The following is a 108610-nucleotide window of genomic DNA, read 5'->3' on the forward strand; positions in this document are numbered from 1 at the left end:
CGCGTTGTCGACGACTTCGCCGAAGATATCCTCACTGCCGCCCAACGGAAGGAAGAGCTACTCGCCAGAAGCAAGCAAACCCCTAACACTCCAGAAGGCCAGGCCGCGCTAGAGGACTACCTGGGGCGCTTCATCGCCGCCGGCACACCGCTGCCGAGCATGGCAGCCGGAAACAAGAGCGGACTCGCCGCAACGTACATCTCCTTCGTGACGGGGGCGTCGATCCGCCAGGTCCACCATCAGGTAATCGCAGGGCGTTGGCGGGAACGGCTCTTGTCCGCTGATGGTCCCGCTCCCGTTCTCACCGAGCTTTCCGGCAGGGTTGATGGCCGCCCCTGGAAGAAACTCATCGACTACTCCGAAGTGGGCACCCTCAAGACCCACCTGACGACCGCGGCCTACATCGTGGTGTCGTACCTGACGGGAATGAGGCCCCGAGAAATCCAGGGACTCGAAAGGGGCTGCTGCCCGGAGCCGGAATCAGCGCGTCACCTGATCTACGGCCGCGTTTACAAGACGGCCGTCAACGACGACGGGAACCACGTCCCGCAGGGAACCATTCGCGACGTCCCGTGGGTTGCCATCGAACCGGTGGTCCGGGCCATCCGCACAGTAGAGAGGATCAACCCCGACGGGTATCTGTTCGGCGGCCTGCCCCCCGACACCATGAATCTGCGCGTTGAGAAGTTCATCGCATGGGCTTCGAACCTAGCCAAGAGCCTGGACCGGCCTCACGAGATGATCCCTAAGGACAGGTACGGCTCGATCGGGGTCTCGCGGTTCCGCCGGACGCTGGCATGGCACATCGCCAGGCGCCCCGGCGGGCTCGTCGCCCTCGCCGTTCAATACGGCCACATGCGCACCGCCATGAGCGCCGGCTACGCGTCCCGGAGCCGGAACGGAATGCACGACCTGCTCGACCTGGAAACGGCTCTCGCCGCTGCTGATACCCTGGCCTCGCTCAACGAAGACCTGGTGAACGGCGCCGGCATCTCAGGCCCGGCGGCACGCAGAGCCCTCAACGCCGCCCGGCACGCCCCCGATTTCGCGGGCACCATCGTCAACGCGAGGCAGGCCCGTGCGCTTCTTGAGAACCCGTCGCTGACCGTCTACGAGAACCCGTCCGCGATGCTCATGTGCGTCTACAAACCGGATCGCGCCCTCTGCAACCGCGTCACCGACCGCGAAGCGCCGCGCCTGGACCGCTGTGTCCCATCCTGCGCGAACATCGCACGAACCGATGATCACGCAAAATTGATGAGACAAGAGGCGGAGTCTCTGGAGGAGCAAGCCCCGAAGTCTCCAGTGCCTCTCAGGCACAGGCTGGAAGCCCGGGCCCGGCGGCTGCGTCAGGAAGCCGACCAGCACGACCATTCCCGCATCACTCCGGAGGGGACCAGATGAACGCCGCGCACGACGAACGCGCCCGCATCCAAGCAGCCATGGAACGAATCCTCGGTGGAAACCCGGAAAACTCCAACGGGGCCCTGACCATCGTGGCCCTCGCCGCAGAAGCAGGAGTGCCCCGAAACGCGCTCACCCAGCGGCACACAGACCTGAAGAACCTCTTCTACGAGAAGGTACGGGCGCGCGGCGCTACACCGGACAGCGAACAACGCCTCCGTCGGGAAACAACCAGACTAAAACGGTTGCGGGCGGAAGACAGAAAGGAGAACCAGCAGCTGAAAGCAGACAACGAAGCACTCATCGGAGCCCTCCACCTGGCACGGCTCCACAATGAAGAGCTCCGACAGCGACTGGCAGAGCCCGGGGGCGTGCTCCACACCATACGGCCGGACCCCGCAACCTGACCCAGCCCTTGGGGGCGTTGCCCGCGAACAACTCGACCGCGGTGTTCAGCCCGCCCGTTCCGTCGGCGATCGACAACGTCCAGGGAGCCCCACTCGGCGCTGATGAGCCGGTTGCCGAATCCTAAATGCCGTTCGGCGATCCAAGGATCATGGCGTCCCGGAGACGTTCGTATGCACCAAGAAGGTGGTCGTCCGTCAGGCGGACCAACAGGGTGGTGTCGCTGACCCTGCTGGTGACGGCATAGGTATTGCGCGATATTAGGAAGAGGGTCACCTGGGAGCGGAGGTCGGCCCGGGACCGGTAGAGGCGGTCGTGCCTTGATGCCTGGTAGATACGGTCATGAAAACCGGTGTCGAGCTGACTTATTTCCACGAGGTCTTGGCGTTCCAGGGCGGCGTCCATTCGGACCAGAATCTTGCGCATTGCATTAGGTCGATGTCCGTAGCGTTCAGCGTCGCCCTCTGAGCGGCGAGGCGCTCGAGTTGGCCGCGCAAACTGTAAATCTCCTCGACGTCGCGAAGACCGAGCGAGACCACCTTGGCACGCCGGTTCGGCTGTTGCGCTACTAGGCCTTCACGCTGCAGCACAGCCAATGCGTCGCGCACCGGCCCGCGCTGACGCCCACCTGCTCGGCAAGCTCCGTTTCGGGCAGAATCGCCCCTTGTTTGGCTTGTCCGTTGAGATCATCTCTCGGACGCCGGCCGCGCCCCTGCGCGCGGTAATGAGCCTTGAGAACTTCATGATGGATGTCTGGAGACCGTATGGCGCTACGGCCCCGGACGAAGAAGCCAAAGCAAGGTCTCAACCAGATTCATCGATTTGCCCCTTTCCATAATTAGCTGTGACATGTACCATTTCACATATCACGTGACACGGACCACACCGATCGACGGCCCTTGGCCCCCACATGGAAGATCGCTATGACCCTTTCAGAAATCGCAGACGGCAAGATTGCGCCCCGCCTGGGCATCAAGCTGGACAACATCTCAAAGCACTACGGCAAGCACACTGTCCTGGACGACGTCTCCCTGCACGTCGACCCGGGAACGGTCACGGCCCTTATCGGACCCTCAGGTGCCGGCAAGAGCACCTTCCTGCGGTGCATCAACCTCCTGGAGCGGCCCGATGCGGGCACGATCCAGGTCGCAGGCCACACCATCGAGCCGGGGAAAGTGGTGAACGCCAAGGACCTTTCCGCGCTACGCAGCACCGTGGGCATGGTGTTCCAGTCCTTCAACCTTTTCCCGCACATGTCCGCCTTGAAGAACATCAGTTTCCCGCAACAAAAGGTCCTCGGACGCAGCAAGGAAGAGGCGGATGCCCGTTCCATGCAACTCCTGGAGCGGGTCGGCCTCAAGGAGAAGGCGGACCAGCATCCGGGGCGATGTTCCGGCGGGCAGCAACAGCGGATCGCCATCGCCCGTGCCCTGGCCCTGGATCCGAGCATCATGCTCTTCGACGAACCGACGTCGGCCCTGGACCCCGAGGTGGGGCTCGAGGTCCTGGCAGTGATGCGTGAGTTGGCCGCCGAAGGCATGACGATGATCGTGGTGACCCACGAGATGCAGTTCGCCCGCGACGTCTCCGACACGCTCGTGGTCATGGCCGACTGCAAGATCATCGAACAAGGCGATCCGCGGGCCATCATGAGCGATCCCCAGGAGGCTCGCACCCGGCGCTTCCTGCGCGCTGTCCTGGAGCGCTGACATGGACGCGCTCTCTGCGGTCCTTCAAGGGCTGCCCATGACCATCTTGCTGACGCTGTCCGCGTTCATGATCGGCATCGTCGGTGCCGTCCCCCTCGCGGTGGGCTTGTCGTCGTCGAACGTTCTGGTTCGGCTTGCCTGCCGGCTCTTCGTGGACCTCGTCCGCGGAGTGCCGATCATCGTGTGGCTGTTCCTGCTCAAGTTCGGCATCCAGGTCGGCACGTTCAAGTTCAACCCGGTAGGAGCCGCAATAGTGGGCCTCGGTGTAGTATCCGTGGCCTACCTTGCAGAGATCTACCGCGGCGGCTTGCAGTCGGTGCCGCGCGGCCAAGGCGAGGCAGCCGATGCCCTCGGGATGACCCGGGGGACCACGTTCTACGGAGTGACGGTCCCGCAGGCCTTCCGCATCGTCTCGCCGTCGATCGCCACCTACCTGACGGGCCTGCTGAAGGACTCCTCGATCGCCTCGACGATCATCGTCACCGAAATGGTCTTCCAGTCCCAGGCCTTTGCCCGGCAGCACCCCACAGTGGAAGGGATCCTGCCCTACGTCATGGTGGGCATCCTCTACATCGTGCTGAGCCTGCCGGTCGCCTACTTGTCCCGTCGACTCGATTCCCGCATGAGGAAGGCTGTTTACGCATGACCTGGCTAACTGAATGGGCGGGCTACCTCCCGCAGATGATGTCCGGCCTCGGCGTCAGCCTCCTGATCGCCGGAATCTCGATCGTCTTCGGCTATCCGCTGGGCCTTGGCCTGAGCCTCATGGTGACCGCAAAGAACCTGGCCGTACGCACCCTGGGGCTCGCCGTCGTCGAGATTGGCCGCGGCGCACCAGCCTTGGTGATCCTCTACCTCTTCTACTACGGCCTGCCGAAGTTCGGCATCGCTTTCGAAAGCATTACCGCAGCTTGCCTCGCCCTGACGTGGAACTCGGCGGCGTACTCGAGCGAGATCATGCGGGCAGGCATCCAATCAGTGGCCCGCGGACAACTGGAGGCCTCCAACGCCCTTGGCTTGTCCCGGCGAGACACCTTCTTCCGGGTCATCATGCCGCAAGGCATGCGCTCGGCAATCCCGGGACTCATGGGCGTCGCGATCCAGATGTTCCAAGGGACGTCCCTGGCATACGCGATCGCGGTCCCGGAACTGATGAAGTCTGCCTACAACATCGGCAGCCAGGACTTCAACTACCTGCAGATCTTCACCCTCGCCGGCCTCTGCTACGCCGTCATCTCCATGCCGGCAACGTGGATCACCGTCCTTTTCGAGAAGCGCATGGCCCGCCACAACTAACCAGCCCGCCACAACCCCAGCCTGCAGCACCCCCAACACCACCAGGAGGAACCATGAATACCCACCGCCTCAAAGGCGCCGGCATCCTGACTGCCAGCGTTATCGCCCTTGGCCTCAGCCTGACGGCCTGCAGCGGATCCTCGGACGCAAGCACAGCCTCATGCACCCCAAAGCACCAGGGCATCCAGACTGTCACACCGGGGAAACTCACGGTCGGCGTCATCGACATCCCGCCGTTCAGCAGTTACAACAGCGGCAAGCCCAACGGCATCGACATCGCGATTGTCAGCAAGATCGCGAAGGACGAGTGCCTCGAACCCGCTTACCAGCAGGCCACCTACGCCGATGCCGTGCAGTCCATTTCCGGCGGCAATATCGACCTCGCGGTGGGCACCATCGACGCCACAGAGAAACGCCTCAAGGCCGTAGACTTCTCCGCGTCCACCTATCTCGACGGCATGGGCATCGTTTCCAAGTCGGGCGCCACCACTGTCGCCGACCTGGAGAAGATGAACAAGGTGGGCACGATCGACGGCTACCTCTGGGTTGAGGACCTCAAGAAGATTCTGGGCGACAAGCTTGTCACTTACCCCAGCAGCGTCGAACTGAAGGCGGATTTCGACGCCGGCCGCCTGGACGCCGACGTCGACGCCTACGGGGTACAGGTGCTTCAATTCAAGGGCGCCGCGGGCGTCAAGGTTGCCCTCGCGAACGAGAAACCGGACGCACGCGTCGGGGCAATCGCCCACGCGCCCGAGGCCGCCTTCCCGATGACCAAGGGCAACAAGAGCCTCCAGGACGCACTCAATGCCGGCATCACCTCACAGCGCGCGGACGGGACCATCGCCAAGCTTCTGACCGACGCCGGCCTGTCCGAGGGACTCGGGAAAGTTGCCGAAAAGCAGTACATAGTTCCCGCAAGCTAGCCTCTCCTGCCCCTGCTTGCTGACGCGAGTCAGCAAACCCGGGTGCCGGTTTTGGTCGGCCCCTTATAACACCTGTGCAATGTCACATGGTAAATTAGGTCGTGAGGCAGCTCACGGCAGCAAACAATGACGGGCGCCGCGAGTGCCCCACTGAAAGGAACCCACAATGACTGAATCCCGCAAGCCCTGGCATGGTGTACTCGTCGCCACGGCGCTGCCGTTCAACGAGGACCTCAGCGTCGACTACGACGCTTATGCCGAGCATGTCCGATTCCTGGCCAACGCGGGCTGCGACGGCGTTGCCCCCAACGGCTCGCTGGGTGAGTACCAGACGCTGAGCGAAGAAGAACGCGCCCGCGTGATCACGACAGCGGTCGAAGCAGCGCCGGAGGGCTTCACCGTCATGGCCGGCGTCGGGGCCTACGGCGGACTCCAAACCCAGCAGTGGGCAGAGCAGGCCGCCGAAGCGGGCGCCGGTGCGCTCATGCTGCTGCCGCCCAACTCTTACCGGGCCACCGACGACGAGGTGGTGGACCACTATCGCCGCGCCGCCGCCGTGGGACTGCCGATCGTGGCTTACAACAACCCCATCGACACCAAGGTGGACCTGACCCCGCAACTCATCGCCCGCCTCCATGGTGAAGGACTGATTGTCGGCGTGAAGGAGTTCACCGGCGATGTCCGCAGGGCGTATGAGATCAAGGAGCTCGCCCCGGAGGTGGACCTGCTCATCGGCACGGACGACACGGTCGTGGAAATGGGCCTGGCCGGTGCCGTCGGCTGGGTGGCCGGCTATCCGAATGCGATTCCGGAGTCCACGCTGGAGCTCTACCGGCTCTCCACCTCCGGTGACGTCTCGGACTTGGAACGAGCCCGCGCGATCTACCGGGATCTGCACTCGCTGCTGCGCTGGGACAGCAAGACTGAGTTCGTCCAGTCCATCAAGCTGTCCATGGACATTGTGGGTCTGCGCGGCGGTGTCTGCCGTCCGCCGCGTGGGCCGCTTTCCCCGGAGGTGCGGGCGGCCGTCGTCCGCGACACCGAAGCAGCCCTCGCCAAGGGCTACAAGTAACCACTCCGCATTGACCACCCGTAGCTGCCCGGTGGGCACGCTCGCCGGGCAGCTACGGGGCAATGGATGTAACAACGAAGGACAATCGCATGAGAACCAGCCGCATCTTCCACGCCGTGGACTCGCATACCGAGGGTATGCCCACCCGCGTCATCACTGGCGGCATCGGGACGATCCCGGGTGCCACCATGGCCGAGCGCCGCCTCTGGTTCATGGAAAACAGCGACTGGATCCGCACACTCCTGATGACCGAACCGCGGGGACACGCGTCCATGAGCGGTGCCATTCTTCAGCCCCCCACGCGACCGGATGCGGACTTCGGCGTCCTGTTCATCGAGGTCTCCGGCCTCCTGCCGATGTGCGGCCACGGCACGATCGGGGTTGCAACAGTGCTGGTGGAAACTGGAATGGTCGAGGTGGTCGAGCCGGTCACCACCGTGCGGCTCGACACCCCGGCCGGCCTGGTGATCGCCGAAGTAGCGGTCAACGACGGGCATGCCGAGTCGGTGACAATCCGCAACGTGCCTTCCTTCGTGGACCGCCTCGATGCGGCAGTTGAGGTCCCCGGCTATGGCACCGTTGCTTACGACCTCGCTTTCGGCGGCAATTTCTACGCGATCGTGGACTTGGAAAGCCTCGGATTGCCCTTCGAGCGCTCCCGGAAGAACGATCTCCTCAAGGCCGGACTCGCCATCATGGACGCCATCAACGACGACGACGAGCCTGTCCACCCTGAGCGCGAAGACATCCGCGGTTGCCACCACGTCTACCTCAAGGCCCCTGGTTCCACGGCCGAGCACTCCCGTCATGCCATGGCCATCTACCCCGGCTGGTTCGACCGCTCCCCGTGCGGCACTGGCACCAGCGCCCGGATGGCGCAGCTGCACGCGCGCGGCGAACTCGCCTTGGCCACAGACTTCATCAACGAGTCCTACATTGGTTCGCGCTTCATCGGCCGGCTGGTGGATGAGACCGAAGTGGCAGGCCGCGCCGCCGTCGTCCCCACCGTCACCGGCCGGGCCTGGCTCACCGGGACGGCGCAGTATTTCCTGGACCCCACGGATCCATTCCCGGAAGGGTTCCTGCTGTGAATCTCCCACGCCCCGAAACACTTCCATACTTTGACAGGACGGCGGTGAGGGGTGCCGTCTCTTGGTCGACGGCGGTCGCGGCCCTCGAGCACGCCCTCCGGAACGACGTTGACCCTGAGGACGATAGTCCTCGGTTGTTCAGCCCCGTTCCGAACGGCGACTTCCTGCTGATGCCCGCAGCGGGTCGGCGGTACAGCGGGATAAAGGCCCTCACCGTCGCGCCGACCAACCCGGCACGGGAACTTGAAAAGATCCAAGGGGTCTACATCCTCTTCGATTCGGACACACTTTCCCCGTTAGCCACCATGGACGGGAACGAACTCACGGCGATCCGGACCCCGGCCACCACGCTGCTTGCCGTCAAGCAGATCTTGGCATCAACGCCCGAAGGCACCCGCCGAGGCAACGAGGAGCATCGCGTCCTCGTCTTCGGGACTGGAGTCCAAGCCCTCAACCACCTCCGGGCCGCTCACGCCCTCCTGCCGGGGTACAGCCTCGCCGTCGTCGGACGCAGGCCTCAGCACGTGGCTGAGCTGATCAGCCGGCTGGACTCCGAGGGCGTCGAAGTGCACCCGGCAACCGAAAGGGACGTCTGTGAGGCAGATGTGGTGATCTGCGCGACGTCGTCCAGCACCCCGCTGTTCGATGGAGGCCTGGTATCGCCTGGTGCCGTGGTGGCCGCCATAGGCCAGCACGGCTTGGACGCCAGGGAGGTCGACGCCCGCCTGGTTCTGCGCAGCGATGTCGTCGTGGAAGGCCGGGCGTCGGCATTACGTGAAGCCGGTGACTTGATCCCTGCGCGGAGCGCGGAGGAATGGAAGGCGATAAGGCCCGCCAACCTCCGGGACCTGGTCACAGGAGACTTTGTGCGCTCCCCGGGCAAGCCCGCCCTGTACGCGGGTGTGGGCATGGCATGGGAAGACCTTGTGACAGCTGCCCTGGTGTATGAAGGAGGCACCCGATCATGAAATCCAGACAAGGAGTGCCTCCCATGCCCACCAACAATGACCTTCCCATCGCACCGCTCAACCGACAGTACAGCCTTCGTGAGTCCGTCACCGAATCCCTGCGCGCCGCCATCATCGCCGGCACGTTGAAAGAGGGGACTCTGTATTCGGCACCGGCACTAGCTGCTGCATTCGGGGTCTCGGCTACGCCGGTTCGCGAGGCCATGATGGACCTGACCCGTGAAGGTCTGGTCGAAACGCTGAAGAACAAGGGCTTCCGGATCACCGCCATGAGCGAACGTGAGCTGGACGAGCTCACGCAAATCCGGCTCCTCCTGGAACCGCCGGTGGTCGGCGACATCGCCGGAACCGTCCCGCCCTCCGGCATCATGGTCCTGCGTTCAATGGCGGACGCCATTGTCAATGCAGCCCGCGAGGGGGACCTTACCGCGTACCTGGCAGCGGACCGTGAATTTCACGCGGAGCTTTTGCGGTATGCCGGAAACAGCCAACTCGTCGTTCTGGCCACCGAGCTGCGCACCCGCACCCGGTTGTACGGCCTCAAGTCGCTCAGCGAGAGCAACCTCCTCGCGGACTCAGCCCAGGAACACCACGAACTGCTCGACCTCATCGAAACCGGCGATGGAACCGCCGCGGCCTCACTAATGCGCCGCCATATCGGACACGCCCGGGGACTCTGGGCCACCGGTCAGAACGAGACACAACAGGAGCATCAGACATGAACGCAGCGACCGACGTCCTCGTCATCGGCGCAGGAGTGATAGGGGCCGCCACTGCATTCTTCGCAACGCAACAGGGCCTCACCGTGACGGTGCTCGACAAGGGTCTTCCCGCCAGCGGCACCTCTTCCGCCTGCGAAGGAAACATCCTCGTCTCCGACAAGGAACTCGGTCCCGAACTCGAACTGACACGCTATTCCCTTGATGTCTGGCACGGCGACTTGGCTGAGCACAAGCGGCTCTGGGAATTCGAAACCAAAGGCGGCATCATCGTCGCCTCCCGCGAAAGCAGCCTGGCATCCCTGAGCCGTGTGATGGCTGCCCAAGCCGATTACGGCGTTGTGGTGGAGAAGCTCGACGCTGATGCTCTGAGGAAGGCCGAACCGAACATCACCCCCGACGCTCTCGGTGGCGCGAGCTACCCGGAAGACTGCCAGGTCCAACCAATGCTCGTCGCTGCCCATCTGGTGAGGCTGGCCACCGAAGGAGGTGCCCGTTTCGTCGCCGACACCCCGGTCACCGCCTTCCTCCGGAGCGGAGACCGGGTCACGGGGGCGCGGACGCCTCGCGGTGACTTCTCCGCAGGGGCGGTGGTGAACTGCACCGGAACATGGGCCGGTGAACTCTCAGCTCTGGCTGGTGTCAACGTCCCGGTCCTTCCCAGACGCGGGTTCGTCATGGTCACCGAACCACTCCCGCCTATGGTCCACCACAAGGTCTATGCCGCCGAGTACATCGACAACGTGGGCAGTTCCGACGCAGGGCTGCAGGCCTCGCCAGTAGTCGAAGGCACTCCAAGCGGGACCATCCTGATCGGCTCAACCCGTGAACGCGTCGGATTTGACCGCACCGTGAGCATTGAGGCCTTGCGGCTCTTAGCGGGCAACGCCGTCGCGCTGTTCCCCTTCCTTGAGCACGTCAAAGCAATCCGTCACTACCATGGCTTCCGCCCCTACTTGCCGGACCATCTCCCGGTCATAGGCCACGACGAACGCGCCCCCGGACTATGGCATGCCGCCGGCCACGAAGGCGCAGGCATCGGCCTCTCCGCGGGGACCGGCAAGCTACTGGCCCAGGCGCTCTGCGGCCAGGCACCCGACCTGGACCTGACCCCCTTCGCACCGGCCCGATTCGGCGAGACAGCCGGCCACGCCACCACACACAGAGAGGAGGCAGCACGATGAGCCTGCACGCATTGGGAGAGATCGGGTCAACCGGCGGTCCCGAGGCAGTCCGCATGAGCTTTGACGGCCGCGCGATCGTGGCCGTACCCGGCCAGAGCGTGGGTGCCGCGCTGGTCTCCACCGGAATCACGGCCTGGCGGGGGACGCGAAAGGAATCGCGTCCAAGAGGTCTTTTTTGTGGGATCGGCATCTGCTTCGACTGCCTGGTAACAGTCGACGGCGAACCTAATCAGCGCGCCTGCCTCGTGGAGGTGCGGGAGGGCATGGAGATCCAGGGTTCCTGCGCGCAGGACGTCGATTCTCCGCAGGAATCCGACAGGGGACAGAAATGAGCGCAGCAGAGAAAGCACGAACCACCCATGCGGACGTCGCCGTCGTGGGAGCCGGTCCCGCCGGGCTCGCGGCAGCCGTCGCTGCCGCCGAGGCAGGAGCCTTCGTCGTGGTGGTAGATGCGGGAACGCAACCGGGCGGTCAGTTCTGGCGGCACCGTCCCGAGACCGCCGTGCCCAACCCGGACGGAAAGGGCCACCATGGTTGGCGGACCTACGTTGACCTCCGCGCACGTTTCGACACCGCGTGCCAGCAGGGTCGAATCACCTACTTCCCGGGTCTGCAAGTGTGGATGGCGCAGAAGGTCGAGGCCGGATTCATCGTGCGGACGACGCCCACCAACGCGGGATGCCCCGGGTCCGGGTACCACGAGAGCGGTAGCACCGTCCTTGTGCCCCGCTTGGTTTTGTGCCCCGGAGGTTATGACCGGCAGCTCCCGGTTCCCGGTTGGGATTTGCCAGGGGTCATGGCCGCCGGCGGAATCCAGGCGTTCATTAAGGGCAACGGTGCCCTGCCCGGGCGGCGCTACGTCATCGCAGGAACGGGTCCGTTCCTGCTGCCGGTGGCTGCAGGCATCGCCGACGCAGGCGGGAAAGTAGTCGCCGTGCTTGAGTCGTCTTCACCCACAGCCTGGCTGCCGCACCTCAAAGCGGCTGCCGGTGTGCCGGGAAAGGCACTCGAGGGTGCTGAATACGCCGCAATCTTCGCCGGTCACCGCATCCCCTACCGAACGCGCAGCATCGTTACTGAAGTACTGGGCGCGGGCCGCGTCCACGGAGTCCGTACATCGAAGGTCGACGCCGAAGGCAAGGTACGGCATGGCACCGAGCATGTCTACGAAGACATAGATGTCGTTGGGTTCGGCTGGGGCTTCACACCGCAGATGGAATTGCCTCTGGCCCTCGGCGTTGAAACGCGCCTGGATGCCGATGGTTCCCTGGTCGGCGTCGTGGATGAGCGCCAGGAGTCCACCGTTCCCGGCCTGTTCCTCGCAGGTGAGGTGACCGGCGTCGGCGGTGCTTCCCTTGCCGTACTTGAGGGCCTCGCTGCCGGTGGTTCCGCAGCCGGCAACCCCGGCACGGGCGCCGCGTCCCGCGACGCTGCGCGGCACCGGCGTTTCGCCGAGGCAATGCATAGGGCCCATCCAATCCCTGAAGCCTGGCAGGACTGGCTCACGCCGGAAACCATCGTGTGCCGCTGTGAAGAGGTCACGGCGGGGCAGATCACCGAGGCCCGGGAGAGCCTGGGGGCCCGCGACGCGCGGACACTCAAGTCCTTCACCCGCGCCGGAATGGGCTGGTGCCAAGGGCGGGTATGCGGTTTCGCGGCCGCCTGCCTGGGAACTGGCCACGGTAATGCTCCCACCGCTGAAAGCCTGTCCGCCTCAGCAAAGCGGCCCCTGTCCGCACCGGTAGCCATTGGCGAACTGGCTGAGCTTGAAACCAACAACCTCTGACCATCCCCTCTTTTAGATTTTCCCCCGAAAGGAGACCGCTCATGACCGCGATCACCCCGACCACCACCGTTGTACCGGAACCAACTACCGATGTGGAGTTGGAAAAACTGCTGGAAGCGGCCCAGACTGCCGCGGCCCCGCTCGCCGCGCTGCGTCCGGCCGAGCGTGCCGCCTTGCTCGACGCAGTAGCGGTCGCTTTGGAGCGTGCGGCCGACCATCTGATCCCCACGGCTGAAAAGGAGACCAGGCTGCCCGAGGCCCGGCTCCGCGCCGAACTGAAACGAACCACCTTCCAGCTCCGTCTCTTTGGGGAGGTTCTGCGCGACGGCGGCTACCTGGATGCCCGAATCGACCACGCCGACGTTAACTGGCCAATGGGGGCCCCGCGGCCTGATATCCGCCGGGTTCTTGTACCTGTAGGGCCTGTGGTCGTATTTGCCGCCAGCAACTTCCCCTTCGCGTTCTCCGTTGCCGGCGGTGACACCGCTTCAGCACTTGCCGCCGGCAGCCCAGTACTGCTTAAGGCCCACTCGGGCCATCCGGCTCTGTCTCGGCTCACAGCCGAGGTTGTCGTCGCGGCACTTCGCGACGCCGGGGCCCCTGCCGGGACGTTCGCGCTCATCACCGGGACAGCCTCCGGAGCGGCAGCCCTGCGCGACCCCCGGGTCAAAGCCGGCGCCTTCACCGGATCAATTCCCGGCGGTCGCGCATTGTTCGACATCGCCAGCTCCCGGCCCGAACCGATCCCGTTCTTCGGCGAACTGGGAAGCAACAACCCCGCTTTCGTCACCGATGCCGCCGCAGCGGAACGTGGTGCCGAGATCGCTGCCGGATTCGTCCACTCGTTCACACTGGGAGCCGGACAGTTCTGCACAAAGCCCGGAATGCTGTTCGTTCCGGCCGGTTCCGACATGGTGGACGTCCTGCGTAGCGCTGCCCTGCCGTCAGCCGCGCCGCTGCTCAACGATCGGATCCAATCCGGCTACACCGAAGTCCTCCGGTCCCTGCAATCAAATCCGCGCCTCGAAGTACTCGCACAAGGAACCGGACCGCTCGCCAATCCACCGGCACCCACACTCCTGCTCACGACTGCAGAAGACATGCTCGCCGACCCTCATGCCCTGCAGACCGAATGCTTCGGCCCCACGGCCGTAGTAGTGACGTACGACGACGAGACTGCCCTGCCCGGGCTGGCAGAAACCTTCGCAGGGCAACTGACGGCCACCATCCACGGAACAAACTCATGCCACGTAGCTCCACTGGTGACAGTGCTTGCCCGAAAGGCAGGCCGGGTGGTCTGGAACCAGTGGCCGACGGGGGTTTCGGTGACATATGCGCAGCAGCACGGCGGACCCTACCCGGCGACCACGGCTGCAGGAAGCACGTCGGTGGGGACCGCAGCCATCGAACGATTCCTGCGACCGGTGGCCTACCAGGGCTTCCCGCAACATCTCCTGCCCGAGGCAATCCGCGAAGAAAATCCGCTGCAGCTCCCTCGCCTCATAGACGGCCGCCTCCAGGCATAGTCGCCCGGGGAGCCCATCCGTCGCGGTCTCTTCACCGCAATTCACGTACGCGGTGGTAGTGGGCCCCGTACCTGGGTCTCGTTGATACCCCGCATCCGGTCTGGACCGATGCAAAGGAAGCCGATGCTACTTCTGAAGTGGCTCCGCACTGCCATCAGACAGCGGTCCGGGCCGTCATCAAAGCCGGGCACACGGAAACTTGCCTCCCCGCAGATGGGAACAATGGACGTTTCCGACCATTTCACCGGCAACGACCCCTACTGGTGGATCCTTGCCGGAGGTATCCACGTTCCAGGATTCGGCGCCTACCCAGGGCCAGATCCGGGCGATGCAACAGACACGTTGCCAGGACAGCCTGGCAAAGACTAGCAAAGGAATTTCTTTATGAAGACCAAGAAACCCCCAACGGTCATGCGGAAGGCAACCCTCGGCATCATCGTCGGGGCACTCACCGCGGCGGCCCTGGCGCTGTCATCGATCTCGCCAGCGGTGGCAGCCGACCAAACCGGGCCGGCGTACGCTCCGGTGGATCAGCCCGGTCCGGCGCTCTCCGTGCCGCAGAACCTCCTGGCTGACAGCCTGCAGTGCACCGCGAACACCAGCAGCGCCACCCGCAACGTAGTGCTGCTGATCCCCGGAACCACGCTGACCCCGCAGTCGAACTTCAACGGGAACTGGTTCCCGGCCCTGGACAAGCTGAACTGGCCGTACTGCTCAGTGACCCTGCCCGATAGCGCCATGAACGACATCCAAGTGTCCGCCGAATATATCGTCAACGCCATCCGGCAGGTCCGCGCCACCAGCGGCCGCAAGGTGGATCTCCTCGGCTTCAGCCAAGGCGGCCTCGCGCCCCGATTCGCGATGCGTTTCTGGCCCGACACCCGGGACATGGTCGATGACTACGTCGCGCTGGGTGCCACGAACCACGGCAGCATGACTGTGGACGGCATGTGCGTTCCCGGATGCGCGCCGGCACTCCAGCAGCAGCGGCTCAACTCCGCCTTCACCCAGGCGACCAACTCCTACCAGGAAACCTTCGCCGGGATCTCCTACACGGACATCTACTCCCACACTGACCAGTTTGTCACGCCAAACCTAGATGATTCCGGGACCACGTCGCTGCACGGCGGCGGGGCCAGCATCACCAATGTCGCCCTCCAGGATGTCTGCCCGCTCAACGCGGCCGACCACCTGGCCACCGGCACCTATGACCCGGTCGCCTATGCCCTGGCCATCGATGCTCTCGCCCACGACGGACCCGCCGACCCCGCACGTATTCCGGCGTCCACGTGCACGAAGCTGCTCATGCCCGGGGTGAACCCGCTGACGTTCCCCGGCAAGTACGTTGACCTCTGGAACACGGTCCTCGCCCAGCTCGTCGCCTACCCGCACGTCGTAACTGAACCGCCGCTCCGACCCTACGTCTACGCCCAGCCCTGACCGCGTCGGCCTCTCTGGGAGATGAAGCACAGAAAAGCCCCTGCACATTGGGTCCACAGGGCAGGTGCGGGGATCCTCGGTATCGCAAGAGCTTCACGCCCTGCCTATTTGCGAAGTATTTAGGTCCGAGAAACCCTGGCAGGGACAGGCGTATACGAGCCGGCTACAGGCAGCCAATCCGTGAAACCGCTACAGCGCAAGGAGCACCAATTTCCGAGCAAAATGCGATTCACCGCCCCGGTCGGAGCCGGTAGCGTCCTTCTCCGAAGAAAGGCAATCCCGTGAATGTATCCCGGTGGGAACGAGGATTCTTTGGACGGTCCCTTCGATGGGGAGTGCCGGTCAGCGACTGGTCTCATCTTTCATCTGGCGACGAGGTGGAAATCTACCAGGGGGAGGTGTCACCGCATCGGGACGCATCGACATGACCTCCTCCGATGGCAGCGTGCTGTGGCTTCAATCGGACGGGGTTCGCGAACGTTCCCTCTTTCTGCGAAGCGATGGACTTGTGGCATACAAACGCTCGCGCGCATGACATCTCGCTCGCGGAAGCCTTGCCGGGTGGCAGATGGAACTGCACGACCCAATGAGCACACGACGGGTCCACAAGACTCACGTAGAGAAGTCTCGCTGTCTCTAACCCACCCCAACACGATCCAGAACCCATCCATTAGGCGAGGAAAGGCAACAACGTGGAAAACCTAGAGGACATAGATACCCGCAGCCATCCGAACAACACTCGCATTCCAAGCACAACCGCCGATACGTCGAACGAAGCCGACGCCTTGGGGTGCGAAGAAGGCCATTGCAGATTCTGTGCTACCCCCGAAACCGATTAGCATCACAACTCCCCAGGGAAACCGGACTGCTTCAACACGCTGAACTTGACAGGGAAGATCAAGGGTGAAGGGCAGACGTACGAGCCCCGGCGAATTTGGCTGAAGGTCAAGAGCAGAAGCGCCCTTGATGTGGTTCTTGCGGCGGTCATAGGTCCCATGGCGCACCCGCGGGCAGCGGTGGTGGGTTTGCCGGTACACGGACGGCTGCGGATTGTCGGCCGGTCCACGTCCTTGACGGCTCGTGCGGGAAGGGATCTGGCCATATATCTTCATCCTCCCCGGGGAAGGCATCCATGGCCGGAGGAAATCAGCGAACGGGTGCTGGACCGCTTCACCAAGGAGGGCGGCACCACTCGCTTGACTTTGGTGGAGCCGTTGGTGGTTGAAGTCTCGGCCGACATAGCCTGGTCGGGTCAGGCATTCCGGCATTCAGTCCGCCTCATACGGGTCAGGCCTGAGTTGTCGCCGACGGAAGTATCCCTCCCGGAAGGCTTCCAGCGTGCCTGGCGATAAAGAATGTAGCCATGTGAAGAATGGAGTCATGCGACGAGAAGATGAACCTGAAGAGTTCGAGATTGCCGACTCGTATTTTCAGGAGCTGAGGACCTGGCTGGGCTTCCGGGATTCCCACGAGGCGTGGATCCCGGAAGCCGGAAGCCGTCTGGCGCAGGACGATGGGCTCATCAAACCCCACCAGGCGTCGCACAACATCGCCAATGCGGTAGTCAGCGCGATCGATCATTTGCACGCGCTGGACAGCATCATGCTTGGTGCCGGAGCATCACATCCTCTTGCCCCGTTCTCGCTGGTCAGGGCAGCCATTGAGTGCGCCGCACAGGCCGCCTGGATTTCAGCGCCAGAAGAACAGGCGACCAGGATAGTTCGTTCGCTGTCTCTGTCGCTGAAGGTAGCCAAAGACCGCGAGACTGCGTACAGCGAACTGGCACGTCGCCATCCGAATCTTCAGGGAACGCTTCCGGACTTCGACAGCGACAAGGCGCAACTGCAGGCTATTCTCGATGCCTCCGGGGCCGCTGGAAAGTTGATTCTCCCCAGCAGCACGCACATACTCACGCAGGTCCGCGACCTGGTGCCCAGGACGTCCGCCTTGTCCGTATGGCAGCTGTGCTCGGGTTTTGCCCACGGCAGGCGCTGGGCCGCGGATGCCGTGCTGAAGCCGGCGCAGTCAACTTCTCTGCCGGATGATGTCATCGCCAAGGAAAACCGGCCGACCATGAGGCTGCTTGTCTGGGCCCTTACCCCGGCTATGGATTTGATCCGGTACAGCCTCGAGCGGCATTCCGAGCTATCGCGGGCCTAAGCACCCAATTTGTGCCCGCTGAAGCAAGAATCGGCAGCCGGAGCGGGTTCCGCGAAAGATGCCGCGCGACTCAGTTATCCGCGATGGCGAAGATCACGATAATGATGATGATCGGGATGAGCAGCACGCCCGCGCCGGCGGTGAGGTGCTCCCAGCTGAACGGCGAGTTGAGGAAGGCGATGAAGCCATCCCACAGGCTACGGACGGAGCCTACGGCCCAGGCGAAGAAGCCGGTAGCCCAGCCGATGACGGCGGTGACCGAGACTCCACTTAGTGCGCACAGCCCCACGATCGTTCTGGTGTTCTTGAGCATGGCCAGTCCCCTCATTTCCGGTCCTCGAACAGCAGGTAGTAGAGCCCAATGTGCGGGGTGACGAGCACGGCGAAGGCCAGCCAGGCCCGCTTCGGGTCCTCGATCACCCATGTGATCCCGTCTTTGACGGGTTCGGCGTAAGCGATCACCGGCGCAAGAACATCGGTGCGGAAGACCACATGGAAGATGCCGTAGGCCATTCCCAGGGCGATCGCCAGGGCAAGGCTCCGGCGGATTGTCAGCTGCGCCCGCGGGCTCATCCCCCGGCGTGGTTCCTCGACGGCCGGAGCCCAGGCCTGGTGGTCCGTGTCGCAGTCGTGCATCACTTAATCCCGTTTCCATCGAATCATCATTCATGCCCATTCTATGAGAAAGGCTGAATGACGAACAGAAACGAGGCGCAATGGTCAGTCGAACTCGAGGTCTGCACCGACGGGTGCGGGTATGTCGAGCCCCCTGCCCGCCTGCGGGGCAGGGTTCTTCGCCGCGGATGCGCGGCGCTGGGCGGCGAGCTGGTCGAGGGTGACCCCGACGGGCCGCCCGAGGCGCTGGCCGGCTGTCCGGTAGACCTCACTGTCGCGGCGTGCGCCGATGGCGACGATCTCGCGCCGGGTGATGCCGCCGGGCGGCTCGGGCCTGATGTCGCGTGAGACGATGCGCAGCGGCGGCTTCTCATGGGGATCCGCACCGACGTAGGTTGTGTCGCAGTCGGAGAGGTCGGCAAAGCGGGAGTCGTAGTCCAGCGGCTTAGTCGGGTGGCGGCGGCCGTTGAGCCGGTGGAGCATGACGATGGTGGCCTCAAGGAGCGCCTCATCCCGGCTGTGCGGATTCTTCAGGGCGCGCTGGTTGAACCGTTCGATGTCCTGGCGGGCCCCGGGGCTGAGATGGACCTTGATCCGCAGCCCCTCAGTCATCGTCGAGCACCTTGCGGATCATTGACCGGGCCGGCTCGCCCAGCTCATCGCCGAGCTCATCGAGGGTCAGGCCGGGCTCCTCGGAGGCGTCGGAGGCACGGATGCGGCGGGAGAGCTCGGCCTGGAACGCAGCCTCGTCGGCGTGGACCCGCCGGAGCAGGTCGACGAAGTCGGCGAACGGGATTACGGCGGCCTCGGGGACGTTCCCGTCACCGAAGATCAGGGGTTCGGCATCCCCGGCGCGGAAGCGCTCGAGCAGGGTGCCCAGGTCGGCGGCGGTAATCTTCTGGGTCGGGGCGACGTTCACGGAGAACTTCGGCAGGGAGCCCTCGCGCGGGGCCTGGGGGGTCTTGTCGTCAGTCATGGTTCCAGTCTATTCGTGGTCGAATGGGATGCCAGTGCCTCATATCCCACCATTCCTGATGGACACTGAGTCGCTGGGGAATGGCGTAGCGGGGCAGTTGAAGAGAAGCAGGCCCGCGCCCTGCAGCCCACTGCGGGTCGAGGGCGCGGGCCATGCGTCAGAACTCGCCCGAGCCGGGCTGGACGTCGAACACCGGCACGCCGAGGGCCTGCCAGGCGCGGATCACCCTGGGCCGGTCATCCAGCGCGAGCCGGACGTCCCACCGCCCGCGGATGAAGGCCTCGTAGATCTCGGGCTTGACGATGTCGTCCGGCCGGCGGTCGCCCTGTCCGCGCATGAACAGAGGGCAGCTGGCAGTCCACTCCCCCACATGTTCGATGAGCCAGGCGTAGGTCGCGCGGCCGACGTCCCAGCCGTTGTCGTCCATGACCGGCCTGCCGGAGCAGAACACGATCTCAAGTCCGGCAGCGTGCAGGGCGCGCACGGTTTCGATCACTGGCGGGTTGGGCAGGTCCCAGGGGACGAGCCGGTACTCGTGGTGTCCCCTGATGAAGCGTCCGTCGGGAAGGGTGTGCGTTGCGACCGTCCCGTCGATGTCGACGATCACGGCCGGCGAGATGACCGCGGCCGTGGCAGTGCTGATTTCTGTCATGGTGGGTCCCTCCTTCCGGGCGGTGAGGCTATTCAGTAAACGGACGCTCGGCCTCGACGTCGAGCGGGACGATCGTCCCGAAAAGTCCTGCAGCATGCTGTGACCCGTGCGGGACTGCCAGCAGGTCGGGACCATCGGGCATGACGCCGGACTCTCCGCATGTGGGACACGTCCATGTCCAGGTGACGGGCGCGTGCACAACGCGCCTGTCGATGATCACCCAGTCGAAGCGGTCAACCCAGTCCTCGCGGCCGAGAGGCTGACAGAGATCGGCGTCGAAGAGCGCATCGGGCACTGGTGTCCGGCTGCTCATCGCACTCCTTCTTCGGCCGGTGCGGGACCGGGCTGGGGCCACCCAGTACTCCCCGAGGGGCTGGATGGTCCCGTTCTCATGGCCATGGCAGGTCAGTTCGAGAGAGCCCGCCCATTCGTGGGGACCCTGGGTGATCGCGGTGCCAGCCGGCACCTGCAGCGGAGCGTGGTCGTGGCCGTGGTAGTCGCGGCAAGCCGACTCGTCGTCGTTCACGAGCTTGAGGGCGCAGCACGCGCAGAGGATGAAAACACCGCTGGCCAAGGTCAGTCCCCGCCTTCCTGGTTGTCGTACTGGCTGACATAGCCGATGAGAAAGTTGTCGTCGACCGGATCGAAGCCGTGCCGCTCCGTGAACTCCGTGTGGTACTCGGCAGGGTCCCGGTCTCCCGGGTGCGGCCGGACGGAGCCGATCGCGTTGGCGATCCACTCCAGTTCGTCGGCACCGGACCACTCCGGCTTGGTGCCGAGGCCGAGGGCAATGGCGTCGACGATGTCGGTGTCGGTCACAGGTCCGGGGTTGCCGTTGGACCGGGACAGCGGCCTGCGGCAGTCGGGGATGAATCCCATGGCAAGCAGGACGGTCACCGGCAGGTGGTGGGCGTGCCAGATCGCGTCGGCGGCGTCAGTGGGGGAATCGCCCGAGGAGAGTCCGCCGGAGAGGTACAGCCGGTAGCCGGCGACCTCGATGGTGTCCGTCTCGCTGGAGTTCAGCGCCTCTTCGAGCTCGTCGATGACCCTGCGGCCGACGCGTTTGATGACCTCCGGGCTCGGCTCGCCCTCGGCGTCCAGGTGCATGTCGGGGTCGAAGTCCTCGACCAGCTCCTCGAGCTGGGACTCGGGGTCGTCGAACCGGAACGATTCAGGGTCCGCGGTCTCCTCGACCATCAGGCGGCCGCGTTCGAAGTCGATCGGCTTGGTGCGGTCGGCCGGGACGGCGATGGCCGCGGTGAGCATATCGGCGCTCATGGGTTCTCCTTGGGTCGGGATGTGGGTGGGGTCGGCTCAGGCGGCGGATTGCTGTGTCTTCGCGGCGGCGTGCTCGCGGTAGAGGCGCACAGCCAGGTCGACGCAGTAGCAGGTGAACAGGAAGTGGATGTCCCAGTCGCGCAGGTCCCACTCCCAGGTGTCGGAGCCGACGGTGTCCTCGTGCTCAGCCAGCCATTTGTGGGCCTCCGACTCGCTGTCGGCGTGCCAGCGGGCGTCTTCGATGATTTCCATGCGCCGCTCGGCAGGGGAATGTCGTGGGACCTCGATGTCGGCGAGCTCCATCCAGTTGTGTTCCTCTGTGAGCCGGTCGAACTTCTCGTCGGGGATGCCGTCGGTGCTCCAGAGGGCAGCGCGCGCGGCAGCGGCCGCGTTCCGGCGCTCGTGGTTCAGCACGGTGCCGGTGGCCGCGAGGTGCTCCTGGGCGTTCCAGTGGGCCTCGAAGAGCGCCAACTGTGCGTCCCCGTCAAGGCCGCGCAGTTCGTGCAGGCGCGCCAGCAGCGCCAACTGCTGATGGTGGACCTCCTGGGCCTCGGTGCCGAGTCCCTCGCTTTCTTCGAGGTGCTCCCGCACCAGCTGGATGAAGAGATCCGAGTCGTACTGCTTTACTTCGCGGGAGCGGCCGCCGCAGAGCTTCTCGGCCCAGTAGCGGAAGTCGATGCTTGGCGCACCGTCGGAGTAGTAGCCCTCGCTCTTGCCGGCCGACGCGAAGAAACCGATCATGTCGGGTTCTCGGGTGAACATGTAGCCGTCGGCGATGTCGCCGCTGGTGGCCAGGTGGCCGGGCCAGGTGGTGACGTCCCAGGACCACATGCGGGTCCCTGGGGCCTGGATCCTGAAGTGGCGGTAGAGATCCTCGTCGTGCAGAACGACGAGGACGTGCTCCCGGGTCTGGGCGAGAAAGTCGGCGTACGTACGGGCGTACGGGTTCTCGGGCTTGACGGTGTCAGGTGCGGACATGGCGGGTCCCTTTCGGGTCTGCTGGTCAGGGTTGTGGTCGGGGCCGTCCGCTCGGGCGGTGCTCAGAGGATCGGCAGTGGCCGGCCGGAGGGCTTGTAGTGGCCGTCGGCCTCGTCGAGCACGGCCTCGGTGAGGAGCACGGTGGCGGGCATGAGGAACGCACCCACGAGCGCGGCGAGGCGCTGCTCGTCGGCCAGCACCCGCTCGGGGATGCTGCCGCGGGAGCTGAAGAACATGTCGGCACGCTCGATGAGGCTGGCCCGGCGGGCCTCTCTGGAGGTGAAGTGCTCGGCGATAGTCTGTCCGGGGCCGTACTCGGTGATCACCGAATAGAGCGCGGCGGGAACCTCGGTCTTCTTGCGGGTTGTGCTCACGTAGACCTGGACGCCCCATCGGCGGCAGAGCTTGGCGATGGCGTTGACCACGCTGTCCGGGGCGCTCTCCCACTGCCCGGAGCTGGACTGGTACAGCTCGTGCACTTCGTTCGCGGCGGAGGCGTCGATTGCGCCCAGGACGACGTCCGAGGCGGTCAGCAGCTGCGCGCACATGCGCAGCCGGAATGCTGGCGAGGGGTAGTGGTCGTGGAAGACGATCCGGTCGTCGTGGCAGATGACCAGGTCGTAGGCACTGTCGGGGCCCGGCACGAGCTCCTCTGAGCCGGCCTGGATTCCAGTGGCGGTCATGGCGTGCTCCTTCGAAGCTGCATTGGCTGTGTTTATGGGATGGGAAGCAGGAGGCGCGGGCGCTCCGACCTCTCGTGGAGGTGGAGCGCCCGCGCCGGTGCCGTCGGTCAGACGGCTTCTGCGATCTGCTGCTGGTCGCCGGCGGTACCGGCGTCCTCGTCGTCGACCAGAAGGGTCGGGTCGATGCCCGCAGCGCGCTGCGCGTTCTTCTCGTCACGCTCGGTGAGGGCGTTGACGATCTGTTCGTAGCTGCTCTGGATCGGCGGGTTCTTCGCCGTGCCGTAGGAGAGCACGTACTGGCTCTTCATGGCGCGCGTGAACGCGACGTAGAACATCCGCTTGGTGTCCTGGGTCATCTTCGCGTCCTCCTTGTAGAGGACGACGACGTTGTCGAACTCGAGGCCCTTGGCACCGTGGATCGTCGAGACGACGAGATCGGCCTTGGACTCGAGGTTCTTCCGCTTGCGCTCCTGGTTCTTCTGCTTGTTCACGTTCAGCTTCTGCTGGTTGCGCGTGATCTCGAAGGACAGGAGGTTGTCGCGGAGCCGGTCGAAGAACACGTTCGCAGGCAGGCTGCCCTGGTTGCACAGGGCCACCCAGCCGTTGATCGCGGCGCTGTTCTCGACCCACCACTCGGAGATGGTGCGCAGGATTGCCTTCTCGACGTTGACGTTTCCGGCATTCTTCGTCAGCTTGCCCATGTTGTCCTTGATCCCCTGCGAGACCACGAACGAGGCGTTGGCCGGCTGCACCTGCAGGACGTCGTTCCAGAAGAACTTGATGTACTTCGAGAAGATGTCCGTGGCGTAGACGCGGTCGCTGACGAGCGAGGCCACGTGCTTGTTCGGGTAGGCCTTCTCGAGCACTTCCTGGATCAGCGCCACCTCACGGCGGGCGTAGGCCAGGAAGGCCACCTGCTCGCCGCGGTCCAGGCAGGCCTGAACGTACTCCGGGATCACCGTGTTGCGCACGAGCGGCTGAAGGTCGTTGGCGATGAAGCCGGTCAGGCGGGCCACCTCGTGGTAGTTGAGGGTGACCTTCTCCTGGAAGGAGTCGGCCGTGGGCACCGCCAGCGAGTTGGCCTGCAGCTGGATGTTGGCGAACTGGTTGGTCTCCAGACCGCCAAGCACGACGTTCGCGAAGTCGAGAATCTCCTGGTTGCTCCGGTAATTCGTCGTGAGCCGGAAGGTTGCGAAGACCCCCGAGCCCTCCAGCGTGTTGAGCGCCCTCGGGTTGGCCGATCGGAACTCGTACAGCGTCTGGCTGGCGTCCCCGACGATGAACAGCGACTGGGCGTGCTTGGTGATGTACTTCAGCACGTAGATGAACTCGAAGACCGAGTTGTCCTGGACCTCGTCGATGATCAGGTACTTGCTCTGCACGTGGGCAGGCTCGGACATGTCATCGATCTTCTGGTAGCAGATGATGATCTGCAGCTCCAGCGAGGTCTGCTCGATGCGGTCGAGCAGCGCGATCACCTCGTCGAAGTGGTTCTCGACGAAGGTGTTCAGGGCCGTGAACGCGCCGGTCTTGTTCTGGTCGACCTCCAGCAGGCGGTGTCGGAACGTCGCCGCGAACTGGCTGTTCGGGTAGAAGATGTCGATCGAGTTGATGATCGTGTCGATGGCCGAGACCTTGTGGGTCGGGTGGTTCATCGAATAGATGTCGATGATCATCTTGGCGATCGTCATCGAGCCGACGTTCGGGTTCTTCTCCGTGATGTTGTCGGCGGCGGCGTTGGTGAACGACAGGACGGTGATGTCGCTGGCGGGCACCCCGCAGGTCTCGAGGTACTTGATGCGCTCAAGGATCACGGTCGACTTGCCTGTGCCCGCGCCGGCCTGCGTCATCACGAGCGGCTCGTGCGTGCTGAGCGCGTCGAGCTGCTGCTTGGACAGGTGCGGCGGGAAGACCGGGGCCGTGGCCGGCTGGGGCGGCGTGAGGAGCTGGCCCTTCATGCGCTCCAGGTGGTCGAGGGTGTGGTTCATCAGCAGGCTGAGGTTCTGCTTGGACAGCTTCGCCGCGATCGGCGCGGAGAACGTGGTGTCCAGCTGCTGGTGGATCCGGCGGTAGGCCTCCAGCGGGACGTTGTAGTTCTCCAGGTAGCGCAGCTGCACCGCGAGCATGTTCAGCTGCTCCTCGGTGGGGCTGGCCGGCATGTCCTGCACGTACTGGCAGACGGTGTCCGAGATGGCCTCGGAGTCCCAGATCTGGGCCAGGCGCGTGATGCGCTCGTAGATCGGGTACTCGTCCATCCAGTCGGCGAGCTTGTCGAGGTTGGTGGCACTCAACCCTGCGGCCGAGAGCACATCCTCGATGACGTCGCGGGCATTCTCTGCGGGGCTGGTGTCCCACTGCAGGAACACCGCCGCGTCGTGGTTGCCGTAGCCGATGGAGCGGGACACCGATACGGCGCGCTCGGGCTCGGCCAAGCCCTGCTTGAGGAAGTAGAGCTCCAGGCGGTACTGGATCACCAGGTCACGGCGGATCTTGTCGCCGGACTTATCCTCGTACACGGTCAGGGCCTGGGGGGTCATGTCGAAGTGCACGTCCCAGGAGTTGGTCGGCGTGGCGATGTCGAGCTCGAAGCGGTCATCGACATGCGGTACCGGCAGCGTGAACGACCCGCCCGAGAGCAGGGAGCGGCGCGTGATCGGGGCCAGCGGCACCAGCGCGGTGGTGATGTCGTGGTGGGTCGAGCTCTGCTTGACCTCGATGTCGCGGTCAACCGCGTAGGCGGTGTTGGTCGCGGTGTTGATCGGCCGCAGGCTCTCATTGAGCAGGCCGGTCTTCTTGCCGGACCCGGTCAGGCGCGAGGAGAAGAACTTCGGGTCGACGGTCTTCTGGGCAGCGACGGCGGCTGCGGAAAGGTCGATGTCGTCAAGCAGAATAGGCATGGTGTCGTCTTTCTTCGAACGAATCAGTAGGCGGGTCGAGAGGGTTTGTCGAATGGAAGCCGCATAGACCATTCTCACAGGAGACGAATGGTCAGTCGAATGCTCGTAGACGAGCGCTTGGGTCACGGGCGCGGGCATGAGAGCGGGAGGGCTCGCCTCTGGCGACGAGCCCTCCCGCGCTCCTCTCAACCCACCCGTCAGGGGCCGTGAGGCCCCTGAATCCGGGCGCGGCGGCGTCAGCCCCGCGGACCCGGACACCGCGCGCTACCCATGCGCGCGGCGGTCAATCGCAGGCTCACCTCTTGGGTAGGCCCGGCGGGAAGCACCTTCAGTCGGCGTTCCAGGGATTGGCCTTGGTGACGGACCCGGAGGGGTCCACCTCGACAAGGCCGAGCATGAGTGCGAGATCACGGCAGTCGGCCGCGTCCGCCGAGTGGGCGGAGACCAGCAGCAGTGCGTCGTCGCAGATCTGCTCGCTCCTGTCTTCGGGCTGTGCCGCACGGACTGTGCCGACGGCGGTGGTGGTCGTGGTGGTCATGGCAGTGACGTCCTTCTTCCTGTGTTCGAACGCGGTACGCGCACGCACGAGCGCCCCCACCCCGGGTATCCGGGACAGGGGCGCTCGAACGCAGTGTGGTGCCGGGATCAATCGACGGCCAGCGCCTCCGGCTCGTCGGAGACGGCGGCAGCGGGTGGGATGAACGCAGTCGACGCAGCCGACGCAGCCTGGGCAGCGAGCAGCCGGTCCTCGATCCACGCGCGCACGGCCTTGCCGGCCGGACGCGCACCCTGGGAGTCGACGTAGGTTTCCTCGGCGACGGCACGCAGCTCGTCGTCGGGGATCGACGCGGGCAGTGTCTGGCCCAGGCGGGGCCTGGCGTCCAGGATCCGTTCGCGCTGGCGGCTGTACTCCGCCGCGAGGATCTCCCGGTAGGCCTGCTCGTCGACCGGGTTGAAACCCACGACGAGTGAGAACCGCCCGAGCAGCTCTGCGTCGAAGAACTGAGCCAGCTCCTTGGTCAGGGACCGGTGGGAGACCGCCGGCGGGGCCGAGCCGAAGCCGACCGGCTTGCGGTTCAGGGCTTCCCGCGCGGCGTTGGTCGTGCAGATCACCAGCGCCTTGGAGAAGTCCAGCACCTTGCCGTGGGCGTTGCGGATGTAGCCCTCGTCGAAGGCCGAGAGGAACAGCCGCTGCACGGCTTTGTCCGCCTTCTCGAACTCGTCGAGCAGGATCACCCGGTGGGGGTTGGACTCGAGCGTGTCGAATGGCAGCTCGCGGTTGGAGTCCGAGCCCACGTAGCCGGGAGGTGCCCCGACGATCTTCGCGGTGTCCGAGGGAGTGTGGAACTCCGTCATGTTCAGGATGATCGGCTCGGTGCCGGTCATCTGCTCCGCAATGATCTTCGCGGTCTCGGTCTTGCCCACGCCCGAGGCTCCGGCGAGCATCCAGGTTGTCGGGGTCGACGTCGGGAACAGGTCCAGCTCCTCGCGGGCCAGGCGGTCCACGAGCTTCTCGAGCACGTCGTCCTGTCCGCGCAGGCGGCCCAGCAGGGTCGCCCGGAGGGTTGCGACGTCGAACTCCGGGCGCTGGGCGTTTCCGGTCATCAGACGCTTGGCCACGTCCAGGACGCGCTTGGTAGTCAGCGGCACCTGCGGGATCGACCGCAAGGTGTTCACGAGTGCCGTGTCTCCGGCTGCCTCGGCCTGGACGATGAGCTTCTTCTGCTCCAGCACACGGTCGGCCATCGCCCGGTCCAGCAGCGTGATGGCGCTGTCGGGGCGGTGCTGCCCGGCACGGGAATTCTCCTCCGCGATCCGGACCGTCTCCGCCAGGACATCGTCGGAGACCGCGATCTGGTGGCGGTAGTGCGCCACCAGGCCCGGCCGGACGCTGCCGAGCACCGTGAGGGTTTGCTCGACGGTCAGTTCGTCGACGATGAGCGGGGTGAAGCGCCGCGCGAAGGCAGGGTCGTCGTCGAAGGCCCGGGACTCGGTGGAGGTGGTGGCACCGATGACGCGCATGTCGCCGCGGGCCAGGGCAGGCTTGAGCACCTGCGAGACCTTTCGCAGCACTGAGTCGGTGTGGGAGGTGGATCCACCGGTGATCTGGTGGATCTCGTCCATGAACAGGATGACCTTGTTCTTGGGGTCTGAGGCGAAGTCGATGACGGTCTGGACCTTCTCCTCCAGCTGCCCGACGATGCCGGAGCCGGCGACGAGGTTGGTGATGGGCAGCTCGTAGACGGTGAAGCCCTTGAGCTGGTCCGGGATGAGGGTGTCGCCCAGGGCGATCCGGCGGGCGATGTCCTCGACGATCCGGGTCTTACCAACGCCGGCGGAGCCCTTCAGGAGCACGTTCGGCTTGTTCCGGCTGATCAGGACGGAGAGGACCTGCTCGATGAGCGCGTCGCGGAACATCGTCGGGTCGGCGTTCTTGAACTTCTCGTTGTAGTCGACGAGGAGCTCCTTGACGGCGTCGTCGGACTGGCCGCTCTGGCTGGGGATGCCGCCCATGGGCGGGAAGCTCGGAGGCGTGCCGCCGCTGTTCGTGTCGTCGTCGGAGCCCGACGTGAAGTTGTTGAGGCCCATCGCGGGTCCCTCCTTCGGTGGGGTTCGCCGGGCGGCGCGCTGGGTGGGCGCGCCGGGATGCCCGGCAGGGTTACGGGTAGGTCTGAGGGAGGAGGAGACGCCGGCCGGTTCGGCCGGTCGGCGTCTCCCCTGTGGCCGGGAGCAGGATCAGAGGACCATGCCCAGCAGCTTCTGCCGGATGCTCGGGTCGATGTGCTGCATGCCGTTCGCGTACGCCTCGGCGGAACGGACCATGTACTTCCAGTCCATGGCCGAGCACGGGGCGTAGTAGAGGTTCGGCGGGTGCTCCTCGCGTCTCGAGGGCGGAGACCACTCGAAGTCGGTGATCATCAGCGACAGCCGGCGCTTGCGCACCGGGGAGGCGTTGATGTAGTCCCACACCTGCTTGAACTCGGTGCCGCCGGTGACCTTGGGCACCTTCCGGAACTCCTGCCAGATCTGCCGCGTCGACTTGTTCTCGACCTTCAGCAGCGTCTCCTGGGAGAGCATGTGGCTGAAGGAGTTGAAGTACAGGTTGACGTTGAGCTTCTTGGCGATCCGGATGAGCATCAGCACCGCCTCCTGGTAGTTCTCCTCGGAGATCGACCCGGAGGTGTCGATGAAGACGTGCAGGTCGGGCATGTACTGCACCGAGGTGATCCGGCCCGGCTTGTTGAAGTCGTCCGGGTTGCGGCGGTTGGCCTTGAGGAAGGTCGTCTTCGTCGTCCGGTAGACGTTCTGGGACTTGTTGACCTTGCCCATGCGCTTGAGCACCCGGGTGATGTCCTTGAACAGGTCCAGCTTCGTGGGCGGGGCCTTGCGGAACTTCACCTGGGCCGAGCGCGAGCCCGGCTGTCCCGGCTGCTGCCGTGCGCCCATGGCAGCGGCCCTGGCAGCTGCTCGCGGGAGCGAGGTCAGCTTGGACAGCGCGGCGTTGGAGACGACTTTCACGGGTGAGGCGAGGGACTGGTTGATGAGGTTCCACTCCCCCGTTACCTTCGCGGCGGTGGCGCGGGCGTGGGCCTCGACATTGACCAGGACCAGCGACCGCGGGCAGAACAGCTCCCCGACGGTAAACGGCATGATGCCGGTGTCGAGGGCGGCCGCGCCTGTTGAGGCGGCCTTGCGCTGCTGGTCGACGTAAGTCATCAGCATGCGGATGACCAGCCGGGCGAAAGAGAACTCGTCGTTGCCGTCGGAGTCGTCCTTGCGCAGCAGCAGCGATTCGGTCAGCCCCTTGAGCGAGAGGTTCGCAAAGTCGTTCAGCAGCCGGAGGGTGTCCGCCGGCATCGCGTTCGCGCCGGCCATCGTCTGCACCTGCTGGTTCAGCCAGATCTTGAAGCCGTCGAACGCGGCAGAGGACTGGAACCAGTACCCGAGGGTATTCGGGTGGTAGGTGTAGGCGACGGAGGCGAAGAAGGCGCTCTCGTCGGCGGAGCCTGCGAGCAGGCCCTTGGCCGCGGGGATGACATCGTTCTGGGCTGAGTACAGGACCCGGGCTGACGGCGCGGGCCACTTGTTCTGCTGCCCGGCCTGGACAGCGAACAGTTCGCCCACCGGCAGGGGCGTGCCCTGGTCATAGCTGACCATGGTCTGCCCGAGCAGCGCCTTGGCGTTCTTCTCGGCGGCCGGGTCCATCGTCTCGCCGAGGCAGCGCATGACGATGTCCAGGACGTCGCCGGTGATGCCGTGGCCCGAGCCGTCGACGATGCTCGCCGGAGCGCTGGGGTTCAGCGGCTCCAGCAGCGGGTCGACCAGGACCTTCTGGATGGCCGGTATGGGGTCGTAGTCGCCCGTGCACGAGATCGTGTGCAGGGCGTCGAGCACCGCCGGCTTCTGGTTCGTGACGGTGATCGTCATCGTGGTCTCCTAATGCGGTCTGAGGTGACTGGTGTCGTGGGATGGCGGGGGACGCTCCGGAACGGAGCCGGTGGCGTCCCCCGCCGCCCGGTGCCGGGTCGGCTCAGAGGAAGGCCGACAGGGACGGCTTGACCGCGGCCACGATCGGCGAGTCGACCTCGAGGAAGGCCTCCAGGTTCTGCCGGTCGAACTGCCCGGTCGTCACCAGCTCGAACAGGGTGCGCGTGTGCTCCGGCTCAATCTGGATGGCGGCCTGCGCCAGCTGCTCGATGAGGCGCGAGTTGTCCTCCTTCTCCTTCATCGCGTAGAGCAGCGAGCCGGAGACCTCGTTCTGGGTCAGGCCCGAGATCTGCGCGGCAAGGTCGGTGACCGTGCCCGCGGACTTGAGGGTCGTGTAGCAGTTCGGCTTGGGCACATTGACGCGGTTGTGTGCGGGGCCGCCCGAGTTCGATGCGAGGTCTTCGGCGATAACCGCCACGAGCTGGGTGGTGAACATGGTGTCGCCGGTGAAGGCCTCGATCGCCTCGTTGAGCAGCGAGGTGTCGCGGCCGCCGATCTGGACCGGGGTCGCCAGGTGGCTTGCCAGCTCCTGGCGGTCGACGCGGTTCAGCCACCGGGAGAGGTGGTCGATGGTGCGCGGCGTGGTGAGCTGGTTCATCTCCTCGCCGCCGTCGAACAGCTCGGCCATGGTGACGTTGCCGTCGTCATCGTCGTCATCGCGGCCGTCGGCCACGATGGAGTTCGGCGTCGACTTCTGGAAGATGAGTCCGGGGTGCTGGGTGAGGACTTTCTTCACCCAGGGGTTGAGCGCGTCTCCGAGGACGGACATGAGGGTTGTCGCATCGGGCTCGACGTGGAAGATCGCGAAGCGCGACAGCGAGGCCTCGTCGAGAGTCGTGACGTTGCCCTTGTCGTTGCCCGCCACGATGAGGCGCACGTTCTCCGGCAGTTCGATGTGGCCCATGCGCCGCAGGGTCACCAGGGTGAGCGCGCCGGAGGTCACGTCGGAGGTCGTGCGGTTGATCTCGTCGAGGAAGAGGATCGGCCACTCGCGCGGGTTCTCCAGCGCGTAGTCGATGCACTCCTGAATGACCTGGTGCGGGTAAAAGACCTGCTTGTAGGACTGTGTCCCGTCGGTCTTCTCGTAGGGCACCAGGCGCGCGCCGGTGAGGTCGGCCTTGTCGGCGAGCTGGTTGCAGGGCAGGACGAAGGCTTTGGTGCCCATCGAGTAGGCGAGGGCCTCGACGAAGGAGGACTTGCCGATGCCGGGCTCGCCCATGAGCGCGGGCGTGGCCCCGACCTCGAGGGACTGCTGGATCAGAGTCGTCAGGGTGTCGTTGAACTTCATGGGAATGTCTTTCTGGTCGTGGGTGAGCTGTGAGCAGGTGAGACGGGAGACGGACCCACGGCAGGGCTGAGCGCCGTACGGGACATGTCGGAAGCAGGGCCACAAGGCCCGGTGACGGGGGCGGTCGGGCTCAGAAGCCCACCGCCTCCCCATCCCCGATCGGGCTCCGCCCGATCCAGTCCTTGTTCCACCGCCAAACCGATGGGCAACCCCCGAAGGTTCACCCCGCCTCGGCGGAGGCTTCCCGTGCCGCCACCAAGGCAGCGGCACGGTCCAGCAGGAACGGCCTGCCGTTGCGCATCTGGGCGTGCTTGGGCCGAGGCTCGATCACCGCCAGCGAGGTCTTGTACAGCAGCCAGGCCTCGTCACCGGAGGAGAACTGCGCGCCGAAGGACCGGTAGGTGCGCAACGGCAGCTGCATGCCGGTGTAGAGGACACCCAGGACGGAGAACTCCCAGCGGGAGCGGTCGTTGTCGAAGTCCTCGGGCGTCTTCAGCCGGTCGCGGGAGCCGGCGAGTGTCTGCTCGACGATGGCCTCGGCGTACGGGATGTCGGGCATTTCGCCGTCGGTGCCGACGGCGGTCGAGGGGATGCTGATGCTTGGCTTGGCCTTGGCGGCGAGGTCTGCATACAGGTCCGCCACCGAAGAGAACCGGTCGGAGGCTGGTCGCGCCGCAACGTGTTCGACGATCCGCTGCGGCACCGGGTTGCGGGTGAACGTGCACCAATGGTCCAGGAGGATCTCGTACCAGCCGTGCTCCTCGCGCAGGACGCGCTTGTCAGCGGCGATCGGGAAGTCGTGGAGGTTGGCAGGCAGCGGGGCGACCAGGTGGAAGCCCCGGCCCGACATCGACAGCTCCGAGTACAGGATTCCGGGCAGGCGCAGGATGTCTGCGGCCACGTCCGGCGGGCAACCGGGCTCGACGTCGATCACGATCAGACCGTCGGAGGGGGCCTGCAGGTAGAAGGCAGCGTTCGCCGCGTTCGGCAGTGTGTCGGCCAGCTGGTCGAGGGTGAGCAGGCAGGTCGCGTCCAGGGCGAAAGCTCCGCGCAGGGGGCCTGCGTGGCGGCAGCCCGGATTGCAGCCGTCGAGCAGGTGCCGCACATCGATCGGTGCCTTGCGGCCGGAGTCCTCGTCGTCGAGCTCGCCGAGCCGGCCGGAGATGGTCCAGCGGCAGGCGGTCGCCAGGGCGCGAATCGCGGGGTTGTCATAGAAGCTGGGGAAGATCGCGCGGGGATCGACGGCGGTCACATCAATGCCTTCTTGTCGGGAGCGGATGAAAACAGGGCCGGGTTGCACTCTGGCCCTGAAAGACGAGACCCCCGTACGGCATGGATGCCTGCACGGGGGTCTCGTCTGGGGGTTCGGTCGGTCGGATCGGCCTTGGATCAGCCCTGGTAGGTGATTCCGGCCTGCTGGGCATCGCCGGAGCCGCCCCACGGGCCCTGGCCGGCGGGAGCACCCACGGCCGAACCCGCGTTCTTCAACTCGGCGTTCTCACGCTCGAGGCGGGCGAGCTTCTGCTCGGGCGTCTCCTGCTGCCGCTGCACCGCGGGGACCGGGGCGGCAACCGGAGCCACGGCAGGGGCCGCCTGCGGAGTCACCGCGACCGGTTCGGTCAGGACCTGCGCGTGGGCCTGGGCGGGGACCGGACCCGCGACTGAAGCCGCGACGGCGGGCTGCGGGGCCGGGAAGGACAAGCCGTCCTCGACCTCGGTGGCGACCGGCTCCTCGCCGTTGCCGACGGCGGAGCCCGAGCCCGGCTGGGCCTGGACCGCGCGGGGCGGGGCGTTGAAGACGATGCCGCGGGCCGCGAGCTCCCCGCTGGCGACGCCGCCGGCGTTGTAGTAGCGCGGGGTCTCGTGCACAATCACCTGGTCGAGCGACAGGCCGCGGTTGGCGAAGTTCTTCGGCTTGTAGACGCGGAGCACGAGCGTCACGTCCAGTCCCTGTGCCAGCTCCTGGCCGGAGGTGTCCTGGTCATAGGTGCCATCACCCTTCTCGGACGGGATCGCGATGATCGGCAGGTTCGTGCCCTTGGAGTCGATCGAGTAGTTCGCGCCCGAGGCTGGGTTCTTCTTCGAGGTGTAGCGGCGCTCGGAGACGAACTGCTCCTCGACCGTGGGGTTCGCCGGGTCGGCGAACTGCACCTCGGCCTCGGTGATCGTCGCCGTGGTGTGCGGCTTGCCCACGGGGCTCATGCCGTTCTGGACCTTGCGCTGGTCGCTGGCGGCGAGGGCGGCACCCTCGATGAGGCTGGTCAGCCGGGCGAAGGCGAGCTTGCCGCGGATGAAGACGCTGGTGCCCTCGGTGAGCTGGTTGGCGGAGATGGAGTAGTTGGCCATGGTGGTGGGTTCCTTCTGTTGAGTGATTCGGTGGTTCTTGGCGGCCCGTCGGACTGGTCTATGACTCGTCTATCCCTTCTCCTATTCTATCAAGATGCACTGGACTACGAGTAGAATGTGCATAAGGACTCGAATGGTCGCAAATGGTGAGCTGGATAGAGAGGGACAGGGATGACGGATACGATGCACAGGCCCGAGGAGAAGGCCGCTGATGCGGCTCCCTGGGCCCGGGTGACGGCGCAGCGGCGGGACCGGCTTGGGCCCCTGGGCTATGGCGGTGGACCGGTGCTGGCGGCCGGGATCATGGCCGGTGGCGCGCTGCTGTTCGCCGGCTGGGGCGCGACGCAGCTCCTCACTGCTGACCGGAGCCCGGCGAGCGATGCGGCGGCAGCTTCCCAGCACGAGGAGGGCACCGTGACGGTGACCTTGCCGGACCGGGACCGCAACGGGGTCCCGGACGCCTTCGAGGCCAAGGCCGGTAACGGCAGCTCTGCGGACGGCCAGGGTTCGGGCACCTCGGCGTCGGGCAAGGGCGACGAGGACAAGCCGGCGCAGGTCCCCGAGCCGAAGCCACAGCCGCGGGTGTACGTGATCCAGTGGGGTGACACCCTCACGGAGATCTCGGCGGAGACCGGAGTGCCGATCGGGGCCCTGGTCGAGAAGAACCGGATCCAGGATCCGAATCTCATCTACGCCGGGGCCTCGCTGCTCATCCCGCCCACGGCGTGAGAGCAGGCCTGGGGCCCGGACTGCGCCGACCTTCAGCGCAGTCCGGGCCTCTTGCTGTGTCCGGAAACGGTCAGTCGGCGGGTCCTGCAAGCATCTGCTGCAGCGATCGCAGCCGCGCCAGCTCGGCCTGCATGCGGGCGACGTCGTCCGGCGCGTAGTCCTGGGGGTAGTCGAGCTTGTACTCGGCGAGCAGCTCGATCTTGGCGGCGAGGAGGTCCAGCACGCCCAGTTCGTCGATCAGGGCCCGGGCGAAGGCCCGGAAAGCGTCCTCGTGGGTGATCGCCGCGCCCTGGGCCCAGCCGAGGGCTGCGAGGGCGGATTCTCCGTTCTCATGGGTGAGACCGCGGGAGGTGACGACAGCGGCTGCGGCCTTCTCGGTGAGGTTCGCCATCGTCCCGGTCGGGTCAGGCATCGGCATCGCCGCCTTGCCCTGCGGCGCTGTCGCCGGCCGGGGGCGTCGGGGTCTGGATGTCCAGCCAGATCTGCATGGCATCCAGTGCGTTCGAGACCCCGTCGCCTTCGTCTAGCGTGATCAGCTCCGTCCACCCCGACTGCGTGAGCGTCGAGACGGCGAACTCTTCCCTGGCCGCAGTCACCTGGTAGAGCCCGGAGCCGGCGACTTCGTAGATGGTCCGGCCGTGCCGGGCGGAGCCTTCGGCCCGTTCGTACTTGACGGGCAGCTGGGCTGCGCGGAGAGGGACGGTCATGGGCTACTCCTGTGGGTCGTGGCTCTCAAGAACAGACGATTCGGTAACGGTGGCCGCGCCGCGCACCGCGCGGCTGCGACCACCACGGAACGACCCCCGGGACCGGCGTGAGCCGGTCCACGGTCTTTCCACCGGTTCCCCAGGGACGCAAAAGACCCCGCCTCGGCCGAAGCCGGGCGGGGTCGACCGAGCGCCGGAAGAAGTGCTGCGCCGCGCTCAGGCGGCGTCGGTGTCGGCCTCACCGGGATCCTCGGCAGCGTCGTGCTTGTCAAACAGGAAACCCCGGGCCTGGCCGCTGGCCATCATGTCTCCGAGGTGCGCCAGGAGCACCGCGCGCTGCGTGGTCCGGCGGTCCTCCAGCGGGTCGTAGTCGCGCAGGGCATCCAGGTTGACCACCCAGCCGTTCTCGCGTTCGACTGCTTCCTCAAGTTCGGAGCCGGCGGCGACGGCCATACCGGTGAAGTCGTGGTCGAACTCGGGTGTGACGTCGAGCCGCTGTGTCGGGTCGTCGATGTAAAGCGTGTCGCCGAACAGCAGCCCGCCGGAGCGGTCGAAGGCGGTGAGAAAGGCGCGGTCGGCGCGGGAGGTGTTCTCGACATGCACGGCGGCCACGGCGTCGTTGGCGAGAAAGTCCGTCTGGCTCAGACGGGCATAGGTGCGTGAGCGGGCCTCGTAGCACCACATGATCGACCGGGCCTCGTCGAATCCGCGGAACTCGTCGGAGGGGGGCTGCATATCGACCATCTGATGCTCCTTCACGGGCGTGATCACCTCAGTCCGGCGGGACATCACGATGTACGGAATCGCCGGGCTGTGGTTCCCATCCTGCCACAGGAGTGGAAAAGATTCCACTCAAATACCAAACGCCGGCACGAGGAAGACGTCCCCAGGGTGGTGGGACCCCGCGGCGGGATCAGTCTCGAGTGGAGTCAGGGCTCTTGGGCGGGTCGTCGAGCTGCTCGCTCTTGCGCGCCAGCTCCACAATGGCCCGGATGCTGGCCAGTGCGCCGTCGCTGAGCCCGTGCACACGCAGGGCGATGGTTCGCTCCTGCGGGGTCAGCTCCTGCTCGGTGGCGCTATCTGGCTCGTTCTCCTCCAGGAAGTAGGACAGGGGGACGTCGAAGGCGTCGGCCAGGGCTCGGAGGTGCTGCAGGCGGGGATTGTGAGCCTCCCCCTTGCGCAGTTGCTGCAGGTAGCTGAGCGACATCGAGGAGATGCCGCGCTGCTCCATTCTCTGGACGATTTCCTGCAGGGTGACGGGGCGACCGTGTGGTCCTGCCGTCTCCGCGAACAAGCGTTCTAGTCGCTGGGCGATGGTCACGGAGCTGGATCCTCCTCGTGATTTCAGACATGAAGTCATCGAGGCGAACGGTGCACGCGACGACACCTTCATACTAGTGGAAGATCTTCCAATGCGGTGGCATCGGCACATTTCCGGTTGCGCCGGAGCAGCGGGCAGTCCTAGCCGGCCGTGGGCATGTACGCACTGGCTCCGAGCATCACGGCGGCCGCCAGGCCGAATCCGAGTGTGAGCTCGAGGCGTGTGTGGTGCTTTAGCTTCAGCCGGGCGAAGGCGACCACGGGCAGCAGGGTTGGGAGGGCGAGCAGCCACCAGGGCGAGAGCAGCATCGCCGCGAGGACGACGAGGGAGGTGAAGCAGAACGCGTGCATGGAGACTTTCGGTCCCAGGAGGGTCACTCCCCCGGCAAGGACGAGCCCGGCAACCATCGTCGGCAGGATCCACAGCAGCGGGCGCGGTGCGTCCAGCAGCACCGCCGTTGCCATGCCTCCAAGCACAGACGCCACGCAGACCAGGAAGACCCGCCAGCGCTGATCGCGCCGGGTGACGTGTCGATCGGTGAGCTGCTCGCGCCGCACGGCGACATGGATGGTTGCTGTCGGGATCACTGCGCAGAAAGAGCCGATCAGGATGCCCCATCCGAGACCAACCCATGTATGCGGGTGGCCTGTGACGCCGCAGAGGACGCAGATGAGGAACACGGACACAGCGGGCGCGAACACGTCACTGAGGATCCGGGCGGCCCGGGCCGCAGGATCGCCGGTCTCGGGGATGCGTATTTTCGTTCCGTTCCCGGTCATCGCCCGTCCGTCCCATTCATGGCACTCATCGCTACTCGGATCTCGTAGAGGCTCTGCACAGAGGCGGCCAAGGTTTCGTCGTCTTTCAGCTTGAGCGTGCGGAGCCGGCTCAGGGCGAGTGTGAACCACCCGAGGCTGGGAACGGCGTTCTCGCCGCTGAGATGGCGCACCAGCCCCGCCGACAGGTGCGGATCCTCGGGGTGCTGCCTGTGCAGGGGTTCCAGTGCGGGGTCGTGGTCCTCGCGGATGAGTCTGAGCGCGTCGTGGGTTTCGATGGTGAGCCTTGAGAGCGTCATCAGCTGATCGAACCCCTGCCTGTCTTCGGGCGGAAGCTTTACGTCGGGGTGAAGAGTGGTGGTCGTTCGCCACAAAGGTACGACGACCTCGTGCGCGAGGCGGAGCGCGAGCCTCACCTGCGTTTCTATGCTGATGCGGCGGATGACCCCTGTTGCGAGTCCCAGGAAGAAGAAGCTGACAACGGTGACGAGGAGTTGTGTCCTCAGTTCAGTTCCGCCGACGACCGGACTGCCAAAGAGGTCCAGGAGTGATGAGCCGATGAACAGGGCAGATCCGATGGCCCCCGTAAAGACGAATGCAACCGGAAGGCGGGCGGAGAAGGGTTGGTTCTTCTGCGTCATGGTCCGCCAACAGCCGACGGCAACTACGGCAGTTGCCGCGGCGAATGCAGAGAGGTACAGGAAGTTGTAGGAGATCAGTGCCCAAGCCTGGCCGCGGGCAAGGGCGGCGTCGATGTCGACCCGGTCGTAGATGGTGCCGTCGGCATGGACGGGGATGAACCACACCAGCACGGCCTCGCCCAGGGCGATGATCCCGGCGAAGAGGTAGATGAACCGGGTTGCACGTCGTGAAAGCGGAGTCGCGCGGAACGTGAGGATGAGCAGCGCCACGGATACCTGGGCGGTCAGGATGGCAAGGCGCTTGAGGAGGTCGACGGCAGGTCCGTCTAAGGGCGGCTCCACGCCACGGCAGACCGTGGCCACGAAGAGGGCGGCACAGGTGACCCTGAGAAGGTTAACCCGGCGTCGGCGTCCTTGATACAGGGCAGAGACGATGATGATCAGGCCCATGGTGATACCGACAATGATGATCTCAGTCATCAGATCTCACCGTCCTCGTTTGATCCGGACAGGAAGGCGAGGACCTCGCTGCGTTCTTCCGATGCCCGCCGCTTCCGGTGCAGAGCATCCATCAGCCGCATGCCGGTGGTCTCGGCGCGCTTCTCCACCGGATCGTCGAACATGCTGCGCAGATGGGTGCAGTCGGTGTCGGCCCGGACGTCGCCGTGCAGGATATGGGCGAACTCGTGGAGGATTGTCTGCTCAATGTTGAGGGGCGGGAGCTCAGGGTCGTAGAAGACGTGGGCCACTCGTCCGATCACAGTGGTGAGGCCGCTGACCTCATAATGGCGCATCTCATCCGGGATGGGCCGTATCACGATCTCGAGGCCGCAAGCTGAGGCGATGGCTTTCCCGAGTGCTTCGAGGCTCAACTCGTTCGGCCAGTCGAAGAGGTCGAGCTGAGCGGGCTTCGGGGTGCAGCTGGTGGCACCGACCTTGGCAGCGCCTTTGCGCATCAGTCGGGCGAACAGGGGGTGACGGGGCTGGCCGTTCCGAGGCGTATCGGCGGTCGCAGCGGATGGAATAAAGGCAGGCATCAGCGTTCCTCTAAATAGCGAGAAGAGCGGACACCGCCTGTCGTTTGTCAACGAAGGGGTACAAGTCCAGTAAAGTTCCGTGTCACAACTTTACAACCTGGGAGGGTAAGAAAAAAATGAGCGACATGGGGAGAACTGCCCTGGTGATCGGTGCAACCCGTGGGATCGGGGCGGCCACGGCTCGAGCCCTGCTCTCCGCCGGCTACCGGACGGCGGGTACGCATCGTACCGGGGGGACCGTGCCCGAGGGGGTGCTCCCCCTCGAGATGGATGTGCGTGACAGTAATTCGATCGCAGCTGGCGTCAAGGCGGCTGCCGTCGACCTGGGTGGTCTGGATGTGCTCGTCGTCGCAGCAGGGATCACCCGCGACAAGCTGCTCATGCGGATGAGCGAGGAGGACCTGATCGAGGTCATGCAGGTCAATGCGATCGGGCCGATGCTGGCCTGCAAGGCGACCCTGGGGCCGATGCTGCGGCAGCGCGGCGGATCGATCGTGCTGGTTTCATCCATGTCCGTGAAGTACGGCGTTGTCGGCCAGTGCAATTACACTGCATCCAAGGGGGCATTGGAAGCGTTTGCACGATCGATGGCCAGGGAGTACGCAGCCCGGAACATCCGGGTGAACGTTGTTGCTCCCGGCGCAACTGATACGGACATGATGGCTGATGTTGCTGAGGAGGCACGGATGGCAATGCTGGAAGGAATCCCGCTGGGTCGGTTCGGGACGGCAGATGAAGTCGCTTCGGCGATCATTCACACCGCGGAGAATACCTACATGTCGGGGGCCACTGTGCAGGTCTCAGGCGGTATTTGATCATGCAGGTCCAGCTGGATGTAGGTTCCTGGGGCCTTTTCTGCGGAAGCGACGGCAAGCAGCTGGTTCTGGTGGACGATAAGCCCTGTGGTCCGGTCTCCGCTCGGAAGCCCACGCGTGCAATTCCCAGGCGTCTTCTACTTGATGAGAACCGCATCGCCCAGGTGATGCGCAGTGGCAATGTAATTTCCGAGACAGTCCCCCATGCGGACGAGCAGTGGGCAGTTGAGGTACGGCCCGTCTTCTCTCCACGTACCTCCACGGTGATCGGTGTCCTCGCCGGCGTGGCCAAAGCGGCTGATCCGCTTCCGGAACCACCGCTGGTCGGTGGCTGGGAATGGGAGATCGAGCGTGACGCCGACGGTCAACCAACACTGCGCCGGCGCACGTACTGGGACCGGAACCTGTTTCGTATCTATGACGTCGACACAAGCGTCGCCCAGCAGCGCAGTGGCTATTGGGAAGCCGGGGAATGGGCGAGCGAGCTCATCGACCAGTCCGACCGGATGCGCGTGAACAGCCTCATCCGCGACGGCATCCAGGACGGGCTGATGGGCGTAACGGGCAAGGTCCGGTGCCTGACCTACAACATCGTCACAGGTTACGGCACGGCTTCACAGGACCGTCGGCACATGCGCCTGGTCGGCGTGATTCCGCCGATCGAGCCCGATCACGACAAGATCTATCTGCAGGGCTTCAGTTACGAGGCCCCGGAGACTTTTCACGATATGGCCTTCGAGCAAGACGCCAATGCGGGGCGCGTGGACGACGTGCTTCGCGGAGTCATGGCCCTGGCCAAGGAACCGATGGCCGTCGTCGACTCTGCAACGCTGGATGTTCTTATGACGTCGCCATCGTGGCGTCGGGAAGACTTCGGGTATGTCGGCGGCCTTGGTGAATTTGCCATTGACGCTTCAGGTGAGTTGCACAGGTTCATCGCGGCTGCGGCGAGGGATACCGCTCGTTCTCAATCGATGGGTCTGGCGCTTCGCCGGGTCGACGGTTCCGTGCAGAATGTGCGCATCACCGCCACCGGAGTCAGGTCTGGGGCTGAAGGGCGGGATGCAGTCATCAGGCTCGACTTTTAGTCGAGTCCACCTGCCCCGCCGTTTCGCAACGGGTTTCGTGCACTGAACACCGCCACGGTACCGATGACGTCGACCTTCACTTGGTCGAAGCTTCGCCGCAGTACAGCCTCAAGTCCTGCGGCGTCGTCTTCGCGGTTGTGAAAGATGCCCAGGCGGTTGTACAGGGCCATGAAGCCGCGGCCGATGAGGTTGTGGCTCACGCCACTGCCCAGGATGGTACTGCCGAACAGCACACCGTCAGCAGCGAGCCGCTCCCCTAGGTGTTTGAAAGCTACGCCCTTGTCCGCCCAGGAGCCGGGAACGCAGTGGAAGACGTAGTTCGCCGCGATGGAATCGAATTGGCCGAGAGCCTCGGGGATCGGTTCGAGGACGTTCGCGGTCACACCTCTGGTGCTTACGTGGGTGTGGGCGAGTCTGGACGCTGCGTGCTCCACGCTGTTTTCGTTGAGGTCCATGAGTGTGATCTCAGCAGATTCGGGGAGGTCGGCATTGGCGAGGTACCAACCAGTGCCGGGACCGACATCGAGATGGCGGGTGCCGATGCAACGGTTGTACTGGTCTAGCATGAGCTGGCTGGGGCATCGCCAGGCCAGCGAATTGGAGAACTTCACGACGAGCAGGTCGTAGAAGCCCAGCACCGGCTTGCTGTAGATACCTGCGCCGCGGCGCACTTCCTGGTCGTTCATGTGATCGGAGCCTATCGGTCGAGGTCGGTGAAGTGAGGGTCAGCAGGGTGGTTTCACGAAGGAGCAAGGACGGCTGTGCTGGGGTCCGTGTCCACTGGGTAGCTCTGAGATTGCATCCTAGTGGAAGTAGTTCCACTGGTGAAGTCGAGCCGGTGCGGCGTCAGCCGAAGACCAGCTCGCCGTAGCAAGCGGTCTGAAGGATGATGTCAAGGTCTTGGACGCAGCCGAATCCGAGCTGTTCGGACTCGATGGCGGCAGAGCAGCAGAGGTGGTACCCCTTCTGCTTGGCCTTTCGAAAGGCTTCCTTGATTTGGGCGGCCGACAGCTCGTAGTCCTTGGTCTTGGACTCGTCATCAGACTCTGGATCGTCAAGTGTGATGCTCACGTGCAAGCCGTCCTCTGTCAGCTTGCTCCCGTGGTACCAGGGAAGCGCGCCACCGAAGTAGAACTCTTCGACGTCCTGCAGGACTGAAGCTGCTGATTGGGTGAAGATACCGGTGTTGGTCATGTTTCCATTCCTTCGCGATTCCGTGCGATCAGGGCAAAATGACTTCGCGGGAGGCGAGGTCGGAGAGAACGGCCGGATCCGGGACCCGTGCATCGACGCTGTCCTCCTCACAGAGGGCATCGATCAAAGGGTGGCCTTCCAGCGCGCTGCGGGCTTCTGTGGGAGATGCGAAGACGACAGCTGTGCGGGGATGGAACTCCCGGTCGATGAGCACGTAGCCTAGTTCGCCGGGCTCGCGGCGCTGCATGCGCAGCAGGTCGAGATGCAACCGTGCCTGCGCTTCGACGGCGGCGACGTCGATACCAAGATCTGCTGAGAGTCGGTCGTCCACAGTCCTGGGCTTGTCGGACTCCGGGGTCTGCCTCGCGCGTTCAGTGTTGTCGTTGATCATGCTCATCCCCTCTCGTAGGTCTTGTGGAAGCCGACGACTTTGCTGGTGATTTTCCATGCAGCGACGATCCAGGATGATGCGGCCACGGTTCTACCTCTGGTCCGCGATCTAGTCGAGGGGGTTCCTGTCCTCCACGGTCATCTGATCGATCGCAGCCAACCGTCTGGCGATTGTTTGTTCGAAGCCATTGCCGGTAGGACGGTAATACTGTGTGCCGCGGACGGCATCGGGTAGGTATTGCTGCAAGACAACTCCGTGTTCGAAGTCGTGAGGGTAGAAGTAGCCTTCTCCGTGCCCGAGGCCCTTCGCGCCCGGGTAGTGCGCGTCGCGCAGGTGCACTGGCACGCTCCCGGTCCGGCCGCGCCGGACGTCTTCCAGCGCTTGGTCGATGCCGCGGATGACGGCCGGCGACTTGGGGGCCGTGGCGATTGCGACCGTTGCCTGAGCGAGGTTGAGCCGCGCCTCGGGCATACCGATCAGCTGGACTGCCTGGGCGGCGGCCACTGCGATGCCCAGCACCGAGGGGTCGGCCATGCCGACGTCCTCGGAGGCGTGCACCACCAAGCGCCGTGCGATGAACCTCGGGTCCTCCCCCGCCTCGATCATCCGGGCCAGCCAGTGCAGGGCCGCATCCGGGTCGCTGCCTCTCATGCTCTTGATGAATGCGCTGACGACGTCGTAGTGCTGGTCGCCATCGCGGTCGTAACGCTGCAGCGCAGCGCCGGTGACCTGCTCCAGCACCTCGCGGTCGACGACGCTCTTGCCTGCGGCCTGCGCAGTTGCGACAGCGGTCTCCAGCCGGTTCAGCGCCTGGCGGACGTCGCCGCTGGACAGCCCTGCAATGATCTGCAGCGCGGGGTCGGCGAACCCGATCCCGGTGGCTGAGAGGACCGGGTCCTCCTCTAGGGCACGCGAGAGCAGGTTCACGACCTCGCCGTCCTCCACAGGGCGTAGGACCAGCAGGATTGAGCGCGAGACCAGTGCCGAGTTGACCGAGAAGCTCGGGTTCTCGGTGGTCGCGCCGATGAGCGAGATGACCCCGGCCTCCACGGCGGGCAGGAGGACGTCCTGCTGCGCCTTGGAGAAGCGGTGGATCTCGTCAATGAACACGAGCGTCTGGAGGTCGTCGTCGAGGGCCTTCTGGGCTCCGGCGAGCGTTTTGCGGACATCGGCTACGCCGGCGCTGGTCGCAGAGAGCTCGACGAAGCGGCGGCTGGTCTGGCGGGCGATCACCGAGGCGATGGTGGTCTTGCCGACGCCGGGCGGACCCCAGAGCAGGACCGAGGTCGCACCCTCGCCCTGGGCGAGCAGCTCGAGCGGCGAGCCGGGAAAGACCAGGTGCTCCTGGCCCACGATCTGGTCGAGGGAGGTGGGCCGCATGCGGGCGGCCAGGGGTTGGATGGCACTCATGGTCTACTCCTTGTTTGGTTCGAGGCGGGCGATCTCGGCCTCGACCCGGGCTTCTTCGCTCTGTGCCGCGGCGGTGCGCGCCCTGGCCTCGGCGAGCCGGGCACGCGCCTCGCGCAGCGCCTGCGCGTCCGACATGGCCTCGACGGCGTGGATCGCTTCGAGCACCGGTGCGGCTGCGTACGAGGGCACCCGGACGCCGATCTGCAAGTAGAAGTCGTCACCGTCAGATGCGTGACCGACGCTGGGCGGCCGGCCGAACGCTGTCGTGCACTCCTCGTTCTTGCGCGTGTGGATCCGGCCGGCGAAGACCTGGGCGGCGGTCACGCTGCAGTCCGCGACGGCGGCGTGGATGGCCCGGAGCACCGGCTCGACGAGCTGGGTGTCGGTGCGCTGCTGTGGATTGACGGTCGGCAGGAGTCCGGGGTCGAGGTGGCTGTCTTCGATGCGGGGGTGCATGGTTGCTCCTTTTGCGGCGGGGGTGGCCATCAGCTCTCGATGCGCGTGAACGGGCCGGAGTTGTGGACGAACAAGGCGATGATCGGCGCGTACCGGGCGTCGCGGTGTACGCCGCCGGCGTCGGTCCAGCCGCCTTGGGCGTCGAGCGTCCAGCGGTCGCCCGTTGCGTCGAGGTACTCTCCCGGCTCGGCCGGGAGCCGATGCTGTTTCACCATCCGGCGGAGCTTGCGGTCAATGGCGGCGCGTTTCCTGGCCGGCATGGGCGCGCCTGTAGTCCGTTCAGGGGGATAGGCGTCCCCGGGCAGCAGGTTCTGCTGCCTGAAGCGGCGCGGGAACAGTGGCATGGCGGTCCTTTCAATTGACGGTGCTGCGCTCAGGCGGAGACGGCGTCCCCCCGCTCCTTGTGCCGGGCGAGCACCCGGTAGACGGTGCGGTCGGTGACCTCGGCCATGTCGGCGATGGTCCGGGGGTCGATCCCTCTGCCGGCCATCGCGACGATGAGGGTGTCGCGTTCCTGCTTTTGCGCCTGGGCGGCGCTACGGTGTGCCACCGGTGAAGTCTTGATAAGGCGGTCGCGTTCGGCGGTGCTGAGTCCGCCCCAGATGCCGAAGCGCTCGTCGGCGCTCAACGCGTAATCCAGGCACTGTGCGCGCACCCCGCACTGGGCACAGACCTTCTTGGCGTCGGTGGTGTTGCCGCCCTTCTCCGGGAAGAACGCGTCGGGGTCTGTTTCTGCGCACAGGGCATCCCTGCGCCACTTCTCGTCGGGGTCCTCACCGCTCATGACGGTGCGGCCGGGAGGCGGGTGTTCTGCTGTGCGAGCACCGTGGCTCCTCCTAGAAGTTGTCGTGCGTGTGTCGGTACTTCGTTCTCGGGGTGTGCGGGCACAGAGCCCCGGAGGATCCCATTCCTCCGGGGCTCTGTGCGCGAGGCTTCCGTCCTGTACTCCGGGGCGGCTGCGCCGCGCGCTGCTCCCGCTGTTCCTTTTAGTCACTGAAAAGGTGCGCGAAGTGTTCGTCGCTGAGGTCAATCTCGACACGCTGGCCCTCACGAGAGACCGTGAAGACGCAGCCCTCGTCAGCACTGGGCTGCCATGGTCCGCGCTGGAAGACCTCCCGCCAGACCTTGCTGGCGGCCTCAGCGGGCGATGCAGCATCCTGGTCGATCGTCCATCCGACGAGGTACTCCTCGCTGCCGGTGCCCTCAAACGGGTCGAGCTGATCCCGGGGGAAGACCTGGTCGAGCGCACGCTCGAAGTCTTCCCGGGTGGTGTCGCCGCCGGACACAGCTCCGCGGACGAGGTCGGCAAGGCTGTCGATGTGCAGGCTCATGGGGTTGCTCCCTGGGTTTTGGTTCGGGTGGGGTCTGCTGCGACCAGCGCGGCGATGAGCTCGAGGTCGTCTCCGGTGTCGGGGTCGATGAGGGTCCCGGCGGATCCGATGTCGGCCAGCGGCTGCTCGTGCGTCTTGCCTGCCGTGTCCCGGTAGACGAGCGTCACGCCGGACAGGTCCACGGCCGTGGTGCTTACCGGGGAGGACTCGGAGGCCTCGAACGCCGGCCGGATCGCCTCGATGAGCGCGATGAGGTGCTGTACCTCTGCTTTCCGTTCGAGCAGCGCCTTGCGCTGGAGTGCGCGCTGCTCGAACCGGGCCAGGTGCGCGTCGCAGCAGGTGTCGGTCTTGTCGGGTTCGTCCTTGGGATAGGACAGCAGGTAGTGGTCCGTCTCGACGGATTTGTCGACGAGCGTATCGAGCAGGATGTCGGCCTGCCGGGCGGTGATGCTGAGGCCGAGGCGCTGCTGCGCCGCTGCCATCAGGACGCCGCCTTCCGGTCCTCCGGGACGATGCCCTTGGTGCACAGCCGGACGAGGGCGGTGAGCATGTCCTGGCGGTGCCCGCCCCAGTGGACGGTGCGGCCGGAGGCCAGCTTGACGACGATCACGGGTGCCTGGGCATATCCGAGGTCTTCGGTGATGTGGCGGTGGTTTTCATCGCCCTGCTCGATGTCGATTTTGGTGTACTGCATCGCGGGCTGCTGCCGATCGAACAGGCTCTTGGCCTTGTCGCAGTTGGGGCACTCCGCCGGCCCGTAGATGGTGATTTTCGGCGCGGTGTGGGCGGTCCGGGGCAGGTCGCCGATCGTGGTGGGGGTCATGGGACTTGGTTTCCTTCTCTCCCCTGCTGGGGGTCGTTGTGGTGTGGAGGCCCTGGCTCTCAGACGTCGGGCTCCAGGTCGAACAGCCCGGGCTGGGCCACACGCTCGCGCAGCTGCCGGGCGGGTTCCTCGCCGAGGCGCTCGACGGCCTTGTCCAGGTCGCGGTAGGCCTCGGACTCGCCGAGTCCACCCATGGCCTCGATCTGGAAGTACAGCTCGGCGAGCTCCCGCTCGCTCAGGCGGTGGCCGAGCACCTCGGGGGCAGCGAGGTCGGTGTACGAGGCGCTGTAGCCCAGCTCCCAGTCGGACTCGGTCTGCTGCTCGGCCGTAAAGGCCACGAGGATGCCGTGGTCGGGCACGAGCGCGCCGACGAGCAGGTCCGCCAGCTGGTCCGGTGTCGGGCTCCACGGCTGCGCCTGCTGGAGGACTGCGCGGACCTTGGTCCGCAGCACTGAGTCGGCGTACAGCCCGGGCTTCCCGCACGGGCAGGTGCCCGCGAGGGGGCCGCGATCGATGGGCACCCAGAGCCCGTGGTCGTGCTCGAGGTGTTGGTCGGCGTCGTGCCGGGCGATGGCTGCTGGTGTCGACATGACCGTGCTGTGCTGCCAGCTGCACCCGATGCACGCCATGCCGTCTGCGCGCTGCTGGCCGTAGACGTAGACCTCGTGCTTGCCGGGGTGCTTGGCGCACTTGCCGTCCGGCGTCGCGTCGACCCACCAGTCGGGCAGGGGCGCGTTCACGGCTTCACGTCCTTGGCTGTGCTGTGCATCTCGGCGAGATGGGCGATGGTGCGCCGGCGGAGCCCGTCGTAAAGCGCCCAGAAGGCGTCGTCGCGCGCGGCGAGCTCGTGTATCCAGCTGTTGATCTGTCCGTCCGGGAGCGCTGCGATCTCCGCCGCCTGCTCCGGATCGAGGCCGTGGGCCTCCGGGGCCTCCCGCAGCTCGGCGCGCAGTGACTCTGCGTCGAGCGCGATTCCGGTTGCGGGCCCTCGGTTGTTGTCGGTCATGGGTGGTCTCCTCGGTGTCGCTGCTGGTCGCGGATCGCCTGTCGCTCCCGCTCGCGGCGGGTGCCCTTGCGGGGCTTGGGGGTGTGCCGCTGCGTCGCACTGGACTTGCGGAGTTCCCGCATCCAGTGCGCCTGTTCGGGATTCGCCGACGGCCGGAAGCCCTCGGTGGAGTAGTGCTGCCTGCGCTTTCGGCTCATGGGTTCTTCTCCTCCGCCACGCGGGCGATGTGGCGGGCGCAGCCAGCCGCCCACGTGCGGGCATCGGCGGTCTGCGCGGCGGCCACCGCCTTCGCGGCGCGGTCGGCGTCGATGGGCAGCCGATGCCGGATGAGCAGCGCCAGGGTGACGTCGAGCATCACGGTGCGCTCGTGGTCGCTCAGCTCCGTCTGCTCGGAGTGCTCGTGCACCCCACGGCGTTCGTGCAGGGCACGGTCCGCCCGCGAATCGAGCAGGGTCTGCTCGATCTCAGGGACGAGCTCTTCTGCGGTGGTCGTGGTGGTCTGGGGCGTCATGCGGTTCTTTCCGCCGGGCCGCTTGGCCCGGGATCGAGGAGCCCCGTCGCGCCGCCGTCCCACAGGGACCCGGCCGCGGCGAGGCTGCGGTCGTGTGGTCTGGGTCAGTCCTTCGAGCCGTCGCGGAACTGGAGGTACTCCCGCAGGGTCGGCGCGTCCGCGCCGGGGAGCGAGATCCGGTCGAGGGCTCCGTACAGGTCCTCGTCTCCGATCAGCTCGCCCTCGTGGGCGACGACGGCTTGCGCCAGGCGGACCAGCAGGACCTTCATCTCCTCGGCGCGCTCCTCGTCGGCGGTCCGCAGGCGCTTGATGTCGATGAGGCGCTTCTCGCAGAGGCTCTTGAGGTAGAGCGCGCCCTTGCGCCACTCGAGGAACTCGATCAGCTGTGTGCTGTGATCCAGCGGGGACAGCCGCCAGATCTCGGCGTCGTCCTGGCGGAATGAGAGCTGCTGGTCGATGCTTGAGGCGGTGGTCTTCAGCCAGTGCTCGGTTTGGTTGAGGCCGGCCGGCGTGGTGGTGACCTCGGCCCAGACTGCGTCATCGCGCAGGCAGTTGCGCATCACGGCGTCGAGCGGGTCCTGCAGGCGTGGAGGTGCGGGGCGGGCGGTGGTCGTCATGGTCATGGCGGATGTCCTCGTCGGTCGTGTCGTTGATGGTCTGCGGAGCGTCGGCCCCGACAGCGCGCCCGTGGCGCTGGTTGTGGAATTAGGTCTCAGTTCCTGGTGCCGAAGCGCAGGTCGGGCCAGATGGGCTCGACCGAGACGCCCAGCAGCTGGATACGGGGGTCGCGGTCCTTGGCGCGTTTCCAGGCGCGGCGAACGGCTGCGGCCTTGTTCCGGGCCTTCTTCTGGTCGTCGAACGGCCCAATCAGGCGCGAGTAGGTCTGGGGGCTGGCGGACTTCAGGCTCTCGGCCTGCATCATCACCACGACGCCGTAGCCGTTGGCCTCCTCGGCCACCAGGTCCTCCCAGGAATCGTAGGTGCGTTCGGTCTGCGTGCTGTACGCCTTCATGGCGAGACCTCCTGGTCGTCGTGACGGATGTCGATGGGCCGCTCCCAGAGCGGCATCCCGTCCTCGCCGGTCTCGGCCGAGAACTCGAGGCGGACCTCCGGCTGGTCTATGTGTGCGCCGAAGTCCGACCAGCCCGCAGGCGGGAGCCGGTAGATGGGCTGCTCAGCCATGGGACTCGCTCCTTCTCGTTGTGGTGTCGTGGCAATGAGGGGGGACCGGGCCGGGACCCGACCCCCGACATCACTGCCCCGGCACCCGGGTCGGCCCTGCCGACCCCGACGCTGTGCCCTCCGGTGACCAGCACCCGCAGGGTGCCGGTCACCGGTCGGTCATGAACCAGCTGCGATGCGTTCCGTCCCGGTCATCCTGGTCTCAGCCATGGGGCTGTTCTCCTGCGTTTCCGGGTTGGGTCTGCCGACGTTCGGCGGCCCAGGGGAGGCGGGAGTCCTGGTCAGCGGAGCACCAGAGCCCGCCAAGCGAGGCGCTGCGGTGGGTGTGGGGCAGGTGGTCCTCCCGGTCTCCGCACAGCCCGACGGGCAGACCGGCCGGGTCTCCAATCAGCTCGGCGAAGCGCAGGCGGTACTCGAGCTCGGCAGCATCCGGGCTCCAGGCCTGGATCTCGATCCCGAAGGGCTGACCTGGAACCTCCCAGTCCCCCGCCGGCTCGCCCAGCAGCGCCGCGCGCTCGTCGAGCAGGATCCGCGAGTCGGCGTGCTTCACCTCGGCGGGCATGGCGGGGTCGATACTGAACTTCTGGGCGATGGCGACCATGACGCCGTCCTCGACGGCCCAGTACTCCGGCATGTGAAGCTTCAGCGGGCGGACCATGTCGCCCACGTATGCCTCTGTCGCGTCGTGCAGCAACGCCCAGAGCGCATGCTCCGGGGCGACGAGTCGCGAGAGGAGTACGCAGTGCTCGGCGACGGACATGAACCGGCGGACGTGGCCGTTGTAGCGGCACTGCATGGACAGCGCGTGTGCGATGTCGGCGATGTCCACGTCCTCGGGCCGCGGGTCCAGCGGGTAGAACCGGCGACCCGTGTAGGTCTGCATCCAGTTGCCGCGCGGAACTACGGTCGTGGCGGGCCGGGCTCCGGCTGTGGCCATCCCTGCTCCGTGATGGCGAGTGACGCTCCTTGTCCCCCGGGCGGGGTCGAAGCTGGCCGGCAGCTCGCGGTCGAAGAGCTCCTCGAGCAGCGCGACGTCGGGGTCGACGGGTTCGTGCTCTGCGCTCTGGAGCCAGAGCACGCCGTAGCGTTCCCCGGTCTCGCGCAGCACGACGTCGTGCAGGCCGTCGTCGGTGTTGTCGATCGTGTAGTCCGTGTTCGGCCCGAGGGCCGGTGCGCGCAGCGGCTTCGTTCCGGGCCGCGCCTGCATGGCTTCCCTGGCCTCGGCGGTGAAGCGCACGCGCGCTCCGTCGGGCCAGGCCTGGTGCTTCGGGTCATTCATGGATCAGTCCTCCTCGGGCCGGGTGGCACTGGGGTCGGGGTGGTGCGCCGCGGAGCGCCGGCGTGTGGCTGGCGCTCCGCGGCGTCGGAATGGGTTGGTCAGACCCGTTCGGAGACCCACAGGTCGTTGAGGTCGTCCTGGATCTCCTCCTCGAGGGCGACGAGGATCGCCTCCTCGCCGGACACAGCCGAGATGAGGTCGTCCTGGACCTGCTGCTTCTCTGCCAGGACTCCGGGCATCCGCTCGTCCTGAGTGCCCTTGGTGATAATCCGGTGGATCACCACGGGCTTGGTCTGCCCAGTGCGGTAGAGACGGCCGTTGGTCTGCAGGTAGTGCTCGAGCGAGAACGGCAGCGTGTACCAGATCATCGTCGAGCCGCCGTCCTGCAGGTTCAGGCCGTGGCCGGCCGCCGCGGGGTGCAGCAGCATCACCTGGATCTGCTTGGCGTTCCACCGGCGGACCATCTCCCGCGAGCCGTCAAAGACCTGCGCGTCGATGCCCGCCTTCTTGAAGCGCGCCATCAGCTGCTCCAGGTCAGAGCGGAAGTGGTACGCGACCAGCACGGGGTCTCCCCCGCTGTTGCGCACCAGGTACTCGGCCATTTCGAGCTTCTTGTCGTGGATAACCTCGTACTGGCCCTTGGTCGCCGGGTCCTCCGGGTCGGCCGTGTAGAGCGTCCCCGAGGCGAACTGCATCAGTTTGCTGGTGAGGACCGCCTGGTTCTCGGCGACGATCGACTCAACGCTCTGGGTGAGCTTGCCGTCCTCGTCCTGGTAGGTCTTCACGACGTCGAGCACGAGGTCGCGCCTGAACTCCTTGTAGGCCTGCATGAGGTCCGGCGGGAGGGTGACGTTGGCGTCCTGGATCGTCAGGCCCGACAGGTTGAGGTTGGTGTTCTGCGCGCTCATCACCAGGTGCCTGATGGCCTCATGGATCTCGGCCTCGGCGTTCGGGGTCGGGATCCACTTCGCCGGGGTGGTGGTGCCAGGCACCATCTTCGGGATGAACCACCGGTTGCGGAACTCCGTGATGGTCGGGCCCAGGGCCTCGCCCTGGTCGAGCAGGTAGATCTGGCTCCACAGGTCGTGCAGCCCGTTCGGGCTCGGCGTGCCGGTCAGCTCGATGAGCCGCGTGATGGCCGGGCGGACCGCTTTCAAGGCCTTGAACCGGGCGCTGCTGTGGGACTTGAAGCCCTGCGACTCGTCGATGATTACCGTCTGAAACGGCCAGATGAGGGTGTCCTGTCCGTTGATGGACTGGATCGGCATCTGGTCGACCAGGCCGTAGCGGCACTGCGCGCAGCCGTCGCCGCCGCAGCTGCGACAGTCGTGGCTCTCGCGCTCCAGCGCACCGCGGGTGACGAGCTCGCTGATCGCCTCCTTGACAGCGGTCTTGGTGGGGGCTTTGGTTCCGGACTGCCCGGCAGCCAGCTGCAGGAAGTGTCCGATCAGCTGCTCCTGGGCCATTGGTCCGATCGTCTCGATGAGCCCGCGCAGCCGCACGGCCTCCGGTGAGATCCCGGCGGCGATGGCATCGCCGGTGGGCTCGCCGGTCAGCTGGAGCAGACGCGCACCCTGGGAGGGCTGGGTCAGCAACTCCTGGTTGACGAAGTACATCGTCGGCGGGTCGGAGAAGACTTCCCGAAAGCGTTCCAGGCGCTTCTCCTTGGGCAGCTTCCGGTCGTTCTCGTTGACGATGAGCGACTTGGTTCGGATCGGGAATCCCCATTTGTCGATCTCGTCGAGCCAGGTCGAGCGTGCGATCGCGATCGGTGCGACGACGAGGATGTGGCCCATCGGCCGGACTGTCTGCAGGACGCTGAGGGTCGAAAGCGTCTTCCCGGCTCCGACACCAAGCCAGGCTCCGGCGAAGGGGCGGCTGACGAGGAAGTCGTGGATCTGCTGCTGGTAGGGCTTGAGCACGATGGGCGCGGGTGACGGCTGCGGTGGTGCGATGGTCGTGGTCATGGTGTGCGGCCTCCTCTCGTGGGTTGTCGGTAGTCGGGATCAGGCATGGAATGCCTCGCGGATAAGGCCCAGGCGGACCTCGGCGTCATCGGCCCGGCGTGTCTGGGCGGCGAGCTCTGCCTCCAGCCCGACGATCCTGCGCTGCAGGGCGGTGACACGCGGGTCTTCACCCAGTGCGGTGCGTACGCGCTCAAGCACCGCTTCGGCAGAGGCATCCCCGACGGCCGAATCGGGTATGCGTGTCGCAAGCGGCAGATCTTCCTTGGCCTCGGCGGTCATGTCGTCCTCTGCTTCCTGCCCGGGCTCGGGCGCGATCATCAGGTGTCCCCGGCGGCGGGTGGGCCGGGCCGTCGCGGGCCCCGGCTGGTCTTGTTCCGGTGCATCGGGCTGTGCGGGCGCGTCGACGGGCACGGCCTGGAAGGCCGGCTCCCCGGCCCCGTCGAACGAGACCTCGATGAGCTGGTCCGCAGGCAGGCCCTCGGGCTGGGCGTCGAACCAGCGGGAGAAGGCGGCTGGGTGCTCAACGAAGGCCACCGCGACGGTCATCTGCCGTTTCCCGCGTGGCCTGCGGTCTGCGGCGGATACTGCATGGTCGGCCCGGTGCCCGCCGAGCAGCCGTTTCATGTCGGCACGGGCGTTCTGCGCCGTGCGGTTGGGTGAGGTCATGTTGCGCGGCACCGAGACGGATCCGCCGGCGTTGTTGCGCAGAATGGCGTGGCCCCGGGACGAGACACGCCCAACGCAGCCGGCCCGCATCGCTTCGAGCACGAGCTCCGTGGCCTCGCGATCGAAGGTGCCCAGGTCGGCCCGGGTGAGCTGGCGGAAGGCCGAGGTTGCCTGGCCGTTGCCCTTGGTGACGCGGCCGCTCATCGGGCGGCCTCCGGGGTTCCGGCGTCACCGCGGGCGATCACCGTCCGGGTGCTTTCCGCGGCCAGGAGGTTGAACACCACGGCAGCCGCGTGGTCCTCATCGTCTTCGCGGCACATCCACTGCATGAAGTGGCGGAAGGCGCTGGCGCGGAACTCCTCCATCTCTGCGGCAGTGCTGGCCTGCTCCCAGTCGCGCGAGTCGTACTTGCGCGCTCCACGCTCCACGAGCGCGGCCGTCCTTGTGAGCAGCTGGTCCTGGTAGGGCACCTGAAGGGGTACGAGCAGGTCGAAGCGGGGCTGGCCTGTCTTCACCTCGCGCTGCATGCCGGAGGCGGTGACCCTGCGTGATCCCGAGTCTTTCGTTTCGTAGTCGCGGGCGGTTGTCTCCGGGCCCGCGGCCGTGGCTGTTGCGGTCATGATGCTGCTTTCTGCTGGCTCTCGATCCGGCGGTAACCGAGCACGTGGGTGATGAAGGCGTCGACGGCCTGCTCGTCATCCACGACGTGGATCTCGGCACCGAAACGGCGCATCTTGGCGTGCATGACGTGCTGGCGCTTCTCGAGGTCTCCGCCGGGTCGCTTGACCTCGACGAAGACCGTGCCGGTGGGCGTGAGGACGATTCGGTCGGGGACGCCCCCGCGGGCCGGGGACACAAACTTCAGGCAGAACAGACCGTGCCGGCGGCACTGCGTGAGCAGGTACTGCTCGACGGCCTTCTCCCGCTGGTTCTTCTTCCTCGGCATGGGGGCTCAGTCCTCGTCGGTCCCGGCAGCGTCGGAGGCGTCGCCGTCAAGGAAGTGCCCGAAGCCGACGATGTCCTCGTCGTCGATGTAGGCAGCGATGGCGTCCGGGTCGTAGACGAAGCTCGGGTCGTCAGGGTCGACCACGACCCAGCGCTTGGCCGCATTGCCGTAGTTGGAGAAGCCGTCGATGTCGGCGACGGTCACCAGGCCCTGGTGGGCGAGCTCCTTGAGCCGGGTGCGGATGCCGGAGTCCGAGGAGCGCGGCACCTCGCCGAGGCTGGTGACGACGCGGTCGTGGTAAGCGGCGATGAGCTCGTCGTGGGTGAGCGGGCCCTTCTCGCGGACGATGTCGAGCACGATGGGACGGACGCGGGATGCGCCGAGCGCGGCCTTCACGGCGGCGGCGTAGGAGGTCTCCGGGTCAGTGGAGCGGACAGGGAGTGTTGACTGGGACATGATGGCCTCTCGTGGTCGTGTCGCGTCGAGTCCGAATTGCCTTTCTTACTCAATTATGACTCGAAGTGAATGATCTGTGCGGAACCATTCGCAATGGTGCGCAGAGTTGAACAAGGGGGCCGCGGCGTGCGCGGCCCCCTTGTGCGGGTTGTGGTGGATCGGCTCAGACGGCCTCGTTCATCCAGTTCTTGGTGCACGTCTCCTCGAGCATCCGGACGTAGGTGTCCAGGTCCAGCGAGGCGATGAGCCGCTCGATCCGGTCGGCCGGCAGCTGGTGCAGGTCGTCGTTGACGACGACCATCGACCAGGTTGGGTCGATGGCGTTAATACGCCGCACCACGACGTCCTGGTCGTCTGGGAGCACGGCGAGCCCGTCCGACATGCTGGCCTCGGCGCGGGAGCGGGCCCAGCCGTGATGGCGCAGCACCTCCAGCGCGACCGGGTCGCGCTTGGTCCGGCCGATGTCCTCCTCGCGGCGCTTGGCCTGGCTGGCCGCGGTGACCTTCCAGGCACCGGCGTTGAGCAGGCTCCGGGCGTTCTCGGTGCCCTCGCGGACGATGAACACCCGGTTGACCATCTGCAGCACCTGTGGGTCGCGGACGTTGGTCACGTGACCCTGCTCGCTGAACTTCACACCCACGGCGGGGTCGATGGGCGCAGCCGAGAAGGGGTAGGTGATCGAGCCGCGGGAGGCCGCGATGACGTTCTGGAACAACAGGAGCGACCGGATCGGGTCGTCCTCCAGGACCGCCTCCTCGATCACCTTCCGGCCCAGCATCAGGTCGAAGGGCTCCGCGATCGCCGACTCCCCCCTGCTCGCCACCGTCTGCAGGTAGCGGGCCAGGGCGAAGTCGATCACGGCCGGGTGGGCCAGCGACTTCGTCGGAGTCGGGCCCGCGTGGCAGGCCAGCGTGCCGCCACCGGCGGCGATGATCGGACTGTCTGCCACGGACCGCCCCGGTTCCGGGGCCTCCAGCTCCAGGCGGTTGTTCGAGTCCTTGCTGATGAGGAACATCAGCTCAGGTTCGATGTCGACGCCGATGGCCTCCTGCTGCTCGGCGAGCACCCGGTTGTTGGTCGCTTCGTCGAATCCGTTCTCGCCGCCGACGACCGAGTAGAGGCCGTCGGTGTTGGTGGAGATGATCCGCGCCCCGGCCAGCGTCTGGGCCTGTCCGATCCGCCAGCTGAACAGCTGGCCAAGGATGCGCATCGAGATGATGCGGTTGTTCATCCGGATCGGCGTCCGGTGACTTGCGTCGCCTGCGCCCGAGGCCGAGTTGAGGATCAGCTTCGTGCCGTTGCGCAGCACGCCGAGCCCGGCGATCTGAGCCTTCAGCCGCGCAGCTTCAGGGCTGTCGCCCGGAAGCTGCGCCAGCTGCTTCTTCAGCCCCTTGATCTCCTGGCCGTAGCGCTCTTTGTCGAAGAAGATCTTCGCGTAGCGGTCCTCACCCAGCTCGGGGTTCCAGAACGCCCGCATGTTGCGCAGCAGGTTCGGGTAGTAGCTGGTGAAGTCCTCGTGGATCACCAGGCCAGCCGAGGTACGTGCGAACTTCGGGTGCAACTTGTCGGAGCCGTCTTCCTTGGCGATGAACAGCTCCGGCTTCTTCTTGGCCGGCTCATCGCGGTAGGCGGCATTGGTGGCCGTGCTGTTGGCGAGTACCACCTTGCCTTCCAGGACACCGCCGTCGGGCAGGACGACGTTCAGCGCCTCCGCCTCGGGCCGCTGGGTGGTCAACAGGTCCGCCGGGTCAGGCACCTGGGCCTGGGCGCGGGCGAGCTGCCCGGCCTGGTCAGGGTCGTCCTTCTTCGGCTTGCGGTACTTGACCTTCTCCGGGTCCGAACCCAGCAGGACCAGCCGCTTGTCGACGAAGGTGCCGTCGGGCAGGCGGAGCATGGCGTGCTGACGCTTGGCCTCGGCCACGAAGTCCTTTGCGTCCGGGAAGGCCTGCGCTGCCCGGATGAGCATCATGGTCTGATCGTTGTGCTCGACCTTCTCGGCGTTGAACACCGACAGGTCGGCTTCGGCCCCATGGATGCCGCCGGTGGAGAACGTGGCGAAGCAGGACGACGGCGAGGCGTCCGCCCGGAAATACGGCACGTTGTTCGGGGTCTTGGGCACATCGCGCAGAGACCGGGCCGGAAGGCTGAACTTGTCGCGGTACTCCTCGGAGTCGTTGAAGTTCTGCCCCTCGATCGAGCGGTAGTACGCCACGACTTGCAGGAACTGCCGGTGGGCCTCGCGCTGGGCTGCAGTCACTTCGGAGTGGGTGGCCGGGTCGGGCGCGACGTTCTCCTCGAAGAAGCGCACACACTCGTCGAGCACGTTGACCGGCTCGATCCCGCGTTCTTTAGCGACCTCGGGGTGCGGATATACGAAGGACACCGCCTCGATGTCATCCAGTGAGGCGTAGGGTGCGAGGATGCGGCCCACGAACTTTGCCGATGAGGAGTCGACTGCCAGCCGGTCCTTGCGCACCGCACCGTTATTGGTGAACACCGTTTCGGTGAACTGGGCGAGCAGAGCGGCCTTGAGATCGAAGTTGCTCGCGTACGCCGGGTGCCGGAACAGCTGGGCCAGACCAAGGCAGTCCGAGACGTTGTAGGCCAGCAGCTCATAGAGATCCTCTACCGCCTCGATGCTCGTGTCATGGCTGAGCTTCTCGGATTCCTTGATCTGGCGGCCGAGCATCCCGAGCAGGCGCTTGAGGCTGACCTTGGACTGCAGTTCGTTCAGCCGGGCCACGTCCAGGTGCCGGCCCGAGTGAAGCATGGCGCGGCGGATCTTCGCAGCCGCCCCGTCCCAGCCGAGGTAGCCAGGCATGTACTCGATGTGCTGGGACGAGAAGAGCTGGTCGTTGTGGTCGCGCAGAGTACGGGCCGTGGTCGGCTGAAACGGCCGACCGCTGCCCGGGGCCGGAAACGCCTCGTTGAGGTAGAGCGCGACCATAGTCGTGTCATAGTTCATTGAGTTGTAGCCAGCAAGGAACGGATGCACTGCCGGGTCGTACTCGGGGTCTGTGTCGCAGACCGGACGCAGCGCCGCGGGGTACCCGCCTGGGTCGGAGTGGTTGCACACCTGGTCGGCGTTCGAGAGGCCCATCAGTTCGGCGAGCCGGAGGCTGCCCCGTTCGCCGCCGAGGTTCCAAAGCTGGACGCTGACCGCGGGCAGCCCCGGGTTGGAGCGGATCACGGTGTCGTAGAGGGCTTGGGGGTCGACGGAGGCGACCAGCGCCGGGTCGTCGGCCAGGAAGAAGATCTCCAGGTCGTGGACGGCGCGGCCCGGCCGCGGGGTGTAGGCGCACAGCGTGAAGACGTTCGACAGCGATTCGATGTCGTAGAACGTGAAGAGCGCGGTCTCAGCTGTGACGGGGGTGCGCTGGGTGGTCATGGGTCTGGCCTTTCGGTCGTCACCGGCCGTCACGGCCGGGGTATGCAGTTATCTGGTCGGGGTGCCGGCTGCTGCCGCGGATGGCCTTAGGCGGCGCTTCTTCCTTGTGACGGGCGCGGGGACCGGCCGGGCACCGCGGACCCATCGACCTCCCACCAGGGAGTAGCCGAAGTGCTCACGCTGGCCGATGCAGTCGGCGCATTCCTTTCCGGGTGAGACTCCCTCTCCTGCACATCCGTCCTTCAGTCGATCGGGTTGTGTGGAGAGCGGCGGCGCGGGGCGTCCATCCGACTGGAGGCCTCAGCCACGAGCCGCCGCTTCTCCTCCGGGTCGGCACTGATCTGCGAGCGGACGATCAGGTTGGTGATCCGCTGTTCGCGGGCGACATCGGCCAGCGCGGTGCTCGCCCTGCCTTGTTGCTTGGCGAGGTCGGTCACCGCCCGGGCGAGCTCGGTGATGGCCCTGGCGATTGTGCGCATGGTCGGATCAGTCCTCTCCTGTGGTGTCCTCGTCGTCGGCGTCCACCTGGGCGGCGGGACCGGTGTGCCGGAGCAGGCCGCGGTAGTTGGCCTGAAGGACCGGCTGCGACTTCTTTTTCGGGTCCGAGCCGCTGTAGTGCGGGTTCATCCACTTCTTCAGCTCGTACTCGGCGATGGTCGTCTCGGGGGTGGCCATCATCTGGCCGGGGCGGATCTTCTTGTTCTTGTCCGGGCAGTGCCACAGCGGGTCAGGCCGCACGATCGCAACCAGGTCCGTGATGAACTGCTTGTTGCTCACCGGCGACCCCGAGGGCGAGACGTCTGCGAACCAGGCCTTGTAGAGGTCATAGGTGAAGGTGAAAGGCACCAGGTCCCACACCAGCCGCTCGCGGAACTCTTCCCAGAAGGCGCGCACGGGGTCGTTGGCCTCCTTGTACTCGGCCAGGACGTCCTTGGTCGCCACCGGCTCGGAGAGCTGGTAGTAGTTGCCCGGGTCGGCTGCGCCGGCGCGGTTGAGCACGTACCAGAGGGCGTACTCCAGGACCTCGCGGCGCTGGAGGTAATCGTCCTTGATGTACTTGCGCTCCATGCCGGTGAAGCTCTTGTTGAACGGTACGAACAGCTGCCGGCGGTAGAAGCTTTCGGACTTGTCCTTCACGCGCGGGAACTCGTTGAGGCACTGGACCATGAAGCCGAAGAACTGGTAGGCGATCGGCATCCGGTACTTCCGGTTGATCTGGATGACGTCGTTGGTGACGATCGCCTTCAGGTTGGCCGCTTTGTCGATGAAGGTGCCCACGTCGTTCTCGTCGACGATGATCGCGTTGGCGCGCACGAGCGGCTCGAGCGCGAAGTCCTTGCCGAAGTCGCTCAGCGGGATCGAGGTGTGCGAGCGTGGCCCGCACAGGTTGCGCATGAGCGAGCACAGCGTGCCCTTGCCGTTGTTGCCCTGTTCTGAATAGAACCAGGCAGTCTTGCCCCAGCTGACGTGCGGCCGGATGATCGCGCCGATGACCTCCCAGAGCAGCTCGGGGATACCCTCCTCGTCGGAGAGCTCGTGGATCCAGGACTCGATGTCCCAGACCGAGCCGTCGACAGGGTGGACGATCACCGGGTTGTCCGGGTCTTCGACGTAGTCGATGTGGCACTTGGCCAGGAACACCAGTGCCGGGTCGAAGGGTACGAGCGACTTGGGTTCGAAGTGGAAGGCCTTGCCGCCCTCATGGATGTCCCGGGCCTCGCGGCCGTAGTGGAACACGCCGTTGTTCACGGCGATGAGGTCTCTGTGGCTGCACTGGTGCCGGCGCGGGCTGTCCTCGCGGAGTACTGCCAGGACCTCGGCGAACTCCTTGAGTGTCAGCTGCGTGTTGTAACGGCGTGCCGTGGTGCGGATGTCGTCCTCGCTGGTGGTGTACGTGCCGCGGCCCGGGCCGGTGGCCTGGTACATCGCCAGCAGGTCGTACTCGCGGTCAGTGTCCTTGGCGCTGGGGGCGATGCGGATCACGTGGTGCAGGCTCAACAGGATTTGCGCCACTTGCCAGTAGGTCAGGTGCCGGGCCAGGGGCAGCTTCTCGGCAGCCACCTTGGTCTTGCTGTTCTCGGCCTTGGAGACGCCGTTCACGATCGCGAGCAGCTGCTTCTCGAGCAGGCGCGGTGCCGGCGGGTCCGACGGGTCGATCAGCTGGAGGTAGACCTCGGTCGCGCGCGTGACTATTTCGTTTTGCGGGGCGATGTCGCCGCCGTCGGCGAAGTACGTCATGACCTCGGTGAAGGCGTCGGCGACAGGGTTGGTCGAGGGGGTGTCGAAGTCCTCGTCGAAGACGGGCGTTGGGTCGTCAGGAGTCGTCATGCTGCTGTCTTTCTCGATCGCGTCGAGTACCTGCCGGCAGTGAGTGGGAAGCCGATTGGTCTCGTAATCGAATAGGAACGTGCTCACGACTCTATGCCATCCGAATGGTCTTTCGCAACGAGTCGACTGATAGCCGACTCATGGTCCGACAGAGGTCCCGGGTGGGGCTCGGAGGGGTCGCGCGCGAGACCCGGAGGCCACGACGACACGACGAGAGCGTGCGGTCTGGAATGAGAAACAGCGGCTCCGGGGGCGTATGCCCCACGGAGCCGCTGGCTTCTCGTGCTCGAGCACTCCCCCGCGGGCGGCGTGAGCCGCCCGACCCCCTGGTCGGGGTTCGGGGAGTTCTTCCGACCGGCCGGCCGGGAACCTCCAGAGCTGGGATCCGGCTGCAGCAGCGAGCCGGTATACCCCCTATGGGTATCGGAAGGTGTACCACTTGACGTGGTACACCTGTTTCCCCTGGTCAGTCGGGGATTTCAGGACTTCTCCAAACGGGGTGTACCACATGGAGATTTGCACGTGGTACAGGCGTTTGCCCTGGTGAGACGGGCTTTATATACCCCCTGTACCACTTGTACCACTAAATAAAGACTAGATATACGCGCATGGGGATAAGAGCTCTTACTGGCTGGATGACCGATCGGAGGCGTCCTTCGCGCACATATGTAAACGCTCGGAATCTGGTGGTACTCGTGGTACACCTGCCGAAAACGCTGATCTACCAAGGCAAAACGGCGTACCACGTCCGCTCGGGCACGTGGTACAGACTCCCTCGGCCGCGGTCGCCTGACCCGCCGTTTGAGCAGGCCAGCACTGGGATCGGGAGGTGTACCACGACACGTGGTACACCTCGGCGCTGCGTCCTCCCGTGCAGCGGAGCATCAGGCCCTGACGGCCCTGACGGGAGCGACCGCGATGGGTCCGGCGTCCTGGTCGACCGGGCTTCCGAGTGATTCCGAGTGATTCCGAGACAGACCTTCGAATGGCCGCCGGAATGGGATGCCAACTGCATTGCACATGATGAATCGACACTGATAGAGTGGGCATTGGTGTTAGGGCCAGGAACCGTCACCAGGCGTTGTTGTCACAGGAACGTGAAAACAGAAAGGCCGGAGAAGCATCCCCGTGGGAAGGGAGCTCTCCGGCCTTTCTGCGCGCTCACGCTGGTGCGAGGCCCAGGGTGCGCCGGCCGCCTAGAAGGCGGCCGCGCTGCGGCCTCGCCGGTATCCCGCATTGGGGGACTCGGGTATGTGGGCACGGACCCGGTGGCCGTCCTCGACGGCGTACAGGATCTCGTAGGTGATGGAGACGTTGCGGTTGCAGGGCATCACACCCTGCCTCCGGCGCATCTCGAGCTTGCGGAAGCCAGCGACGGACTCGGCGCGTTCGAAGAAGCGGGCGAGCATCTCGCGGGCGCGTTCGCGCGCCTGCTCCGCCGTGCCGCCGCTGGTGCTCATGGTGAAGAAGTGCATGGACCCTCGATCGAAGGTCGGCCTCTCACCGGTGTCTAAGTCGCTGGCGAACCGCGCGCGGCGCACTTCGCTGCCGCTGGGGCGCACGAGCCGGCCTTGCGCGTCATACGCGCACTTGTTGACGACGGCCATGGTGGATCCCCCTCCTCTCAGGTCTGGCTGACGAAAATCCTTCAGCCAATCCCCCGGTGACCGGATCACCCCGGTCACCCGAGAGCAGGCCCTCCGGAGCGACCGTCGGCCCACGGCCGAAAGGTCGCCCGGAGGGCACCAGCGTCAGTCCTGCACGTTGAGCCCGGCCGCTATGCGGCCTGTGGCTCGCTTTCCCTGCATTCTTCCCCGCCGGCCTCCCTGTCGTCTTGTGCAGGCCCGCACGCGGGTGCCGCCATGCGGTACACCGCCAGGGCGCACGCGAGGAACGCCGCGGTCATCAGCAGCGCTGAGACGGGGTTCGCCAGTGCGCCCAGCAGCTGGGCGGGGACAAGGACGGCCGCGAGGTTGAAGGCCAGGTGGAGCAGCACGCACGGCCACAGGACGCGGGTGCGTTCGTAGACCAGCGCCAGCAGCACCGCCAGGGGCAGCGTGGCAGCAAACTGGACGACGTTGGCGTGCAGCAGGCTGAAGCCCGCGGCGGTGACGAGCACCGCCGCGACGATGCCGACCCTGCGCCGCAGCAGCGGGTAGAGCAGGCCGCGGAAAAGCATCTCCTCGGCCACCGGCGCTGCCACCAGTGCGAGCAGGAGGGCCACGACGGGACCGGCGTCTGTCTTGGCTCGGGTCGATTCATCGAATCCCGCCGAGCCGCTAAGGGTATAGAGCCACAAGGCCAGGGACTGGCCGGCGAAGAACGCCAGAGCCAGGCACCCAAGCACCGTTCGGGTAAAGCGCGGTGTTCCGGACATCGGTCGGACCGTTGGCGCGTTGGCGAACCACCGGGGCCGGAAGAGCCTGGCAGCGCTGACGAGCAGCGCCACCAGGCCTCCGAGCACCGCCGTACCCAGGACGGGCTCGCCGACCACGGAAACTACGGCAAGGCCAAGTCCCAGGTAGGCGGCGAGCACGCCGAGGGGCACGAGGACACACCACGCGATGGAGACGAGCCGGGACTTGATGGGTGGAGCGGGCATCCCCGCCTCCTTTCCGTGGTCAGACAGACGCAGGGATCCGCTCTTCGATGACGGCCTGGACGCGGGTCTCGCCGCGGAAGGTGTTCAGCTGCAGCTTCGCGATGAAACGCAGCGTTCCGACCTCGGTGCGGCTGGCCGACCGCGTCAGAGCCGAAATCTCCGGCTCCTTCTCCTCGGCGACGTTCCACCACAGGCAGGACAGCCCGGACCTGGTGACCAGCCGCAGGTGCTTCTTGCACAGGCGGCACACGCGGTAGCCGCGGGCGTTGGTCATCAGGTTGGCGTCGGTGCGCTCATGGCCGCAGTCAGTATCGGAACCGATCCGGTCCACCCGCAGCCCGAGTGGCTCGACAGCGATTTCGACCACCGGCTCGACGAAGCCGTGGCCGAAGGGCCGCAGCGCTTCCACACGCCGGACGAAGCCGACCAGAGGCTCCAGGTCGTCCAGGCCAGCATCGCAGTCCCGGTCCGGGCCCAGGACCAGGTCGGCACGGCGCTCATCCTGGACGACAGCCAGCAGGGCAACCTGCGTGGCCTCCCGCAATGCTTCGACCAGACCGTCGAGCAGTTCCGCCCGGTCGACCTTGACGCCGCAGGCCTGCTGGTGGCCGATGGCGCGCATGCCGTCCTGGTGCTCGAGTGTGTCGATGATGCCGAACCACGACGGTGCCCGGCCGGAGCCCCCGACGTAGTCATCCGGCCCGGCGGGACGGTTGAGCACGACGACCGGGTGGCCGTGGCGCTCCATCAGCCGGTTGGCGAGCAGACCGTACATGCCCGGGTAGGCCTCGGAGAAGTAGACCCAAGGGGCCAGCGGCTGATCACCCTCCTCGAGCTCCTGGGTGTGGACCTCGACAAGCTCCTTGCGGCTCTCGTTGGTCGCGATGACCTGGTGTGCCGCCTCGAGCATCAAGTCCTGGTCAGGCGCGGTGAACACGCCGAAGCACGGTGCGAGCGGGTCGCCCGTGCGGCGCGGGGAGTTCATCGCCGGCGCGAGGTAGAACCCGTAGAAGCCCTCGTCGATGCTGTCGATGTCGCGGACCTTGCCTGCCTGGCCGAAGGCCTTCAGCAGGACCGCGAAGCCCTCGAAGGCCCGGACGAAGGCCGGGTGGTGCGGGTCGACGCGCAGCAGCTGCATCAGCGTCGACCGCCCGACGTCGATCGCCTCGGGGTCCGGGTCGAAGCCCCAGGGGGTCGGGACCGTGCGCGGCGCGGGCGCGTACAGCAGCCGTGCGATGGACAGCGAGTCGCGCACCAGCTGCCGGTTCTCGTACAGCACGGGCATGACGTCGGAGACGGTGCCCAGGCCGGCGAACAGGCGCAGCAGGCGGATCTCCCAGAGCTTCTCCGGCCGGTGGACGCGGGCATAGGCCTCCAACACCTGGTAGAGCACGTGCGCGCCGCAGATGCCGGTGTTGGCGTAGGTCTCGTCCATCCGACAGGGGTCGACGGTGACGTCGGCGCTCGAACCGGGTTCGAGCTCCTCGTGGTGGTCGGTGACCAGGGTCTTCCATCCCAGAGCCCGGGCGGCGGCGATCCCGCGGTGGGAGTTCACTCCCCCGTCGCAGGTCAGCAGGACCTTGGTGTCCGGCCACGTCGCTGCGATCTCTGCGATGTCCTCGGGCGTGAGGTCGTGGCCGCGGCGGTAGTCGGGCACGTGCAGCTCGACGTCGAAGCCGAGCTCTGACAGTCCGGCGTAGCCGAGCACACCGGAGGAGATCCCGTCCATGTCGAAGTCAGGGGCGATGGTGACCTTGTGGCCGGCGGCCCGGGCGTCTTCCAGGGCCTCGACCATCTCGGCCAGGCCCAGGAGCTCGTCGTGTTCAGCTGATTCGATCTCGCGGAGGTACTCGTCGGTCCAGCCGCGGCGCTGGCACATCAGGGCGAACAGGTCGACGCCGTCGTCCGTCAGTGGATGGTCGTCGACGGTCTGGAGAATGGTCATGGCGGGGGGCCTCTCGATCGTGTCGAATGGTCGGTTTACAGGGGTGGGGAAAGGCACCCGCTGGCAGTGTGATTTTAGCAGTGTGTCAGGTGGATTATGCTGGAATAGCAGCGTTTTCGGCCTATGATGAAGGCATTCGAAAGATCTGTCGTTCTGGCGTGCCCAAAGACTTCTCTAAGGTGGTTCGGATCGTCTACCATTCAAGACATGGCTATTCGAAATATTGTGGAGTCGGACATCAGTGGCAAGCCGGATGCTGCCACAGTCACCTTCGGACTGGGCGACACCTGGTTCGAGATAGACCTGACCGACGAAGAGCGCAAAGAGCTTGAGAAGAATCTCAAGGAATACATCAGTAAGGGTCGAAAGGCCACTAAGAAGGGCGAGAAGAAGCGACTCGTGCCCGAGACGACGCCCGAGGAACGCGAGGAGATCCGTAAGTGGGCGCGCGAGAACGGTCATGAAGTGCCCGAGTTCGGTCGCATTCCGAAAGCTGTCATGAAGGCCCACGATGAGGCACACGGCATCGAGCGGACTCTCTAGCCCACCTTTTCCGCAGTCTTTCGGGCCATACCGGAGAGATTTCCGGCCACCTATTCGAATCAAGGATCAACAGCCCTGCAGCACCAGCTGCAGGGCTGTTGTCATGTCCGGGGTGTGCACTTGTCAGAACGGAGGCAGGCGCGGGTGGATGATGTCTTCGACCTCGATGCTTGCAGCCAGGGCGCGGGAACGGGCGTGCACGGTGCCATGTGAGAAGTGCCCTGGCGTTCCGGGCATCAGCTGCTGCTGGCCGGTGCGTTGGTCGCACTGGCTGCAAAGGTCCAGGAAGGCGGCGACACGGACCTGCGCTCCCCCGGCGCGCATGGCGACGAGGGCATCGACCATCCGTTGGTTCCGGGTGAAGCCCGCCGCCTTGGGCTCAGCGCTCCAGTCGCCCGGGAACTCAATTACTTCGAAGCCGGCAGCCCGCCACAGCCGCTCGGCCATGGCGTCAGCACCCTTGGGACAGTGCCCTGAGAGGAGCACGGGTCGGGCGACCGCAGACGGTCCCCAGGCTCTCCAGGCCTCGTTCAAAGCCGCCTTCATGGCCTCCGCGGCGTCCCAGGTCCGGGAACCGGTCACGAGCAGCGCATGGCTGAATCCACTGGTCATCGCGATGCCTCCCGGCTGGTCATCTTGGTCATCGGCATAGATCCCGCCGGGGCCGCCGCGGTGGCAGTCCGGATTGTGATACTCGTCTGTCGCTGCATCATTCGCGTCCTCTTTCGCCGCAATGTTTTCCGGAATGATTCCCGGTGTTTCTTCTCAGTCGGCTGGTCACTACGCGGCAGCTGCCGACGCCTGGGCACTGTTGACCCTGGCAGCGCCGCGTTCGTAATGGATTGCCACCCGGACCTTCCGGTCCTCGCTGAGCGGTGCGACGTGAAGGGTGTATCCACCGTCCTTGTCGCGCTGGAGGTAGGCGACGCCGACCGTGCCGCTCTCTTCATCGTCGAAGTCGACCTTGCCAAAGCTCTCCGCCGGAGTCGCCTCAGTGACTCGCTCTCCGTGGGGGATCCACGGCCCGGCCTCGCACCTGGCTCCGGTGTCGTAGGGCGAGAGCTGCGGCTGTGGCCGGCGTGCGGACCTGGATGCCTTCCGGGCGTGTGTCATGACGATGCCTCTTCTGTTTCTCGGGATGTAGGTGTCGGGCATCGAGTGCAGGTCCCGCCAGGGGTCCGCGGAGACTCGATGTACGGTCCAGCTCCCGTGCCAGCTCCGCTGGCCTGACGGCCTTCTGGTGAACCGTGTCGGGAACTGCTCCGACTGGGCCGCGCAGCGGGCCGGCCGACGGGCCGTCCTCCTCGGACAAACCTGGTGCGCAGCGCCAGGTGATCCACCGCCTGGCTGCACCCTTTGCTGCGTCGTCCACCTGTGGATAAATGCGGCGGGGCAGGCGGGGGCGTCCTCCACTCAAGCGCAGCGCTGGGCATAGCCGGAGGGAGCGCAGCGACTGACGGACCGGCGAGCGAAGCGAGCGGTGGAACCTGTCGGCTATGCCGACCAACAGCGTCTCGAAGCGCAGCGAGAGACCGAAGCGAAGCGGAGGGTCCGCAGGACCGCTGTTGCCAGGTTCCCTTATGCCCTTTTCCTCTCTTGCCGCCATTTCGCCATTCCACGGCTGGAGCGTTAGCGGAAGCCTGGAATATCAGGGGAAACGCCCCGTACACCCTTGACCCGTACACCCCCTCTCCATCCGCGCAGCGGGTGTACGGGTCATGTCGTTTCCGCTGGATTTACGGGCTTTTGGGTGTACAGCCCTTTTGCCGTCCGCTGCAACGCCGTACGGATGCATCTTCCGCACCACCGCGAGGCACGAGCGGGTACGCGTACGGGTCCTCACACGTAGCGTCAGCGACGTCGGGCGCAGCCCGGTCCGCACCCCCTGGTGCATCCTGCTGCCGCAGGCGCATCAGACCCGGAGCGCAGCGGTCCACCACTCCCCGCGACCTGTCGCGTCAGGCTGTGGAAAACTCTGCTGTCACAGCACTGCACTGATCTGTCGGTGCGCTCGTCGCACCCGTGTGCGGGTGCTCACTCCGGCTCTGTTTCGCGGTCGCGCCAGCATCTGTCGCACCGCGTCCGAGGCGGGCCCACACCGCTTCCTTGCCGGGGTCCGTTCCGGGCCGGCCGGCTGCCCCTCCTGGTGGCAGCTGCACCCCCGGATGAGCGACAGCGAGTCCTCGACGGCCACCGCCCGGCCTGCCCCTCGTGGACGCATCAGAAGAGGAGCTTTCCCGGGAAGCATGAAGCCTCCCAGATCCAACGGGAGCCCCCGCTTCCCAGCGTCACGGAGCCGCCCGGGTCTCCCACCAGGTGCAGCTTCCTGGAGAGCCTCGCGGGTTCTCACCTTCTGGACCCCACCGCCCGTGAGGCACGGAAGGAAGCGGAGTTTTTGCCCTTTCGCTCCATGCGGGGCCCTACTACCCGGTTCGCCTTTTCCCTCCGCTCTCCTTGCGGCCCCCGGGCGGGTCGGTGACGCCACAGGCGCAACCACAGCTGCTCCACCCTGCTCCGATAGCTCCTCCGCTTGCTCCAGGACTGCCTAGAGGTGTCGCAGGCGGGTGTTCCAGGTACCGGTCCGGGCCCGCATCGCTGGACCCCTTCTGGTCCCGGAGTGGACAGATCATTGCACCGGCATGGCCAGACAGGGACACAGACCAGACCCATAAAAGACCCGAGAGAGTCCAGAAAGGCCATTCAGGCCCCATTGAGTTCCGGATGGCACTCCTTGGGGCCGCTTCGGGCGTACTGCTGGTCCCATGATGGTCTCTTACAGGTCTGCTCTGGTCCGGCTCGCGACGGTGGACTGTTGCTGGTCTCTTCGAGGGCGCTTCTGTGCTTTGTGTGGAACCACCGAGCGCCCTCCAATGTGCCGTGGCCTGATCGAGGTCTTCTGCTGGTCCGCAGCGGACCGCGTGCCGGTCCCGGGTGAGCCCTTGATGAGTCCTGTGTCTTCTGGTTCCCCGGCAGACCCGTGGCCTTCTGCGGGTCCTGCCGGCGGCTCCCACGGGTCCCGCCGCGGCCAGGGGTCGCTCACGGTGATGCAGGCCTGATCTGCTGGCGGCCTTTTGCTGGTCTTGGCGTGGTCCTTGCAGAGACCATTGAAAGACCAGTAGAATGATGACTGATAAATGAGTCGAAAGGTCCCCGACTGGCAGTAGCGCCTCGGGGACCGCGCATGAGAGGGGGCCGCGATGACCGAGGACAGTGTCCATCAGCACGAGGGCGCAAGGGGGTGCTCGCAATGACCGATAAGGCCGAGCCACGCCGTCTGCGCTGGAGCGTCCCGCGGGCCGACGAGTCGACGAACCGGTGGCTGGACGAGCAGTACGACATCTCGCGCTCGCTCCAGCTGCTGATCCGCGAGTCCATCCAGCGCGACGGCTACATCGACGTGGTCAACCGTCCCGTTGAGCATCTTCCCCGGCGCGGCCGCCCGCCGCAGGGCGAGCAGGACCCTGGGCGCAGCGAGGCCCATGAAGGAGAGGAACGCGGCGATGACGGCCGTGACGGGAGTGAAAGCCAGCACGAGAGTCGCGAAGGCCGTGACGAGGCTGCCGTGCCTGTTGCTGTTTCTTCAGAGCCCGTGCAGCGCGTCGAGGCAGCCCAGGCTGTTCAGCCGCCGCCCACGCCTCCTGTCCGCGAGCCCCACCCTGTTCCCGCCGAGGAGCCTTCTGTCCCTTCGGGGCTGGACGCCTTCCTCACCCGCTGATCCGCACCGCACTTCCTGAGACACCGACTTCCTGACCGAGAGGGACACAACCATGAGCAACACCCGCACCGCCGAGAAGACCATCCAGCTCACCGGCGGCATCGACGTCGGCAACGGATACGTCAAGGGCGTCATCCGCGGCGAGGTCCACGGCAAGGAGGTCTTTGACACGATCGACCTTCCTTCTGCCGTGGTGAGCACCTCGCGCTCCACGCCCAAGGTGCCCGAGGCTGACTCGGATGCCTTCAAGATCGTGGTGGAGGACGACTTCTACAACCGCGTCGCCGCCTCGTTCACCACTCCCCTGATCGGGCACTCGGACCTGCGCACCTTCGGCCGCGCGGCACTGAGCACCCCTGGGTCGAAGTTCACGCAGTTCGAGGTCGTCGGATCCCGCTCGAAGGCCGACCAGGAACTGAGCTCGGTGCTCGTCCTGGGCGTCTTCGCCGCCAAGGCCCTGCGCGACTATGTCCGCGAGCACGGCGCGCTGCCGGACCGCGAGCTGCGCGCCACGGTGCGCGCAGGCCTGGCTCTGCCGATTGCCGAGTACGTGCAGCGCCGCAGCGCCTATGCTGCCCAGTTCGCGGGACTCCTGGGCGCGGCCGACCCCACGGTGCACCTGGTGACCGTGAAGAACTTCTCCACGCCGGTCACCGTGCGCCTGCAGTTCGAGGATGTGCAGGTCCTGCCCGAGGGCGCGTCCGCGCAGTTCGCGATCACCGACAAGGGCGCGCCGCTGGCGCAGGCTCTGCTGGACGATCTTCGGGCCTCGGACCCCGAGGAGGCCGCGCGCCTGCAGGGTGTCACCGCCGAGCTGCTGGTCGGTGTGCGCAACACCGTCGGCGTCGACGTCGGCGAGGGCACCGTGAACTTCCCCGTCTTCACCGACGGCGCGTTCAACTCCGAAGCGGCCAGCACGCTGGACCAGGGCTACGGCACCGCGCTGACGAACGCGCTGGACCGCATGAGCACCAGCGGAGACAAGGACCTGAGGTTCAAGAACCGCAAGGCGCTGGCCGACTTCCTGCAGCAGGAGCCCAGCGTATTCCTCCAGGGCAGGTTTGACCGCGCCAAGGGCTACGTCGACGAGGAGGCCGAGTACCTGGCCGAGGAGATCGGCGCACGCTTCGAGGACGTCCTCGCCGAGGTCGGCGGCACCACCGAGGTGGTGTACGTCTACGGCGGCGGTTCGGGCCCGATCAAGGAGATCCTGCGCACTGTCCTGCAGAAGGCCGCCGGCGGCATCCCGGTGCTCTACCTCGACGCCGCGTACTCGCGCCACCTGAACCGCGAGGGCCTGTACCTGGCGGCGAAGGCCGTCGAGGTCCAGAAGCCCGAGGGCAAGCGCAGCAAGGCCGCGGCGTGACGATCATGCATTCGTGGCCCGGTCCCGAGAGGCTTGCGGTCGGCATCGAGATGATGCGTGCAGGCTGCCGATCGCGTACTGCTTCCTGTGGTACCGCTCACAGTGCTGAGCGGTACCACAGGAAGCCCCGAAAGAGACCACTGATCGACCAACAACAGACCACAGCCCACCCCAGGAGGGATCAATACCATGACCGACCACGACGAGACCCACGACGGACCCAAGAAGGACCAGCGTCAGACCTATGAGAAGCCCTCGGGCATCGTCGCACGGCTCCAGCAGCTGCACGAGGACCGACCTGTAGTCTTCGCCGTGCTCGTGATGGTGGTCTCCGGGCTGGTGTTCCTGCTCGGCGGAGTCCTCACCGGAGCTGTGGACCTCATCGGCATCTCTTTGCTGCCGGTGGACAACATGCCGTAGCGCCCGGCAGGCACAGCGCGGGCGAAAAAGAGACCTCCCCGGCGGCAGCTGATGCTGCGCCAGGGAGGTCTTTGCGGTGCTGGTGATCCAGGTCAACAGGATGGTCAATCGATGCCATGCTCGGCCGACAGGGCTGCGAGATCGTGGCTGAGATCTTCCATCGCGGCGATGGCGGCCATGGTGCACTGCTGGGTCGCAGGGCAGCAGAGCGAACGGCGCAGACCTGCTCCGACGATCTCGACGGCCGGCATGTACTTGAAGAGCATGCGGTACATGCGCGAATCCTGGCCGTGGCCGAGCTGGTGCCGGATCGAACCGGCGTTGTCCTTCAGGTCGCTGGCCTTGATGAGCAGCGCCCGGGAACCGGAGTTGGCAAGCCGCGTGAGGTGCTCCTCATAGGAGGTGCTGCCGTTAGGGGTGGTCACCGCACCAACGAGCACCGAGGCGCGCCGGCCGTACAGCCGTGCCAGGCAGCCCAGGGGATCCTCACCCGGCTGGCCGAAAGCAGCAAGCAGCTCTTTGCTGCAGTCCTCGACGACATCATGCAGCAGTGCTGCGGCAATCAGTTCAGCGTCGGTGACGCCCCAGCGCAGGAGGCGCAACGCCACGCGCAGCGGATGCTCGATGTACGGCACGCGAGGCATGTCTCCCCTGATGAAGCGGGTCTGCTTCCGGTGCAGGAACGAGGCCGTCGCAGCTGCGCGGGTCACGAGCTCCGTGTTCGTGGTGCCGGGCATGAGGTGTTGGATCTCCCGCTCGAGTTCGAACACGAGCATCGCAGGGTCCATTTGCTTGAGCGGGATACGCGTCGTGGTCAGGGTGGTCATGGCTCTTCCTTTGTTCGGGATGGTTCTCTTGCTGTTGCAAAACACCAGGCGCTGCCCCGCAGCGCGTGGACCCGCCTCAGAGACAGAGTGAGAGCCCCGGCCCCGCGCCGGAGCGCAGGAGCCGGGGCTCTGGTGGGATCAGGCAGGGCGACTGGTCATTGGTGCTGGCTGGGCTGGGTGTCGTTGTGACGGCGTAGCCGGGCAGCCCAGGTCTTCAGGCCCGGAAGTCCAGCAGCCCAGACAGCACCGGACAGGACCACGAGCACCACGCTCGCCGTCCAGTGGCCGGTCCAGGCGCTGGCTGCGATCGCGGGCAGCAGGGCGAGGACGTTCAGCACGATCCCCGTGACGAGGAGCGCCCTGCCGACACTCCGGAGGATCCGCTCGCGGCGGCCGGTGGTCTGCATCGTGTCAGGCATGGTGGTTCACGCTCCTTCGTCGTGGGATGTGTTCTCTCAGAGCTCGATCCGCTTGCCGCGGGCGAGCTCGGCAGCGGGGATGCTCAGCCGGTAACCGCCGACCGGGTAGCTGGGGTGGTCGCTGGCGACGACCGCGCAGTTCCACCAACCAGCGTGGCGCTTGCGAGGACGGGGTTCTTCCTCGCCCTCGGTGCGGGCCTCGCCGCGGTTTTCGATGGGCACCACGACGACGCGGTGGCCTGAGCCCCGCTCGGTGGCGTGCCAGGGCAGCTCGATGAGCAGGTCCTGGGGCCACTGCTCGATGGTGACCGGCAGCTTGGACAGTTCGTGGTTGGCCGAGCCCTCGGGCGACTGCGCGAGGCGCTGGGCCTCCTGCTCGGCGGTCTCGACGAATCCGATCTTCTCGAGGAAGGACATGGTGATCAGTGCTCCTGGTTCATGGGTTGGGAAGTCAACGGGTCAGCCTCAACGCTGGACTCGCCGCGGACGAGATCAGCCAGCGCCTGGGCGTAGGCGTCTTTGGCCCGTTCGATTGCAGCCTGCTCGTAGAGTGAGTGGATCTTCTCGCCGGCGGCGATGCGGTCCTCGACCTCGTCCATTGCTATGACGGCGGCGGCGAGCTGGACCCGGGCCTGAGCCTCGGCACGCCGCAGCTCCGGGTAGAAGGCCTTGCTCGTGGCGAGCCGGTGGACGGCGGCAACGCGTTGAGCTTCAGCGTCGAGGTCGGGCTCGGAAGTGGTGGCAGTGGACACGGTGATCCCCTCCTGTTTGATGAAGTCGTTTGTTCGATGCCGGACCTGGATCAGCTGCGCTGGTTCCTCAGCCCTCTGCCAGACGGCGGGCGGCCGCCTGGAAATCCGTGAAGGTAGTCTCGGCGCGTTCTGCCCGTGTGCCGTCCGCCGTGAATGCCGTGCCGCACCATCCGGTGACGTAGCGCTGGCACAGCTCGCGGTCGGCCTGGCGGGCCTGCTCGCCGTAGACGGGCGCGCTGACGACCAGCACATCAGAGCCGAAGTCGAATGGCAGCGCGTCCTGCATGGGTGCGGCGATGGTGCTCATGGCGGTTCTCCTCGGAATCCTGTGGGGCACGGCGCTGCACTGCAGGCCGTCCTTCGTCGATGACTCCTCCGTGACAGCTCCGCTGTCACCACCGCTGGCTGCACCTGAGAATCGAAGATGAAGAAGAACAACAACAAGGTTCCAACCCCGCGCCGGCAAAACGCGGATGATCCGCAGCATCGTCACAACCCCTCCACGCACCCTGGGATAGGCTTTCGGCGGAGTTCAAAATTCAACAAAGGGAGAGATTCGTGGCGGGAAGCGCGGTCTATGGCAAGGGCTACCACGCAGGCAAGCAGGATGCGCGTACAGAGGACCTGATCGCCGCGGGGGTCTTGGCGGCTGCAGGTCTGGTCATTGCAGGTGGCGTCAAGGTTTACCGGAAAGTCAAAGAGGCCCACGCAACCCGGCTGGAACAGCGGCTGAAGGACATCGACGACGGAGGTAACTCCGAAGATTCCGGCCAGCAGTAAACCACGGACACAAAAAAGAGACCCCACCGCCGGAGCACGCGCTCTGACGGTGGGGTCTTCTTCAGGCGAACGTCCTGTCCGCAGCGAAGTGCTCGTGCACGGCCTCGCGGGCGGCGGGGTATTCGTCGTAGGGATCCGGGTAAGCAGCATCGAACCGGGCAGCGGTGGTGATGCCCTGGAATCGGAGCAATTCCAGGAGATCCGGCAGGTCCTGTGCACGGCCGGAGAACTCCGCGGTGTCCGCGGCGATGATCTTGGCGCGGGTCAGCGTGGGGACACTGGCCAGCTGAAGCCTGATGCACTCGTACGCTGTGTCGTCGTCGATCCAGCGCGCCTGGTATATCGAGGCCACGAGCTCAGCGTCGTCACCGTCCATCACGTTGTCGTTGTTGATCCAGTCGCGCTCCAGGTTCATTTCGTCGGCCACCTCATGGATTGCCGCCATGACCTCTGGCGCGAAATCGCCGGTGACGCTGTCGATGTCGACGGTGAATGCCCGGTCCGCAGCACGGATGCCGTACTTCATGAGCGCGAAGCCGCCGATCGCACGGATCTGCACCGGGGCGTTCAGCCCCAGGCGCTTCAGCTTTCCGTCGAGCACCTCGAGCGCCCGCTCCAGCTGGGCCAGGCTGCACTTCTGGTCGTCGTGGCTCATCGTGCTGCTCCTTCTGGTCAGGAAAGAGCGGGTGTCTCCTTCGAGTCCAGATCCGGATCGGCTGTGCCGATCTGACGAGCCGCCAGGAAAGAGACGAGCCCGGCACCAGGGGCTCTCCCCCGTGCCGGGCTCTGTTCAGGCTCAGTGCATGCGTTCGATGCGCGTGGATCCGGACCCGTCCTGCAGGCCGGTGGCGCAGTCGTACCTGAAGCCGTTGGGCAGGCGGACCAGCGTGTGCGCCTCACGTCCTGGCCAGTTGCCGGCAGCTGCGATCGCGGGTACCGCCCGGCGGTCCATCACGCAGCTCACCCCCAGCTCCTCCACGACCTGCGGGTCGCGGACGTACTTCGCGGTGGAGCCATTGCGGGGATCGCACGGGACCTGCTTCATCCAGGCGGGGTGGTCGAGGACCCTCTTGACGAGGACCTTGTCGCCGACCTGGAGTTCGTCCAGCTCAGAGGGTGCTGTAGGGATGGGCATGTGGTTCTCCTGGTTCGTAGTCTGTAAGTGCAGCAGCTCAGCCGCGGCCGATGGAGGAGCACTGTGAGTGCGCACCGGCTTGCAGTGCCACGGCGTTGTCAGCCGCCGTGCGGTACTCGGGGATCCGCTGGGGCTCCGGCTCGCCCTTGGGGAACCAGGGCATGGCGTAGCCGTCGGTGACCTGCTGTCGCGCGGCATCGTTGTGGGCCGGTGTGATGACGTAGGCGAGAGAACGGCCATAACGGTCAGTTCTGTCTGCCCCGGGGTCGTACTCGATGGTCACTGGCATGCCCTGCGGCAGGATGCCGCCAAGATGATCAGTGGCGGCCCTAGCGCCGCACTCGGGCTCGGCATCCTTGTGATAGTTCATTTCGGGCGCGTCGATGCCCAGGAGCCTGACTGTGTGCTCGGGGATCCCGATATGCTTGTCGGTCGCCTCGAGCAGGCCGGCCACCGGCAGCACGGCGACGGTGTCGCCGTCGATGACACGGATGACTTTGGTCTCCACGCTCGCCGGTTTGCCAGAGGACACCTGTCCCGGGTCCTGGGCTGCCGCAATGCTGGTGGACGGCGTACCCGGGACGCCGGGGGCCTTCGGCAGGTCCTCGCAGCCGGTCAGCGTGACGATACAGAGCACGGCGGCGATGAGGCCGCCGAAGACAGATCCGGAGGGGGTGCGCTTCATGGTGGGGTTTCCTTGCTGGAGTGGTCGTCGGGCGCTCTGGCCGGGGTGGCAGGCGTGCTTCTCCACGGGCACGCCCGAGCCAGCTGTGCTGGCTGTTCCGGAAAGAGAAAGACAGGACCCCCGGCCCTGAGCGATGCGCTCGGTGCCAGGGGTCCAGTGAGAGAGATCAGTTGCCTGCCGCGACGGATCCGGAGTCGATGGGTTCGACGATGAAGACGCCGTCGGGCTCGCCCGTGAGCTCAGCAGCGAGCCGGCTCAGTGACTGGGCGTGGTCGAGCCTGTTACCGGCCCAGACACGCCGGCCAGCGTCGAAGTGCTCTGCGGCTTTCCTGGTCTCCTGTTCGGCACCGAGCGAGGCGATGTGTGCGAGCTTGCGGCGCACGTCCGGGCTGAGCTCGCGGATCAATGCGCTGCGTCCCTTGTGCGTCATGCCGAGCAGCATGCCGTTGCTGATGGGTCCGGTGTACATGGCGGTTTCCTTGCTGGTCAGGGTTGTTCCGGTCCGCGGGCGACGAGCACGAGGCGCGAGCCGCGGACGAGGTGGGCCTCACCGCCGACGGTGAGGATGTGGACAGTGCTGCCCACCGAAGGCCGCACCTGCTCGACGACGGCTGTGCCGCCATCCAGATCAGGGTTCAGGTCGCGCAGCGCGACCCGGTCGCCCCGGCGCAGCATCCGGGCGCTCTTGCCGCCGAGGATGCGGTGGCGCTCGGTCGAGCGCAACAGAGCCTCCTGGACCGCAGGACCGCCGTCTTTGACGATGTCGAGGAAGGCGGGGGTGATGGTGTCGGTCATGGCATTGCCCTCCTGGCTGGTGCAGCTGATGGATCGCGCGGGCCTGTACGACCCTGGGTCTGTGGCGCTCACGGGGATCGAACCCGTGACCTCTCGTGCGTCGCCCTGCAACGGGCCTGTAGCCTGGGTCTGCCCGACCAGGGATTGATGCGGAATCGAACCGCGGGCAGTCAGAACGCCGAGTGCTCTGCCGCTGAGCTAGAGCGCCGTGGGCCGGTTCCGGGAAGGAGCCGGCGAGGGGTTGTGAGGAAAGGGACGAGGAGCCGTTCGCCACTCACTTCCAGGTCGGTGCCCGCAGGGAGTCCGGAGCCGTGCAGCCGTCGCACGGCCTGGCCGCTGGCGCGAGGTGGTGCTCGACGAGATGGGACAGGAACCGGACTCCGACCTCGACGTCCGTCGTGAACGACTCGTCATCGGCCGTGCCGACGATCTGCGCGGAGGCGACCGTCGAGTCGATGTCCAGGTCGATGACCAGCTGCAGGGCGAGGCCCGGCGCGGGGCCGATCAGCTCGACGAGCACCTGGTAGTCCGGCTCGCACGAGTGCGAGACCCAGCCGACGTGGCGCTCGAGCTCGTCGGCGTCGTCGGCGGCGTTCAGCTCCTGGAAGACCGCTGCGACGGCGGACAGGAAGCCGGTGAGGGTGTGGTCGTGGTTGCGGTGATGACGGTGCTGCACGGAGGTCGACATGGCCCCTCCTCGGTCGATGGGTGGTGATCAGCGGATCTCGGAGTAGCCGCACTCCGGGCAGGTGTGGGTGCAGGCGCAACCGCGCCGGCCGGCCCGTTCGCGGGCCGTGGCGGGGGCGTCGGACTCCATCGGCGCGCCATCGTTGGGGCAGCTGAGACCAGACATGGCGGACCTCCAGTGAAGTGTGGCAGGACGGGGACGTTGTCCTTCGTCGTCAGATCCGGATCGGCTGTGCCGATCCCCTCCACACAGGCCACGAACGAAACCTGAACGAAAAGACAGCGCCCCGCCACGCCGCTGCTGCCGGGAGGGCAGGGCAGGGCGCGCGGGGCGCTGGTGGGGCCGGAGCCACGGAGGGATCGAACCGCTCTGCACGGAAGCTCTCAGCGCCGGATCCCGACGGCGGCCTTGCACCGCTTGGTGAGGACCAGGAACTGGAAGAAGGCGACGGCAGCCGACTCACCGAGGAAGTAGTGCACTTCTTCGATCGTCATCCCACTGGGGTCGAAGTCGACGATCCGGGGATACGTCTCGGCGAGGATCCGCGCCGCCGCGGGAAGCCCGGCAGCCGGCTGGACCTCGGCGGCGGGCTCGAGCTGCTGGACCAGGCTCATTCCGGGTCCTCCAGGTCCATCCGCCCGGTGACGGTGCGGAAGCGCTCCACGGGGCGGGTGCCGCCGTGATCGGCGACGAAGACCTGGCTGGCGTGAAGGCGCAGCTTCTGGATGACGGCGGTGACGACGTCGTCGACCATGGCCTCGACATCCGGTCCGGGGTGGTCCGTGATCACCGAGCCGACGACGGCGGTGAGCCCTGCGTGCAGGGCCTGGTCGTGATCGGTGGCCTCGACGGTCGCGTCGGCGACGATCTGCATGGCGGAACTCCTTCTCTTGGCTGATGACGTTGGGGGCAGGGCAGGACGGCGGCCAGCGAAAGCAGATCCCCGTCCGAGCAGCCCGAGGCTCCTCGGACGGGGACTGTCGGCGTGCGTGAGCCGCCTATTCGGTTGTTATTCAGTTGTGGGTTGTGCTGGGTGCGGGGCGCGCTTCTCAGGAGAAGGGCAGCTCCTCGCTGTGGACGGCGCTGGCGACGGCCGGCTGCGGTGCGGCAGCGGCTGCGACGGGAGCCGGAGCCGGCTGGGTCTGCAGGGCCTGGTTCTGCGCCTCGGCGGCAGCGACGCGCTCGTTCACGCGGGCCTGGGTCACCGAGCGGGGCTCGAGGAACGTGATGTCCTCGACGACTGCCTTGAGTTCGAAGACCTCGACACCGTTCTTGGTGTAGCGGTCCTGGCGCAGCTTGAGGTTCACGGCCACGAGGTCACCCTTGTGGATGCTCGCGAACGGGCCGATGCCGTTGGTGGTCGCGCGCACGAAAGCCTCGACCGGCACAGCGTCAGCGCCGCCGGTTGCCCTGGCTGTCGGTGTAGTTGTGGTCGGCCATCAGGGTGAACGCGACCTTCTTGGAGCCGTCCTGGTTGTTGAAGACGACCGGGTCCTTGGTCAGGCGGCCGATGACGGTGGCGGAGTTGCGGGGGTTCGACATGAGTGTTTCTCCTCGTTGTGCACGAAACGCGCGGGCAGTGTCCCTGCTCCGCGCGCGATGGTGAGTTGAAGTGTTCGGTTGTCTCTCAGACCCCCATCCGGATCAGCTGTGCTGATCAGACGATGATCTTTCGAATGAAGACTCGGATCAGCTGTGCTGATCGAGCGCTCCTCAGTGCTCCTTCCGGATCAACTGCGTTGATCCCAGATGCCCTTGCATCACGGGTCCCGCATCAGCTGCGCTGATCGAACCCGGTACGCCCGGCCCCAGGCCAGCCCGGTGCTGCTCCCAGATCCCAGAGTTCGGCCTCGATCTGATCGGCCGCGGCCACGTCTCCGCTCTCGCAGGCCCGCCGGTAGTCCTCCTCCAGGTACGCGATCTGCCCGTCCCGGTTCGGGAACCGTCGCCGGAACAGCAACCAGCCCAGCCACGCGAGGCAGATCATGAAGGCAAGAGTGGTGATGAGGACTCCGGTGCTCTCGATGATGTTGTCCATGGCGTTTCTCCTGTCTGCTTCAGATCCGCAGCCGCCGGCGGACCAGGTCCATGAGCGTCGGGTCGGGTGTATGTCCCTGGGCCTGCTGCAGCTGCAGCCAGGCGAGGACGTTCTGCGTGTCCTGGGCCTCGAGCTGGCGGCGCTCGACCTCCAGCTGTTCCTCGCCGAGGGCGAGCATCCGCCCCTGGAGCTGTTCGATCTTCTCGAGGTGGCCGGTGTTCACTTTCAGGACGCTCAGCGCATGGGTGTCCGCGGCCATCAGAGCGTCACCTCGACCTCGTGGGCGGTGGAGGCGAACGGGCCGACGGTCACGGAGCGCATAATGCGGACGAGCCCCGCATCCTGCAGGCGCTCGGCCAGGCCAGCGTGTTCCGACCAGTCCTTGATGAACACCCGCCCCGGGCCGGCTACGAGGCCATATGCCTCGAGGTTCACCGAGATGCGCTCGGGGGCCTCGTCGGTCAGGAGTATGAGGCTGCGCTGGGCGTCGGCGTGCTGAAGGGTGCCCGTGAGCTCGATGACGCCGAAGTCGACGGCGACGCTGTGCCTGATGACGGGCGGTGCGATGGTCTGGTCCATGGTTCTTCTCGCTTTCGATGCCTGCACGGGCAGGTGAATGGTTGTTGACCCCGGGCCGCCGTGGCTTCGTTGCCGGGCTGCGGCAGGAACGGTGTGTCCGGCGCTTCTCGCGACGGCCCGGGGCTGTTCGTGGTGCGGCGGTGGGCCGCATGAAGTCTTGACCCAGCCCCGCAGGAGGCCAGGGGCCGGAAGGGGTCTCTTTAGATTCCCCGGCGGGCCCAGTCGTAGACCTCGGCGGGACCGCGACGGGACCTCGCGGAGCCCTGGCCCTGCCCCTGGATGAGACGAAGGGTCGGGCGGGCGGTGGGTATAGGAATGGGAACGAGTGAGCTGTTTGCCTCCTCGGCCTGCGGCTGCTGTGCTGCCACCTTGTCTGTATGTCTGCGCCGGAGCGCAGCCTCGGCCTCGGCGTAGAGGCAGATGAGCCCGAGCACAAAGACGGCGAGGAGCACGATGAGGGCCCAGCTCTGCAGTGGTGTCATGGGCATGAGCGGGACGCTCCTTCACTGGTCGATGGTTCAGTCGATGAGTCCCCCGGCGCAGCTGCGCTGCGTCGCTGTATCCCTGCCCCGGGTCAGGAGGCCCGGCGGGCAACGGTGTGCCCACAGGCGAGGTACGCGATGTCGTAGAGCGGGGCCGGGCCCCAGGCGGCCTTCCAGTCCGCGGGCAGCGGCAGCGGCTCCGTCATGCGCAGGACGACGTCCTGCGGCATGCCAGGGATGCCGCCCTCGACGTCGGGCACCGGATCGTCCCCGGGGGTGCAGCCGCCGCACCACTCCTGTTCGGGCAGGAGCGCAGCGGCGGCCTGCAGTTGGATCTGCTGTGCGATGGCGTCCGACGGCGGTGCGTCGTCGATGACGTCATGGAGGGGCGGGCGATCGTCATGATGGAGTCCTTCGGTCTGTGTGCGGTCAGTGGGATGAGCGGGATGGCAGCCACCCGCGCCAGGGCCGCCGGCTCAGCCCACGGCGAGCTGCGTGGCCCGCGACCAGCTGCCCATCCGGAACCGGATGGTGGCTGCCGGCGGGACATGGGTCCGGCAGATGCCGTCGGTGCCGCCGGTGCGCCAGGCCTCGTAGGCGAGCACGGCGATGGAGCCGGTCTTGATCCAGCACTCGCGCAGGGCGTCGAGGATCATCTCCTCGGTCCACTTCGTGGTCACGCCCTGGAAGTGCAGCGGCTGCTCGGTGGTGTTCAGGCCGGCTCTCTCCAGGGCTGCATTCCAGGAGCCGAACCGGCGCTCCAGCAGCGGCGCGGATGGTTCGTCGTCGTGTCTGCGGCGGATGTAGTCGTTGCGCGGGAGGCTGTCCCGGTCCGCAGCGCAGCGCAGGAGCGCGTCGACCATCTGCTGTTCGGTGTAGGTCTGGACAGACCCTTGGAAGGTTCGGGCCGGCTCTGCGGGGTCGAATGCCGTGCAGGCGTAGCCGTTTCCGGCCAGCGCGTGGGAAATTGTGTGCTCCGAAATCCAGTGATCGTCCGTGTGCGGATCGGGGTTCTCGCACTGGACGCCGCCGCTCTCGTGGTGCTGGCACGGCAGGTGCTCCTGCACCTGCGGGTCCGCGATCTGGCAGCGCGGCATCAGGTCCGTCGGCACAGTCGTCCGGGTCATTGGCAGTCCCTCTCTCGGGTCGGCGTCGTCCGGGCGCGGCATGCCGTCCCGACCCGGCCCACCCAGGGACCGGGTGACGCGCTCGGGACGCGTCGAGCACCCGTCCGGATCAACTCCGTTGATCCCTCCCAGCCCAGCTGCCCCCTGGCGATACCAGGCATCGCCAGGGCCTGGCGCAGACCTTCTGTCAGCCGTCTTTTGTGTCGCTCTTCGCGCATCATCCGATAGACCATTCGATTGGTCTATCGGATAAGATGTACTGGAAGACCAGTCGGATGCGGGCTCTGTGCCATCCGGCGCAGACATCGACCCGACAGGAGAGGCCATGGCGATGAAGACCCCGATGACGAGGAAGGCGGCATTGTCCGCCGCCGCACTGGCGGTGCTGGGCAGCCTGCTCGCCGGATGCTCCGCCGGCTCAGAGACGGCGCAGCCGTCGCCGAGCCCGAGCACCAGCGCGGCGAAGGTGACGAGCGAGGACCTCGGCAAGGCGCTGGACCGGCTCGTGTTCCAGGGCACCGGGGCCAAGAGCACCGACGGCGGCGCGTGCCTGGTCCGCGCCGCCCAAGACAAGAAGCTCTCGGACGCCGCGCAGGCCTACATCGTGGGCAAGGGCAGCGACGACATCGCCGCGGTGGCAAATGGCCTGCGCGAGGTCAGCGCGATGGACGCCGCGATCATGCTCTCCCCTGAGCTGGGCGACAAGTTCGACGTTTGCGTCGACGCGGTGATCCCGCCGACCCCGGCCCCGGATGCCACGACCGGCAAGGACGGCAAGGACGGCAAGGATCAGGTCTACGTGCCGCCGAATCAGGGACAGGAGCTCCCCCAAGCCCGGCAGCCGGATCTCACGCCGAAGTTCCCGGTGCCCCAGGGCACGAGCATCAGCTCCTCCTCGCAGCTGACCGCGGGGCTCGTTTCGACGTTCTCCGCCTATGCGCTGAACGAGGATCAGAAGAAGACCTATGCAGCCTCGGGCGCTTGCCTGGCGGGCGTCGTCTTCCAGGCGGGGTTCTCGCAGGAGACGCTGCGCTTCCTCGCCGGCGGCGCACCAATAGGGGCCGGATCGATCTCGGACTTCCTGCCGAAGGACGAGGACAAGAAGATCTGGAAGTCGAAGGACTTCACCTCGGCACTCGTGGACTGCACGGCCAGCGCCAACGTCTGAGGCTCATCCATCGCGGCTTTTCGTCCTGCCGTTGATTGGCTTCTACCGATCAAAAAAGAAGAACCGGTGCATACTCGCACCGGTTCTTCTTTTCCTGGTCACAAAGCTGCCGAAGTCATAGCAAGACCCAGATGGCAGCATTCCAGAGCGGAGTCCGCGTCACAGCACTTCGATGGCGACGTCGGCACTAGAGCCGTTTTGGCTGCGCATTGCCGAGGTGCGCGCGCACCACGGCAATGTCCCTCGTCGGGTCGCGCCGGATCCGCTTCGACTTGACGATGAACGCGGACTTCTCGATCACAATGAGCTTCAATCCATGTTCGGGGATAAGAAGGCGCTTGCGTTCGTCGTAGAGGCGACGTTGCTCGCCGCGACCGACACCAGAGACGGTCTGCCGCCGATCGAAGAACGGTGACGGTTTCGAATGCTGCTCCTCCTGGAACTCGACTACGAGCTTAAGATCGGACCAAAAGCCGTCCACGGGTAGCTTGGTGCCGAGGGGTCGCAAAGGGGACGGGTCGCCGCGGAGCCAATCGAACGTCGCTTGGCGACAGCTGCTCATGCCGAGGACGCCGTCGCACAGGTCAAGCACGTAGTGCTCATCGGACGCAGTGCGGTCGACCATGCCGTGATTCTTGCAGAGTTCAGCCGAGAGGCCCATGCTTCATAGGTTCAAGAACAATGTTTGGTCCGCTCTGAGAGCTTAGGATCTCGGAACCAGGCTGATTCGGTCAGTGCCGCCGTCTGCCGGATACGGCCCGGTGCCAGTATTCCGCTTCTGCACTTGTCAGAATCTCGTAGATCTCCTCGACCACGAACTTGCCCAAATAAGGGCGTTCCTCGGCGCTCAAAGTTCCCAGAGACACCAGTGCAGCCGACAACAGCACATCGTCCTCAATCGAAGGCTCAACCCATTCCCGCACGCAATCGTCGGCGAGGTCCTCCCAGACATATGGCGAGGTTGCTATGGCCTCCCTGACCGCGGCGAGTCGCACCCTTACGTCTCCGCTGCGGGACCGCGTGTAGAGACGGATCTGGTATTCATCCGAGGCCGGGGGCACAAGTGGTGCCCCGCCGGCGACCGAATGCTGCGCAGCAATGACCTGGTAGCGGGCCCGGGCAGGGTGTCGGTCATGGAGGTCCTGGCGTATTTCCCTGATGCGGTGCCCGGGGCGCAATGTTGCAATTCCAGGGATGCGGTTGTCCCGCCTATTCGCGTTGTGTGGTGCCATGACCTGTCCCGACAAGCGGCCAATAGGTGTCCCCCTCCCTCATGATAGGCCCGGTTCGGACGGAGGTTGAAGGCCACCGGATCGAGGCGGCTGGGCATACCGGAACGAGCTTGATCGTCCCTGCGGTTTTCCACATACGTCAGGACTCCCCTATCGGCAGTCGGCAACCGATGCTGCACTGGAGGCATGCTCAGCTACGAAGACATCATTCTGCTCGGCGAGGAACGGGTCCTGGTCATCCAGGAACACAAAGAGGGCCGTTGCTGGTGTGGCCAGACCTGGCAATGACCAACCTTGACGGGCGCTGTCTTGGTTGTATGGCTGGTGCTTCCTGATTCCGGACTGCTTGCTTCAGGCCGGACCAGGACCTTGCTGGGAAGGGGCCAGGTGAATTCAGCAGGGTATCCGGGCGGAGGAGCATACTGAAACGGTTACACCTCACGGTCCGGAACGCGAATGATGATCATCCGGGATCCTTCCGGGATTTTGGCCTTCGCCGCGGCCAGGGTGGTGCCATAGTCGGGGCCTGTCGCGCTGACGCGCATCATTTCGCCCTGGGCATCTTCAATGGTCAATTCAACCTCCATAGCTCTGAGCATAGAGCCCTGCCCGGCCGTCCTCTGTCCGTTGGAGAAGAGAAAGCTGTCAAGTAACAGCATGCGCAGTGAGTAGCCTGCCTAAGACCGGAGCGAGACTGGGATTGCCGGTAAAGGCTAGACTGCCTGAGTGCCCGGTCATGATCAAGAAGGCCCGTTCGATCGGGCGCAGCCGCTCAATCCATCACGTCTTCAGCAGCCCAAGGACAAGTCAGTCCAGTCTGAGCCCATTGAAGTGCCCAACCCTGAGGCCGCCGGAGCCTGCGAGCAGGATATGAGCCAGGGCCCGACCCGCTGGCAGCGGATCAAGGATCATCCGGCTTTCAAGACAGGTCTCGCCGTTGGCGCTCTTGCGGCTGCTGGCGCGGTCACGTTGTTGACACTGAGGTCGCCCGAAGCATTCAAGCAGGTCAGCGCGGCGGTCTGGGAGAAAATCCCTGAGTTCACGGAGGCGGCTTTCGAGGGCATCGGCGAGGAGGCCAGCAGAAAGTCTCCGACCGAGCATAATGTCAGCGGGCACCAGCGCGTGCAGCACTACGGTCCCGGCGGCACCGAGACAAAGTTCGTCCAGGTATCGCCTTACTCGCGTGGAGGTAGTACCTAACAGGCGCATGCGATACTGACCGTGTCGAAAATTGCGGTTGTGCTTGTCGTCAGCGGTTTATGTCATATCAGAAACGGCTTCGGCGGGACGTATTGGGACGGTAGGGCCTTTGGGTATCTTTGATTTCCTTGCGAAGAAGGAAAAAAGCTGGGACGAGATCGATGTCTACGAGGGTGAAACGCCCCCGTGCCCCAACTGTGGGACGCCCCTGGTGAAAAAGTTTGTTTACTCCGAGATGTACTGCCTTGAGTGTCGCTACGGTCTAGATGACGATGACGATGACGATGACGACAGCGAGGCGCTGAGTGTTTACGATGCAGCTCAGATCTGGGCCTCACACGGTAAGGATGAGGATTACATGTTCGGGTATTCCTCGGAGGAACTCGAAGCCGCGCTTTAATGTGGCAGGTCGCTGCTCGAGTTTGCTGCCGGCGCGGGTGCTGTTGAGGTCCTGCGCTTCCCTTACCCCGCTATGCCACAGCGACCGGCAGCTCGTCCCAGTGGGTCGTGCAGCGCTTCGAGAGCATGGCGCGCTTCATCTCCCACGCCGGCGGGGTCTTCATGCCACCCAGGCCCACACCCACTGCCTGCGCGCCGAGCTTTCTCGTGATTTCGTCAAGTACCTTCCCTACTCCCCGATCTTCGAATTCGGATTGGAACACAGGTAGGAACTGAACGCCGTCACTCGCGCGCAGTCCCGTGAGTACAACTCCTGCACGGGCGTAGCGGATACCGGCGGTCGGAAACAGATCAGGCAGGATCACACTGGCAGCTTTCGTAAGCGCGATCGGGTCATCGGTCGGCATGGCCAGCGGAACAGCCCGGTGGGCTGAATGCGGGACGGTTCCTTCGTCGGCCCAGCCGGTCGAAGCCCACACCGAGAGCACGCCGGCGACGGACCCCTGGGCCCGAAGACGGGCTGAGACCCGCTGGGCGTAGATCGACAGAACCTGATGCATCTCGTCAGGGTCCGTAAGCTTGCGCGAGAAGCTCCTGGAATAGATCAGCTGGTCCTTGGCAGCCGGCGGCTGGGTCTCCAGCCCGATACATTTTTGCCCGCGCAGCTCCAGGATGGTTCTTTCCATGACGACGGAGAACCGTTTGCGGAGCCATTTGGCATCAGCGTCACGCAGTTCTCTGGCCGTGTGGATGCCGAGCGCAGCCAGGCGCTTGCCGTTACGCCCGGCGACGCCCCAGAGGTCAGTCACATGGAGGGAGTCAAGGATCCGGTCAAGCTGCTCCTCCGAAAACCGCCGGAGATCGAGAACTCCATTGAACGCGGGGTTTTTCTTGATGCCGAGAGCCGCTACCTTGGCGAGGGTCTTCGTGGGACCGATCGCGACGCGGACAGGAATTCCGGTCAGCTGGAGGACAGTCCGTCGGATCTCCTGTCCCCGTGATTCGAGTTCTTCAGGAGCGCCCCGCAGCTTCAGCCAGCTTTCGTCGATCGAATACACTTCCTGCCACGCACTGAAGCGGCCCAGAATGGTGGCAACCCGTGCACTCAGCGAGCCATAGAGCTCATAGTTCGATGACCTGGCTTCGACGCCCTTGGCCTGGCACCAGCCGCGGATCTTGAACCACGGCTTGCCCATGATGTCAGGATCGAGCTCCTTCACCAGCGGGCACGCGGCAACCACACAGCCGTCATTGTTCGAGAGGACAAGGGTCGGCCGGTCATGCAGCGTGGGGTCGAAGACGCGCTCCGCGTTGGCGTAAAAGGAGACGCAGTCTACGAGAGCGATTTGATCGGATGCTGGGGTGAGAGTCGTCATTGCCACGGCTGGAGACTATAGGCGGGGTCTGACACCACGTTTGGTTTTCGCAGGAGACAGAATCCATGTGACCACGCCCCAGACTGACATCTCGGTGTGTTCGTGGAGAACGACGTCCGCATAGTCAAGGTTCTCTGCCACGAGAACGGTACGTCCCTGGATGACGTCCAGCCGCTTGACGGTGTATTCGCCGTCAACGACGGCGATCACGATCTTGCCCGGAACGGGATCGATCCCCCGGTCCACGAGCAGCAGGTCGCCGTCATTGATTCCGGCTCCGGTCATGGAATGGCCGGCTGCACGCCAGACAAATGTACATGTTGGGTCCCGGACCAGGTGCTGGACAAGATCAAGGTCCCCGGACCAATATCCCTCTGCAGGGCTGGGGAAGCCGCAGGCGACGGCTTCCGGCGCGAACGGGAGTATCAGCGGCTCGTCGAGCGCCAACGGTTCTGGCTGCGAGGCCTGCATGTCCACTTCCTTTTCGAACATATGTTCGATGGAATCGTACGCCCGGGCGGGAACGGCACGCAACGTGGAGCAACTGCCGGGCGGACCGGACAGGCCTGGGCTCTGGGACTGCGGGCAGGAATAAAGGCCCCGGTGCGCTTCATGCGCGTCGGGGCCTTCTCTTTTTCGCACGAACGGGAGGTGCGAACCAACGTTCAGCGGCCCCGGCCTTGGGGTCGAGGAACCGAGGCCGCCTGGGACACGCGATCAGGCGCTGACCGGGTGACGCAGATGACTCCACCTCTCTGCCCGACCTCTCCGCAAAGGTCTGTCACAAGTCATTGCCCAATCATTCGTGACAGACAATCGAATGACGTTAGAATGGACTCGTACATCAGTCGAATATGACAGGAGAGGCCAGACATGACCGTCGTCGACGAGCCGAAGGCTGCGCCTCCCGCTGCGCGGGCTGCGACCAGGTCCGGTGGACCGAGCATCGACCAGAACGGCAGCGACCGCAGGGAGCGGGTCTTTACCCGCCTGTCCTCGGACGAGAAGCAGCGGGCGGAGTACTGGGCGCAGCGGCGCGGCTACCCCTCCGCCAACGAGTACTACGCCGAGGCGATCGCCGAGAAGATCCGGCGCGAGAATCTCGACTTCGACATCCCTGATCTGCTCACCGCGCGTATCAACCAGGTCGTCGACGAGCTCAAGGCGCTTTCGACGAACAACGCCAACCTCGAGCGGGTCGTGACCATGGGCTTCGATTCCCTGCTCGGGCTGACCAGGGGCGACAACTATCTGCTGGACGAGGAGAACGGGGAGCTGACGTGAGCCAGGGGCTGAACGAGATCATGCCGTCCACCGACGAGCTGATGGACGTCGACACGTCCTTCCTCGATGCGTACCGGACCGGCGGGAGCGAGGGCCTGAAGCGGGCCCAGGAAGGGGCACAGCCGGCGGAGCCGGAGCAGGACACGCCGGAGAAGGATGAGGCCCCGCAGCAGAGCGCCGAGAACCTTGACCGGGACACCGGTGCCGGCCAGCGTGGAGGCTCGGGAGCAGGCAGCGCCACTCCCCCGGCCCAGAGCGACGCCGTCGCCGTGGACAAAGCAGCGATGCCGCAGGTGCACGACGACGCAGACGCCGAAGCACACCCCGCGGCCCTCCCGGTGTCGCCGCCGGAAGATGCCAACCTCCTCCCGCCCGTCCCGCTCCAGCACACCGACCATCAGGAGGCCGTGCAGTCTGCGGCGGCCAGGGGCGGCTCCGGCGGAGGGGACGAGGGCAGCGAGTCGTTGCCACAGAGCGGCTTCCGGCTCGACGGCGTGAAGAGCCAGCCTGCCGTCCGGGCCCTGCCCGAGGCAATCGTCGGCGCGCTGCGGGAGCAGCTGCGCTCAGCGGCCGTCCGTGAGCTCGGTGTCGGCGACACGGCAGCCCGCGAGTTCGCCGAGCGGTTGAGCCAGGCAAGCCTGGTCACGGCCTTTCTGCTGGCCCAGCTCGACCTTGGACTGGCGACTGATGCTGCCACCCGGCGCGCGGCGCAGCTGTTCCGCTCCCGTGATCCGCTGCTGGGCAGCATCGCGGCGCGCATGGAATCCCTGGAGCGGAGGGGCCGTGAGCAGACCCAGGGCCTGGCCGCGCTGCACGGGCAGCTGGGTGAGGTAAAGGAGACCAGCGCGGCGATCGAGCAGGCACTCGCGTACTCGATCGCGGACCGCACGAGCAACTTCCTGCGCGGCTCGCACAATGTCCACGAGGCTCCGATCACGCACAAGGACGCGGTCTTCGTCCGGGACCGGGTGCGGGAGGCGACGAAGAAGCAGGCGAAGCTCGAGCGCGAGCGGGAAGGGCGGCCGATCCGATGAGCGCCGTGACGCACTGGAATACAGCGAACGGTCCTGGGGTGCGTCTCCGCGAACCGTAAAAAGGGTGGCTTGTGACGGGACAATTTGTCGAATCGGTGAACTTTGCCCGACGATCAGGGCATGGAAACTGCTGCCGGGTCCGATCCGAACTTCAGCCGCGTCGGAGCAATCGCGCTCGACACAAACATCTTCGCCGAAGCGCCCGGCATGGAAACACTGAGGTCTCTTTGTTCCCGCGCTGATAAGCACGGGCGCATTGAAATCTGGGTAACGGACACCGTTATCTGGGAATGGGGCCAGCACCTACACGGCCACCACGTATCACTCCGGGCTGCGACAAAGAAGCTTCACAGTGCCGGGTTTTCGGTGGAGGTCCCGGATGAAAAGACAGCCAAAGACATCGCGCTGGACCTGAGCGGGGTCATCACATCCTTGGGGTCCAGCATCCGTGTCCTCAGTACCGCAGATTTTGCCCATGAAGCTCTTCGTGACCAGATCCTGCTGGAAGGACCGGCCAAACGAAAGAGTGAGGTAAAAACCGGCGCAGCCGACAGTGCTCACCTCCGGGCGTACATCCATGAGGGGCGAAGCCGGGACCTGGAGTATGTAGTTGTCTCGGCAGATAAGGACACCCGCACCGCCTATCAGCAGTGGCTCGGGACCGAAGGTCCCCACATCTTCAGCGATCTCAGGAGGGCCACCGAAAAGATATTTGGTTCAGTTCCAAGTGATGCCGACGGGCTCAGCTTGGCTCTGCGGCTTGCCTACGAGGGCAATGTTCTGTTGCGGGACGTCACGATCAGCGAAGGGAATATGGGTGACTGGGAGGATCTGGTACCCGACGATATTTCCTCCCTTTCGTTCGACGTCGATGCCGCCTCGGCCAAACTCGTCGGACTCAACCACACCAAGCAGGACGCCACTGCATTGACGTTCACGGCCTTCTATCTTGCGGAGGTGAGGATCGCAGGTCTTCTGGAATCTCCGTGGAGCCGTGGAAGCACCAGGACGCGGGAAGCAACTGTTCCAAGGGCCCTTCTGCGAGCGGATATTTCCCTGCCCGCGGGGTCCACGTCAGCTGAGGATGCGCTGGTGACAAATTGCTATGTCGATGCAGGTGGAAGTGGCTGGAGGGAGCAAAGTGACGCGCTGGACAACGTCATGGATGCTCTTACTCTGGTCCCGGGGATCACCGTCGAACTTGATGGTCTGGCGTCTTGGCCGGAACAGAGGAGGAGTCAATCCTCCAATCTGCTGGTAGACGTTGCCGGGGTCCCCTTGGATCTCACCCTTTACGGCAGTTACTTCGGCAACTGGGAGTTGACGGCTTCGTATGGCGAGCGGAAGGTCATGCTGAAATGCGACGACCTTGGGGTTGGCTTTACCGATCCGGAAGGCGACGGCATCCCCGAGTACTACGACATCACTGCATTCGGCAGCGAAGCGTGGTCAGGGAACGCGGAGTTCGCAATCAATGAAATGCTGTTTGAGGCCCGACGCGCAGAGTTGACAGGCAGTGCCAACGATACTGAAGAAGAATCGCCGCAGTGAATGCGGCTCTCCGGCGCGTCGGAATGGCGAAACCGGCCGTCCCGTGAACCTGGGCCGCTGACCTGCGCCCCTCTGTAGTCGAAACGATCAGCCCGTTGCCATCAGGCAACGGGCTGATTTTCATTCCAGAGGCTGCAAGGAGGCCCACGGCCTGGCCGCTACGACCGGACGGTGAGCCGGCCTTCCTTCATGTCGTCGCGCAGCTGCGACAGCATGTACCAGTGCGCGCCTTTGGGCTTGAGGGAGATGTAGTGCTCGTGCTGCTTGCCATCCTGCTCCCAATCCAGGACCATCTCCGGACGGCGCAGCAGGCCCTGGTATTCGTCGACGTCGGCCCGGATTTCCACGCGCACACGTTCGTCCGCAGGCGGCACCAGCAGCACCGCGACGTCGCCCTCGTAGCTCAGTGAGACCTCCTGGGCGAGGAGCCGCCGTACGTCGGCCGTGCAAATCTCTCCGCGGGCGACGTCGAAGACGTTCTTGCCGTGCGTGGCGCTCTCCCAGGCGTCGATGCACTCGATCAGCATCGAGCACCCCTGGGCGATACGGATGATGTCCGCCTCGTCCGGCGGCCAGCTGCCTTCCTGCATCTCGATGAGCATGCTGCTGAAGTCCTGTGGTGTGCGCAGGAAAGCGTGGTCGAGGGCCATGGGATTCGTGCTCCTGGGTCGGGCGTGAGCGGGTGGCGACTCTATAGACGTTACCTCGATCCGGGGTCGTCGTGAATGATCCAGGCCCTCTCTGACCGGCGTGCCGGCGCGGGCCCTCGCCGCTCCCACTCGACTCGCTGGGCGACTCGCTCTGACTCGCCATTCGACTCGTTCTGTCGATAGACTTGTGACTGATTTATGAGTCGACTGGTTTATGAGTCACCGACGAAAGGGAGTCATGATGGTTGTCGGGATCCTCACCGAGAAGCCGAGCGCGGCGCGGCACTTCGCTGCAGCCCTCGGCGGCATGAACGGCACGTACAACGGGGAGCAGTTCGTCATCGCCCACGCCCGGGGGCACCTGTACGAGTTCGTCGATCCGCACCGGATGGTGGCGGATCCGGACGTGGCCGGGAAGTACCGGACCTGGGACCTGGGCAACCTGCCCTGGGACCCTCAGCAGCTGGACTGGAGCCTGGAGGTGATCAAGAACGCGAGCTCTGTCGCCGCGGACGTGAAGCGGACCCTGTGCAAGTGCGACGAGATCGTGATCGCCACCGACGTCGACCCCACGGGCGAGGGCGGCATGATCGCGGTCAATGCCTTCCTCGAGTTGGGGCTGAAGCCGGGCAAGTGGTCGCGCATGTACTTCACTGATGAGGCTCCGGCCTCGCTGCAGAAGGCCTTCGCCGCGCGCAAGGTCATTCCGTCACTCCTGGACTTCGACGAGTACCGCAAGGCGCGCTACCGCTCACAGTTCGACCTGCTCTCGATGCAGTTCACCCGCATCGCCACGAACATGGCCCGCCAGTCCGGGCAGGACACGGTGCTGCGCCAGGGCCGGTTGAAGTCGGCGATGGTCAAGCTCGTCGGCGACCAGCTGAAGGCGTACAACGACTACGTCAAGAAGCCGTTCTTCCAGAACCGGTTCCGTGACGAGAACGACGTGATGTACACGAACCCGGAGGAGCCGCGGTTCGACCAGAAGGACCAGGTGACGAACCAGTACGGCCCCTCCCCCGTCGTGCTCGACGGCAAGGCGACGAAGCAGACCGCGCCACCGAAGCTGCTGGACCTGGCCGCACTGTCCTCGCTCCTGGTGGGCAAGGGGATCAAGGCCCAGCTCGTGCTTTCGACCTACCAGTCCATGTACGAGGCCCAGGCCGTCAGCTACCCGCGCACTGCCGACGTGACGATCACGCCCGAGCAGTTCGACGAGCTCGCGCCCCTGGTGGACAAGATTGCCGGGGTCGTGGGTGTGGACGTGAAGCTCCTGACGCACCGCCAGCCGCGCAAGACGCACGTCAAGCCCCAGGGCGCGCACGGTGCGAACCGGCCGGGCCCGAAGGTGCCCGCTTCACTGGACGAGGTCGAGCAGCGCTTCGGCAAGGCCGGCCGCCTGATCTACGAGACGCTGGGCAAGAACTACCTGGCGATGATCGCCGAGGACTACGTCTACGAGCAGCAGAAGGGCCACGTCAAGGACTATCCGGACTTCGTGGGCATCGCCAACGTGCCCATGTCGGCAGGCTGGAAGGCGGTGTTCGATCCGGACGCCGGCGACGACACCGCCGAGGGCGACGAGAACGAGTCGGCCAAGGGCCTGGGCACCAACGCTGAGCCCTTCGTCTTCGAGGGTGCGAACAAGCGCCCCGAGCACCCGAGCATGAAGTGGCTGATGAAGCAGCTGGAGAAGCGCGACGTGGGCACGGGTGCCACCCGGACCTCGACGTACTCCGAGGTGACCTCGACGAAGACGAAGTACCCGCTGCTGCTGGAGAAGGGCCGCAAGCTCACCCTCGCCGAGGCCGGGGACATGAGCTGGCGGCTGCTTCCGGGCACCCGGATCGGCGACCTGGCGCTGACCGAGAAGGTCTATGCCGATATGAAGGAGATTGCCGCAGGCACCGGCCCGAGCGCAGAGGAGCGCCTCGCGGTCGTGGCCGACTGGGTGCGCGAGGACATCGCGACCATGCAGAAGAACGCCGCGACGATGCGCTCCGCACTGGGGCTCAAGGAGGAGGCCGTCACCCGGAAGGAGCGGGCGCAGGGCACCTGGGCCAAGACGGGCAAGGATGTGGTGTTCGCGCGTGAGTGGGGCGGCCACCGCTTCACCGACGACGAGGTCGCCCGGCTGCTGGCCGGGGAGACGATCGAGTTTTCGGCGAAGAGCACCACGGGCAAGGCCTATGAGGTCTTCGGCGAGCTTGGCGAGGGCACCTTCAAGGGCCGGAAGTTCGTCGGGTTCCAGAAGCTCGGCTTCGGCCGCCGCGACGCCAGCGGCAACGCTCTGCCGCCGGCGTCCTGGTGCCACTACACCTTTACGCCCGAGGAGATCGACCTCCTCATGGCTGGCGAGGGCGTCGAGTCCAGCGACTTCGTCTCAAAGAAGGGCAACCGCTTCCAGTGCAAGGTCTTCTTCCGCGAGGAGAAGAAGGGTGAGGGTAAGAAGATCGTGCCTGACTTCGAGGCCTCCCTGGACTCCCCGCCGAAGAGCTGGTGCGGGGTTGCCTTCACCGACGATCAGCTCGCGGCACTGGCCGCGGGCAAGACGATCAAGGGTACGGGCTTCACCTCGAGCAAGGGAAAGAAGTTCGACGCGACCTTGGCCTGGAAGGACGAGGGCGGCAAGAGGAAGCTCGTCCCCTCCTTCGGCTGAGGTTGCGCAGACTCGTTCCTGAATGATTATTCGGAGGTCAGTCCGATAGACTGTCCGTCCACGTACATCAGCACGCCACGGCACCGCCCGACGGCATCGGATCGCACGTCCGAGTCCGTTGGGCGGTGCCATTCTTGCGTCAGTCACGCTCGATTCGATAGGTCTATCTAAGGTAGAGTAGTCATGTATCCCTCGTCTATGAGGGCATTCGGACAGGCACAGACAAATCAGTGGTGGCAGCAGGGAGAGATTCATGGCGAAGATGTCGTACAAGGTGCCGACGAGCCTCAACAGGTCGTTCCTCGACCACGAGATCACGCTCAGCAAGGGCGGCTGGGCGGCGAAGCCCTCCCCCATCAAGCAGCTGTTCTTCTTCGGCGGGGGCGCGCTGGCGCTGCTGTGGGCGGTGACGCAGACCTTCGTGGCGAGCTCGGGTCCGGTGTTCATCACGCTCTTCGTCATCTGGGGCCTGGCACTGATCGTCTACTTCGGCGGCATGACCAAGACCAAGGAGCTGCGGGCGATGAACGTGCCCGCCCTGCTGGCGTACGCCCCGTCCCGGGCACGCAACGTCTTCACCCGCCGCAGCTCGGACCCGAGCGACTTCTACTCGATCGTCGGCATCGACGGCATCGAGGAGGACGGCCGGATCCACTTCTCCGACGGCGGTGAGGGGCAGGTCTACCTGGTCGTGGGCTCAGCGTCGTACCTGCTCTTCGACGAGGACCGCATCGGCATCCTGGACCGGGTCGACGCCTTCTGGCGCAAGATCGACACGAACTGCGAGTGGTCCTTCGTCACCACGAAGGAGCCGCAGCGGATTTACCACCAGGTGGCCTCGCTCGAGCACCGCAACCACGCCCTCGAGGTCCGCGACCCTGACCTGATCGAGCTGCAGAACGAGCAGTATGACATCCTCACGCAGCACGTCGGTGGCAAGTTCACCTCGATCCACCAGTACCTGCTGCTCAAGGGCAAGAGCGCTGACGCTCTGCGCCGGGCGCACATGGTGCTGCAGTCCGAGGTCGAGGGGTCCGCGCTGATGATCAAGGAGGCTACGGTCCTCGACCGCGAGGAGACCGAGCCCATGCTGCGGGTCTTCTACCAGGGCATCGAGGACGACCTGCACTCTCTCAAGGCCTCACTGAACTGACCGGGCCGAGCTGGACGAACAAAGGAAGGACGAAGGGTGACATGGCGCTGATGACGAAGGCCCGCGCGCAGCTGGGCATTCCGGGGAAGAAGCCCCGGGGCGGGGACGCGACGGCCGTGCCGGGCGTGGATGAACTGGAGGCCGCTCTCGACGGCGATCCCGCCACGGACGGGACGGCGGAGCCGTCCGAGGTGACCGCGCCGGCGGTCGCCGCTGAGCCGGCCGAGGTGGCCGAGCCGAAGAAGAACTGGTGGCAGCGCCGCCAGGAGATGAAGAAGCTGGAGGGGCGGTTCGACTCGTATCCGCACCTGCTGGCGCTCAAGCCTCGGGAGAAGTACGTCTTCCGCTCCGACTACTTCGAGGTCGACGGTTCCGTGGCGTGCGTGCTCGCGTTCTTCCACGACGACGCCGCGCACGACAACTTCGCCGCGTTCTGGGGCATCGACCGGATCCCGGACGGGCTCGACGAGCGCGTCACCGCGGTCGTCCTGGAGCAGGTGCGCCGGATGGACGAGAAGTGGGTGGATTCGTTCACCAAGCAGTCGGAGAAGCTCGACCGCCTTGACGCGAACGAGCAGGAGGAGACCGGCACGACCTCCTCCAAGCGCAAGGCCGCCAAGATCTCCTCCGACCTTGAGGTCACCATCGGCGAGATCCAGGACGGCGCGAGCTACCTGTCGGTGCACAACCGCCTGTTTCTCAAGGCTCCGGACCTGGAGACGCTGGACGACTCGGTCGACCGCGTCACGCGGCTGTACATCGACCGCTTCGGCACGCTGAAGGCTGCGGCGTACGCCGGCGAGCAGCGCCAGGAACTCTCGGGCCTGTTCAAGAACAACGAGAAGAAGCGCGGCAAGGGCTTCCACTTCACCTCGACCGAGCTCGCGGGTTCGTACTCGCTGGTGACTAACGGCCTGAACGACCGGGGCGGCGAGTACGTCGGCTACATGGTCGGCGACGTCAACAACTCGGCCGTACTCATGGACGTGAACCGGTACGAGCACCACGTTGTCGTGGCAGACGCGACCCTGAGCGAGTACCTGGACCGCCAGCGTGTGTCGAACATGTGGTGCTCGAAGATCTCGCAGGCCTGCATGCTCGGCAACCGCTCGGTGGTCCACCTCGTGCTGGACGGGGCGGACCTGGACAAGCTCGGCCCGAACTTCGAGCGGCTGACCTCGCGCGTGGACCTGAACCGCGGTGACGTCAACCCCTTCGAGCTGTTCGGCGACGAGGACGACGAACTGACGGTCTTCGCCGCGCAGATGGAGAAGCTCAAGCTGATGTTTGAGCAGCTCTACGAGACCACGGACGGGGCAATCGGCTCGATCATCCGCTCCGCGCTGGAGGACACGGCGACCGACTTCTACGTCGAGCAGGGCATGTGGCGGCACAACGCCAAGGACCAGCGGCACCGCCTGCGCGTGGTCAACATCCCGCACCAGCAGGTGCCGCGGCTGCAGATGTTCGTCTCGTACCTCGACACCGCGCACAAAGCCCTGCTGAACTCAAGCAAGACCGACCCCGACCAGCTGCGCGCGTACAACGTGCTGCGCGGCATCGCGAACACGATGCTCAGCACGAACGGCGACCTGTTCAACAACCACACGGCATCGGCCGTGGACGGGGTCCGGGATGCCCGGCGCGTGGTCTACGACTTCTCGCGGCTGATGCGCCGCGGCAAGGGCGTGGCCATGGCCCAGCTGGTCAACATCGTCGGCTTCGCCGTCGGCAAGCTCGGGCTCGGGGACACCGTGGTGATCCACGGCACCGAGCAGATTGACGACCGCGTCAAGAAGTACCTGCGCGACCAGTTCGACCACATGCACGAGCGCGGCGGCCGCGTGGTCTACAGCTACAACGACGTCGACAAGATGCTCGCGGACTCGGACTTCAACAAGTTCGACGCCGCGGACTACACGCTCTTCGGGCCGATGCGCGACCGCACGGTGGCGGAGTACCAGAAGCAGCTGCACCAGCAGATCCCGCCGGACCTCGCCCAGCTCATCACGACCAAGGGCGAGAACCTTACCTACCTTCGCCGGGACGTGTCGAACGTGGTCTTCCACCTCGACCTCGCGCTGGGGATCAACCCCTTCCGCGAGGCCCAGCGCAGGCAGGTTCGCCTGGAGGCCGCCAAGGCCGACGAGGCGGCCCGGATGGACCAGCTGATGAAGGACAAGCCGGCACCCGGCGCGAAGCTCACCAGCGCCCGCCAGGGCGTCGAGTCCGAGGAGGACCGCTCTGAGGACCAGGTGGGGCGGGCCGACCGCAGGAAGGCCATGAAGAAGGCCGGGACCGCCCCGCGGAAGCTGGGCAAGTCATGACGGCCATCACGGACACGACAGACAGGAAGGGAAAGATGAACGGGACCATCACGCTCGCGGCGCGGGCCCGAGCCGCGGCGACTGCCCGGGGCGGGCTGGTGCGCGTCCTGGCTCTGTCGCTGCTCGTGGCACTGGTTGTGCCGCTGCTGATGACGGTGTTCGCGCCATCGGCGCACGCTGCCGACGACGAGGACCGCGACAATTACTCGCTGTACCAGCTGGCGTCGAATGCCTCGACGTACTTCAGTCAGGAGAACTCCCCCGAAGGCAAGGACAAGCCCGAGGATCGGATGAACGAGGACTGGCGGGCGATCACCGCCGACCCGGCGACGGGCGGCGACATGCTCGGCTACGCCGACTCCGAATTCAGCCTCTTCAACGTAGTCGGCTGGCTCTTCGCCGAGGCGACGGGCTCCACGCAGACCATCGGGTACGACACGCTGAATGCGACAGCCAGCGGCAGCGGCAAGAACGTCTACTCCGGCATGGTGGACTACGCCCACTTCGGCGCGGCCAACGCCGACCTCGGCCTGGACACGATGTCCTCGGGCATCGGTGGACAGATCCTGTCGCTCATCGGCGGCGGCGCGATCTGGCTGCTCTACGCGATGGCGCTGGCCGTGGGCACGCTGTTCTATCTCATCATCCAGCTGCTGAAGGTGCTGAACCCGTTCATGTGGTTCTACCAGGCGGTCGCAGGCGTCGCGGACTCCGGCGGCAATACGAACAGCGCGCACCAGCAGGACCTCGCCGACGGGATGACCGGTGGCCAGGCCGGCGGCGGTGCCCTGGCGGGCCTGCAGCACTGGATCGCAAGCTGGTACGGCCTGCTGCAGTCCATCGCCTGGGAGGCGCTGGTCCCGCTCTTCATCGGATTCCTGATTATTGGCCTGGTGCTGTTCAAGAAGATGGACCGCGGCTCGGCGATCAAGAAGCTCGTCGTGCGCGTCGTCTTCATTGGCGTGGGCCTTCCGCTGATGGGTTCGATGTACACCGGCGTCCTGGACAAGTTCGATGACTCGCTGCTGGGCCAGCACGCCGGCCCGACCCGTGTGGTGCTCTCCACGTACGTGGACTTCGAGGCCTGGATGATGAACGACCGTCTCGGCGTTCCCGATGAGGCCGTTATCGCCTGGGACAACGGCCAGGCCAGCAACAACGCGATGATGTCGGTGCGCACGACGGCACTGGCGATCAACAAGCAGGCGCACGGTTCGACCTTCCGCGACATCAGCGTGGGCCCCGGTGCGACCAATGCCGAGACGGCCTGGAAGAACAGCCTGGTCGGCATGGAGGGCAGCCCGGCGGGCGACTTCAACGCCGTGGGCGAGACCTTCGGCATGCTCAACAGCTACATCTCGGGCCAGATTACATCGGCGTCGGACTTCGAGTCGGGCATCAAGAGCGCGATTACCAACCTGCCGGTCAACAGCGATGTGAAGAAGGAGTGGTTCATCGACAAGAAGTCCTACGGTGACAGCGACAACTTCGGCGGGCACGGCGAGTCGGACTACATCCCGACCAACCACCCGGTGCTGGCGGCCGGCGGCAAGGGCCTGACCTCCTCGAACCCGGGCGGGAACACGACGAGCTTCTCGACCCAGGGCACCAAGCACGGCTGTGGGTTCTCGGTCTGGGCGGACAACGCCCCGGTCTCCTGCAACATGTCGGCGCTGTCGGCGTACAACTACCTGAACACCGGCTTCGGCCCCGACTCGATGACGATGTACAGCTCGAACAACGTCACCAGCGGCCTGACCCGCGAGGACCACATGGCGGTCAGCCAGGTCGGCACGGGCCCGGCGAAGTTCATGTACTGGCAGAACGCCGGCGTCGTGTTGGGCAGCATGGTCCTGCTCGGCTTCTGGTACGCCATCGGCATGCTGGTGGGCGCGGTCAAGCGCACCTTCAGCCTCGTGGCCGCGGTGCCGTTCGCCACGCTGGGCGCGATCGCCGCGATCAGCAAGGTGATCGTCTACTCCGTCGCACTGATCCTCGAGGTGCTGGTGACGCTGTTCATCTACCAGTTCGTCTCGGAGCTGCTGATCTCCATCCCGGACATCATCTCCGGACCGGTGTCGGCCTGGGTGTCCCAGGACGGCCTGTGGGGCTCAGGCATGCTCGGCGGGATCATTGTGGTCATCCTGACCCTGATCTCCTCGCTGCTGATCATCGGCATCACCTTGGCGCTCCTGCGGGTGCGCAAGGTCGTGCTGCAGGCGATGGACGAGGTGTTCACCAAGCTCGTGGACAAGTTCCTCGAGACCAACACCGCACCGAAGCCGGACAAGAGCGGCATGCTCCCCGCGCTGGCTGCGGGAGCCGGGGCCGGAGCGGGCATGGCCATGGGTAACAAGCTCGCCTCCGGCGTCGGCGGCAAGCTCGGCGGCAGCGGGGCCACGAAGCCCGGCGGCACCCCCGGTGGCAGCAAGGGCTCGTCGACCAACGCCGGCGGCCTGAACGGTGAGCAGAAGTCGCTTGCTGCCGGGAAGGGCGCGCTGGCCCTGGCCGCCGGTCCGAACGACGGTCCGGAAGCCGGCCCCGACGGCGGCAGCCCCGCCGGCCCCGGTCCGGTTCCCGGCGGTGGTGGTGACAGCGGCGGCCGCGGCCCGTCCGCTGGTGGTCCCGAGGGTCCCGGCGACAAGGGCGGTCCTCTGCAGCTCACGGGCGGCAAGGCGGGGAGCTCCCGCTCCGACAAGGAGACTGCTCAGACCCTGAGCGGCAAGGGCGGCCTGTCGAACCTCGGCTACAGCACCGGCCAGGGTCCCTCCTCGCGGGGCGGCCAGGCCACCGGCGGCCAGACGAGCTTCGGGCTCGGCGGCGCGCAGGGTGCTCCTGGTACCGGGCAGCCGGGCCATGGCCAGGGTCAGGGCCAGAAGCGGGACGGGCTCACGGGCGGCACCGATAGCGGTGCGCACACCAGCCGTGGCCGCAAGGCGGACGCCGGCCAGTCGGCACCGACGCAGTTCGGCACCGGACAGCAGGCGGCTCCTGCCTCCTCGGGCCAGGGCCCGCGCTTCACCGCTGGCACCGTCGGGCCCGCGCAGGTGAACCCCGTCGTCGCAGCGGTCCCGGGGATTCCGGGCACCCGGGCGACGCGGGCCGCCGAAGGCCAGCAGCCGCAGGCCAACGCGGGTTCCGGCTCCCGTGCTGTGCAGGCAGGACCGGGTATCCCGCAGGCCAGCGGCAGCCAGCGCCGCAGCCCGCAGGCTCCGGTCCAGGCTCCGACCGGCCAGGGCAGTGCCCACCGGGCTCCGGTCCAGCCCCGCACCGGCGCTCCGGCGCAGGCGCAGGGCCAGTCCGGTCAGCGTCCGCAGGCCCCGGCTCCTGCTCCGGCTCCTACCCAGCCCCGTGTCGGTGGCCGGGTTACCGGAGGCGCTCAGGGCAGCCAGGGTGTCCAGCCGGCTCCACGCAGCGGACGTCGACCGGCACCGGCGGCTCAGGCTCCGAAGGCCCCGGCCCCGGCCCCGAAGCCGTCGCAGCCGGCTCCGGCCCAGCCGCGGCGGACGGCGGATCCGGCTCCGAAGCGCACGGACGATCCCGTGTCGCGGAGGAAGCCGGCTGAGGACCCGAAGAACTGATCGTTGGTGATGAGGGCGGCGCACTCCGACAAGGGGTGCGCCGCCCTTTGCCTGCCACGGGGGAAAGGATGGACCGGATGAATCTGCGAGGCAAGGCGCGCGACGAGTTTCCGCTGGGCTGGTGGCACTCGGGGCGCTGGTGGCTCGAGGGAGCGCGCGAGCTGGCGGTGAACTGCCTGGCCGCGATGGCTGCTGTGTTATTCCTGCGCGAGGCGCTGCGGCTGGTCCGCGATCGCGACAGCCCCGCTGATCTGGTGCGCCGGCGGGTGCCGACGGAGGGTTGGGCGGCAGGGCTCCTGCTCGGGTGCATGGCTTTGGGTAGTTCAACGGCCCTGGCGGCCGTGGCAGCACAGACGGGCTCCTCCGAACGGGGACTGGTCCAGGCGGCGGTCCTCATCGCCATCTTGTGGTGGCTGGCCAACGTGGTCGTTTCAGTAACTGCGCTTGCGGTGCTGGCCAGGTCGCGGGTCCGGCACCGGGACACCTGGGCCGAGATCGATTTCGTCGAGACATATGCGCCAAAGTACGGACGGCCGCCGGAGACGATCGAGGAGTACCGGGCGCTGCGCCTGAAGGGCGGACGGCTGTAGGACTCATACGGGACTGCCAGCCAGTCAGACACGAGAAGACCCCGTGGACGTGATGTCCACGGGGTCTTCTTTTCCCGTCGGGCGGCAATCGTACTGCAGCACCGGCCTCAATCCCTCCGGGGGCCCTTGTCGAAGATCCGCGAGATGCGGTCGATTCCCTCGGCGCTGAAGATGTCCGAGACGGCACCGGCGGTCCCGCTGCGCGGCAGCTCCGAGCGCAGGGTGAGCTTGGCATACCCCCTGGTCGGCCGGGACTCGATGACGTAGACGATCTCGTGCGAGACGAAGGCCGAAGTGGCCGAGTCCGGCTTCTTCTGGTGGGTAAGCACCCGGAAGCCGGCCCGGGTGCCGATGTAGTCGAAGAAGCGTGTGAGTTTCTCCTCCTCGAGCTGCCGCCGCTCCCCCGCGTTGCGGCCGGAGACTTCGATCAGCTGGATGTGCGTGCAGTCGACATCGTCCGTCGGCCGGCGGATGTCGTCGAAATCCCAGGTGGCTCTTGCTGCGCGCAGCTGCTCGTCGCTGGGGTACGCCACCCGCTCCTTGTAGTACCTGATCGGTCCGATGAGCGTCATGTCCGACCTCCTGCATCCTGTCTGGCGCGCGGGCGCATCCCGGGAGAGAAAAGGCAGAGCCCCGCGGACGCGTGGTCCACGGGGCTCCGGTGCTGCAGGTCGATCGGGGCAGTCAAGGGGTCAGCCTCCTTAGCCGCAGTACTTGGTCTTGACGGCCTTGCCCTGCTCGCTGTCGACGGGCACGAGCACGACGTCGTTGACGCCGTTGGAGAAGACGAACTCCATGGTCGACTTGTCCTTGCCGAAGCTGATCGAGCCGGTCTCGGTGGTGCTGCGGCCAGCCTCGGTCCAGTCCACGGAGGACTTGGACTCGTTGATCTTGCCGGTGCCGCGGACGGTGTAGGCGTCCTTGAGCTCGCCCTTCGCCGCGGCCGCCTTAGGGTCGTCGAGGACGGAGTTGATGGAGTGGCAGGCGAGGTCCTGGCGGCTCGCGGTGTCGAAGTAGGTGATCTGGTCACCGTCCACGACGACGATGTCGCCGTTCTGTCCTTCCGAGGTGGCGAAGTACCGCCCGTCCCCGCCGGAGCTGCTGCAGCCACTGAGCACGAGCGCGGCGCATGCCAGGGCTGCAGCGGTCGCGGCCAGCTTCGTCCGCGTCACGTGTGCGGTACTGGTGATGTCCATGGCCTTCTCGTCCTTCTGGTCGGTCCTGTCGTCCTGGCTCTGTGTCCAGGCAATGAGTGTTCGGAAGGTCCAGCGTCTCGGCTCCACAGTTCAGAACTGTTTCCCCGAGCCCCCGTTCCCAGGCCAAGCCCGGGAGCCGAAGCTGGACTATCCACGCCCGCCTGGACGGACGATCTGCTCAGCCGGGGCTGAGCAGGATTTCCACTCGTATACCTGTTTTCTCTACCAGTATGGCAGACCACGTACCACCTGTACCACCTTGCACATGTCAGTCAGGAGATGACAGGGACAACTCCAGACACAGAGAGCAGCACGCGGATCCCTGCGCGGAGAACACCTGCAGGACCCCGGCGTCGTGTCCGGTGTGCCACTCGGACCCGTCAGGGCCAGGGGTTACACCGCACGCGGGGAGGAGGTGACCGGGTGTGGAGTAGAGGTGGTGGACGGTGCAGGGGGCAGAAGCAGCTGGCATGTCCCCATTGTCGGACACTACGCCGTTTTGTGCCGAGCCGGCAGCGGACCAGGATCAGTCCGTTCCGGACGTTGTCGGAGCCCTTTTATAGCCTGGTGCCCAGGGGATCGAAAAACAGGACCAATGGTGATTCCCGGGAGCGAGGCGGCCGGCCGTAGCCGCCATCTTTGTGGGTCGCCTATTCGAATATGTGTTCTAAGGTTGTGTTATGTCCTCCGAAGAGTTCGCCGCTGCACTGCAAGCGCAGTATGCGCGGCGGGCCGGCCCGATCGGGCTGACCGTGGAAGAGCTCGACTTCGAACACTTCCCGACAAAGAACGGGTATCCCGGAATCCCCGTCAAGGCATGGATCCGGTTCCCGAACTGCGCCGAACTGGTGGACGGCGAGGTCTTCGCCTGGACAGCGAAAGCGGTCGAAGTGACATGGAAGGACGGGCCGGTGACGTACCGGACCTGGGTGTGGAGTTCGGCGGTTACCCGCCGGGAAGAAATGATGAACAGGAATCTTGAAGAGCGGACCCGTGGCAGCAACAGCATCAAATAGCAAACCTCTGGACGCTCCGGTGGAGGTCCGCTTCACGGCGAAGGGGGTTCCCCTGGCCGTCAGGCATGACGGCAGGATCTGGGCCGTGGCCGCGGAACCTGTGCACTGGTTCACCCGTGCCGACTGGTGGAACACCGCCAAGCGGGCACCGGTGGGCAGCGGCGACCTGATCAGCGTCGAACACTGGCAGGTTCAGGTCCGGTTGACGTCCACTTCGGCGCTGCGAACCTTCGAGCTGCGCCGCGACCCTTTGTCCGAGCAGTGGCTGCTGGCCGGGATCAGTGACACCGGGGCTGCCGCGGCCTGAGCCCGCTCCATCCCGTCGACTCATCCCCGAGTGTGACGATTCGACTCGTATCAGATTCCATTCGATTGATCCTCTGACTCATTAGTTGATAGAGTGCCGATAGGCATTCAAAGCACAGCTATCTGAGGCAGGCAGTCATGGCAGGACAGGTCACCACCGCTGAACGCGGTGTGGCTTTGTCTGCATCTGCCTCCCCGCGCAGGCCAGTGCAGATCTCGGCGGCAGCTGCAGCCGCGATCGCCCTCCGCCCGATCCCGGTGGAGGCCATCCAGGCCGGAGCCGCCGTGGCGGCCTCGGTGGCCATCCGGCGGGCGGGGGCAGCTGAGGCTGCCAAGCCTGCGCGCTTGGGTCGCCGTCGGGCCGCCTAGTCCCCGAGAGTCAGCTCCAGGACTGGCGTGAGCCCTTGACCCCGTGCTTGTTGCGGCGGTGGCTGGGCAGCCCGGGCAAAGGGAATTCCTGGCCGCACTCAGGACACGGCACTGGCTGCGGGTGCGCGTAGTTCATGTGGTGGCGCAGGTTGTTCCGGTAGCGGAACGTCCGGGGTTCTTCGCACTTGGGGCACTGGTAGCTGCCGTTCGAGGGCATGAGCGAGTACCCGCCCCCGCGGCGCGGCTCCTGGTCGTCAGCTTCGCCGAGATACCAGAAGCCGATCCGGCTCAGGTTCGTGCCCTGGGAGCCGAACATCCCCTTGACCGACCCGCGCTTTCCGTCGTCGGCGTAGACCACGACCTTGCGGAGGAAGGCCCTGATGATCGACTTCTGCTCTGTCTCGGAGAGCTCGAGGAACTCGGCCCCGCTGATGTCGGGGATCGCCCTCGGTCGCCCCTCGGTCTTCTCCGAGATCCGCATCTCGATCTGTCCCTTGAGGGCCTCCTCCTCACCGATGCGGTTCAGCAGTGCCGACATCGCGCTGGCCGGCGCGGTGTTGATCTGGGCCCGCAGGATCAGGATGGAGTCCCCCAGGGCATCAGCCTGTTCGTGGAGCTCGGACAACTCCGAGCTCGCGCTCCCTTCCGCGGCCTGGTTCAGCCTCTCGGCCTGCAGCTCCATCACCTCGGGGCTGTCGAGCGATCCGGCGACGACGTCGCGGATGAAGCGCTCCAGGGCTTCCCGGTTGATTGCAACGCCGGGGCAGTCAGCGCCGCGCATCCGTCCGTTGCACACGTACGATCCCGACTCACCCATCGACCTGTTGCTGGTCATCTTGGTGCCGCAGCCGGCGCAGTAGACGAGGCCGACCAGGGGAAGGCCTCCGGCGCGGGCCCGGGTCCGCTTGAGCGGTTGGGGTTTCATCAGCAGGCGCAGGGTTTCCCACTCGGCCTCCGTGCAGACCGCCTCATGACTCTTTACCGGACGCCCATCCTTGTCGATGACGATCTTGCGCGTGTCGCGGAAGTCCGGACCTGGGCCGCCGCTGCGTCCATCGGCCTTGGCCGTGAGGGAGTTGTATCCAGCCAGGAGCGGATGGCGCAGTAGGGAGGCGACGGCGCGGTATTGGAATGGCCGGCCCTCGCGGTTGGTCAGGCCCTGCTGGTTGAGCTCCCGGACGATCTCGGCGACGGAGAGTCCGTCGAGCCGCCATTCGACGATGCGGCGGACGGTCTTGCTCTCCTCCGGGTGCAGCTTCAGCGTCTTCACGCCGTCGGCGTTGCGCTGTTCGGGCCGCATCCAGCCGTACGGGGCAGGGCCGTTCCAGCCGCCCTTCTGGCGGATGTTCTCGGCGGTGCGCTTCAGCCGCTTGCTCGTGGTCGCCGCCTCGGTCTCCGCCAGGCCGCCGAGGACGGAGATCAGCAGGATGGTGTCGGGCGATCGAGGGGCGAACACGCGGTCATGGGTGTAGATCGTGACGTTGTGGCGGTTGCAGGTGTCGACGATGCGGGCGGTGTCCATCAACCGCCGTGCCAGTCGGTCGAGGTCCCGGACGTAGAGCGCCTTGACGTCGCCTTCGGCGAGGACCCCTTCGAGGCGGTCGCGCTCGGGGCGGTGCCGGTCACGGTAGGCACTGACGACTTCTTCGAAGATGTCGTGCTTGGCGACCGTGTGGTGGAGCTTCCGGCTCTCCGCCATGATCCAGGCACGCTGGTCGACGAGCGACGCGTTGCCCTCGGTGGGGTCTTTGGACCTGCGGATATAGGCAACGGCTCGCACCCGTAAAGCATACATTTTTAAGGGTGGTGACCCGCGTGGTCTGCGTATCGGTGTGATGATGGCCTCTGCAAGTGCTGCATTCCGCAAGGCTCGGCTTGGCCGACCACGTGGGTTGGACGCGTCAGTCGGCCAAAATATCGCCAAGCGTAGAACCTGCGCCTCGGAACATGGAAGGCATCCTTGTCCCTAACTATCAGCGAGTTTCATCGTTCCATTGCAGGTCGGGTACCCGGCGCAGCCGAAGAACCGGCCGTAGGGCCCTTTGCGTTCCCTCATCGTGTGTTTCTTGCATTTCGGGCAGACCACTGGGGTGATGTCGTCGCCTGTCGCGGATCGGATCTTGACGACACGATCTCCGACCAGCTCGAGGAGGAACGCTGATTCCCTACCGGCGCGCGTGACCAGGAGCGCTGAGCGCTTGGCACGGGTCAGTGCGACATAGAACAGGCGTCGTTCTTCTGCGTGTGGGTAGGAGTCAGGGGCGGACATGGCCAGTTGCAGGAGAGCATCATCCTCGACAATGCTGGGGAATCCGTTCCTCTCAAGGCCGAGCACAACGACGTAGTCTGCCTCCTTTCCTTTCGAGGCGTGCACGGTGTTGAACTCGATGGTCAGGTTGGCGTATCTGGCTTCCAGGGCCGAGGTGACATCGTCCTTGGACCGGGAGTACCGGCCGAGCAGCAGCACAGTGGCTGGCTCCGTGAGCTCTGAGTCAAGGGTTGTCAGGTGCTGCCGGACGGCCGATCCGTAGTGGCTGCGCTCCCGTACACTGACGGCGCATACGGTCTCGCCAGCCTCCGGCGCTGAAGATCGGACGTTCTTGGAGATTTGATTGGGGTTTTTCATCACGAACCCACCCGCGACATCGCACAGGGACTGCGGGGACCGGAAGGTGCGGTCCAGCCAGATGGTGGACGCTGTCCCGAACCAATTATCGAAGCGGGTCATCACACCGAGGTCTGAGCCCGCGAACCTGTTGATGGACTGCCAGTCGTCGCCGACCGCGTACAGGTAGTTTCCAGGAGTCTTCATCAGCGCCCGAACCAACGCCGCGCGTGCAGCGCTGGTGTCCTGCATCTCGTCGACCATGACGAGCCGGTATGGACTCGTCCACCGGCCCGACTCGACGTGATCGGTTGCGAGATTCAGCATGTCCTCGAAATCGATCTGGCCCGCAGCTCGGAGCTGACGGTCCCATTCGGCGAGGATGACGCCGTACAGGCGTGTGAAGAGCCTGGCCCGCAAGGTTCGGCCGGCCCGCTGCGTCAGCACGTCAGGGGTGAGGCGGTTGCCCTTCGCGTGGGCCATGAACGACCGCATCAGCGTCATCATGGCTGGTTCGGTGATCGGAGACTCCCCTACCGCCTCCCGGTAGGGGTCTTCCTCGAGTTGGATTCCGTGTCGGCGGAGCTCCTGTTCGAGGTGCTCGAACCCGGACCCGTCCCGGATGGTTGCCGAGGTTGTCTCGATAAGTCTTGTGCTGTATCGAGTGTGGGTCTGACGCCGCCACGCCATACTCTCGGCATACCCGTCAAAATTTGGCGGCGGGTTGCCGTCTGAACCGAGCGCCCAGTGCTCATGCCAGACGTCGATGTCCGGATAGTAGAAGTCCGGCTGATACTGACGGTGGTGCGCGTCCGCAACGTCGTGCGCGTAGGGTCGCTCGTATTCGTATCGGACGCCGTTCAGGAAGAGCCAGTTTGCGATCATCACCTCTTCCTGGCTCTTAACGACCTCCCCTGCGAGAGTGCCGAAGCCGTTAATACCTTTGTTCCTGTCCCACGTCTCAGGCTCGTCTTCGTCCCCGAGGTCCGGCAGTTGCCTGCCGAACACGAGCCGGAAAAGGTCCCAGTCACGCCGGAAGGCCGGGTCCCGGTCACGGAGCCCATCAACGATCGCCGCGAGCCGCCCGATCCCGTTGCCATTGGTGATGTCATCGGGGACTGAAGGTTTTCGACCGGTGGCTTCACCGACGACTCGCAGTCCGAAGGCGTGAAAAGTGCTCGACGCTACCGACGCACCGTCATCGCCGAGGCGGGAGCCAAGCCGCTCCGAGAGCTCACCGGCTGCCTTCTTGTTGAATGCGAGGGCAAGGATCTCCGTCGGCTGGGCGATGCCACGCCGGATCGCATACCCGGCGCGGGCTACCATCGTCGACGTCTTCCCGGAGCCCGCGGCCGCGATAACACGCACCCGGTTGTCGAAGCAGACCGTCGCCCTCGTCTGCTCTTCCGTCAACGGCGACTTCTCGACCTTGCGGAAGAAGTCGGCAAGGTCGTTTTTCTCCCACTCCAGGAACGCCTCGTTGCGCTGGGCAGCCCACCTTGACAAGTCAGTGGTGCAGCAGGCGTCGACTGCGGCACGCTGGTCCTCACGTTTGCCCCTGGGAAGCCCGGAGAGCCGCGGATCGCTGTCGGCAGCCAGCCACACAGCGACGTCCGGACGGGAGTCCGCGAGCGCGGCGATCGTGTCCTGGTCCGCCCACCGTAGTCGGTCCATCACATCC

The 108610-nt window shown here is 65.8% G+C and carries 125 protein-coding genes and 1 tRNA gene (2 of these 126 only partly in view); 38 read left to right on the forward strand and 88 right to left on the reverse strand.

What is annotated here, in order from left to right; all coding sequences use genetic code 11:
- Positions 1-1404: the 3' portion of an integrase gene (locus DFO47_RS03475; protein ID WP_133830712.1), read on the forward strand. 642 nt of this gene lie to the left of the window's left edge; 1404 of the gene's 2046 nt are visible here — the last part of the coding sequence; its start codon lies beyond the left edge, outside the window; the stop codon is at positions 1402-1404.
- A complete protein-coding gene (locus DFO47_RS03480) occupies positions 1401-1811 on the forward strand; it encodes a hypothetical protein (protein WP_133830713.1) in 411 nt (136 codons plus the stop codon). The genes DFO47_RS03475 and DFO47_RS03480 overlap by 4 nt, the downstream gene beginning before the upstream one ends.
- A gap of 121 nt (positions 1812-1932) precedes the next feature.
- Here the strand turns inward: DFO47_RS03480 and DFO47_RS03485 are convergent, their stop codons facing one another.
- Positions 1933-2235, reverse strand: coding sequence for an FCD domain-containing protein (locus DFO47_RS03485; protein WP_133830714.1), 303 nt, complete (start codon positions 2233-2235; stop codon positions 1933-1935).
- Positions 2236-2732: 497 nt separating this feature from the next.
- Between DFO47_RS03485 and DFO47_RS03490 the strand changes: the two genes are divergently transcribed.
- From DFO47_RS03490 to DFO47_RS03555, 14 genes are all read left to right on the forward strand, one after another.
- Positions 2733-3518: an amino acid ABC transporter ATP-binding protein gene (locus tag DFO47_RS03490; RefSeq protein WP_133830715.1), complete on the forward strand. Its 786-nt coding sequence runs from the start codon at positions 2733-2735 to the stop codon at positions 3516-3518.
- A 1-nt stretch (position 3519) separates the two neighbouring features.
- On the forward strand, positions 3520-4164 hold the full coding sequence (locus tag DFO47_RS03495; RefSeq protein WP_133830716.1) for an amino acid ABC transporter permease: 645 nt from the start codon (positions 3520-3522) through the stop codon (positions 4162-4164).
- Positions 4161-4814, forward strand: a complete 654-nt coding sequence (locus DFO47_RS03500) for an amino acid ABC transporter permease (protein ID WP_133830717.1) — start codon at positions 4161-4163, stop codon at positions 4812-4814. Before DFO47_RS03495 ends, DFO47_RS03500 begins: the two co-directional genes overlap by 4 nt.
- 53 nt (positions 4815-4867) lie before the next feature.
- A complete protein-coding gene (locus DFO47_RS03505) occupies positions 4868-5740 on the forward strand; it encodes an ABC transporter substrate-binding protein (RefSeq protein WP_133830718.1) in 873 nt (290 codons plus the stop codon).
- A gap of 166 nt (positions 5741-5906) precedes the next feature.
- On the forward strand, positions 5907-6812 hold the full coding sequence (locus tag DFO47_RS03510; protein WP_133830719.1) for a dihydrodipicolinate synthase family protein: 906 nt from the start codon (positions 5907-5909) through the stop codon (positions 6810-6812).
- A gap of 89 nt (positions 6813-6901) precedes the next feature.
- Positions 6902-7903 (forward strand): proline racemase family protein, encoded by a 1002-nt coding sequence (locus tag DFO47_RS03515; protein WP_133830720.1) that lies wholly within the window; start codon positions 6902-6904, stop codon positions 7901-7903.
- Positions 7900-8871 (forward strand): ornithine cyclodeaminase family protein, encoded by a 972-nt coding sequence (locus DFO47_RS03520; RefSeq protein ID WP_133830721.1) that lies wholly within the window; start codon positions 7900-7902, stop codon positions 8869-8871. The genes DFO47_RS03515 and DFO47_RS03520 overlap by 4 nt, the downstream gene beginning before the upstream one ends.
- 23 nt (positions 8872-8894) lie before the next feature.
- Complete coding sequence (locus DFO47_RS03525) at positions 8895-9593, forward strand: GntR family transcriptional regulator (RefSeq protein WP_133830722.1); 699 nt, start codon at positions 8895-8897, stop codon at positions 9591-9593.
- Positions 9590-10774: an FAD-dependent oxidoreductase gene (locus DFO47_RS03530; protein ID WP_133830723.1), complete on the forward strand. Its 1185-nt coding sequence runs from the start codon at positions 9590-9592 to the stop codon at positions 10772-10774. The genes DFO47_RS03525 and DFO47_RS03530 overlap by 4 nt, the downstream gene beginning before the upstream one ends.
- Positions 10771-11106, forward strand: a complete 336-nt coding sequence (locus DFO47_RS03535; protein WP_243835336.1) for a (2Fe-2S)-binding protein — start codon at positions 10771-10773, stop codon at positions 11104-11106. The genes DFO47_RS03530 and DFO47_RS03535 overlap by 4 nt, the downstream gene beginning before the upstream one ends.
- Positions 11103-12560, forward strand: coding sequence for an FAD-dependent oxidoreductase (locus DFO47_RS21430; protein ID WP_133830724.1), 1458 nt, complete (start codon positions 11103-11105; stop codon positions 12558-12560). The genes DFO47_RS03535 and DFO47_RS21430 overlap by 4 nt, the downstream gene beginning before the upstream one ends.
- Positions 12561-12601: 41 nt before the next feature.
- Positions 12602-14086 (forward strand): aldehyde dehydrogenase (NADP(+)), encoded by a 1485-nt coding sequence (locus DFO47_RS03545; RefSeq protein WP_133830725.1) that lies wholly within the window; start codon positions 12602-12604, stop codon positions 14084-14086.
- A 384-nt stretch (positions 14087-14470) separates the two neighbouring features.
- Positions 14471-15526, forward strand: a complete 1056-nt coding sequence (locus tag DFO47_RS03550) for a hypothetical protein (RefSeq protein ID WP_208294360.1) — start codon at positions 14471-14473, stop codon at positions 15524-15526.
- A 1380-nt stretch (positions 15527-16906) separates the two neighbouring features.
- Complete coding sequence (locus DFO47_RS03555) at positions 16907-17686, forward strand: hypothetical protein (protein WP_133830726.1); 780 nt, start codon at positions 16907-16909, stop codon at positions 17684-17686.
- A 70-nt stretch (positions 17687-17756) separates the two neighbouring features.
- Here DFO47_RS03555 and DFO47_RS03560 read toward each other — a convergent pair whose 3' ends face one another.
- The 16 genes from DFO47_RS03560 to DFO47_RS03635 form a co-directional block, all read right to left on the reverse strand.
- Positions 17757-18014 (reverse strand): hypothetical protein, encoded by a 258-nt coding sequence (locus tag DFO47_RS03560; protein ID WP_133830727.1) that lies wholly within the window; start codon positions 18012-18014, stop codon positions 17757-17759.
- Positions 18011-18325 (reverse strand): hypothetical protein, encoded by a 315-nt coding sequence (locus DFO47_RS03565; protein WP_133830728.1) that lies wholly within the window; start codon positions 18323-18325, stop codon positions 18011-18013. The genes DFO47_RS03560 and DFO47_RS03565 overlap by 4 nt, the downstream gene beginning before the upstream one ends.
- Positions 18326-18406: 81 nt before the next feature.
- The gene (locus DFO47_RS03570) at positions 18407-18913 is read right to left on the reverse strand and encodes a hypothetical protein (protein ID WP_133830729.1); all 507 of its coding nucleotides are present in this window, start codon (positions 18911-18913) and stop codon (positions 18407-18409) included.
- Positions 18906-19277: a hypothetical protein gene (locus tag DFO47_RS03575; RefSeq protein WP_133830730.1), complete on the reverse strand. Its 372-nt coding sequence runs from the start codon at positions 19275-19277 to the stop codon at positions 18906-18908. The genes DFO47_RS03570 and DFO47_RS03575 overlap by 8 nt, the downstream gene beginning before the upstream one ends.
- Positions 19278-19434: 157 nt before the next feature.
- Complete coding sequence (locus tag DFO47_RS03580; RefSeq protein WP_133830731.1) at positions 19435-19929, reverse strand: hypothetical protein; 495 nt, start codon at positions 19927-19929, stop codon at positions 19435-19437.
- Positions 19930-19957: 28 nt separating this feature from the next.
- Complete coding sequence (locus DFO47_RS03585; RefSeq protein ID WP_133830732.1) at positions 19958-20503, reverse strand: hypothetical protein; 546 nt, start codon at positions 20501-20503, stop codon at positions 19958-19960.
- A gap of 2 nt (positions 20504-20505) precedes the next feature.
- Positions 20506-21207 carry a hypothetical protein gene (locus tag DFO47_RS03590; RefSeq protein ID WP_133830733.1) on the reverse strand — a complete coding sequence of 234 codons (702 nt, stop codon included), beginning with the start codon at positions 21205-21207 and terminating at the stop codon, positions 20506-20508.
- A gap of 36 nt (positions 21208-21243) precedes the next feature.
- Complete coding sequence (locus DFO47_RS03595) at positions 21244-22185, reverse strand: hypothetical protein (protein WP_133830734.1); 942 nt, start codon at positions 22183-22185, stop codon at positions 21244-21246.
- 62 nt (positions 22186-22247) lie between these two features.
- Positions 22248-22868, reverse strand: coding sequence for a hypothetical protein (locus tag DFO47_RS03600; protein ID WP_133830735.1), 621 nt, complete (start codon positions 22866-22868; stop codon positions 22248-22250).
- 107 nt (positions 22869-22975) lie between these two features.
- Positions 22976-25765 (reverse strand): AAA family ATPase, encoded by a 2790-nt coding sequence (locus tag DFO47_RS03605; protein WP_133830736.1) that lies wholly within the window; start codon positions 25763-25765, stop codon positions 22976-22978.
- A gap of 328 nt (positions 25766-26093) precedes the next feature.
- Positions 26094-26303 (reverse strand): hypothetical protein, encoded by a 210-nt coding sequence (locus tag DFO47_RS03610; RefSeq protein WP_133830737.1) that lies wholly within the window; start codon positions 26301-26303, stop codon positions 26094-26096.
- A 107-nt stretch (positions 26304-26410) separates the two neighbouring features.
- Complete coding sequence (locus DFO47_RS03615) at positions 26411-28354, reverse strand: AAA family ATPase (RefSeq protein WP_133830738.1); 1944 nt, start codon at positions 28352-28354, stop codon at positions 26411-26413.
- Positions 28355-28501: 147 nt separating this feature from the next.
- Complete coding sequence (locus tag DFO47_RS03620; protein ID WP_133830739.1) at positions 28502-30193, reverse strand: hypothetical protein; 1692 nt, start codon at positions 30191-30193, stop codon at positions 28502-28504.
- Positions 30194-30296: 103 nt separating this feature from the next.
- The gene (locus DFO47_RS03625) at positions 30297-31541 is read right to left on the reverse strand and encodes a MoxR family ATPase (RefSeq protein WP_133830740.1); all 1245 of its coding nucleotides are present in this window, start codon (positions 31539-31541) and stop codon (positions 30297-30299) included.
- A gap of 220 nt (positions 31542-31761) precedes the next feature.
- Entirely contained in the window at positions 31762-32793 is a 1032-nt protein-coding gene (locus DFO47_RS03630; protein ID WP_133830741.1) for a hypothetical protein, read from the reverse strand.
- A gap of 137 nt (positions 32794-32930) precedes the next feature.
- Positions 32931-33887 (reverse strand): hypothetical protein, encoded by a 957-nt coding sequence (locus tag DFO47_RS03635; protein ID WP_133830742.1) that lies wholly within the window; start codon positions 33885-33887, stop codon positions 32931-32933.
- A 171-nt stretch (positions 33888-34058) separates the two neighbouring features.
- Between DFO47_RS03635 and DFO47_RS03640 the strand changes: the two genes are divergently transcribed.
- Positions 34059-34616 carry a LysM peptidoglycan-binding domain-containing protein gene (locus DFO47_RS03640; RefSeq protein WP_208294361.1) on the forward strand — a complete coding sequence of 186 codons (558 nt, stop codon included), beginning with the start codon at positions 34059-34061 and terminating at the stop codon, positions 34614-34616.
- Positions 34617-34686: 70 nt separating this feature from the next.
- On the opposite strand, the gene DFO47_RS03645 is transcribed toward DFO47_RS03640, so the two are convergent.
- The 7 genes from DFO47_RS03645 to DFO47_RS03675 form a co-directional block, all read right to left on the reverse strand.
- Positions 34687-35028, reverse strand: a complete 342-nt coding sequence (locus DFO47_RS03645; protein WP_133830743.1) for a hypothetical protein — start codon at positions 35026-35028, stop codon at positions 34687-34689.
- A complete protein-coding gene (locus DFO47_RS03650; protein WP_133830744.1) occupies positions 35021-35323 on the reverse strand; it encodes a hypothetical protein in 303 nt (100 codons plus the stop codon). The genes DFO47_RS03645 and DFO47_RS03650 overlap by 8 nt, the downstream gene beginning before the upstream one ends.
- Before the next feature lie 216 nt (positions 35324-35539).
- Entirely contained in the window at positions 35540-36067 is a 528-nt protein-coding gene (locus DFO47_RS03655; RefSeq protein WP_133830745.1) for a hypothetical protein, read from the reverse strand.
- 169 nt (positions 36068-36236) lie between these two features.
- Complete coding sequence (locus tag DFO47_RS03660) at positions 36237-36683, reverse strand: hypothetical protein (protein WP_133830746.1); 447 nt, start codon at positions 36681-36683, stop codon at positions 36237-36239.
- Between the two features lie 101 nt (positions 36684-36784).
- Entirely contained in the window at positions 36785-37423 is a 639-nt protein-coding gene (locus tag DFO47_RS03665; RefSeq protein ID WP_133830747.1) for a hypothetical protein, read from the reverse strand.
- Positions 37420-38541, reverse strand: coding sequence for a hypothetical protein (locus DFO47_RS03670; protein WP_133830748.1), 1122 nt, complete (start codon positions 38539-38541; stop codon positions 37420-37422). Before DFO47_RS03670 ends, DFO47_RS03665 begins: the two co-directional genes overlap by 4 nt.
- Positions 38541-39098, reverse strand: coding sequence for a hypothetical protein (locus DFO47_RS03675; RefSeq protein WP_133830749.1), 558 nt, complete (start codon positions 39096-39098; stop codon positions 38541-38543). The genes DFO47_RS03670 and DFO47_RS03675 overlap by 1 nt, the downstream gene beginning before the upstream one ends.
- Positions 39099-39214: 116 nt before the next feature.
- Between DFO47_RS03675 and DFO47_RS03680 the strand changes: the two genes are divergently transcribed.
- Both DFO47_RS03680 and DFO47_RS03685 read left to right on the forward strand, forming a co-directional pair.
- Positions 39215-39913, forward strand: a complete 699-nt coding sequence (locus tag DFO47_RS03680; protein ID WP_133830750.1) for an SDR family NAD(P)-dependent oxidoreductase — start codon at positions 39215-39217, stop codon at positions 39911-39913.
- Positions 39914-39915: 2 nt separating this feature from the next.
- On the forward strand, positions 39916-41001 hold the full coding sequence (locus DFO47_RS03685) for a hypothetical protein (protein ID WP_071416438.1): 1086 nt from the start codon (positions 39916-39918) through the stop codon (positions 40999-41001).
- On the opposite strand, the gene DFO47_RS03690 is transcribed toward DFO47_RS03685, so the two are convergent.
- The 29 genes from DFO47_RS03690 to DFO47_RS03825 all read right to left on the reverse strand — a co-directional run bounded on the left by DFO47_RS03690 (position 40998) and on the right by DFO47_RS03825 (position 64882).
- Positions 40998-41687 (reverse strand): class I SAM-dependent methyltransferase, encoded by a 690-nt coding sequence (locus tag DFO47_RS03690; protein WP_133830751.1) that lies wholly within the window; start codon positions 41685-41687, stop codon positions 40998-41000. The genes DFO47_RS03685 and DFO47_RS03690 overlap by 4 nt on opposite strands.
- Positions 41688-41847: 160 nt before the next feature.
- On the reverse strand, positions 41848-42195 hold the full coding sequence (locus DFO47_RS03695) for a hypothetical protein (protein ID WP_133830752.1): 348 nt from the start codon (positions 42193-42195) through the stop codon (positions 41848-41850).
- A gap of 28 nt (positions 42196-42223) precedes the next feature.
- Positions 42224-42586, reverse strand: a complete 363-nt coding sequence (locus DFO47_RS03700; protein WP_056387508.1) for a hypothetical protein — start codon at positions 42584-42586, stop codon at positions 42224-42226.
- Between the two features lie 108 nt (positions 42587-42694).
- Positions 42695-43996 carry a replication-associated recombination protein A gene (locus DFO47_RS03705; RefSeq protein WP_133830753.1) on the reverse strand — a complete coding sequence of 434 codons (1302 nt, stop codon included), beginning with the start codon at positions 43994-43996 and terminating at the stop codon, positions 42695-42697.
- Positions 43997-43999: 3 nt separating this feature from the next.
- Positions 44000-44452 carry a hypothetical protein gene (locus tag DFO47_RS03710; protein ID WP_133830754.1) on the reverse strand — a complete coding sequence of 151 codons (453 nt, stop codon included), beginning with the start codon at positions 44450-44452 and terminating at the stop codon, positions 44000-44002.
- 29 nt (positions 44453-44481) lie between these two features.
- Positions 44482-44796, reverse strand: coding sequence for a hypothetical protein (locus DFO47_RS03715; protein ID WP_133830755.1), 315 nt, complete (start codon positions 44794-44796; stop codon positions 44482-44484).
- 29 nt (positions 44797-44825) lie between these two features.
- Positions 44826-45236, reverse strand: coding sequence for a WhiB family transcriptional regulator (locus DFO47_RS21470; protein WP_133830756.1), 411 nt, complete (start codon positions 45234-45236; stop codon positions 44826-44828).
- Between the two features lie 202 nt (positions 45237-45438).
- On the reverse strand, positions 45439-45783 hold the full coding sequence (locus DFO47_RS03725) for a hypothetical protein (protein WP_071416432.1): 345 nt from the start codon (positions 45781-45783) through the stop codon (positions 45439-45441).
- A complete protein-coding gene (locus DFO47_RS03730; RefSeq protein WP_071416431.1) occupies positions 45780-46265 on the reverse strand; it encodes a hypothetical protein in 486 nt (161 codons plus the stop codon). The genes DFO47_RS03725 and DFO47_RS03730 overlap by 4 nt, the downstream gene beginning before the upstream one ends.
- Complete coding sequence (locus DFO47_RS03735; RefSeq protein ID WP_056387525.1) at positions 46265-46606, reverse strand: glutaredoxin family protein; 342 nt, start codon at positions 46604-46606, stop codon at positions 46265-46267. The genes DFO47_RS03730 and DFO47_RS03735 overlap by 1 nt, the downstream gene beginning before the upstream one ends.
- Positions 46607-46665: 59 nt before the next feature.
- Positions 46666-47196, reverse strand: a complete 531-nt coding sequence (locus tag DFO47_RS03740; protein WP_133830757.1) for a hypothetical protein — start codon at positions 47194-47196, stop codon at positions 46666-46668.
- A gap of 146 nt (positions 47197-47342) precedes the next feature.
- Positions 47343-47612, reverse strand: a complete 270-nt coding sequence (locus DFO47_RS03745; RefSeq protein ID WP_056387532.1) for a hypothetical protein — start codon at positions 47610-47612, stop codon at positions 47343-47345.
- Positions 47609-47809, reverse strand: a complete 201-nt coding sequence (locus tag DFO47_RS03750; RefSeq protein WP_056387535.1) for a hypothetical protein — start codon at positions 47807-47809, stop codon at positions 47609-47611. The genes DFO47_RS03745 and DFO47_RS03750 overlap by 4 nt, the downstream gene beginning before the upstream one ends.
- Positions 47806-48123: a hypothetical protein gene (locus DFO47_RS03755; RefSeq protein ID WP_056387538.1), complete on the reverse strand. Its 318-nt coding sequence runs from the start codon at positions 48121-48123 to the stop codon at positions 47806-47808. The genes DFO47_RS03750 and DFO47_RS03755 overlap by 4 nt, the downstream gene beginning before the upstream one ends.
- A 104-nt stretch (positions 48124-48227) precedes the next feature.
- Positions 48228-48746 (reverse strand): hypothetical protein, encoded by a 519-nt coding sequence (locus DFO47_RS03760; RefSeq protein ID WP_133830758.1) that lies wholly within the window; start codon positions 48744-48746, stop codon positions 48228-48230.
- Positions 48747-48835: 89 nt separating this feature from the next.
- Complete coding sequence (locus tag DFO47_RS03765; protein WP_071416427.1) at positions 48836-49135, reverse strand: hypothetical protein; 300 nt, start codon at positions 49133-49135, stop codon at positions 48836-48838.
- Positions 49132-49305, reverse strand: a complete 174-nt coding sequence (locus DFO47_RS21060) for a hypothetical protein (protein WP_156400143.1) — start codon at positions 49303-49305, stop codon at positions 49132-49134. Before DFO47_RS21060 ends, DFO47_RS03765 begins: the two co-directional genes overlap by 4 nt.
- A gap of 202 nt (positions 49306-49507) precedes the next feature.
- Complete coding sequence (locus DFO47_RS21200; protein WP_208294362.1) at positions 49508-50584, reverse strand: hypothetical protein; 1077 nt, start codon at positions 50582-50584, stop codon at positions 49508-49510.
- Between the two features lie 98 nt (positions 50585-50682).
- Entirely contained in the window at positions 50683-52551 is a 1869-nt protein-coding gene (locus DFO47_RS03775) for a DEAD/DEAH box helicase (protein WP_133830759.1), read from the reverse strand.
- Between the two features lie 39 nt (positions 52552-52590).
- On the reverse strand, positions 52591-53421 hold the full coding sequence (locus DFO47_RS03780) for a hypothetical protein (RefSeq protein ID WP_133830760.1): 831 nt from the start codon (positions 53419-53421) through the stop codon (positions 52591-52593).
- Positions 53418-53837 carry a dATP/dGTP diphosphohydrolase domain-containing protein gene (locus DFO47_RS03785; protein ID WP_133830761.1) on the reverse strand — a complete coding sequence of 140 codons (420 nt, stop codon included), beginning with the start codon at positions 53835-53837 and terminating at the stop codon, positions 53418-53420. Before DFO47_RS03785 ends, DFO47_RS03780 begins: the two co-directional genes overlap by 4 nt.
- Entirely contained in the window at positions 53834-54163 is a 330-nt protein-coding gene (locus tag DFO47_RS03790; RefSeq protein WP_133830762.1) for a VRR-NUC domain-containing protein, read from the reverse strand. The genes DFO47_RS03785 and DFO47_RS03790 overlap by 4 nt, the downstream gene beginning before the upstream one ends.
- A 6-nt stretch (positions 54164-54169) precedes the next feature.
- The gene (locus DFO47_RS03795; protein WP_133830763.1) at positions 54170-54619 is read right to left on the reverse strand and encodes a hypothetical protein; all 450 of its coding nucleotides are present in this window, start codon (positions 54617-54619) and stop codon (positions 54170-54172) included.
- Between the two features lie 163 nt (positions 54620-54782).
- On the reverse strand, positions 54783-58007 hold the full coding sequence (locus DFO47_RS03800) for a hypothetical protein (protein ID WP_133830764.1): 3225 nt from the start codon (positions 58005-58007) through the stop codon (positions 54783-54785).
- A 242-nt stretch (positions 58008-58249) separates the two neighbouring features.
- Positions 58250-58486, reverse strand: a complete 237-nt coding sequence (locus tag DFO47_RS03805) for a hypothetical protein (RefSeq protein WP_133830765.1) — start codon at positions 58484-58486, stop codon at positions 58250-58252.
- 7 nt (positions 58487-58493) lie between these two features.
- The gene (locus DFO47_RS03810; protein WP_208294363.1) at positions 58494-60422 is read right to left on the reverse strand and encodes a phage/plasmid primase, P4 family; all 1929 of its coding nucleotides are present in this window, start codon (positions 60420-60422) and stop codon (positions 58494-58496) included.
- Positions 60423-61531: 1109 nt separating this feature from the next.
- Positions 61532-61942: a hypothetical protein gene (locus DFO47_RS03815; protein ID WP_133830766.1), complete on the reverse strand. Its 411-nt coding sequence runs from the start codon at positions 61940-61942 to the stop codon at positions 61532-61534.
- A gap of 170 nt (positions 61943-62112) precedes the next feature.
- The gene (locus DFO47_RS03820; RefSeq protein ID WP_133830767.1) at positions 62113-62937 is read right to left on the reverse strand and encodes a type II CAAX endopeptidase family protein; all 825 of its coding nucleotides are present in this window, start codon (positions 62935-62937) and stop codon (positions 62113-62115) included.
- A gap of 19 nt (positions 62938-62956) precedes the next feature.
- A complete protein-coding gene (locus tag DFO47_RS03825) occupies positions 62957-64882 on the reverse strand; it encodes a DHH family phosphoesterase (protein WP_133830768.1) in 1926 nt (641 codons plus the stop codon).
- Positions 64883-65089: 207 nt separating this feature from the next.
- Between DFO47_RS03825 and DFO47_RS03830 the strand changes: the two genes are divergently transcribed.
- Positions 65090-65425: an Lsr2 family protein gene (locus DFO47_RS03830; protein WP_056387574.1), complete on the forward strand. Its 336-nt coding sequence runs from the start codon at positions 65090-65092 to the stop codon at positions 65423-65425.
- 123 nt (positions 65426-65548) lie between these two features.
- Here DFO47_RS03830 and DFO47_RS03835 read toward each other — a convergent pair whose 3' ends face one another.
- Positions 65549-66037, reverse strand: coding sequence for an SLOG family protein (locus DFO47_RS03835; RefSeq protein WP_133830769.1), 489 nt, complete (start codon positions 66035-66037; stop codon positions 65549-65551).
- Positions 66038-66205: 168 nt separating this feature from the next.
- Positions 66206-66538 carry a hypothetical protein gene (locus tag DFO47_RS03840; RefSeq protein WP_133830770.1) on the reverse strand — a complete coding sequence of 111 codons (333 nt, stop codon included), beginning with the start codon at positions 66536-66538 and terminating at the stop codon, positions 66206-66208.
- Between the two features lie 2134 nt (positions 66539-68672).
- Here DFO47_RS03840 and DFO47_RS03845 point away from each other — a divergent pair.
- The 3 genes from DFO47_RS03845 to DFO47_RS03855 all read left to right on the forward strand — a co-directional run bounded on the left by DFO47_RS03845 (position 68673) and on the right by DFO47_RS03855 (position 70926).
- On the forward strand, positions 68673-69140 hold the full coding sequence (locus DFO47_RS03845; protein ID WP_133830771.1) for a hypothetical protein: 468 nt from the start codon (positions 68673-68675) through the stop codon (positions 69138-69140).
- 52 nt (positions 69141-69192) lie between these two features.
- A complete protein-coding gene (locus DFO47_RS03850; protein WP_133830772.1) occupies positions 69193-70506 on the forward strand; it encodes a hypothetical protein in 1314 nt (437 codons plus the stop codon).
- 189 nt (positions 70507-70695) lie between these two features.
- On the forward strand, positions 70696-70926 hold the full coding sequence (locus DFO47_RS03855; RefSeq protein WP_133830773.1) for a hypothetical protein: 231 nt from the start codon (positions 70696-70698) through the stop codon (positions 70924-70926).
- 104 nt (positions 70927-71030) lie between these two features.
- On the opposite strand, the gene DFO47_RS03860 is transcribed toward DFO47_RS03855, so the two are convergent.
- The 5 genes from DFO47_RS03860 to DFO47_RS03880 form a co-directional block, all read right to left on the reverse strand.
- Entirely contained in the window at positions 71031-71753 is a 723-nt protein-coding gene (locus DFO47_RS03860; protein WP_133830774.1) for an HD domain-containing protein, read from the reverse strand.
- Between the two features lie 155 nt (positions 71754-71908).
- Positions 71909-72172 carry a hypothetical protein gene (locus DFO47_RS03865; RefSeq protein ID WP_056387596.1) on the reverse strand — a complete coding sequence of 88 codons (264 nt, stop codon included), beginning with the start codon at positions 72170-72172 and terminating at the stop codon, positions 71909-71911.
- A 36-nt stretch (positions 72173-72208) separates the two neighbouring features.
- Positions 72209-72589: a hypothetical protein gene (locus DFO47_RS03870; RefSeq protein ID WP_133830775.1), complete on the reverse strand. Its 381-nt coding sequence runs from the start codon at positions 72587-72589 to the stop codon at positions 72209-72211.
- Between the two features lie 5 nt (positions 72590-72594).
- On the reverse strand, positions 72595-72924 hold the full coding sequence (locus DFO47_RS03875; RefSeq protein ID WP_133830776.1) for a hypothetical protein: 330 nt from the start codon (positions 72922-72924) through the stop codon (positions 72595-72597).
- Positions 72925-72991: 67 nt separating this feature from the next.
- Positions 72992-73231: a hypothetical protein gene (locus tag DFO47_RS03880; protein WP_133830777.1), complete on the reverse strand. Its 240-nt coding sequence runs from the start codon at positions 73229-73231 to the stop codon at positions 72992-72994.
- A 251-nt stretch (positions 73232-73482) separates the two neighbouring features.
- Between DFO47_RS03880 and DFO47_RS03885 the strand changes: the two genes are divergently transcribed.
- Positions 73483-73704 carry a hypothetical protein gene (locus DFO47_RS03885; protein ID WP_056387604.1) on the forward strand — a complete coding sequence of 74 codons (222 nt, stop codon included), beginning with the start codon at positions 73483-73485 and terminating at the stop codon, positions 73702-73704.
- Positions 73705-73765: 61 nt separating this feature from the next.
- Here DFO47_RS03885 and DFO47_RS03890 read toward each other — a convergent pair whose 3' ends face one another.
- From DFO47_RS03890 to DFO47_RS03955, 18 genes are all read right to left on the reverse strand, one after another.
- Positions 73766-74359 carry a hypothetical protein gene (locus DFO47_RS03890; RefSeq protein WP_133830778.1) on the reverse strand — a complete coding sequence of 198 codons (594 nt, stop codon included), beginning with the start codon at positions 74357-74359 and terminating at the stop codon, positions 73766-73768.
- A 141-nt stretch (positions 74360-74500) separates the two neighbouring features.
- Entirely contained in the window at positions 74501-74839 is a 339-nt protein-coding gene (locus DFO47_RS03895) for a hypothetical protein (protein WP_133830779.1), read from the reverse strand.
- A 37-nt stretch (positions 74840-74876) separates the two neighbouring features.
- The gene (locus DFO47_RS03900) at positions 74877-75524 is read right to left on the reverse strand and encodes a thermonuclease family protein (protein ID WP_133830780.1); all 648 of its coding nucleotides are present in this window, start codon (positions 75522-75524) and stop codon (positions 74877-74879) included.
- Positions 75525-75690: 166 nt separating this feature from the next.
- Positions 75691-75993: a hypothetical protein gene (locus DFO47_RS03905; protein ID WP_056387614.1), complete on the reverse strand. Its 303-nt coding sequence runs from the start codon at positions 75991-75993 to the stop codon at positions 75691-75693.
- Positions 75994-76010: 17 nt separating this feature from the next.
- Complete coding sequence (locus tag DFO47_RS03910) at positions 76011-76319, reverse strand: hypothetical protein (RefSeq protein ID WP_071416397.1); 309 nt, start codon at positions 76317-76319, stop codon at positions 76011-76013.
- Positions 76320-76381: 62 nt separating this feature from the next.
- Positions 76382-76527 (reverse strand) — tRNA-OTHER (locus DFO47_RS21065).
- Positions 76528-76593: 66 nt separating this feature from the next.
- Positions 76594-76995 (reverse strand): hypothetical protein, encoded by a 402-nt coding sequence (locus DFO47_RS03915; protein ID WP_133830781.1) that lies wholly within the window; start codon positions 76993-76995, stop codon positions 76594-76596.
- Between the two features lie 39 nt (positions 76996-77034).
- Positions 77035-77172, reverse strand: a complete 138-nt coding sequence (locus DFO47_RS21070; protein ID WP_156783993.1) for a hypothetical protein — start codon at positions 77170-77172, stop codon at positions 77035-77037.
- 218 nt (positions 77173-77390) lie between these two features.
- Positions 77391-77621, reverse strand: a complete 231-nt coding sequence (locus DFO47_RS03920; RefSeq protein WP_056387625.1) for a hypothetical protein — start codon at positions 77619-77621, stop codon at positions 77391-77393.
- A complete protein-coding gene (locus DFO47_RS03925) occupies positions 77618-77881 on the reverse strand; it encodes a hypothetical protein (RefSeq protein WP_133830782.1) in 264 nt (87 codons plus the stop codon). Before DFO47_RS03925 ends, DFO47_RS03920 begins: the two co-directional genes overlap by 4 nt.
- A 175-nt stretch (positions 77882-78056) precedes the next feature.
- Positions 78057-78377, reverse strand: a complete 321-nt coding sequence (locus DFO47_RS03930; RefSeq protein ID WP_133830783.1) for a hypothetical protein — start codon at positions 78375-78377, stop codon at positions 78057-78059.
- 22 nt (positions 78378-78399) lie between these two features.
- Entirely contained in the window at positions 78400-78549 is a 150-nt protein-coding gene (locus tag DFO47_RS21075; protein ID WP_166651671.1) for a single-stranded DNA-binding protein, read from the reverse strand.
- 232 nt (positions 78550-78781) lie between these two features.
- Positions 78782-79045, reverse strand: coding sequence for a hypothetical protein (locus DFO47_RS03935; protein WP_133830784.1), 264 nt, complete (start codon positions 79043-79045; stop codon positions 78782-78784).
- A 19-nt stretch (positions 79046-79064) separates the two neighbouring features.
- Positions 79065-79304 (reverse strand): hypothetical protein, encoded by a 240-nt coding sequence (locus tag DFO47_RS03940; protein WP_133830785.1) that lies wholly within the window; start codon positions 79302-79304, stop codon positions 79065-79067.
- On the reverse strand, positions 79304-79651 hold the full coding sequence (locus DFO47_RS03945; protein WP_133830786.1) for a hypothetical protein: 348 nt from the start codon (positions 79649-79651) through the stop codon (positions 79304-79306). Before DFO47_RS03945 ends, DFO47_RS03940 begins: the two co-directional genes overlap by 1 nt.
- A gap of 173 nt (positions 79652-79824) precedes the next feature.
- The gene (locus DFO47_RS03950) at positions 79825-80112 is read right to left on the reverse strand and encodes a hypothetical protein (protein WP_133830787.1); all 288 of its coding nucleotides are present in this window, start codon (positions 80110-80112) and stop codon (positions 79825-79827) included.
- 86 nt (positions 80113-80198) lie between these two features.
- On the reverse strand, positions 80199-80366 hold the full coding sequence (locus DFO47_RS21080; RefSeq protein ID WP_166651672.1) for a hypothetical protein: 168 nt from the start codon (positions 80364-80366) through the stop codon (positions 80199-80201).
- Positions 80367-80582: 216 nt separating this feature from the next.
- Positions 80583-81233 carry a hypothetical protein gene (locus DFO47_RS03955; RefSeq protein WP_133830788.1) on the reverse strand — a complete coding sequence of 217 codons (651 nt, stop codon included), beginning with the start codon at positions 81231-81233 and terminating at the stop codon, positions 80583-80585.
- A gap of 325 nt (positions 81234-81558) precedes the next feature.
- Here DFO47_RS03955 and DFO47_RS03960 point away from each other — a divergent pair, with 325 nt between their 5' ends.
- Positions 81559-82401 (forward strand): hypothetical protein, encoded by an 843-nt coding sequence (locus DFO47_RS03960; RefSeq protein ID WP_208294364.1) that lies wholly within the window; start codon positions 81559-81561, stop codon positions 82399-82401.
- Positions 82402-82588: 187 nt separating this feature from the next.
- Here the strand turns inward: DFO47_RS03960 and DFO47_RS03965 are convergent, their stop codons facing one another.
- The 3 genes from DFO47_RS03965 to DFO47_RS21085 form a co-directional block, all read right to left on the reverse strand.
- Entirely contained in the window at positions 82589-83026 is a 438-nt protein-coding gene (locus DFO47_RS03965; RefSeq protein WP_133830789.1) for a hypothetical protein, read from the reverse strand.
- A gap of 106 nt (positions 83027-83132) precedes the next feature.
- Positions 83133-83633 (reverse strand): hypothetical protein, encoded by a 501-nt coding sequence (locus DFO47_RS03970; RefSeq protein WP_133830790.1) that lies wholly within the window; start codon positions 83631-83633, stop codon positions 83133-83135.
- Positions 83634-84064: 431 nt separating this feature from the next.
- Complete coding sequence (locus tag DFO47_RS21085; protein WP_156400145.1) at positions 84065-84208, reverse strand: hypothetical protein; 144 nt, start codon at positions 84206-84208, stop codon at positions 84065-84067.
- Positions 84209-84359: 151 nt separating this feature from the next.
- Here DFO47_RS21085 and DFO47_RS03975 point away from each other — a divergent pair, with 151 nt between their 5' ends.
- Both DFO47_RS03975 and DFO47_RS03980 read left to right on the forward strand, forming a co-directional pair.
- Positions 84360-84833, forward strand: a complete 474-nt coding sequence (locus DFO47_RS03975) for a hypothetical protein (protein ID WP_133830791.1) — start codon at positions 84360-84362, stop codon at positions 84831-84833.
- Between the two features lie 109 nt (positions 84834-84942).
- Entirely contained in the window at positions 84943-85233 is a 291-nt protein-coding gene (locus DFO47_RS03980; protein ID WP_056387658.1) for a hypothetical protein, read from the forward strand.
- A 70-nt stretch (positions 85234-85303) separates the two neighbouring features.
- On the opposite strand, the gene DFO47_RS03985 is transcribed toward DFO47_RS03980, so the two are convergent.
- Together DFO47_RS03985 and umuD are read right to left on the reverse strand one after the other, a co-directional pair.
- Positions 85304-86608: a Y-family DNA polymerase gene (locus DFO47_RS03985; protein WP_133830792.1), complete on the reverse strand. Its 1305-nt coding sequence runs from the start codon at positions 86606-86608 to the stop codon at positions 85304-85306.
- A gap of 15 nt (positions 86609-86623) precedes the next feature.
- Complete coding sequence (gene umuD, locus DFO47_RS03990; RefSeq protein WP_133830793.1) at positions 86624-87079, reverse strand: translesion error-prone DNA polymerase V autoproteolytic subunit; 456 nt, start codon at positions 87077-87079, stop codon at positions 86624-86626.
- 402 nt (positions 87080-87481) lie between these two features.
- On the opposite strand from umuD, the gene DFO47_RS03995 reads away from it, so the two are divergent.
- The 3 genes from DFO47_RS03995 (at position 87482) to DFO47_RS04005 (ending at position 90477) form a co-directional block, all read left to right on the forward strand.
- Entirely contained in the window at positions 87482-87892 is a 411-nt protein-coding gene (locus DFO47_RS03995) for a hypothetical protein (RefSeq protein ID WP_208294365.1), read from the forward strand.
- Positions 87889-88926, forward strand: a complete 1038-nt coding sequence (locus DFO47_RS04000; RefSeq protein WP_208294366.1) for a hypothetical protein — start codon at positions 87889-87891, stop codon at positions 88924-88926. Before DFO47_RS03995 ends, DFO47_RS04000 begins: the two co-directional genes overlap by 4 nt.
- Before the next feature lie 120 nt (positions 88927-89046).
- Complete coding sequence (locus DFO47_RS04005) at positions 89047-90477, forward strand: hypothetical protein (protein ID WP_133830794.1); 1431 nt, start codon at positions 89047-89049, stop codon at positions 90475-90477.
- Positions 90478-90635: 158 nt separating this feature from the next.
- On the opposite strand, the gene DFO47_RS04010 is transcribed toward DFO47_RS04005, so the two are convergent.
- Complete coding sequence (locus DFO47_RS04010; RefSeq protein WP_056387674.1) at positions 90636-91127, reverse strand: hypothetical protein; 492 nt, start codon at positions 91125-91127, stop codon at positions 90636-90638.
- A gap of 238 nt (positions 91128-91365) precedes the next feature.
- Between DFO47_RS04010 and DFO47_RS04015 the strand changes: the two genes are divergently transcribed.
- The 5 genes from DFO47_RS04015 to DFO47_RS04035 all read left to right on the forward strand — a co-directional run bounded on the left by DFO47_RS04015 (position 91366) and on the right by DFO47_RS04035 (position 101437).
- Entirely contained in the window at positions 91366-93786 is a 2421-nt protein-coding gene (locus tag DFO47_RS04015; protein ID WP_208294367.1) for a type IA DNA topoisomerase, read from the forward strand.
- 253 nt (positions 93787-94039) lie between these two features.
- Positions 94040-94939 (forward strand): hypothetical protein, encoded by a 900-nt coding sequence (locus DFO47_RS04020; RefSeq protein WP_133830795.1) that lies wholly within the window; start codon positions 94040-94042, stop codon positions 94937-94939.
- Between the two features lie 41 nt (positions 94940-94980).
- Positions 94981-97266, forward strand: coding sequence for a hypothetical protein (locus DFO47_RS04025; protein ID WP_133830796.1), 2286 nt, complete (start codon positions 94981-94983; stop codon positions 97264-97266).
- A gap of 35 nt (positions 97267-97301) precedes the next feature.
- Positions 97302-100847 (forward strand): hypothetical protein, encoded by a 3546-nt coding sequence (locus DFO47_RS04030; RefSeq protein ID WP_208294368.1) that lies wholly within the window; start codon positions 97302-97304, stop codon positions 100845-100847.
- Positions 100848-100924: 77 nt separating this feature from the next.
- A complete protein-coding gene (locus tag DFO47_RS04035) occupies positions 100925-101437 on the forward strand; it encodes a hypothetical protein (protein WP_133830798.1) in 513 nt (170 codons plus the stop codon).
- A 107-nt stretch (positions 101438-101544) separates the two neighbouring features.
- On the opposite strand, the gene DFO47_RS04040 is transcribed toward DFO47_RS04035, so the two are convergent.
- Positions 101545-102009, reverse strand: coding sequence for a hypothetical protein (locus tag DFO47_RS04040; protein ID WP_133830799.1), 465 nt, complete (start codon positions 102007-102009; stop codon positions 101545-101547).
- 129 nt (positions 102010-102138) lie between these two features.
- Positions 102139-102633 (reverse strand): hypothetical protein, encoded by a 495-nt coding sequence (locus DFO47_RS04045; RefSeq protein WP_133830800.1) that lies wholly within the window; start codon positions 102631-102633, stop codon positions 102139-102141.
- Between the two features lie 680 nt (positions 102634-103313).
- Between DFO47_RS04045 and DFO47_RS04050 the strand changes: the two genes are divergently transcribed.
- From DFO47_RS04050 to DFO47_RS04060, 3 genes are all read left to right on the forward strand, one after another.
- A complete protein-coding gene (locus DFO47_RS04050) occupies positions 103314-103649 on the forward strand; it encodes a hypothetical protein (protein ID WP_133830801.1) in 336 nt (111 codons plus the stop codon).
- A gap of 19 nt (positions 103650-103668) precedes the next feature.
- Positions 103669-103956: a hypothetical protein gene (locus DFO47_RS04055; RefSeq protein ID WP_056387699.1), complete on the forward strand. Its 288-nt coding sequence runs from the start codon at positions 103669-103671 to the stop codon at positions 103954-103956.
- A 137-nt stretch (positions 103957-104093) separates the two neighbouring features.
- Positions 104094-104324, forward strand: a complete 231-nt coding sequence (locus DFO47_RS04060) for a hypothetical protein (RefSeq protein WP_133830802.1) — start codon at positions 104094-104096, stop codon at positions 104322-104324.
- A 10-nt stretch (positions 104325-104334) separates the two neighbouring features.
- Here DFO47_RS04060 and DFO47_RS04065 read toward each other — a convergent pair whose 3' ends face one another.
- Both DFO47_RS04065 and DFO47_RS04070 read right to left on the reverse strand, forming a co-directional pair.
- Entirely contained in the window at positions 104335-106104 is a 1770-nt protein-coding gene (locus DFO47_RS04065; protein ID WP_166651674.1) for a recombinase family protein, read from the reverse strand.
- Positions 106105-106290: 186 nt separating this feature from the next.
- Positions 106291-108610 carry the 3' portion of a UvrD-helicase domain-containing protein gene (locus tag DFO47_RS04070; RefSeq protein WP_133830804.1) on the reverse strand. Its footprint extends 344 nt past the window's final position, so only the last 2320 of its 2664 coding nucleotides appear in the window; its start codon lies beyond the right edge, outside the window — the gene reads right to left on this strand; its stop codon occupies positions 106291-106293.

Source organism: Arthrobacter sp. AG258 (assembly GCF_004364695.1).
Classification (GTDB): Bacteria; Actinomycetota; Actinomycetes; order Actinomycetales; family Micrococcaceae; genus Arthrobacter.

What these genes read in the sequence shown, in the direction of transcription:
- DFO47_RS03480 (WP_133830713.1), top strand. Translation starts at nt 1,401, where the DNA reads ATGAACGCCGCGCACGACGAACGCGCCCGCATCCAAGCAGCCATGGAA.
- DFO47_RS03485 (WP_133830714.1), bottom strand. Translation starts at nt 2,235, where the DNA reads ATGCGCAAGATTCTGGTCCGAATGGACGCCGCCCTGGAACGCCAAGAC.
- DFO47_RS03490 (WP_133830715.1), top strand. Translation starts at nt 2,733, where the DNA reads ATGACCCTTTCAGAAATCGCAGACGGCAAGATTGCGCCCCGCCTGGGC.
- DFO47_RS03495 (WP_133830716.1), top strand. Translation starts at nt 3,520, where the DNA reads ATGGACGCGCTCTCTGCGGTCCTTCAAGGGCTGCCCATGACCATCTTG.
- DFO47_RS03500 (WP_133830717.1), top strand. Translation starts at nt 4,161, where the DNA reads ATGACCTGGCTAACTGAATGGGCGGGCTACCTCCCGCAGATGATGTCC.
- DFO47_RS03505 (WP_133830718.1), top strand. Translation starts at nt 4,868, where the DNA reads ATGAATACCCACCGCCTCAAAGGCGCCGGCATCCTGACTGCCAGCGTT.
- DFO47_RS03510 (WP_133830719.1), top strand. Translation starts at nt 5,907, where the DNA reads ATGACTGAATCCCGCAAGCCCTGGCATGGTGTACTCGTCGCCACGGCG.
- DFO47_RS03515 (WP_133830720.1), top strand. Translation starts at nt 6,902, where the DNA reads ATGAGAACCAGCCGCATCTTCCACGCCGTGGACTCGCATACCGAGGGT.
- DFO47_RS03525 (WP_133830722.1), top strand. Translation starts at nt 8,895, where the DNA reads ATGCCCACCAACAATGACCTTCCCATCGCACCGCTCAACCGACAGTAC.
- DFO47_RS03530 (WP_133830723.1), top strand. Translation starts at nt 9,590, where the DNA reads ATGAACGCAGCGACCGACGTCCTCGTCATCGGCGCAGGAGTGATAGGG.
- DFO47_RS03535 (WP_243835336.1), top strand. Translation starts at nt 10,771, where the DNA reads ATGAGCCTGCACGCATTGGGAGAGATCGGGTCAACCGGCGGTCCCGAG.
- DFO47_RS21430 (WP_133830724.1), top strand. Translation starts at nt 11,103, where the DNA reads ATGAGCGCAGCAGAGAAAGCACGAACCACCCATGCGGACGTCGCCGTC.
- DFO47_RS03545 (WP_133830725.1), top strand. Translation starts at nt 12,602, where the DNA reads ATGACCGCGATCACCCCGACCACCACCGTTGTACCGGAACCAACTACC.
- DFO47_RS03550 (WP_208294360.1), top strand. Translation starts at nt 14,471, where the DNA reads ATGAAGACCAAGAAACCCCCAACGGTCATGCGGAAGGCAACCCTCGGC.
- DFO47_RS03555 (WP_133830726.1), top strand. Translation starts at nt 16,907, where the DNA reads ATGCGACGAGAAGATGAACCTGAAGAGTTCGAGATTGCCGACTCGTAT.
- DFO47_RS03560 (WP_133830727.1), bottom strand. Translation starts at nt 18,014, where the DNA reads ATGAGGGGACTGGCCATGCTCAAGAACACCAGAACGATCGTGGGGCTG.
- DFO47_RS03570 (WP_133830729.1), bottom strand. Translation starts at nt 18,913, where the DNA reads ATGACTGAGGGGCTGCGGATCAAGGTCCATCTCAGCCCCGGGGCCCGC.
- DFO47_RS03575 (WP_133830730.1), bottom strand. Translation starts at nt 19,277, where the DNA reads ATGACTGACGACAAGACCCCCCAGGCCCCGCGCGAGGGCTCCCTGCCG.
- DFO47_RS03580 (WP_133830731.1), bottom strand. Translation starts at nt 19,929, where the DNA reads ATGACAGAAATCAGCACTGCCACGGCCGCGGTCATCTCGCCGGCCGTG.
- DFO47_RS03590 (WP_133830733.1), bottom strand. Translation starts at nt 21,207, where the DNA reads ATGAGCGCCGATATGCTCACCGCGGCCATCGCCGTCCCGGCCGACCGC.
- DFO47_RS03595 (WP_133830734.1), bottom strand. Translation starts at nt 22,185, where the DNA reads ATGTCCGCACCTGACACCGTCAAGCCCGAGAACCCGTACGCCCGTACG.
- DFO47_RS03600 (WP_133830735.1), bottom strand. Translation starts at nt 22,868, where the DNA reads ATGACCGCCACTGGAATCCAGGCCGGCTCAGAGGAGCTCGTGCCGGGC.
- DFO47_RS03605 (WP_133830736.1), bottom strand. Translation starts at nt 25,765, where the DNA reads ATGCCTATTCTGCTTGACGACATCGACCTTTCCGCAGCCGCCGTCGCT.
- DFO47_RS03610 (WP_133830737.1), bottom strand. Translation starts at nt 26,303, where the DNA reads ATGACCACCACGACCACCACCGCCGTCGGCACAGTCCGTGCGGCACAG.
- DFO47_RS03615 (WP_133830738.1), bottom strand. Translation starts at nt 28,354, where the DNA reads ATGGGCCTCAACAACTTCACGTCGGGCTCCGACGACGACACGAACAGC.
- DFO47_RS03620 (WP_133830739.1), bottom strand. Translation starts at nt 30,193, where the DNA reads ATGACGATCACCGTCACGAACCAGAAGCCGGCGGTGCTCGACGCCCTG.
- DFO47_RS03625 (WP_133830740.1), bottom strand. Translation starts at nt 31,541, where the DNA reads ATGAAGTTCAACGACACCCTGACGACTCTGATCCAGCAGTCCCTCGAG.
- DFO47_RS03635 (WP_133830742.1), bottom strand. Translation starts at nt 33,887, where the DNA reads ATGGCCAACTACTCCATCTCCGCCAACCAGCTCACCGAGGGCACCAGC.
- DFO47_RS03640 (WP_208294361.1), top strand. Translation starts at nt 34,059, where the DNA reads ATGACGGATACGATGCACAGGCCCGAGGAGAAGGCCGCTGATGCGGCT.
- DFO47_RS03645 (WP_133830743.1), bottom strand. Translation starts at nt 35,028, where the DNA reads ATGCCTGACCCGACCGGGACGATGGCGAACCTCACCGAGAAGGCCGCA.
- DFO47_RS03650 (WP_133830744.1), bottom strand. Translation starts at nt 35,323, where the DNA reads ATGACCGTCCCTCTCCGCGCAGCCCAGCTGCCCGTCAAGTACGAACGG.
- DFO47_RS03655 (WP_133830745.1), bottom strand. Translation starts at nt 36,067, where the DNA reads ATGGTCGATATGCAGCCCCCCTCCGACGAGTTCCGCGGATTCGACGAG.
- DFO47_RS03660 (WP_133830746.1), bottom strand. Translation starts at nt 36,683, where the DNA reads ATGACTTCATGTCTGAAATCACGAGGAGGATCCAGCTCCGTGACCATC.
- DFO47_RS03665 (WP_133830747.1), bottom strand. Translation starts at nt 37,423, where the DNA reads ATGACCGGGAACGGAACGAAAATACGCATCCCCGAGACCGGCGATCCT.
- DFO47_RS03670 (WP_133830748.1), bottom strand. Translation starts at nt 38,541, where the DNA reads ATGACTGAGATCATCATTGTCGGTATCACCATGGGCCTGATCATCATC.
- DFO47_RS03675 (WP_133830749.1), bottom strand. Translation starts at nt 39,098, where the DNA reads ATGCCTGCCTTTATTCCATCCGCTGCGACCGCCGATACGCCTCGGAAC.
- DFO47_RS03680 (WP_133830750.1), top strand. Translation starts at nt 39,215, where the DNA reads ATGAGCGACATGGGGAGAACTGCCCTGGTGATCGGTGCAACCCGTGGG.
- DFO47_RS03685 (WP_071416438.1), top strand. Translation starts at nt 39,916, where the DNA reads ATGCAGGTCCAGCTGGATGTAGGTTCCTGGGGCCTTTTCTGCGGAAGC.
- DFO47_RS03690 (WP_133830751.1), bottom strand. Translation starts at nt 41,687, where the DNA reads ATGAACGACCAGGAAGTGCGCCGCGGCGCAGGTATCTACAGCAAGCCG.
- DFO47_RS03695 (WP_133830752.1), bottom strand. Translation starts at nt 42,195, where the DNA reads ATGACCAACACCGGTATCTTCACCCAATCAGCAGCTTCAGTCCTGCAG.
- DFO47_RS03700 (WP_056387508.1), bottom strand. Translation starts at nt 42,586, where the DNA reads ATGATCAACGACAACACTGAACGCGCGAGGCAGACCCCGGAGTCCGAC.
- DFO47_RS03705 (WP_133830753.1), bottom strand. Translation starts at nt 43,996, where the DNA reads ATGAGTGCCATCCAACCCCTGGCCGCCCGCATGCGGCCCACCTCCCTC.
- DFO47_RS03710 (WP_133830754.1), bottom strand. Translation starts at nt 44,452, where the DNA reads ATGCACCCCCGCATCGAAGACAGCCACCTCGACCCCGGACTCCTGCCG.
- DFO47_RS03715 (WP_133830755.1), bottom strand. Translation starts at nt 44,796, where the DNA reads ATGCCACTGTTCCCGCGCCGCTTCAGGCAGCAGAACCTGCTGCCCGGG.
- DFO47_RS21470 (WP_133830756.1), bottom strand. Translation starts at nt 45,236, where the DNA reads ATGAGCGGTGAGGACCCCGACGAGAAGTGGCGCAGGGATGCCCTGTGC.
- DFO47_RS03725 (WP_071416432.1), bottom strand. Translation starts at nt 45,783, where the DNA reads ATGAGCCTGCACATCGACAGCCTTGCCGACCTCGTCCGCGGAGCTGTG.
- DFO47_RS03730 (WP_071416431.1), bottom strand. Translation starts at nt 46,265, where the DNA reads ATGGCAGCGGCGCAGCAGCGCCTCGGCCTCAGCATCACCGCCCGGCAG.
- DFO47_RS03735 (WP_056387525.1), bottom strand. Translation starts at nt 46,606, where the DNA reads ATGACCCCCACCACGATCGGCGACCTGCCCCGGACCGCCCACACCGCG.
- DFO47_RS03740 (WP_133830757.1), bottom strand. Translation starts at nt 47,196, where the DNA reads ATGTCGACACCAGCAGCCATCGCCCGGCACGACGCCGACCAACACCTC.
- DFO47_RS03745 (WP_056387532.1), bottom strand. Translation starts at nt 47,612, where the DNA reads ATGACCGACAACAACCGAGGGCCCGCAACCGGAATCGCGCTCGACGCA.
- DFO47_RS03750 (WP_056387535.1), bottom strand. Translation starts at nt 47,809, where the DNA reads ATGAGCCGAAAGCGCAGGCAGCACTACTCCACCGAGGGCTTCCGGCCG.
- DFO47_RS03755 (WP_056387538.1), bottom strand. Translation starts at nt 48,123, where the DNA reads ATGACGCCCCAGACCACCACGACCACCGCAGAAGAGCTCGTCCCTGAG.
- DFO47_RS03760 (WP_133830758.1), bottom strand. Translation starts at nt 48,746, where the DNA reads ATGACCATGACGACCACCGCCCGCCCCGCACCTCCACGCCTGCAGGAC.
- DFO47_RS03765 (WP_071416427.1), bottom strand. Translation starts at nt 49,135, where the DNA reads ATGAAGGCGTACAGCACGCAGACCGAACGCACCTACGATTCCTGGGAG.
- DFO47_RS21060 (WP_156400143.1), bottom strand. Translation starts at nt 49,305, where the DNA reads ATGGCTGAGCAGCCCATCTACCGGCTCCCGCCTGCGGGCTGGTCGGAC.
- DFO47_RS21200 (WP_208294362.1), bottom strand. Translation starts at nt 50,584, where the DNA reads ATGAATGACCCGAAGCACCAGGCCTGGCCCGACGGAGCGCGCGTGCGC.
- DFO47_RS03775 (WP_133830759.1), bottom strand. Translation starts at nt 52,551, where the DNA reads ATGACCACGACCATCGCACCACCGCAGCCGTCACCCGCGCCCATCGTG.
- DFO47_RS03780 (WP_133830760.1), bottom strand. Translation starts at nt 53,421, where the DNA reads ATGAGCGGCCGCGTCACCAAGGGCAACGGCCAGGCAACCTCGGCCTTC.
- DFO47_RS03785 (WP_133830761.1), bottom strand. Translation starts at nt 53,837, where the DNA reads ATGACCGCAACAGCCACGGCCGCGGGCCCGGAGACAACCGCCCGCGAC.
- DFO47_RS03790 (WP_133830762.1), bottom strand. Translation starts at nt 54,163, where the DNA reads ATGCCGAGGAAGAAGAACCAGCGGGAGAAGGCCGTCGAGCAGTACCTG.
- DFO47_RS03795 (WP_133830763.1), bottom strand. Translation starts at nt 54,619, where the DNA reads ATGTCCCAGTCAACACTCCCTGTCCGCTCCACTGACCCGGAGACCTCC.
- DFO47_RS03800 (WP_133830764.1), bottom strand. Translation starts at nt 58,007, where the DNA reads ATGACCACCCAGCGCACCCCCGTCACAGCTGAGACCGCGCTCTTCACG.
- DFO47_RS03805 (WP_133830765.1), bottom strand. Translation starts at nt 58,486, where the DNA reads ATGCGCACAATCGCCAGGGCCATCACCGAGCTCGCCCGGGCGGTGACC.
- DFO47_RS03815 (WP_133830766.1), bottom strand. Translation starts at nt 61,942, where the DNA reads ATGGCCGTCGTCAACAAGTGCGCGTATGACGCGCAAGGCCGGCTCGTG.
- DFO47_RS03820 (WP_133830767.1), bottom strand. Translation starts at nt 62,937, where the DNA reads ATGCCCGCTCCACCCATCAAGTCCCGGCTCGTCTCCATCGCGTGGTGT.
- DFO47_RS03825 (WP_133830768.1), bottom strand. Translation starts at nt 64,882, where the DNA reads ATGACCATTCTCCAGACCGTCGACGACCATCCACTGACGGACGACGGC.
- DFO47_RS03830 (WP_056387574.1), top strand. Translation starts at nt 65,090, where the DNA reads ATGGCTATTCGAAATATTGTGGAGTCGGACATCAGTGGCAAGCCGGAT.
- DFO47_RS03835 (WP_133830769.1), bottom strand. Translation starts at nt 66,037, where the DNA reads ATGACCAGTGGATTCAGCCATGCGCTGCTCGTGACCGGTTCCCGGACC.
- DFO47_RS03840 (WP_133830770.1), bottom strand. Translation starts at nt 66,538, where the DNA reads ATGACACACGCCCGGAAGGCATCCAGGTCCGCACGCCGGCCACAGCCG.
- DFO47_RS03845 (WP_133830771.1), top strand. Translation starts at nt 68,673, where the DNA reads ATGACCGATAAGGCCGAGCCACGCCGTCTGCGCTGGAGCGTCCCGCGG.
- DFO47_RS03850 (WP_133830772.1), top strand. Translation starts at nt 69,193, where the DNA reads ATGAGCAACACCCGCACCGCCGAGAAGACCATCCAGCTCACCGGCGGC.
- DFO47_RS03855 (WP_133830773.1), top strand. Translation starts at nt 70,696, where the DNA reads ATGACCGACCACGACGAGACCCACGACGGACCCAAGAAGGACCAGCGT.
- DFO47_RS03860 (WP_133830774.1), bottom strand. Translation starts at nt 71,753, where the DNA reads ATGACCACCCTGACCACGACGCGTATCCCGCTCAAGCAAATGGACCCT.
- DFO47_RS03865 (WP_056387596.1), bottom strand. Translation starts at nt 72,172, where the DNA reads ATGCCTGACACGATGCAGACCACCGGCCGCCGCGAGCGGATCCTCCGG.
- DFO47_RS03870 (WP_133830775.1), bottom strand. Translation starts at nt 72,589, where the DNA reads ATGTCCTTCCTCGAGAAGATCGGATTCGTCGAGACCGCCGAGCAGGAG.
- DFO47_RS03880 (WP_133830777.1), bottom strand. Translation starts at nt 73,231, where the DNA reads ATGAGCACCATCGCCGCACCCATGCAGGACGCGCTGCCATTCGACTTC.
- DFO47_RS03890 (WP_133830778.1), bottom strand. Translation starts at nt 74,359, where the DNA reads ATGAGCCACGACGACCAGAAGTGCAGCCTGGCCCAGCTGGAGCGGGCG.
- DFO47_RS03895 (WP_133830779.1), bottom strand. Translation starts at nt 74,839, where the DNA reads ATGCCCATCCCTACAGCACCCTCTGAGCTGGACGAACTCCAGGTCGGC.
- DFO47_RS03900 (WP_133830780.1), bottom strand. Translation starts at nt 75,524, where the DNA reads ATGAAGCGCACCCCCTCCGGATCTGTCTTCGGCGGCCTCATCGCCGCC.
- DFO47_RS03905 (WP_056387614.1), bottom strand. Translation starts at nt 75,993, where the DNA reads ATGTACACCGGACCCATCAGCAACGGCATGCTGCTCGGCATGACGCAC.
- DFO47_RS03910 (WP_071416397.1), bottom strand. Translation starts at nt 76,319, where the DNA reads ATGACCGACACCATCACCCCCGCCTTCCTCGACATCGTCAAAGACGGC.
- DFO47_RS21070 (WP_156783993.1), bottom strand. Translation starts at nt 77,172, where the DNA reads ATGTCTGGTCTCAGCTGCCCCAACGATGGCGCGCCGATGGAGTCCGAC.
- DFO47_RS03920 (WP_056387625.1), bottom strand. Translation starts at nt 77,621, where the DNA reads ATGAGCCTGGTCCAGCAGCTCGAGCCCGCCGCCGAGGTCCAGCCGGCT.
- DFO47_RS03925 (WP_133830782.1), bottom strand. Translation starts at nt 77,881, where the DNA reads ATGCAGATCGTCGCCGACGCGACCGTCGAGGCCACCGATCACGACCAG.
- DFO47_RS21075 (WP_166651671.1), bottom strand. Translation starts at nt 78,549, where the DNA reads ATGTCGAACCCCCGCAACTCCGCCACCGTCATCGGCCGCCTGACCAAG.
- DFO47_RS03935 (WP_133830784.1), bottom strand. Translation starts at nt 79,045, where the DNA reads ATGGACAACATCATCGAGAGCACCGGAGTCCTCATCACCACTCTTGCC.
- DFO47_RS03940 (WP_133830785.1), bottom strand. Translation starts at nt 79,304, where the DNA reads ATGGCCGCGGACACCCATGCGCTGAGCGTCCTGAAAGTGAACACCGGC.
- DFO47_RS03950 (WP_133830787.1), bottom strand. Translation starts at nt 80,112, where the DNA reads ATGCCCATGACACCACTGCAGAGCTGGGCCCTCATCGTGCTCCTCGCC.
- DFO47_RS03955 (WP_133830788.1), bottom strand. Translation starts at nt 81,233, where the DNA reads ATGACCCGGACGACTGTGCCGACGGACCTGATGCCGCGCTGCCAGATC.
- DFO47_RS03960 (WP_208294364.1), top strand. Translation starts at nt 81,559, where the DNA reads ATGGCGATGAAGACCCCGATGACGAGGAAGGCGGCATTGTCCGCCGCC.
- DFO47_RS03965 (WP_133830789.1), bottom strand. Translation starts at nt 83,026, where the DNA reads ATGGTCGACCGCACTGCGTCCGATGAGCACTACGTGCTTGACCTGTGC.
- DFO47_RS03970 (WP_133830790.1), bottom strand. Translation starts at nt 83,633, where the DNA reads ATGGCACCACACAACGCGAATAGGCGGGACAACCGCATCCCTGGAATT.
- DFO47_RS03985 (WP_133830792.1), bottom strand. Translation starts at nt 86,608, where the DNA reads ATGACGACTCTCACCCCAGCATCCGATCAAATCGCTCTCGTAGACTGC.
- umuD (WP_133830793.1), bottom strand. Translation starts at nt 87,079, where the DNA reads ATGCAGGCCTCGCAGCCAGAACCGTTGGCGCTCGACGAGCCGCTGATA.
- DFO47_RS03995 (WP_208294365.1), top strand. Translation starts at nt 87,482, where the DNA reads ATGACCGTCGTCGACGAGCCGAAGGCTGCGCCTCCCGCTGCGCGGGCT.
- DFO47_RS04005 (WP_133830794.1), top strand. Translation starts at nt 89,047, where the DNA reads ATGGAAACTGCTGCCGGGTCCGATCCGAACTTCAGCCGCGTCGGAGCA.
- DFO47_RS04010 (WP_056387674.1), bottom strand. Translation starts at nt 91,127, where the DNA reads ATGGCCCTCGACCACGCTTTCCTGCGCACACCACAGGACTTCAGCAGC.
- DFO47_RS04015 (WP_208294367.1), top strand. Translation starts at nt 91,366, where the DNA reads ATGATGGTTGTCGGGATCCTCACCGAGAAGCCGAGCGCGGCGCGGCAC.
- DFO47_RS04020 (WP_133830795.1), top strand. Translation starts at nt 94,040, where the DNA reads ATGGCGAAGATGTCGTACAAGGTGCCGACGAGCCTCAACAGGTCGTTC.
- DFO47_RS04025 (WP_133830796.1), top strand. Translation starts at nt 94,981, where the DNA reads ATGGCGCTGATGACGAAGGCCCGCGCGCAGCTGGGCATTCCGGGGAAG.
- DFO47_RS04030 (WP_208294368.1), top strand. Translation starts at nt 97,302, where the DNA reads ATGAACGGGACCATCACGCTCGCGGCGCGGGCCCGAGCCGCGGCGACT.
- DFO47_RS04035 (WP_133830798.1), top strand. Translation starts at nt 100,925, where the DNA reads ATGAATCTGCGAGGCAAGGCGCGCGACGAGTTTCCGCTGGGCTGGTGG.
- DFO47_RS04040 (WP_133830799.1), bottom strand. Translation starts at nt 102,009, where the DNA reads ATGACGCTCATCGGACCGATCAGGTACTACAAGGAGCGGGTGGCGTAC.
- DFO47_RS04045 (WP_133830800.1), bottom strand. Translation starts at nt 102,633, where the DNA reads ATGGACATCACCAGTACCGCACACGTGACGCGGACGAAGCTGGCCGCG.
- DFO47_RS04050 (WP_133830801.1), top strand. Translation starts at nt 103,314, where the DNA reads ATGTCCTCCGAAGAGTTCGCCGCTGCACTGCAAGCGCAGTATGCGCGG.
- DFO47_RS04060 (WP_133830802.1), top strand. Translation starts at nt 104,094, where the DNA reads ATGGCAGGACAGGTCACCACCGCTGAACGCGGTGTGGCTTTGTCTGCA.